General features: G+C 52.2%; 94 protein-coding genes, 1 rRNA gene, 1 riboswitch and 2 other annotated features (1 of these 98 running past the window's edge). Of the genes, 11 read left to right on the plus strand and 84 right to left on the minus strand.

Annotated elements, in window-relative coordinates; genetic code table 11:
* The 34 genes from K1558_RS13275 to K1558_RS13440 all read right to left on the minus strand — a co-directional run.
* A 16S ribosomal RNA gene (locus K1558_RS13275) occupies positions 1-65 on the minus strand; the annotation flags it as partial.
* A 525-nt stretch (positions 66-590) separates the two neighbouring features.
* Complete coding sequence (locus K1558_RS13280) at positions 591-2,180, minus strand: LysM peptidoglycan-binding domain-containing protein (protein ID WP_238652068.1); 1,590 nt, start codon at positions 2,178-2,180, stop codon at positions 591-593.
* A 216-nt stretch (positions 2,181-2,396) separates the two neighbouring features.
* Positions 2,397-3,278 carry a branched-chain-amino-acid transaminase gene (gene ilvE, locus K1558_RS13285; protein WP_238652069.1) on the minus strand — a complete coding sequence of 294 codons (882 nt, stop codon included), beginning with the start codon at positions 3,276-3,278 and terminating at the stop codon, positions 2,397-2,399.
* 4 nt (positions 3,279-3,282) lie between these two features.
* Positions 3,283-4,170, minus strand: coding sequence for a prephenate dehydratase (pheA, locus tag K1558_RS13290; RefSeq protein ID WP_238652070.1), 888 nt, complete (start codon positions 4,168-4,170; stop codon positions 3,283-3,285).
* Entirely contained in the window at positions 4,167-5,147 is a 981-nt protein-coding gene (thrB, locus tag K1558_RS13295) for a homoserine kinase (RefSeq protein ID WP_238652071.1), read from the minus strand. The genes pheA and thrB overlap by 4 nt, the downstream gene beginning before the upstream one ends.
* Before the next feature lie 61 nt (positions 5,148-5,208).
* Positions 5,209-6,495 carry a homoserine dehydrogenase gene (locus K1558_RS13300; protein ID WP_238652072.1) on the minus strand — a complete coding sequence of 429 codons (1,287 nt, stop codon included), beginning with the start codon at positions 6,493-6,495 and terminating at the stop codon, positions 5,209-5,211.
* Between the two features lie 9 nt (positions 6,496-6,504).
* Entirely contained in the window at positions 6,505-6,942 is a 438-nt protein-coding gene (locus tag K1558_RS13305) for an ACT domain-containing protein (RefSeq protein WP_238652073.1), read from the minus strand.
* 146 nt (positions 6,943-7,088) lie between these two features.
* The gene (locus tag K1558_RS13310) at positions 7,089-7,847 is read right to left on the minus strand and encodes a zinc ribbon domain-containing protein (RefSeq protein WP_238652074.1); all 759 of its coding nucleotides are present in this window, start codon (positions 7,845-7,847) and stop codon (positions 7,089-7,091) included.
* A gap of 15 nt (positions 7,848-7,862) precedes the next feature.
* Positions 7,863-8,609, minus strand: coding sequence for a hypothetical protein (locus tag K1558_RS13315; RefSeq protein WP_238652075.1), 747 nt, complete (start codon positions 8,607-8,609; stop codon positions 7,863-7,865).
* Positions 8,610-8,614: 5 nt separating this feature from the next.
* Positions 8,615-9,799 carry an SPFH domain-containing protein gene (locus K1558_RS13320; protein WP_238652076.1) on the minus strand — a complete coding sequence of 395 codons (1,185 nt, stop codon included), beginning with the start codon at positions 9,797-9,799 and terminating at the stop codon, positions 8,615-8,617.
* A 201-nt stretch (positions 9,800-10,000) separates the two neighbouring features.
* Complete coding sequence (obgE, locus tag K1558_RS13325; RefSeq protein WP_238652077.1) at positions 10,001-11,311, minus strand: GTPase ObgE; 1,311 nt, start codon at positions 11,309-11,311, stop codon at positions 10,001-10,003.
* 15 nt (positions 11,312-11,326) lie between these two features.
* On the minus strand, positions 11,327-12,067 hold the full coding sequence (locus K1558_RS13330; RefSeq protein ID WP_238652078.1) for a Spo0B domain-containing protein: 741 nt from the start codon (positions 12,065-12,067) through the stop codon (positions 11,327-11,329).
* A gap of 312 nt (positions 12,068-12,379) precedes the next feature.
* The gene (gene rpmA / locus K1558_RS13335; RefSeq protein WP_238652079.1) at positions 12,380-12,691 is read right to left on the minus strand and encodes a 50S ribosomal protein L27; all 312 of its coding nucleotides are present in this window, start codon (positions 12,689-12,691) and stop codon (positions 12,380-12,382) included.
* A gap of 17 nt (positions 12,692-12,708) precedes the next feature.
* Positions 12,709-13,044 carry a ribosomal-processing cysteine protease Prp gene (locus K1558_RS13340; protein ID WP_238652080.1) on the minus strand — a complete coding sequence of 112 codons (336 nt, stop codon included), beginning with the start codon at positions 13,042-13,044 and terminating at the stop codon, positions 12,709-12,711.
* Between the two features lie 12 nt (positions 13,045-13,056).
* Complete coding sequence (gene rplU, locus K1558_RS13345; RefSeq protein ID WP_019908991.1) at positions 13,057-13,368, minus strand: 50S ribosomal protein L21; 312 nt, start codon at positions 13,366-13,368, stop codon at positions 13,057-13,059.
* A gap of 14 nt (positions 13,369-13,382) precedes the next feature.
* Positions 13,383-13,468, minus strand: a sequence feature (ribosomal protein L21 leader region).
* A 67-nt stretch (positions 13,469-13,535) separates the two neighbouring features.
* A complete protein-coding gene (locus K1558_RS13350) occupies positions 13,536-14,777 on the minus strand; it encodes an Rne/Rng family ribonuclease (protein ID WP_238652081.1) in 1,242 nt (413 codons plus the stop codon).
* Between the two features lie 37 nt (positions 14,778-14,814).
* The gene (locus tag K1558_RS13355) at positions 14,815-15,657 is read right to left on the minus strand and encodes a site-2 protease family protein (RefSeq protein ID WP_238652082.1); all 843 of its coding nucleotides are present in this window, start codon (positions 15,655-15,657) and stop codon (positions 14,815-14,817) included.
* Positions 15,650-16,513, minus strand: a complete 864-nt coding sequence (locus K1558_RS13360; RefSeq protein ID WP_238652083.1) for a M23 family metallopeptidase — start codon at positions 16,511-16,513, stop codon at positions 15,650-15,652. Before K1558_RS13360 ends, K1558_RS13355 begins: the two co-directional genes overlap by 8 nt.
* Before the next feature lie 172 nt (positions 16,514-16,685).
* Positions 16,686-17,480, minus strand: a complete 795-nt coding sequence (minD, locus tag K1558_RS13365; protein WP_238652084.1) for a septum site-determining protein MinD — start codon at positions 17,478-17,480, stop codon at positions 16,686-16,688.
* 5 nt (positions 17,481-17,485) lie between these two features.
* Positions 17,486-18,145, minus strand: a complete 660-nt coding sequence (gene minC, locus K1558_RS13370) for a septum site-determining protein MinC (protein ID WP_238652085.1) — start codon at positions 18,143-18,145, stop codon at positions 17,486-17,488.
* Positions 18,146-18,226: 81 nt separating this feature from the next.
* Positions 18,227-18,757, minus strand: a complete 531-nt coding sequence (gene mreD, locus K1558_RS13375; protein WP_238652086.1) for a rod shape-determining protein MreD — start codon at positions 18,755-18,757, stop codon at positions 18,227-18,229.
* Positions 18,757-19,632, minus strand: coding sequence for a rod shape-determining protein MreC (gene mreC, locus K1558_RS13380; protein WP_238652087.1), 876 nt, complete (start codon positions 19,630-19,632; stop codon positions 18,757-18,759). The genes mreD and mreC overlap by 1 nt, the downstream gene beginning before the upstream one ends.
* Before the next feature lie 61 nt (positions 19,633-19,693).
* A complete protein-coding gene (locus tag K1558_RS13385; protein WP_238652088.1) occupies positions 19,694-20,728 on the minus strand; it encodes a rod shape-determining protein in 1,035 nt (344 codons plus the stop codon).
* A 39-nt stretch (positions 20,729-20,767) separates the two neighbouring features.
* Positions 20,768-21,457: a RadC family protein gene (radC, locus tag K1558_RS13390; RefSeq protein ID WP_238652089.1), complete on the minus strand. Its 690-nt coding sequence runs from the start codon at positions 21,455-21,457 to the stop codon at positions 20,768-20,770.
* A 16-nt stretch (positions 21,458-21,473) separates the two neighbouring features.
* Entirely contained in the window at positions 21,474-22,085 is a 612-nt protein-coding gene (locus tag K1558_RS13395; RefSeq protein WP_238652090.1) for a Maf family protein, read from the minus strand.
* 37 nt (positions 22,086-22,122) lie between these two features.
* The gene (locus K1558_RS13400) at positions 22,123-22,368 is read right to left on the minus strand and encodes a DUF4321 domain-containing protein (RefSeq protein WP_238652091.1); all 246 of its coding nucleotides are present in this window, start codon (positions 22,366-22,368) and stop codon (positions 22,123-22,125) included.
* A gap of 191 nt (positions 22,369-22,559) precedes the next feature.
* Positions 22,560-23,918: an SPOR domain-containing protein gene (locus K1558_RS13405; protein ID WP_238652092.1), complete on the minus strand. Its 1,359-nt coding sequence runs from the start codon at positions 23,916-23,918 to the stop codon at positions 22,560-22,562.
* A 71-nt stretch (positions 23,919-23,989) separates the two neighbouring features.
* Positions 23,990-25,093, minus strand: coding sequence for a glycosyltransferase (locus tag K1558_RS13410; protein ID WP_238652093.1), 1,104 nt, complete (start codon positions 25,091-25,093; stop codon positions 23,990-23,992).
* 295 nt (positions 25,094-25,388) lie between these two features.
* Entirely contained in the window at positions 25,389-26,765 is a 1,377-nt protein-coding gene (murC, locus tag K1558_RS13415) for a UDP-N-acetylmuramate--L-alanine ligase (RefSeq protein ID WP_238652094.1), read from the minus strand.
* 7 nt (positions 26,766-26,772) lie between these two features.
* A complete protein-coding gene (locus tag K1558_RS13420) occupies positions 26,773-28,149 on the minus strand; it encodes a bifunctional folylpolyglutamate synthase/dihydrofolate synthase (RefSeq protein ID WP_238652095.1) in 1,377 nt (458 codons plus the stop codon).
* A 5-nt stretch (positions 28,150-28,154) separates the two neighbouring features.
* Positions 28,155-30,794: a valine--tRNA ligase gene (locus tag K1558_RS13425; protein WP_238652297.1), complete on the minus strand. Its 2,640-nt coding sequence runs from the start codon at positions 30,792-30,794 to the stop codon at positions 28,155-28,157.
* A gap of 155 nt (positions 30,795-30,949) precedes the next feature.
* Positions 30,950-31,228 (minus strand) — a binding site (T-box leader).
* A 90-nt stretch (positions 31,229-31,318) separates the two neighbouring features.
* Positions 31,319-31,990 (minus strand): stalk domain-containing protein, encoded by a 672-nt coding sequence (locus K1558_RS13430; protein WP_238652096.1) that lies wholly within the window; start codon positions 31,988-31,990, stop codon positions 31,319-31,321.
* Between the two features lie 374 nt (positions 31,991-32,364).
* The gene (locus tag K1558_RS33025) at positions 32,365-33,741 is read right to left on the minus strand and encodes a LysM peptidoglycan-binding domain-containing protein (RefSeq protein WP_238652097.1); all 1,377 of its coding nucleotides are present in this window, start codon (positions 33,739-33,741) and stop codon (positions 32,365-32,367) included.
* A 137-nt stretch (positions 33,742-33,878) separates the two neighbouring features.
* Entirely contained in the window at positions 33,879-35,297 is a 1,419-nt protein-coding gene (locus tag K1558_RS13440; RefSeq protein WP_238652098.1) for a glycosyltransferase family 4 protein, read from the minus strand.
* 194 nt (positions 35,298-35,491) lie between these two features.
* Here K1558_RS13440 and K1558_RS13445 point away from each other — a divergent pair, with 194 nt between their 5' ends.
* Positions 35,492-36,733, plus strand: coding sequence for a GGDEF domain-containing protein (locus K1558_RS13445; RefSeq protein WP_238652099.1), 1,242 nt, complete (start codon positions 35,492-35,494; stop codon positions 36,731-36,733).
* Between the two features lie 69 nt (positions 36,734-36,802).
* Here K1558_RS13445 and ypfJ read toward each other — a convergent pair whose 3' ends face one another.
* The 11 genes from ypfJ to hemA form a co-directional block, all read right to left on the minus strand.
* Positions 36,803-37,666, minus strand: a complete 864-nt coding sequence (gene ypfJ / locus K1558_RS13450; RefSeq protein ID WP_238652100.1) for a KPN_02809 family neutral zinc metallopeptidase — start codon at positions 37,664-37,666, stop codon at positions 36,803-36,805.
* 171 nt (positions 37,667-37,837) lie between these two features.
* Complete coding sequence (locus K1558_RS13455; RefSeq protein WP_238652101.1) at positions 37,838-38,389, minus strand: hypothetical protein; 552 nt, start codon at positions 38,387-38,389, stop codon at positions 37,838-37,840.
* A gap of 172 nt (positions 38,390-38,561) precedes the next feature.
* Positions 38,562-39,557 (minus strand): RluA family pseudouridine synthase, encoded by a 996-nt coding sequence (locus tag K1558_RS13460; RefSeq protein ID WP_238652102.1) that lies wholly within the window; start codon positions 39,555-39,557, stop codon positions 38,562-38,564.
* Positions 39,554-40,855 carry a glutamate-1-semialdehyde 2,1-aminomutase gene (hemL, locus tag K1558_RS13465; protein WP_238652103.1) on the minus strand — a complete coding sequence of 434 codons (1,302 nt, stop codon included), beginning with the start codon at positions 40,853-40,855 and terminating at the stop codon, positions 39,554-39,556. The genes K1558_RS13460 and hemL overlap by 4 nt, the downstream gene beginning before the upstream one ends.
* A gap of 18 nt (positions 40,856-40,873) precedes the next feature.
* The gene (hemB, locus tag K1558_RS13470; RefSeq protein ID WP_238652104.1) at positions 40,874-41,872 is read right to left on the minus strand and encodes a porphobilinogen synthase; all 999 of its coding nucleotides are present in this window, start codon (positions 41,870-41,872) and stop codon (positions 40,874-40,876) included.
* Positions 41,873-42,080: 208 nt separating this feature from the next.
* Positions 42,081-43,637, minus strand: a complete 1,557-nt coding sequence (gene cobA / locus K1558_RS13475) for a uroporphyrinogen-III C-methyltransferase (protein ID WP_238652105.1) — start codon at positions 43,635-43,637, stop codon at positions 42,081-42,083.
* Positions 43,638-43,707: 70 nt separating this feature from the next.
* Positions 43,708-44,655 (minus strand): hydroxymethylbilane synthase, encoded by a 948-nt coding sequence (hemC, locus tag K1558_RS13480; RefSeq protein WP_238652106.1) that lies wholly within the window; start codon positions 44,653-44,655, stop codon positions 43,708-43,710.
* A gap of 30 nt (positions 44,656-44,685) precedes the next feature.
* Entirely contained in the window at positions 44,686-45,045 is a 360-nt protein-coding gene (locus tag K1558_RS13485) for a hypothetical protein (RefSeq protein ID WP_238652107.1), read from the minus strand.
* A 72-nt stretch (positions 45,046-45,117) separates the two neighbouring features.
* Positions 45,118-45,765: a precorrin-2 dehydrogenase/sirohydrochlorin ferrochelatase family protein gene (locus K1558_RS13490; RefSeq protein WP_238652108.1), complete on the minus strand. Its 648-nt coding sequence runs from the start codon at positions 45,763-45,765 to the stop codon at positions 45,118-45,120.
* Between the two features lie 172 nt (positions 45,766-45,937).
* A complete protein-coding gene (gene ccsA / locus K1558_RS13495; protein ID WP_238652109.1) occupies positions 45,938-46,765 on the minus strand; it encodes a cytochrome c biogenesis protein CcsA in 828 nt (275 codons plus the stop codon).
* A 5-nt stretch (positions 46,766-46,770) separates the two neighbouring features.
* Positions 46,771-48,162 (minus strand): glutamyl-tRNA reductase, encoded by a 1,392-nt coding sequence (hemA, locus tag K1558_RS13500; RefSeq protein WP_238652110.1) that lies wholly within the window; start codon positions 48,160-48,162, stop codon positions 46,771-46,773.
* A 484-nt stretch (positions 48,163-48,646) separates the two neighbouring features.
* Positions 48,647-48,749, plus strand: a riboswitch (purine riboswitch).
* 128 nt (positions 48,750-48,877) lie between these two features.
* Here hemA and K1558_RS13505 point away from each other — a divergent pair.
* The 3 genes from K1558_RS13505 to hpt are packed head-to-tail and all read left to right on the plus strand — an operon-like array spanning position 48,878 to position 51,528.
* The gene (locus K1558_RS13505; protein WP_238652111.1) at positions 48,878-49,438 is read left to right on the plus strand and encodes a phosphoribosyltransferase; all 561 of its coding nucleotides are present in this window, start codon (positions 48,878-48,880) and stop codon (positions 49,436-49,438) included.
* Positions 49,439-49,455: 17 nt separating this feature from the next.
* Complete coding sequence (locus K1558_RS13510) at positions 49,456-50,970, plus strand: IMP dehydrogenase (RefSeq protein WP_238652112.1); 1,515 nt, start codon at positions 49,456-49,458, stop codon at positions 50,968-50,970.
* A 30-nt stretch (positions 50,971-51,000) separates the two neighbouring features.
* The gene (gene hpt, locus K1558_RS13515; RefSeq protein WP_238652113.1) at positions 51,001-51,528 is read left to right on the plus strand and encodes a hypoxanthine phosphoribosyltransferase; all 528 of its coding nucleotides are present in this window, start codon (positions 51,001-51,003) and stop codon (positions 51,526-51,528) included.
* A 138-nt stretch (positions 51,529-51,666) separates the two neighbouring features.
* Here the strand turns inward: hpt and K1558_RS13520 are convergent, their stop codons facing one another.
* Both K1558_RS13520 and K1558_RS13525 read right to left on the minus strand, forming a co-directional pair.
* Positions 51,667-52,446 (minus strand): SDR family NAD(P)-dependent oxidoreductase, encoded by a 780-nt coding sequence (locus K1558_RS13520; protein WP_238652114.1) that lies wholly within the window; start codon positions 52,444-52,446, stop codon positions 51,667-51,669.
* Between the two features lie 860 nt (positions 52,447-53,306).
* Positions 53,307-54,470: a WD40/YVTN/BNR-like repeat-containing protein gene (locus K1558_RS13525; protein ID WP_238652115.1), complete on the minus strand. Its 1,164-nt coding sequence runs from the start codon at positions 54,468-54,470 to the stop codon at positions 53,307-53,309.
* A 198-nt stretch (positions 54,471-54,668) separates the two neighbouring features.
* On the opposite strand from K1558_RS13525, the gene K1558_RS13530 reads away from it, so the two are divergent.
* A complete protein-coding gene (locus tag K1558_RS13530) occupies positions 54,669-54,848 on the plus strand; it encodes a hypothetical protein (protein WP_238652116.1) in 180 nt (59 codons plus the stop codon).
* Between the two features lie 62 nt (positions 54,849-54,910).
* On the opposite strand, the gene K1558_RS13535 is transcribed toward K1558_RS13530, so the two are convergent.
* The 5 genes from K1558_RS13535 to K1558_RS13555 form a co-directional block, all read right to left on the minus strand.
* Complete coding sequence (locus K1558_RS13535) at positions 54,911-55,801, minus strand: sugar phosphate isomerase/epimerase family protein (protein WP_238652117.1); 891 nt, start codon at positions 55,799-55,801, stop codon at positions 54,911-54,913.
* 54 nt (positions 55,802-55,855) lie between these two features.
* A complete protein-coding gene (locus tag K1558_RS13540) occupies positions 55,856-56,878 on the minus strand; it encodes a LacI family DNA-binding transcriptional regulator (protein ID WP_238652118.1) in 1,023 nt (340 codons plus the stop codon).
* 64 nt (positions 56,879-56,942) lie between these two features.
* Positions 56,943-58,511, minus strand: coding sequence for a DUF3502 domain-containing protein (locus K1558_RS13545; protein ID WP_238652119.1), 1,569 nt, complete (start codon positions 58,509-58,511; stop codon positions 56,943-56,945).
* 77 nt (positions 58,512-58,588) lie between these two features.
* Positions 58,589-59,476 (minus strand): carbohydrate ABC transporter permease, encoded by an 888-nt coding sequence (locus K1558_RS13550; RefSeq protein ID WP_238652298.1) that lies wholly within the window; start codon positions 59,474-59,476, stop codon positions 58,589-58,591.
* Between the two features lie 42 nt (positions 59,477-59,518).
* Positions 59,519-60,454: an ABC transporter permease gene (locus K1558_RS13555; RefSeq protein ID WP_238652120.1), complete on the minus strand. Its 936-nt coding sequence runs from the start codon at positions 60,452-60,454 to the stop codon at positions 59,519-59,521.
* Positions 60,455-60,965: 511 nt separating this feature from the next.
* Between K1558_RS13555 and K1558_RS13560 the strand changes: the two genes are divergently transcribed.
* Together K1558_RS13560 and bglX are read left to right on the plus strand one after the other, a co-directional pair.
* Entirely contained in the window at positions 60,966-64,310 is a 3,345-nt protein-coding gene (locus K1558_RS13560; protein ID WP_238652121.1) for a GH36-type glycosyl hydrolase domain-containing protein, read from the plus strand.
* 79 nt (positions 64,311-64,389) lie between these two features.
* Positions 64,390-66,555, plus strand: coding sequence for a beta-glucosidase BglX (gene bglX / locus K1558_RS13565; protein WP_238652122.1), 2,166 nt, complete (start codon positions 64,390-64,392; stop codon positions 66,553-66,555).
* Positions 66,556-66,642: 87 nt separating this feature from the next.
* Here the strand turns inward: bglX and K1558_RS13570 are convergent, their stop codons facing one another.
* The gene (locus tag K1558_RS13570; RefSeq protein WP_238652123.1) at positions 66,643-67,413 is read right to left on the minus strand and encodes a DeoR/GlpR family DNA-binding transcription regulator; all 771 of its coding nucleotides are present in this window, start codon (positions 67,411-67,413) and stop codon (positions 66,643-66,645) included.
* 412 nt (positions 67,414-67,825) lie between these two features.
* On the opposite strand from K1558_RS13570, the gene K1558_RS13575 reads away from it, so the two are divergent.
* From K1558_RS13575 to K1558_RS13585, 3 genes are read left to right on the plus strand one after another with little or no spacing between them, the layout of a single operon-like run.
* Positions 67,826-68,788 carry a metallophosphoesterase family protein gene (locus tag K1558_RS13575; protein ID WP_238652124.1) on the plus strand — a complete coding sequence of 321 codons (963 nt, stop codon included), beginning with the start codon at positions 67,826-67,828 and terminating at the stop codon, positions 68,786-68,788.
* A gap of 14 nt (positions 68,789-68,802) precedes the next feature.
* Positions 68,803-69,684: a DMT family transporter gene (locus K1558_RS13580; protein WP_238652125.1), complete on the plus strand. Its 882-nt coding sequence runs from the start codon at positions 68,803-68,805 to the stop codon at positions 69,682-69,684.
* A 59-nt stretch (positions 69,685-69,743) separates the two neighbouring features.
* A complete protein-coding gene (locus K1558_RS13585; RefSeq protein WP_238652126.1) occupies positions 69,744-72,920 on the plus strand; it encodes a hybrid sensor histidine kinase/response regulator in 3,177 nt (1,058 codons plus the stop codon).
* A 437-nt stretch (positions 72,921-73,357) separates the two neighbouring features.
* On the opposite strand, the gene K1558_RS13590 is transcribed toward K1558_RS13585, so the two are convergent.
* From K1558_RS13590 to lonB, 31 genes are all read right to left on the minus strand, one after another.
* The gene (locus K1558_RS13590) at positions 73,358-78,628 is read right to left on the minus strand and encodes an S-layer homology domain-containing protein (RefSeq protein WP_238652127.1); all 5,271 of its coding nucleotides are present in this window, start codon (positions 78,626-78,628) and stop codon (positions 73,358-73,360) included.
* Between the two features lie 278 nt (positions 78,629-78,906).
* Positions 78,907-81,159, minus strand: coding sequence for an S-layer homology domain-containing protein (locus K1558_RS13595; RefSeq protein ID WP_238652128.1), 2,253 nt, complete (start codon positions 81,157-81,159; stop codon positions 78,907-78,909).
* Positions 81,160-81,166: 7 nt separating this feature from the next.
* On the minus strand, positions 81,167-82,951 hold the full coding sequence (locus K1558_RS13600; RefSeq protein WP_238652129.1) for an aminopeptidase P family protein: 1,785 nt from the start codon (positions 82,949-82,951) through the stop codon (positions 81,167-81,169).
* 95 nt (positions 82,952-83,046) lie between these two features.
* On the minus strand, positions 83,047-83,199 hold the full coding sequence (locus K1558_RS13605; protein WP_238652130.1) for a hypothetical protein: 153 nt from the start codon (positions 83,197-83,199) through the stop codon (positions 83,047-83,049).
* Positions 83,200-83,434: 235 nt separating this feature from the next.
* Positions 83,435-84,772: a helix-turn-helix domain-containing protein gene (locus K1558_RS13610; RefSeq protein ID WP_274528565.1), complete on the minus strand. Its 1,338-nt coding sequence runs from the start codon at positions 84,770-84,772 to the stop codon at positions 83,435-83,437.
* 340 nt (positions 84,773-85,112) lie between these two features.
* On the minus strand, positions 85,113-85,760 hold the full coding sequence (locus tag K1558_RS13615) for a YdcF family protein (protein WP_238652132.1): 648 nt from the start codon (positions 85,758-85,760) through the stop codon (positions 85,113-85,115).
* A 3-nt stretch (positions 85,761-85,763) separates the two neighbouring features.
* A complete protein-coding gene (rfbB, locus tag K1558_RS13620) occupies positions 85,764-86,759 on the minus strand; it encodes a dTDP-glucose 4,6-dehydratase (protein ID WP_238652133.1) in 996 nt (331 codons plus the stop codon).
* Between the two features lie 94 nt (positions 86,760-86,853).
* Entirely contained in the window at positions 86,854-87,909 is a 1,056-nt protein-coding gene (locus K1558_RS13625) for an NAD-dependent epimerase/dehydratase family protein (protein WP_238652299.1), read from the minus strand.
* Positions 87,906-88,622, minus strand: a complete 717-nt coding sequence (locus K1558_RS13630; protein ID WP_238652134.1) for an IspD/TarI family cytidylyltransferase — start codon at positions 88,620-88,622, stop codon at positions 87,906-87,908. Before K1558_RS13630 ends, K1558_RS13625 begins: the two co-directional genes overlap by 4 nt.
* A gap of 13 nt (positions 88,623-88,635) precedes the next feature.
* Positions 88,636-89,442 (minus strand): LicD family protein, encoded by an 807-nt coding sequence (locus K1558_RS13635; RefSeq protein WP_238652135.1) that lies wholly within the window; start codon positions 89,440-89,442, stop codon positions 88,636-88,638.
* A gap of 67 nt (positions 89,443-89,509) precedes the next feature.
* Positions 89,510-90,799, minus strand: a complete 1,290-nt coding sequence (locus K1558_RS13640; protein ID WP_238652136.1) for a glycosyltransferase family protein — start codon at positions 90,797-90,799, stop codon at positions 89,510-89,512.
* Entirely contained in the window at positions 90,799-92,229 is a 1,431-nt protein-coding gene (locus K1558_RS13645; RefSeq protein ID WP_238652137.1) for an oligosaccharide flippase family protein, read from the minus strand. Before K1558_RS13645 ends, K1558_RS13640 begins: the two co-directional genes overlap by 1 nt.
* Positions 92,216-93,214, minus strand: a complete 999-nt coding sequence (locus tag K1558_RS13650; RefSeq protein WP_238652138.1) for an O-antigen ligase family protein — start codon at positions 93,212-93,214, stop codon at positions 92,216-92,218. Before K1558_RS13650 ends, K1558_RS13645 begins: the two co-directional genes overlap by 14 nt.
* 269 nt (positions 93,215-93,483) lie before the next feature.
* Positions 93,484-94,551, minus strand: coding sequence for a glycosyltransferase (locus K1558_RS13655; RefSeq protein ID WP_238652139.1), 1,068 nt, complete (start codon positions 94,549-94,551; stop codon positions 93,484-93,486).
* Positions 94,548-95,675 (minus strand): non-hydrolyzing UDP-N-acetylglucosamine 2-epimerase, encoded by a 1,128-nt coding sequence (wecB, locus tag K1558_RS13660; protein ID WP_238652140.1) that lies wholly within the window; start codon positions 95,673-95,675, stop codon positions 94,548-94,550. Before wecB ends, K1558_RS13655 begins: the two co-directional genes overlap by 4 nt.
* Positions 95,676-95,688: 13 nt before the next feature.
* Positions 95,689-96,546, minus strand: coding sequence for an SDR family oxidoreductase (locus K1558_RS13665; RefSeq protein ID WP_238652141.1), 858 nt, complete (start codon positions 96,544-96,546; stop codon positions 95,689-95,691).
* Positions 96,547-97,572: a nucleoside-diphosphate sugar epimerase/dehydratase gene (locus tag K1558_RS13670; RefSeq protein ID WP_238652142.1), complete on the minus strand. Its 1,026-nt coding sequence runs from the start codon at positions 97,570-97,572 to the stop codon at positions 96,547-96,549.
* Positions 97,573-97,597: 25 nt separating this feature from the next.
* The gene (locus tag K1558_RS13675) at positions 97,598-98,809 is read right to left on the minus strand and encodes a glycosyltransferase family 4 protein (RefSeq protein ID WP_238652143.1); all 1,212 of its coding nucleotides are present in this window, start codon (positions 98,807-98,809) and stop codon (positions 97,598-97,600) included.
* A complete protein-coding gene (locus K1558_RS13680; protein WP_238652144.1) occupies positions 98,806-99,690 on the minus strand; it encodes an NAD-dependent epimerase/dehydratase family protein in 885 nt (294 codons plus the stop codon). The genes K1558_RS13675 and K1558_RS13680 overlap by 4 nt, the downstream gene beginning before the upstream one ends.
* The gene (locus K1558_RS13685) at positions 99,691-100,320 is read right to left on the minus strand and encodes a sugar transferase (RefSeq protein ID WP_238652145.1); all 630 of its coding nucleotides are present in this window, start codon (positions 100,318-100,320) and stop codon (positions 99,691-99,693) included.
* A 106-nt stretch (positions 100,321-100,426) separates the two neighbouring features.
* Entirely contained in the window at positions 100,427-101,488 is a 1,062-nt protein-coding gene (locus tag K1558_RS13690) for a copper amine oxidase N-terminal domain-containing protein (protein ID WP_238652146.1), read from the minus strand.
* Between the two features lie 2 nt (positions 101,489-101,490).
* Positions 101,491-102,171, minus strand: a complete 681-nt coding sequence (locus K1558_RS13695) for a hypothetical protein (protein WP_238652147.1) — start codon at positions 102,169-102,171, stop codon at positions 101,491-101,493.
* Between the two features lie 18 nt (positions 102,172-102,189).
* Entirely contained in the window at positions 102,190-104,025 is a 1,836-nt protein-coding gene (locus K1558_RS13700) for a polysaccharide biosynthesis protein (RefSeq protein ID WP_238652148.1), read from the minus strand.
* A 42-nt stretch (positions 104,026-104,067) separates the two neighbouring features.
* The gene (locus tag K1558_RS13705) at positions 104,068-104,754 is read right to left on the minus strand and encodes a CpsD/CapB family tyrosine-protein kinase (protein ID WP_238652149.1); all 687 of its coding nucleotides are present in this window, start codon (positions 104,752-104,754) and stop codon (positions 104,068-104,070) included.
* On the minus strand, positions 104,735-105,511 hold the full coding sequence (locus tag K1558_RS13710; protein ID WP_238652150.1) for a YveK family protein: 777 nt from the start codon (positions 105,509-105,511) through the stop codon (positions 104,735-104,737). Before K1558_RS13710 ends, K1558_RS13705 begins: the two co-directional genes overlap by 20 nt.
* A gap of 122 nt (positions 105,512-105,633) precedes the next feature.
* Positions 105,634-107,661: an S-layer homology domain-containing protein gene (locus K1558_RS13715; protein ID WP_238652151.1), complete on the minus strand. Its 2,028-nt coding sequence runs from the start codon at positions 107,659-107,661 to the stop codon at positions 105,634-105,636.
* Between the two features lie 87 nt (positions 107,662-107,748).
* A complete protein-coding gene (locus K1558_RS13720; protein ID WP_238652152.1) occupies positions 107,749-108,531 on the minus strand; it encodes a tyrosine-protein phosphatase in 783 nt (260 codons plus the stop codon).
* Positions 108,532-108,633: 102 nt separating this feature from the next.
* Positions 108,634-109,227, minus strand: a complete 594-nt coding sequence (locus K1558_RS13725) for a non-ribosomal peptide synthetase module (RefSeq protein WP_238652153.1) — start codon at positions 109,225-109,227, stop codon at positions 108,634-108,636.
* Positions 109,228-109,251: 24 nt separating this feature from the next.
* Positions 109,252-109,917: a ribosome biogenesis GTP-binding protein YihA/YsxC gene (gene yihA / locus K1558_RS13730; protein ID WP_238652154.1), complete on the minus strand. Its 666-nt coding sequence runs from the start codon at positions 109,915-109,917 to the stop codon at positions 109,252-109,254.
* Positions 109,918-109,929: 12 nt separating this feature from the next.
* Entirely contained in the window at positions 109,930-112,320 is a 2,391-nt protein-coding gene (gene lon / locus K1558_RS13735; RefSeq protein WP_238652155.1) for an endopeptidase La, read from the minus strand.
* Between the two features lie 218 nt (positions 112,321-112,538).
* Positions 112,539-114,248, minus strand: a complete 1,710-nt coding sequence (gene lonB / locus K1558_RS13740; RefSeq protein WP_238652156.1) for an ATP-dependent protease LonB — start codon at positions 114,246-114,248, stop codon at positions 112,539-112,541.
* A 200-nt stretch (positions 114,249-114,448) separates the two neighbouring features.
* Here lonB and K1558_RS13745 point away from each other — a divergent pair, with 200 nt between their 5' ends.
* Positions 114,449-115,343 carry the 5' portion of a spore germination protein gene (locus K1558_RS13745; protein ID WP_238652157.1) on the plus strand. 569 nt of this gene lie beyond the right edge of the window, so only the first 895 of its 1,464 coding nucleotides appear in the window; it begins with the start codon at positions 114,449-114,451; its stop codon lies off the right edge, out of view.

Consider the following 115,343-nt stretch of genomic DNA (forward strand, 5'->3'; position numbering starts at 1 on the left):
TCGACTTGCATGTATTAGGCACGCCGCCAGCGTTCGTCCTGAGCCAGGATCAAACTCTCCAATTAGTTGTTATCGAGCGTTCACTTCCCCGAATCACTCCGAGAAAATCAACTTCCGATGACTATTGTTAGAGCGATTGCTCATTTTGAAACATCTGACGAGAATTATTATTCTCTGTTTTGAAATCACCGAAGTGATTTCTGATACTCACTCGTTGTTCAGTTTTCAAAGATCAAGCTCGTTGTCGGCGGCGATCAGCTCGTCACCAGCAACTTTTATAATATATCATGATTCTCATCCGAATGCAACACTTTTCTAAAACAAGTAAATCACACTCTTCAAAGCACCATGCTCCAATCGGCTTAATGGATATATATCCTGCAACTGGACATTTAATATACCATGGGTTGCCCCTCATAAACAACAGCATTTTTTACCATTTAGAGTATAATTCCCGAGACTCCCTAGGAGCACTATATATGACTTCCTACCTGCATCCTGGCAACGCGTTCAATTCTCTACCAGCATGCAAAAAAGCAGCAGATCCCCTTATAATGCAGGATCTGCCGCACTCTGACCATTCCGGATGGTTAATTTGGCACCCAAGGGCTACTATTCTTTTTGGCTGTATTGGCTCGTTCGCTCGTATTTTGGGCCGCACGCGGCTTGGAGGCTGGTTTGTTCTTGGTTGCCGGTGCCTGGCTGGACGTTTTTGCTTTTGCCGCTCCAGATTTGGACGCTCCCGCCTTGGCCGCTTTCGGCTCTTTGGCAGGTACAGCCTCGGAACTTGCTTGTACTGGGCTGGCTGCAGCAGTATCTTCCGGCGCAAGCTCGGGAACCTGAATCTCGGGGACACGGTTATGGGCGAAATTCTCCATTCCCGGATATGCCGGATACGGCGGAATAATCGATACCATCGGCTGCTCATACATGGGTGATACCATATTAGGCATAGCATTCATTCCTGACGAGTATGGAGAGACCATTCCCATCTGCGGCATGGCATACATCGGATATCCGTTGTACATCGGCTGTTCATACGGATAAGGCTGAACTGCCATTCCGCCGCAGCCGCAATTAGGCCAAGGTAGGTTAACCTGCTGCTCACCCTGATACTGCGGAGCGAAGGACATATTGTCACCTGCAGGACTGACCCCGGACATATTCATATTGTTATAATCCGGCGAAACATTAGGGTACCAGGTCCCAGGGTACTGATTAGGCGGATAAGCATTGGCCGGGTAGAATGGAGGACAGTCCGGCATGAAGGCAGCAGGCTGAACATAACCGGGAGCATTATTCGTATCCATCACCGCCATCGGCTCATACATCGGATAGACCGGTGCGTAATTCATGAAGTACGGATTCTCATTCAGGCCGGGGTAACCTTCCCCTTTGCCGCATGAGGAGCCTTTACCGTCATTCCAGTTCGTGGGCTGAACGTCTGATTTATGCGCTTCTTTGGATTTCTCATAGACTGGCGCTTCTTGGGGCGGGACCGAAATCTGCACATATAAGCTCTGCTTCTCATGGACGATCTCCTGGACCGGCATAACTTCCTGCGCTTTCACAGGCGCTGGATTTGGCGCCGGATTAGGTGCCGGCTTTGGCGCAGGCGCGGAGATCGGGATCGGCACCGCTTCTGCCGCAGGGGAGACCGGAGCCGGCTTCTCAATGACGCCTGTGTAGGTTTTTCCGCCAATAGCGGTCTTATCTACCACCGCCGGAGCCGTAGATTGAGGCTGAACGGGGGCATTATCATTCGCAGGAGCTGTCGATTGAGGCAGAATGGATGCTGTGTTATCTTTGGCAGGAGCTGTAGACTGGGCCGTAATCGGCGCAGTACTCACCTTCTTGGGGATATTAACCACTTCACCCGTCAACAGCGCATTGGGATTCTTAAGCTGCGGATTGGCATCGATCATATCCTTCAGTGTAATCCCCCATGCCTTGGACAGCTTCCACAGGGTATCTCCTTGTTTGACGGTATGCTTGTAATAGATATCATTGTTATCCGGTACAGGTACGGGTGCTGCCGGGATTTTGACTTTGTCTCCTATGGCCAGCACATCCGGATTGGTGATCTGCGGATTGGCCTCGATAATTTTGGACAGCGGCACTCCATACTTCTGGGATAATGCGAACAGTGTATCGCCTTGCTTGACAATGTGTATTTTCACGCAGCATTTACCTCCTAGGTATATATTGATCGACGTTGCACCCCGGTTCAGGGATGATAGCCCTCCAGCATCGGTAATTGCGGTACAGCCGCCTCCTTCGTTACTACATCTTATGCAGCCCATGGGCGAATGACATCCCTATATGCAAAAAAAATCCTTTCATGCTTGGCATGAAAGGATTTCGGCTCTATTCTACGGTCCTGGCGAGCCGCCGCTCTATTCCCAGACCTTATATCCGTCTTTATCTACTACATTGCGGAATTCTTCCAGCAATTGCAGCGTGATCGGCCCGGCATGACCGGAGCCAATAACCCGTCCGTCGATTTCGCGGGCGGCGATGACTTCTGCTGCTGTACCGGTGAAGAAGACTTCATCGGCAATATATACGTCATGCATGGTGAACGGCTCTTCCTTGAGCGGCAGGCCAAGCTTCTCGCACAGCTCAATGATCGCCAGACGCGTAATGCCTTCAAGTGCGCCCAGGTAGCAAGGCGGCGTGTAGACGACTCCTCTTTTGATAATGAAGATATTGTCGCCAGATCCTTCCGTGACATAACCCTGGGCATTCATCATAATCGCTTCATCGGCTTCCGCCAGGTTCGACTGAATCTTCACCAGAATGTTATTGAGATAGTTCAGCGATTTGATCTTCGGATTCAGCGCATCCGGGAGATTGCGGCGCTGGGATACCGAAACGGCACGGAGTCCGTTCAAGTAAGCCTGCTCCGGATAAATGGCCAGCTGCTCCACAATGATAATTACACTGGCCTTCGGACAGCGGCGCGGGTCCAATCCCAGGTTGCCGGGGCCGCGCGATACAATCAGCCGGATATATCCGTTGCGCATATCGTTAAGACGGATGGTCTCAGCCATCGCCTCCAGCATCTCGTCATAGGTCAGCGGAATGTCCAGCATAATCGACTTCGCTGAATCATACAGCCTGTCCAGGTGCTCCTTGCACTTGAAGATGTTGCCGTTATAGATACGGATACCCTCGAAGATTCCGTCTCCATATAAAAAGCCGTGATCGAATACCGATACCATTGCCTTGTCCTTCGTTACATGTTGTCCATCCAGATAGATCCATTGCTCCGCCATGAACTTACTGCACCTCCGCTTTCTCTTCCTCATAGGTGTATGTGGGATAAGACCCCAGAATCCGAACCTGACAGCCCAAGGCTTTGATCTCTTCGATCGCCCCCGGCAGCAGAACCGATTCTATCGGCTCCAGCACATCAATATAGAAATAATAAGTACCCAGCTTCTTCTTCGTCGGCCGTGATTCGATGCGGGACAGGTTCAGCTTACGCCACGAGAAGGCAGCCAGCACCTGATGCAGCGCCCCCGGGAAATCCTCAGGCAGCGTGACGAGAATACTGGTCTTATCACCGCTGCTCTTCTGCGGAAGCTCCAGCTTCTCCGGACCCGCCAGCACAAACCGCGTGTAATTGTTATTATGATCCGTAATCCGCTGCTTGACAACCTCCAGTCCATGAGTCGCAGCGCCAAGCGAGGTGCCGATGGCCGCCCAGCCTTTGCCGGGATTGGCCTTCACAATCTCAACAGCCTCAGAGGTGCTTCCTACAGACTCCAGCTCAGCCCACGGCACCGACTTACGGATAAACTGCGTACACTGAGCCATAGCGACCGGATGGGAGAGAATTCGGACAATCTTCTGATAATCCTTCTCCCCGCCTGTGCCGTCGAATTCCTGCGGATGACCGATCAAATTCTGAATTGAGGGGAAAATCCACTCCGCCTGCATCGGCAGATTCACTTCATTAATGAGCCAGTCAATATGCAGGCTGACAGAGCCTTCAATCGTGTTCTCAATCGGAATTACGCTATAGTCGGTAACTCCGTTTGCCGTAGACAGGAAGACATCAGAGATCAGCTTATGATGCTTAATCTGAACAGGGGTACTGCCGAATAAATACAGCAGCGCTTCATGCGAGACCGAGCCCTGCGGCAACATCGCTATCGATTTCATGAATGAAGTTCTCCTTTTATCATATCCAAAAATGTTCCGTTTGACATCCCGCTCCGCTCAAGCAGCTCTGCAGTCACACCTGCGGTACACGGAGTCAGCCATACGGTCCGCGAAGAAATACCATGCTCCTGCATCGTCCGGGTCAGGAACAGCTCCAGCTCCTGCTTCCGTGCCTCCTTGCGGTCCACCATGCACAAGAGTGTCGGGCCTGCGCCGCTAAGCGCAATGCCCAGCGCACCATGGCCGGGCGCTTCCGCCAGCAGCTTCTCCATCCCCGGAACCAGCGGTGCACGGTAGGGCTGATGCAGCCGGTCCTGCATTGCAGTGCCAAGCATATCCAGCCGGCCGGCGGCCAGCGCTGCTGTGAGCAGCGAGGTATGGCTGATGTTGTGAACCGCATCGCTCACCGTTACCTCCGCAGGCAGCGCCTCTCTGGCCTTGACGGTCTCCAGCTCGAATTCAGGAATGACCACCAGGAATTCCAGCTCCTGCGGCGGCTCAATCCGGATATAATCGGCATGTTCGCCATCCCACACGGCTGTAATAATTCCGCCGAAGAGCGAGGCCCCGACATTGTCGGGATGCTTCTCGATCGCTGTAGCCATATCGAACAGCTTCGCTTGACTAAGCGGTGAACCTATCATAGCATTGGCTGCTGCCAATGCGCCAATAATAGCGGAGGCGCTGCTGCCAAGGCCGCGGGTCAGCGGGATCTCTGAATACATCGAGATGGACAGCTCAGGGATCTGAACCCCCGCTTCCGCGAATACCATCTGGGCGACCTTGTAGAGCAGATTGCTTTTATCCCGGGGAAGACCTGCCATCTCATCACCATACAGATGAAATACGGTCTCGGCGGCCTCCTCCATTTCGATCCATGCATACAGCGACAGAGCCATCCCCAGCGTATCGAAGCCCGGACCGAGATTGGCGGTGCTGGCGGGGACCTTCACTCTAGACCTTCCGTAAATACTCATAGCAGGTAAATCTCCTTCATTATATTTATGCCCAGCCCCTGCAATCAAGGGCATTCAATGCTTAGCCCTCTACACGGTAATGGCTCTTGATGCGGTGAATCACATTCAGCTGCTCCAGATGCCGCAGCACCTTGTTCATGCTGGAACGGCTGGCATTATGCGTGACAATGATGATTTCGGCATCCGGGTTATTCGGGTTGGCCTGCTGAACCACAGAATCCAGGCTGACCTCGTATTCGGCAAACACCTGAGTGATCTTCGCGAGTACACCGGCCTTGTCATCGACATGAAGCAGGAGGAAATTTTTGTAGAAAATATCTTCATCGCTCTTCAGCTTCTTCTGCTTATAAGGAACAATCTGCTTCAGCCCGTTCACACCCAGCTTCAAGTTCTTGATGACTGCCACGAGATCGGCCACAATGGAGGTTGCCGTAGGCATCGCGCCCGCGCCTGCACCGTAGAACATCGTCTCGCCCACTGCTTCGCCATAGACATATACCGCATTGAACACACCATTGACGGAGGCAATCGGGTGGTTCTTACGGATCATCGTAGGCTGTACGCTAATGCTGAACTCTTCATCCTGGTGCTCAGCAATGCCGAGCAGCTTCATCTCATAGCCCAGCCGCTTGGCAAAAGCGATATCCTCCTTGCTCACCCCGGAAATCCCGCTCACACTGACATCGCTCAGCTCCACATTCGTCCGGAAGCCAAGTGTGCCCAGAATAGCCATCTTGCGGGCAGCATCCAGCCCCTCCACATCAGAGGTCGGATCGGATTCGGCATACCCCAGCTCCTGGGCTTCCCGGAGGACATCAGCGTATGATGCGCCTTCCTGGCTCATTTTGCTAAGTATGTAGTTGGTGGTTCCGTTGACAATCCCCATAATCTTCGTGATTCGGTCTGAGGAGAAGCCTTCAATCAATGTGCGGATAATGGGAATCCCTCCGGCGACACTGGCCTCATAGAACACATCACACTGTTTCTCCTGCGCCTTGGCCAGAATCTCCGAGCCGTGCAGAGCCATCAGGTCCTTGTTGGCAGTGACGATATGCTTGCCGCGCTCCAGCGCCTCCAGAATATATTCCTTCGTCCCGGCAATTCCGCCCATCACCTCGACGATGACATCAATCTCCGGATCACGGATCACCACCCACGGATCATCAGTGACCTTCGACGGGTCCACTTCAATCTCCCGGGGCTTCTCAGTGTTCTTCACGGCAATCCGTTCAATCAGAATCGGTGAACCGACCTGGCTGCTCAGATCCTCCTGATTTCCTTCAACAATACGGACAACGCCCGTTCCTACCGTACCCAGACCGAGCAATCCTACTCTAACCGGCTTCATTCGTCTCCCTCACCCCTGACCAATAATTAACGCCCGCTTCACGCCCGGAATCGCCTTGAGGCTGTCCAGCAGATCTCCGAGTTCTTCATTCAGATGAGAGATCTCGATGGAGATTACCACGTTGGCCCGTCCCTGCAGCGGTATACTCTGATGAATCGTCAGCACGTTAGCCCCATGGACCGCGACGGAACCGAGTACCTTGGACAGCATTCCCGACTCGTGCTCCAGATCAATCGAGATCGTAACGATACGTTCGCGTTCGAGCTGATGAATTAAGTGTATCCCGTCTTTGTATTTATAAAAAGCACTGCGGCTAAGCCCCACCTGCTCGACGCCTTCATGCACTGTCTTGGCATCCCCTGCTTCGAGCAGTTGTTTGACCTGCATGGTCTTCAGCACGGCATCGGGTAATATGTCCTCCCGGACCAAATAATAGCGTTCTTTCACGAACGTCCTCACCCCAAAGACTTTTGTGTGTACATAGTGGACATTATACGGGATGACCGGCTGTTATGGCAATAACTTTTCTTCAGAAGGCCTATAGAAAAGACTGTCCCTTCCATCATCAGGAGGAACAGTCTATTGTGCCCGAATCAGCTGTAGGCAATCATTGTGCCGCAGTAGGCACAGGCTGTGGACTGGCCGGGCGCTACGGTGTTCTGAGCTCCGCAGCCCGGACAGCGGACCGATTTCGGCAGCCCCTGCGGACCCCGCTGCTGAGGAGGCGGCCCGCCGGCAGGCGGCGAGAACGGGGATGAGGCGGCCTGGCCTCCCTGCGCTGCCGGAGCGGCCTCATCCGCCCCTTCGTGAAAGAGGAGGCCGGAATCCAGCAGCCTGTACTTTTGAAGATAGAGGAGATCCCGGTTCACATCCGCTTCGCTCTGTCCGGTCCGGTCTGCCAGATCCCCGGTATAGCGGACTCTCTCCACCGTAATCAGGTGCACATACTGATTGGCGAGCTGCGAGAAGCGGAATCTGGCTTTGGCTGCACTTCTGGCAAATATGGCCGCGGGCAGCAGCGTAACCAATGAGAACATCATTAACATTCCAATCAACGTACCAATATCAATCCCGTCTTCACTGAAGATGGAATAAATGACAATACCCAACAGCTGCACGAAGCCGCCCACAAACACATGATACAGCAAATTATAATTGGCAGCCTTGCGGTAATTCTTGTAATGGCTCGTGATCATGCGCAGCAGCGCAAGCGCAAACCCCAGCGGCATTAACAGATACCCGATGCATGTGATCACAAAATCCTTATTATTCCATTCATACACGGGAAGGCCGTCAGATGGCTGACCGGCCCGGCCCGGCAGCAATCCGCCCGGCTGATTCCCTATCCCCATTGCTTGCTATTCCTCCTATTTGAGCGCAGCCAGCTCTTGGTTACGCCGCGCAAGCGTGCTGGCTATACTATTCGTTAATTCTTGTGTCTCCACATCCCAATCGGCTGGCAGCTCTGTCAGCGTCAGCAGCAGCGCAACGTGATCATGCAGCAGCGAGAGCTGCTGGCGGAGAATGTCTTCGGTAGCGGATAGCCCCGGCCTGGATACCGGATCACTGTAACGAAACTTCTCCGCCAGCTCATCTAACAGCCCGGACAGTCTGCCGGCTTCAGGATGCTGCCAGCCGCGGGCGAGCCTGCTGATGTCCTGCAGCTCCTGCCGGTGGGTGCGCAGATGCCTTGAAGCATCCTTCGCCCTCCGTTCACCTGATGCAGCATTCCAGCCATGCAATCCTACTGCTGCAAGCACTGCGGCTGCGGCCAGGAGCAGAATTATTTGAATTCCTGCATACCAGAGCGGGTTCAATTCCAGTATCCAGTCAAGCATTATGGCTGCGGCCAGCACAACAGCCATATATAGGGCTACTATTATGGCACCGCTTATCCATACGGGCGAAGTCCGGCTGGCCTTACGGGCACCGCGCAGCCACATCAGAGCATATCCGTACACCACCGTCTCTGCAATACATACGGCAAGCAGTGTCACTACAAAACGCATGAGCGATTCAGAGAAACCTAGCGTAAAGAATGAGATAAGGGTTGCTGCCAATGCAGCAACATAGATACCCGTGATCAGACCTGTATAAGACCTGCTCTTCTCCATACGGCTCACCCGCTAACCGCTCTTGTTCCGCATTCCGGGCAGAATTTCTGCCCCGGCGCCAGCTCATGCCCGCAGCCCGTGCATTTGAGGCTCAGCCCCGCGCCGCAGTGCGGACAGAACTTGGCGCCTGGCGTTACGGCTTGGCCGCAGCTGTGGCAGGTACTCTCTGGAGCAGGTGCCGGCTGCAGCCGCTGTCCGCAGCCGGTGCAGAACCGTGCCTCTGCCGGATTCATGGTTCCGCAGCCTGTACAGGACTTGCCGGATGCGCCGGAGCCTGTGCTGCCCCCGCTGCCGCCCGTACTGCCGTCCAGCGACATGCTGCGGGTCATCCGCGCCACGATCTCCGCCGCCGGTCCTGCCATGCCCAGCCCCATACCCAGACCAAGGCCCGCATTCATCATTCCGACACCCGCATTGCCCGGATTACCGGCCGCCTCTTCCATCGTATCGAAGCTGCGTTCCTGCTGATAGGTGAAGCCGATGATATCCATCTCCGCCTTCTTGGCCAGCGCTTCCTTCAGCCGCACGGTTGCCGGATCATCATCGGGAATACTGATCGAATCAATATAGAAGTTATTGAGTTCAATTCCGCTATCCTGAAACGACGGGGCCAGTCTTCCCTGTATATGCTTTGAAATCTCGACGACATAGGCATTGATCTCCAGAATGCTGATCTTGCGGTGCACCAGATAGGAAGAGATCAGCTCGTTGATGTTAGACATCAGCAGCCCGCGGAAATAATTCACCATCGTGTCCTGATCGAAGACCGGCAGTGTTCCTACGAGCTTCAGCAGGAATTTGCGCGGATCATCAATACGGACGCCGAACTGCCCGAAGGCCCGTACCGCCACCATCACCTTATATTTAGGGTCCTGCAGCTGAAGCGGGGAGCTGGTTCCCCATTTGACATTCATGGAATTCATCTTGTTCACGAACCAGACCTCTGCCGTGAATGGGGATTTGCCGCCGAACGGCAGATTTACCACATTCGACAGAACCGGTATATTCGCAGTGCTCAGGGTGTGGCGGCCGGCTGTGAAGGAATCCAGCGCCTCTCCGCCCTTGAACAGAATCGCCTCCTGTGATTCATTAACGATCAGCTGAGTCCAGGTGCCCAGCTCCTGATTCGGATATTTCCAGGCGAACACTCCGGGAGGCCCGTCATATTTGACTACTTCAATAATTGCCATCTGTCCATTCCCTCTTTCTTGACAGGTATGTATGATATACGCAGTTCATGCCCTTAAGATTCAACCCGGGCGAAATTTCACATCCGCAGCAGAAGTCCCTTCAGACACTCCTTATAATTGTAGTACAAAGTATGCAGATAGATAAAGGAAAAAAAGGGCTGCATCCCCCAGCAGGAAGATACAGCCCTCACATCTGATCTATTAATAGTAGCTGCTGTTCTCGACAAATTCGAATTCAAAGTCACCAATCCGCACAATGGTTCCCTCAACAGCACCGCGTCTGCGCAGCTCGGCGTCCACACCCATATGACGCAAGGTACGGGCCAGCTTCAGAATAGCATCATGCGTGCTCAGCTGCATCCGCTTCAGCATCCGCTCGATCCGCGGGCTGGTGACAACAAATGCCTCGTTGTCGCGGGTAATGGTGAATGAATTATCCTCCTCCGCTTCCAGCTTATATACCTTACGCTCTGTGGTTTCCGCTACTTCTTCCACCACCGGCGCGACCGGAATGCTGTCCAGAAGATCCGCCGCCCGGTAGAGCAGCTCCTGAACCCCCTGGCGGGTTAGCGAGGAGATCGGCATAATCTCAAGGTCCGGGCGGAGCTCAGCCACCTGCTCCCGGAACGCTGCCAGGTTCGCTTCCGAATCCGGCATATCCATCTTGTTCGCTGCAACGATCTGCGGACGCTCCATCAGGGCCGCGTTATATTGCTTCAGCTCATCGTTAATTAACACCCAGTCTTCAAAAGGATCACGGCCCTCTGAGCCGGACATATCCACGACATGGATGATGACACGCGTGCGTTCAACGTGGCGCAGGAATTCATGTCCCAGCCCCACCCCTTCGCTTGCCCCTTCAATCAGCCCCGGCAGATCCGCCATTACGAAGCTGCGGCTGTCCCCTACATCCACAACCCCCAGATTCGGAGTAATCGTTGTGAAGTGATACGCTCCAATTTTCGGCTGGGCCGCAGATACTACAGACAGCAAGGTAGATTTGCCTACGCTCGGGAAGCCCACCAGTCCTACATCCGCCATCACCTTGAGCTCCATGACCACGTATCGTTCCTGGCCTTCTTCGCCGTTCTCGGCAAGCTCCGGCGCTGTGTTGGATGCGGTTGCGAAGCGGACGTTCCCCCGGCCGCCACGGCCTCCGCGGGCCACCACAACCTGCTGCCCGTGACGGGTCATATCGGCAATGATCTCCTGCGTATCGTCATCGATCAGCAGGGTTCCCGGAGGAATCCGCACAATCAGATGCTCCGCGTTCGCTCCGTGCTGGCTTTTGTTGCGGCCCTTTACTCCACGCTCGGCCTTGAAATGCCGCTGATACCGGAAATCCATCAGGGTGCGCAGCCCTTCATCCACCCGGAAGATCACATCTCCTCCACGGCCCCCATCGCCCCCGGCAGGTCCGCCTTCCGGCACATACTTCTCCCGCCGGAACGCTACGAGGCCATCTCCGCCGTCGCCGCCTTTTACATAAATCTTAGCTTTATCTACGAACATGAATGTTCACCTTCCTTACATCTCCAGCGGCAACCGCAGTTCCACATAGCCCTTGGCCGGCTGTACCTGCTCCGCCTTCATGATTTTTCCTTGTACTATATTATAAATTTGCTCCTGCAACAGTTCGGGGTGACCTTCTTCCCCTTCACCTCTGAAGGAGACCAGAACGTCCTTGCCCTCCTGGGAAAAGCTGAGCTGCAGCCTTCGTGTCTCTCCTTGCGGCGTGATTCCGCTGTATTGGTACGCTCTTACCGTCTGCATAATGACAGAAGTCAGCTCACTGCCCGTCTCAGGGCTTAGCTTGTCCTCCAGATTCAGTCCTTCCTCCACCTGTATGTCCAGCTCCAGGCTGCTTCTGAACGTACGGAAGGATTGCAGATAGAACACCAGCGATGGAACTCCGAGCTTGGCAATCCGGCTGTCCAGCGCGATACGCTCCTTTATTCTTTCCACACATTGCACCGATTTATCAGGCTTGCCCAGCTGGATATATCCGTAAAGCACCTGCAGATCGTTCATCCAATCATGACGATGATGATTCAGTGTCCGGTTGGCCGCCTGCTGCAGAGTGTTCTCCTGTATCCGCAGTTCCTCTTCATAATGACGCCGGTTGTATACAAAGCTGAATGCAAGCACTGCCGCTACCCAGACTCCGAGCAGCAGGCATGTGAAAAGGGACGTATGCCAATACACGAGACCTAAAGGAAGCACTACGGATAACATGACTGCCCAGATGATACTTTTCCAGGATTTCATTCTTTCTCCCCGTCCCTTGGTTCGCAAAATTAATTCCAATGTAGAAGCTGCTTCTCTTGCTTAGACGTACCATTTCCTCAGTATAACACAGGCTTTTCCTGCAATCACCAGCATCTCGCCTACAAAGTAAGGCTTAAGCTTCGATGCTATTAACTCAAGTGGAAACGGCTTTGCCGTCCTTTTTAAGGACGGCATCGTTTCAGCGAGAAATATAAGGATAAGTTATCGTGTGCAATATATAAATTCTTATATTTCCAAAAAAAGCCCCCGGCACTCATGCCGGAGGCTTCTCATCTAAACAGGTCCGAAAGCTTACGCTTCCAGTGCCGCTGCTACCGGAGCGACATCAACCGGGTACACGCTCACCTTTTTGCGGTCGCGGCCCCAACGTTCGAACTTCACTACGCCATCCACCATGGCGAACAGGGTATCATCCTTACCGATGCCCACGTTCGTGCCTGGATGAATCTTGGTTCCGCGTTGACGAACCAGGATGTTGCCGCCGGTCACTGCCTGACCGTCAGCACGTTTCACGCCAAGACGCTTGGAGTGGGAATCACGTCCGTTCTTGGTGGAACCTACACCCTTCTTCGATGCGAATAGCTGAAGATCCAATTTCAACATGTTGTCAACCTCCTTCTTCAAATGATGACTTCCTGTATCTGAACATATTTCCTGTAGGATGTGGCTATGTCCTTGAGCATCAGCACCATGGATTCCAGCAATAGCTGTACCTTGGCGGAAACTTCGGGATCACTCACCGGAACCAGAGTTCCGCTTAAGAATCCGTCCTTCATCGAAGTATCCAGAACTACGCCGGTCAGACTTTCGATCGAATTCACCGTGCCCACCGTAACGGTTGAGACACCTGCGCAGACGATATCCTTGCCATTCCTGGCGTACTCCGCATGGCCCTTGACAGCAAAACCGACAATGACACCTTGAGCAGAAGCCCGTGTAATCCGCACGTTAATCATTAACGCACCTTCTTACGCCTGAATCTTCTCAATAGTTACTTTGGTGTACGGTTGACGATGGCCTTGCTTCTTGTGGTAGTTCTTCTTTGGTTTGTATTTGTAGACTACAACCTTCTGACCCTTACCATGCTTCTCAACCTTGGCTGTTACAGACGCGCCGCTTACCAGCGGAGTTCCTGCAGTCAGACCGCCTTCGTTGGAAACAGCCAATACACGGTCAAACGTTACGCTTGCGCCGTCTTCAGCTTCCAGCTTCTCGATGAACAGAACATCGCCCTCTTGGACTCTGTATTGTTTACCGCCAGTTTCGATAATTGCATACATTGTACTTGCACCTCCTCATGTCTCAGACTCGCCTAGTCTAGGTGGCATCTCCCGCAGGAGCTGCGCTTCAGATACCCGATCGGAGCGGTTACAGCATGTGCAGGTAGAGAACAACCAAACACATACTTGAAGATATTATCATACTTATCCGCTTAAGTCAACGGTGCTTATTCCAGCCATTCCCCCACTTTGCCGGTTCCCCCGCAGCAATGACAGATCACCGGGGCATATCCGGCCGAATCATGTCTGGCCTTCTTGCGGGTCATCTCCAGCAGACCGAGATGGGTCCAGCCGAGAATATGCGTCTTGGTGCGGTCACGGCTGATGATGCTCTCCAGCTTGTCCGTCACCTGCTTGCGGTGCTCTCCCCGCTCCATATCAATGAAGTCGACGATGATGATGCCGCCGGTATCGCGAAGCCGGACCAGCCTTCCTATCTCTTCCGCGGCCAGCAGGTTGGTCCGTGTTACCGTGTCCTCCAGATTCGTCCCGCCGGTATACTGCGCAGTGTTGACATCAATGACGGTCAGCGCCTCGGTCTCATCCCAGATCAGCGTGGCTCCGCCTTCGAGAATGATTTTGCGGCCGAAGCTCTTGTGAAGCTGCTCCATGACACCGTATGCCGTGAAAATAGACTCCGGCCCCCGGTAGAAGCCTACCGGCTTGTGGCCTTCAGGAGCCAGCTCGTCCAGGAAGGCTTCAGCTTCCTTGGCCGCCTTGGCCGAATCGATCATCAGCTCATCACGCTGCGGATTGAAGGCATCACGGATGAACCGCTGGACAATGCTGAGATCCGAGTGAAGCAGAGCCGGAGCAGCCGATTCCTTCGCCCGCCGGGTGATGCCTTCCCATTGCGCCCGCAGGAAGGCCAGATCTCCCTCTACCGCATCCGCCGGCTCATCCTCGGAGACCGTCCGCATGATGAGCCCCTCCTCGCCCTGACGCAGCCGCTCACCGATAGCCTTGAGCCGGCTGCGCTCGGATTCGCGGCTGATTTTTTTGGACACGCCGACGTATTCCGCAAACGGCATGTACACGATCCAGCGTCCGGGCAAGGTGTAATGTGTGGTGACCCGCGCGCCCTTGCCGCCCCGCGGCTCTTTTCTCACCTGAACCACAATCTCCTGGCCCGGCTGCAGCAGCGTCTCGATAGAAGGCTTGACCTCCGGCTGCTTCTCCAGGTGGGGGTGCAGGACATCATCTACATACAGGAACGCATTCTTCTTCTGACCGATATCCACAAAAGCCGCCTGCATTCCAGGCAGCACATTCATAACACGTCCTTTATAGTAACTCCCTACCAGCCCCTGCTGCTGGTCGCGTTCAGCCGCATACTCCACCAGCCTCCCGTTCTCCAGAAGTGCCATCCGGGTAGTATGCTGTGTGCAGTGAACGATCATTTGTTTCATGGCTTCACCTCTGGTTTGAATCATTCCGTTCCTAGCTTTACATTCCGAAATAAGAAGCAATCAGCCGCTGCTCCGGTACCACGGCCACGATGTCCCTGTCCTTGTTCATAACATAGATATAATGATAATGGTTACGTTTAAATAGACGCACTATCTCATCCAAAGGTTTCGCGAGAGAAGCAACTATCGGCCGGGCCAGGCCCTCCGACTGCTGATAACGCTCATAGATCCGTTCACGGTTCATCAGAAAAGCAACAAACCGGTAGGGCAGATTGCGCTGGTCTGTGGCATTGGAGTAGAGCAGAAATGCCCCGATCATCAGCAGATTGAGACGCAGACCGCCCCCGGCTCCAAGCGGCAGCAGGGCAAACAGGATGACCATCAGGCTGGCGCCGATGCTGACTCTGCCGGTCCACAGCAGGGTGTAATAATACGGAAGCAGCAGGCTCAGAAGCCCCTGCAGGATCTTGCCGCCATCAAGCGGCAGCACCGGCAGGAGATTGAACAGCGCAATCATCGCATTCGCTCCAATGAAATAGTTCAGATAAGCTATATTTCCATACTCGGCCTGCTTGAGCACAAGCGCCATCAGAATCAGAATGCCGTTCTGCAGCGGCCCGGCCAGCGCGATGCCGATCTCCCGCCCGGCTGTAAGCCGGCCGTGGTCTTCAATGACCGCTACACCGCCGAAGGGCAGCAGCTGCACCGAGCGGACCGTCACTCCCGCCAGGTATGCGGCGCAGACATGTCCAAGCTCATGGATGAAGACGATCATGAATAAGGTCAGCAGCTCCAGGAACTGTCCGGTCAACACAGAGAACATCAGAATCAGCACGAAGAGCGGGTGCAGCGACAGCTCAATGCCGAAGACCCTAATCAAACGATACCACTTCGGCGGGATCAATATAAGACTTGTCTTTCATCATCGCCAGAAAAAGCAGCGGGCGCTCCGCCTCTCCCGCCCCCTGAATCCAGCCGACTGCGTCCCCGCTCTGAACCCAGTCGTCAACTGCAAGCTGTGTTCCGCTCAAATGGCCGTATTCCGCTGTAAGTCCCGCAGTATGGCGGACCGTGACACGGACGCCCCCTGAGGTCTCCTTGGAAACAGACAGAACACGGCCCGTATCTACACTTTTCACCGTGACACCGGCACTTGAATCGCCTGACGGCAGAATTTCAATCCCCTTGAAAGAAGCCGTGAACGGGCTGACTACTATGCCTGCCAGCGGTGCGCCAAGCTGACGGTCCGCTGTCACCTTCTCCGCCGGCACCTGCTGGTCGCCGAAGATGGGAATGAAGGACGGGGCTCCGTTAAAGTGCTCCTCATACCATACCTGCACCGCTGCAAAATCCATATCATTGCTGAGAACATTCGTAATGAAATACTGCGACCTCAGAGCCCACGGCTCCTGAACGGCAAAGATGCCCCAGACCGCACCGAAGACCAGTGCACTGGCTGCCGTACGCCGCAGCAGGCCTCTGCCAAACCGCGGCCTTCCTCCGCCTCCGCCGCTGTCATCGTTCCAGCTGCGGTGCTGCCGCTTCCACAGGTCCTCCGGATCAGGCTCGGGGGAAGCCTCTTCCCCGGGACCCGGCCCCCACTCCCTGTAAGGGGGAGGACTGCCGCTGCCGGGCTGCCGGAACAGCTCCGGTACAGCGCCGCCAACGGGCTGATCCTCCAGCAGGTGCTGTATTCGTTTGTGGCGGCGGTTGTTGAACTTATTAGGGGTTGTCATATCGATCCCTCCGGCGGGCTTGTTTTACTTCCATTTTATGAATGGCGGAAGCATTTTTAGAACAAGCCTGCCAATCGAGCCGGATACTGGGCCACAGCAAAAAGCCCGCTGGAAATGACTCCACAGCGGACCTTGGGCGAAGAATGCCATATATAAGTGCCTGGCCGGAAGGTTAGCCCATTCCGAAGAATTTCTTGAGCTTCTTAAACGCACCCTGCTTCTGGTCTAGCTGCATCAGCGGGACCGCATCGCCCAGAATGCGCCGGGCAATATTACGGTAAGCAATCGCTGCGGAAGAATCAGGGTTCATTACGGTAGGCTCTCCGTTATTCGCCGCCCGGATGACCAGCTCATCATCAGGCACGATCCCGATCAGATCGATATTCAGCACCTGAAGAATGTCTTCAATATCCAGCATATCGCCGGATTTCATCAGCCCGTGGCGGATCCGGTTGACGACCAGCTTCGGCGATTCTACCGGCGACTGCTCCAGCAGGCCGATAATCCGGTCCGCATCGCGCACCGCCGCATGCTCCGGAGTAGTGACAACAATGGCCTTGTCGGCACCGGCTATCGCATTGCGGAAGCCATGCTCAATCCCGGCCGGACAATCGATCAGAATATATTCATATTCTTTCTTGAGCTCCAGAATGATATCCTTCACCTGCTCCGGCGTCACTGCGGTCTTGTCCTTCGTCTGCGCTGCGGGCAGCATGTACAGCTCATCAAAGCGCTTGTCCTTGACGAGCGCCTGGTTCAGGCGGCAGCGGCCTTCCGCCACATCAACAAGATCATATATAATGCGGTTCTCCAGCCCCATAACCACATCCAGATTCCGCAGCCCGATGTCTGTGTCCACCAGACATACTTTTTTGCCTTGCAAGGCAAGCGCGGTCCCAATATTGGCCGTTGTAGTTGTCTTGCCAACTCCGCCTTTGCCCGAGGTTACGACGATTGCTTCTCCCATGGAGGCTACACCCCTTTAAACACATTTAAATCCTGACGTAATCTGACTATATTATGAATCTTGTCAATTTGCATAGCGCCGTCTGATAAATACGCGAATTCCATGCTGCTCTCCCGGGTTCCCCATTCATCCGGGGGTCTGCTGATGACATCAGCAATCCGCAGCTGGGTAGGAGCCAGCAGGGAAGCGGCAATAATCGCATCCGGGTTGCCGTTGATTCCTGCGTGCGCCATTCCCTTGAGCGCCCCGAGAATATAGATGTCACCTGAGCAGGTAATCGTTCCCCCCGGATTGACATCTCCCAGAAACAGCAGATTGCCCTCATGATGCAGCACTTGGCCGGAACGGAGCATTCCGCTCAGCATAAACAAGGCTTCCGGGTCCTTCTCTTGAGGATCTTCAATAGCTTCTACAGAGCGGATGAGCAGGTTTCCCTGTCCTTTGAGGATCTCCAGAACCGCTTCCTTGTCTTCTTCAGTCACTGCACGGTTGCCCAGCTTAATATCCACATGCACAATCGGTCCGGTCAGAATATTTTGATGGCTGTGCTCCAGCTTATAGCGAAGCTCGCTTAAGAGATCGTCAAAGGGACATTTGTCGTCTAACAGGAATACCAGGCCATCCTTGATGCCCTTGATCCTTACATGCTTGGATTTAACTGTCATATGCCTGTCCCCCTATCCTCATTCATTCGTGCCGGGCCGGGCAAATTCCTTCTTTGGCAGACAAGAAACTGCCGCAGCCGCTTACGCGGCCTCCTCATTACGGTTCTCCTTGCCCAGCAGCTCCAGCTGGCGCCGGAGAGGAACATAGAGCAGCAGGCCGGCAGCGAAATGAAACAGCATAGTAGGCAGCATATGATGCAGCAGCGCCCAGTTATAAGGCTGCTGTCCCAGATTGAAGACACTGTATATGCCATACAGCATACTGTCCTCCAGCAGGCTGCCCAGCAGCACCACCGTCATCATAAGCGGCAGTGGTGCGCGGGGAATCTGAAACACCAGACCGATCAGGTATGCAGACAAGCCCATTGTGAAGGAATGAGCCCCAAGAATGCGGCCGTAGAACACCACATCATGCAGCATCCCGAAGGACAGACCGAGGATAAGTGCTGTATGCCGGTGATGGTACACGGTAACGAACAGAATGACGATAAAGACAAGATTAGGTATGATCCGCATCTGCCAGGCATCAGGGATCAGCCAGGGAAGAATCGTGCCTTCGATAATAAATAAGAGGAACAATACCAGTATAAGAACGGATCTGCGCATCCTCACTATTCCACACGCTCCTCCGTAAAGACGACGAAGAGTTCCTTCCAGTCCTGGAATCCTGCCGCCGGCTTGATAATGGCCGTAGAGGTCAGGCCGAACTGGCTGATCTTGACTTCCTCCACAATACCAATCGTCATCCCGCGCGGATACGTTCCGCCACTGCCCGAAGAAATAATCTTATCATCCTTGGCGATTGGATCTCCGACTGGGATTTTGTTCATGAGCAGCATCCCGGTCTTCTGGTCGTAGCTCTCGATCATCCCGAACGTCTTGCCTTCCTTGTTCACGGCGGTTGCCGCTATCGGCGGCTGGGAATTCGGATCATGGATGTCCATCATCGTCATCAGCTTCACCGTCGAGGTGAAGTTGCTCACATTACTGATCACCCCTACCAGACCCTCAGTGGAAGTGACGGACATATTCAGCCTGATGCCATCCTTCGAACCGAGATCAATCACAAGCGTATTGTTGCCTGGCTCTGTTGTCACACTGACAACATTAGCAATATGATATTCGTATTTATAAAGATTCCTTTGAGCTTCGGTAAATTTAAGAGCTACTTCTAATTCTTCATTTTTGGACATAACAAAATTATACTGCGCCTTATCCCGGGCGTATTGCGCCATCAGAATCTTCAGCCGCTTGTTCTCTTCAGCCATGTCGCGGAGATTACCAATATCTTCGAAGAAGCCCGCTATATATCCAGCGGGCTTGTAGAACAACTTCTGTACGAAACCGGTCGTATCTCTCAGGAAGTTCTCCGGCCAGGACAAGCTCTTCCGCGGTCCCAGGCTGAAGCCCATTAGAACGATAAAGGCAACCAGTGTAATGAGTAATATAAACAGACGTTTATTGTTAAACAGCTTAAACAATCTCAAGCACCCTCTAACAACCGTATTTCACCCGTATCAGGGGTTGACCTTCCCCATCCGAATGGTTCTAGCGCTTGGAACGGAGACCCATGCCGCTGCGGCTCTTGAACAGATGAATATTCTCCAGCGCCTTGCCTGTGCCGATCGCAACACAGTCGAGCGGATTCTCGGCAACAATCACCGGCATTCCTGTCTCGCGCGCCAGCAGCTTGTCGAGATTGCGCAGCAGCGCACCGCCGCCGGTAAGCACAATTCCGCGGTCCATAATATCGGCAGCCAGCTCCGGCGGACATTTCTCCAGCGTAACCTTCACAGCTTCAACAATGGCATTGACGGTATCCGACAATGCTTCGCAGATCTCATCAGAGGTAATCGTCAGGGTCTTCGGCAGACCGGTCACCAGATCGCGTCCGCGGATCTCCATCGTCTCAGCCTTCTCCAGCGGCAGGGCAGAGCCCACATCCATCTTGAGCTGCTCAGAAGTGCGTTCCCCGATCATCAGATTGTACTGGCGCTTGATGTATTGGATGATCGAATCATCCGCTTCATCACCGGCCACACGTACGGAACGGCTGGTTACAATCCCGCCGAGTGAGATTACAGCCACCTCGGTGGTACCGCCGCCGATATCCACAACCATACTGCCTGTAGGCTCCCATACCGGAAGATCCGCACCGATCGCAGCAGCAAAAGGCTCTTCGATGATGTAGGCTTCCCGTGCGCCGGCCTGCTTCGTCGCATCCTCAACGGCACGCTGTTCCACAGCTGTTATCCCGGAAGGTACACATACCATCACATTCGGGTGGCGCTGGAACATCGAGCGCTGCTTCTGGGCCTGGCGGATGAAATATTTAATCATAGTTGCCGTAGTATCGAAGTCGGCAATGACCCCGTCCTTCATCGGACGGATCGCACGAATGTTGCCGGGGGTGCGTCCGATCATTTTTTTGGCGGATTCCCCTACAGCTTCAATCGATTTCGTATCCGTATTAATGGCTACCACGGAAGGCTCTCTGACAACAATTCCTTTACCGCGCACATAGACCAGCGTGTTCGCTGTTCCCAGGTCAATTCCTAAATCTTTCGTAAAACCACCTAACATCGTGTATGCTCCTTTTCCTTGTGGATCTAGACAATTGTATTACATATAACCTTTTTGTTTCAAACTTACATAGCTGCTGTCCCCGATGACCAGATGGTCCAGGACGTCAATGCCGACAATCTCGCCGGCCTGCACCAGCCTGGAGGTCAGGGAGATGTCTTCCGGGCTTGGCGTAGGATCGCCGCTCGGGTGATTGTGTGCGCATATGATAGCTGCGCTGCTGCATTTCATGGCTGCCCGGAACACCTCGCGGGGATGCACAATGGAGGCGTTAAGGCTGCCCATGGACAATGTTTCCTGCGCAATAACATGATTCTTCGTATTCAGGAACAGACAGATGAAATGTTCCTTCTGCAAATAACGAAGCTGCTCGGTCAGAATCTCCGCCGCGTCCTGGGGACTGCGGATGACCACCGCTTCGGTAAGCCGGGAGTTCGCCATGCGTCTTCCCAGTTCTATGCCAGCTTTCAGTTGCACCGCCTTGGCCGGGCCGATGCCTTTGATTGTCGTCAGTTCTTCAATGCTCAGATCCGCAAGTCCCCGGAGGCCGCCGGCAATGTTCAGCAGCCGCTGGGCAATATGAATGGCTGATTCGCTCTGCGCACCCGTGCGCAGCAGAATCGCCAGCAGCTCCGCTTGACTTAAAGATTCCGCCCCATAATGCATCATGCGCTCTCGTGGTCGTTCTTCATGGGGGAGGTCACGCAACATAAGTGATTGCAGTTCCATCCCTAACCCTCTTTCCTTAGCTTCCCTGCCCGTTCAGCACCGAAATCCCGAACCCGGACAGCATCCCGGACAGCAGTGACAACGGCAGGCCGACCACATTAAAATAACAGCCTTCAATGGCTTCCACCAAGGTGGCGCCCAGTCCTTGAATGGCATAAGAGCCGGCTTTGTCGGCAGGCTCCCCGGTCGCTATGTAAGCGGAGATTTCTTCTTCGCTTATGGCCCTCATTGATACCGAGGTGACTCTGTAATCCACCTGTGTGATTCTCTCCGGCAGGCCGATACAGGCCACCCCGGTATAGACCTGGTGGGTCCTGCCCTGAAGCATGCGCAGCATTCTCGCACTGTCCGGCTTGTCCGCCGGCTTGCCGAGCACCTGCCCGTCCAGGACAACGATCGTGTCGCTGCCGATAATCAGGGCATTCCGGTCTCCGGCCTGCGGAATGACAGCCTCCGCCTTGCGCAGAGCGAGGCTCTGCACGATCGCTTCCGGCGTCCATTCCGGCGGTGTACTCTCATCCGCATCGCTGGCCAGGACCTCAAAGGATAGGCCAAGCGAGGACAACAGCTCGCGCCGCCGCGGTGAACCCGAGGCCAGAATAATATGCCGTGTGTTGTTATGCTCCACAGTAATTAACGTCCCTTCCTGATCCCGGCAGCCAAGGCTACAGCCTGCGGTACAGCCATACCGCTGTAATAATTCCGGCAAGGCTGAGCAGGCACAACTTCAAATGGATAGTGATGTCATAGGATATGATGTCCAAATCGGCTTGCGGCGACCACTTCAGAACAGTCGAAGCTGTAAGAAAAGACAATGCTTGAACAGGTTCCAGCAGCTTGGCAATCCAGGCTCCGGCCAGCCAGCCCAGAATAAGAAATAACAGCAGTGTGCCTACATTTTTTTTCTTCATTCAAGTCTTCCCTCGCCATTTTTTGACACCCTAATTATTATACGGTGAAACGGGATGCAATACAAACGCAAAATCCGCTCAGGAAATGTTTACCACGCTGCCGGACGGAACCGGCATCACCCTCAGGGTCACCCGCAGAAAGACAGTAATCCCCCGCCGGGCCTATGGCCCTGTACGGGGGATTACCGTTATCAGCTTATGGAGGTCAGCAGACTCCTCTGGCCGGTCAGGAAGCTCATCATAGCCTCCTGTACTTCCCAGAGCAGGCCCTCCGCCTTATTCTTGCCGTATTCGTTCAGCGCGGCAATACCCTGGCTCATCGATTGCGTAAGCCCGGCAGCCAGCTTCTGCCCCTCCGGGGTCAAGCCCGGCTCAAGCGCTTTGGCCGCCTGGAGCCACTGCATATGCAGATCGCTGACCGCAGCAGTGCTGCTCTCTCCGGCGGCTCCGCTTAGCAGCGAAGCGGACAGGCTGCTTAGCTCGTTCAGGAGCTTGGCACTGACGGTAAAATAATTGTCCACCGCCTCGGCCGTTCCGCTGTAGCGCACCTGCTGCAGAGCTGGCAGGGCCAGCTCTCTTACATACAGGGCAATCCCCTGGTTCTTCAGGCTGCTGCTGAGCAGCTTAGCCTGCTCGCGGTCAGGCGACATGCCGGCGTATACCCGGTTGCCGTCTGCCGGATCAAGGCCTGCGGCCAGACCCGCCGCCAGCAGCTCCTGCTTCGCCTGCTCCGCACCCGCCGGTGTGCTGAAGACGCCATACTGCAGCAGATAATAGCTCTGCGCGGCAACCTGCACCGGCACAGGCGCCGCTGCCGTTTCACTGCTCTGTGCCGCCGGCACGCCGGTGATATCTGCACCGGCATTGCCGCCGCTTGCGGCATTCTGCTCCTGAACGGCTCCCGTCTTAACCGCCGCATTGCCTGTCTCTTTCAAGGAACCTGCCGGCCCGCCGCCGATGAAGGACAGCGCGGCGTATCCGAGCAGGATACCAGTTCCCAGCGCGCCCGTAATCGCGAGCGCGAACTTCCACCAATAGGAGGGACGGCGGGTCTGGTATGAGCCTCCATAGCTGCCTCCAGACGAACCCGATGCCCCATATCCGTCCGCACCTTCATCCAGGCTGTCGTCCAGCAGCGGGTAATGCCTGTCTGCTTCGTCCTCATCCTGGCCGTAGCTCTCTTCATACAGGGGTGGACCGTCCTTCCAGCCGCCCTGATCCCATAGATTCCTCGAAGCCGGACGGACTGTATAAGGCTGCTCCAGCCCGTCATCCTCCGGCTGGACAACCGGGTTCCATCGGCTGGACCGCTGAGAATTCAGATAAGAAATCTCAGCGGTCCGGGGAGTCTTTACCTGCGGCAGCTCAACAATGTATTCATCCGGCCGCAGCGGCCGGGGTTCCGGCGGCGTCCCTGTATCTTCAGTCAGCAGCTCGTCCTTGGCCTCCAGTACTGCACCGTTGATCCGGACGGTCCGGCGGTCTGCCGCTTCGCTCCGCCGCTCCTTCCCCTCACCGTCAAACCGGAACGTCATTCTCCCGTTATTCAAGCGCCTGCACCTCGCTATCTTCAGTTCTATACTGAACTATATGAGAGATATCAGGGGGATATGCTATTTTACTATTTTACTATTTTCATATCAGATATCAGATTCAGCAGCTTCTTCCTCACGCTGTCTGCCGTATAGTGTTTCCTGAGCGTACGGTAGGCCTGATCGGCGATGATGGAGCCCAGCTCCGGCATTGTCAGCAGCCGCACAAGATGTTCAGCATAAGCGTCCGTTGTTTCCGCCAGCAGAATGTTCCGGCCCGGTTCACAGAACAGCGCCTCTGCCCCCGTCAGACTGCTGACTACAGGTGTACGATGGGCCCAGGCCTCCAGAATGTTGGCCGGATCGCCGCAGCCTTCCTCCAAGGAAGCAACCACGGCTCTGGCACGGCGCATATAACCGGCAGCCTCCTCAGCCTCCCCAATGATCTTAAGGGAAGAATCCCTCTGCACCGCCGCTGCTACCTCGGGATGCACATTGCCGCTAATGCTAATAATGTAGCAGCTGGAATCCGCCACCGCCGCCTTCACAAGCGGATAGATACTCTCAATGAACACCAAAGCTTGCTCCCGGCCCTGTACCGTATTCGTGTTCCAGCGTAGAATGACCGAGTTCTCCCTGCTTACCTTATCGTGTTCGTTATAAGGAGGCTTGTTCAAATCAATGCAGGGGGGAATGACATGCACCTTGTTCGCGTCCGCAAAAGATAATGCCTTATAAGACAGCGCGTCCCATTCCGTTGCCGTAAGCAGCAGACCGGTCCGGCTCAGCACTCTCTGCTCTTCACGGCGCCGCAGCGCCGCATTTAGCTTGTGATAGCCTCTGCTGAACCCGTTCACCCCATCGGTCTGCCGCCCTGTCTCACTTCCTGCGGCACGGCGGGCATCGGTGATGATGAATGCTCCCGGCAGCAGCGAGGCTACCAGATCCAGCGTAGTCCCAGGCATATTATAGGGGATAAAGACATGGCTGTAGGTCTGCAGCCGGCATCGCTCACTAAGGGCCGTACGCAGCGGCTTAATGCTGCCGCTCCTGGAAGAGCAGCAATCCTCCAGCAGATCAATATCAAACCGTTCCTGCAGAATCCCAAGAATATTCTTTGTTCTATGGTCTTCCTCCTTATCTTGTTCCGTGGCATGGCGGCGGGCGGACAGAAACAACATTTTCTCTTTCATGGCTATAGCTCCTTGGCTCTATGTAAATATGTGCTAATATGTACGCAGCAAAGAGGCTGGATGACATCCAGCCCAGAAATAATGAAACTTAAGATGTAGATCTATAGTAGCGTATTCCCGTGGAAAAGACTGTCGAATTGTGGGAGAAAATATTTTTTTCTATCCAGCGTCTCGTCAGCACAGTACGCAAGCACTACTCCCCTTGCATGATCCTGAAGCAGCTCAATGAAATCAAGGCGCACGCAAAAAAGCGGCCCCCATCCCCTTAACAGAGAATGGAGACCGCTAGTGACTCTTAACGCTTCTTCAGGCTGTCGGCCAGAGCATAGCCCACCTTCCAGATATCGCCGGCTCCCATGGTGATGACCAGATCACCGGGAGCGATACGGTTCTGCAGATCAGCCAGCACCGCTTCCTTCGTCGGCAGATGCCTTGCACCGGCGTTGCTGTTCTGCACAATCAGCTCCACCAGCTTGGCAGAGGTGACCCCCTCAATCTGCTTCTCGCCGGCCGGCGAGTAGATATCGGTGATAATGACCTCGTCCGCTTCGCTGAACGCACGGCTGAACGCATCCAGCAGGAAGAAGGTCCGTGTGTACCGCTGCGGCTGGAACACGGCGATAATCCGTTTGCCGGTAGCCTTGGCGGCACTGATAGTGGCCTGAATCTCTGTAGGATGGTGCGCATAGTCATCGATGACGAGGATATCGTCTACCTCGCCGAGCACCTGGAACCGCCGCTTGGCGCCGTGGAACTTCACGATTGCTTCCGCAATCGCCTCAAAGGCAATGCCGGACTTCAGACAGGTAATTACCGCCGCCATTGAATTATACAGATTGTACTGTCCCGGAATGGAGAGCTCAATCCGGCCCAGCACTTCCGTTCCGTGATTCATCGTGTAGGATACCTGGCGGTCGCCCAGCACAATATCTGTCGCTCTGTAATCCGCCGTGTCTGAATGAATGCCGTAGGTGATCACCTGCCCCTTGACCTTAGGCAGCAGGGACTTCGCCGTCTCATCATCTGCACAGACAATAGCCGTCCCGTCCTCACGCAGCTGATTGAGGAACTGTACGTAGGCATCCTTCAGCTTACCGAAGTCACCGCCGTAATTCTCCAGATGGTCCGCTTCAATGTTCGTGACAATGGCAAGCCATGGATGGTACTGCAGGAAGGAGCCGTCACTCTCATCCGCTTCGGCAACCACGAACTCCCCTTGTCCCGCTTTGGCATTCGTACCGACATTCATGATCTCCCCGCCTATAATATAGGTAGGGTCCACGCCGCACTCCTCCATAATCAGAGCGATCATAGAAGAGGTCGTCGTCTTGCCGTGCGCTCCGGCAACGGCCACACCCTTGCGCTCATTCAGCAGCCGGGCCAGCATCTGCGATCGGTGCAGAACCGGAATCTTCAGCCGCTCGGCCTCGACCCACTCCACATTATCTGCAGCCAGCGCCGTAGAATAGACGACCAGATCCGCGCCCTTCACCTGCTCCGCCGTATGCCCGATGAACACCTTGGCCCCCTTGGCGATCAGCTTCTCCGTTAACTCTTGTGCAGCTACGTCTGAGCCCGTAACCGTATATCCCATCTCCAGCATCACCCGGGCAATCGCGCTCATGCCATAGCCGCCGATCCCAATAAAATGCACACGTTCAGTAGTATCCAACAGTTCGTCACCAGCCTTTTTCAGAATCGGGTTGCCCTAAAAGCGTACTGCGCACATCAGAAATCAGATACAGCGTTCCGGACACAACCGCCAGGTCATCATCCGTTGTGATCGTCTGCAGCCTCTGCAGCGCTTGGCCCCAATTACGTTCTACTATAATTTCCAAGTGTTCCTTGGCATATTGACTCCGCAGACTCTCCGCGATTGCCTGCAGGTCTTCCGCGTCCATGCGCTTACGGAAATCGGGTTCGGTCAGGATGAGCGTATCCACTATAGGCAGTATATGCTTGAGATACGACTCGTGATGCTTATTTGCAAGCATCCCCATGAGCAAATTTAATTTGCCGTAGGGCTGGAACTGGGCAAGACTCTTGGCCAGGCTCTCGGCACCTTCCGGATTATGCGCTCCGTCCAGAATAATCCGGGGCGAAGCACTGACTTCCTCCAGCCGGCCGGCCCAGAACGTGCTGCGGAATCCCGCCTGCATATCCTCGTCCTCAAGCATGAAGGCCATGTATTGACGCAGCACCTCCAGGACCATCATAGCCCCGGCGGCGTTCTCCAGCTGATGCTCACCCTTCATGGCGACCTCCAGCTCCAGACTGCGGAAGGGGCCCTTGAAGGTGAACTGCTGGTTGCCGTTCTTCAGTCCGGCATCGCTATAGCTGAACTGCTCCCCGATCAAATAGAGGGTAGAACGGGCAGCAGCCGCCTTGTCCTTCAGGACGGCAACGGCTTCCGGCTGGCGCACACAGCTCACGGCCGGAACGCCAGGCTTGATGATTCCGGCCTTCTCCCCGGCGATCAGCTCCAGCGTATCCCCCAGCACATCGGTATGATCGTGGCCGACATTGGTAATAACAGACACAATTGGTGTCACAATGTTCGTTACATCCAGCCTTCCCCCAAGTCCGGTCTCCCATACGATTACATCGGGATAACAGACTTCCCCGTAATAGAGAATCGCCAGCGCCGTGGATACCTCGAACATCGTCGGGGAGCCAAGCTCGCTGTCTGCAATCTCCTCAACCAGCGGACGCAGCCTGTTGGCGAGCGCCAGCAGGGTCTCTTCAGGAATATCAGTTCCATTGTATTGGAACCGGTCCGTGAATTTCGTGATATAGGGGGAGGTAAAGGTCCCCACCGTATAACCGCTCTCCAGCAGCACACGGGTCAAAAAGGCGCACGTCGAGCCTTTACCGTTCGTCCCGGCCACATGAATGAACTTAAGCCGTCTGTGCGGAGAGTCCAGCTTCTCCATCAGAAGCTCAATCCGGCCCAGACCCGGTCTGATTCCAAAAGGAATCAGGCTGTTAATCCAATCGACCGCCTCGGTGTACGAGCTTAAGGGGGCGGTGTTGCCGCCCCGGATGATCTCTTCCATATCCCTTATCCTCTCAGCTCTGCGATACGGGCCAGCACGGTCTCGCGCTTCGCGGAGTAATCCGCCTGCTTGGCCCGCTCCTCTTCGATGACCTTGGCCGGTGCTTTGGCAACAAAGCCCGGATTGCCAAGCTTCTTCTCGACGCGCTCAACCTCGCTGTTCAGCGTCTGCACTTCTTTCTCAAGACGGGCAATCTCCTGGTCGATATCGATCAGGCCCGACAGCGGCAGCAGCAGCTCGGCACCGGTAACCACAGCGGACATCACTTTGTCCGGCGCCTGCGGCGCAAGTCCTGCCTCCAGGGAGGAGGTGTTGCAGAAGCGTCCGATGTAATGCTCATTGCGGGAGATAATGTCCAGGGTGTCCTGGCTGCCCGCCTTAATCATCAGCTCTACCTTCTTGCTCATCGGCACATTCACTTCGGCACGGATGTTGCGTACCGCCCGGATCATATCCATCAGCAGATTCATCTCGGTGACCGACTGCGGATTCTCCAGCGAAGCATCATACCGCGGCCATTCGGCCAGCATAATGGTCTCGCCCTCATGCGGCAGATGCTGCCAGATCTCCTCTGTGATGAACGGCATGAACGGATGAATCAGGCGCAGCGTGCGGTCCAGCACATAGGCCAGTACAGACTGGGTCTTGGCCTTCGCTGCTGCGTCCGCACCATACAGGGACAGCTTCGCGAACTCGATATACCAGTCGCACAGATCATCCCAGATGAAGTTGTAGAGCAGGCGTCCGGTCTCGCCGAACTCGTACGAGTCAATTAGACGCGTAATATCGCGGGAAGTTTCGTTCAGGCGGTGCAGAATCCAGCGGTCAGCTGTACTCAGCTCCCCGGTAATGTCAATATCTTCAAAGGTTACGCCCTCCAGATTCATCAGCGCGAAGCGGGAGGCGTTCCAGATTTTGTTGGCGAAATTGCGGGCCTGCTCCACCTTCTCCATCCGGAACCGCAGATCCTGGCCTGCCGTAATCCCGGTCGAGATCATATAGCGCATCGCATCGGCACCGTACTGTTCAATAACATCCAGCGGATTGATGCCGTTGCCGAGGGATTTGGACATTTTGCGGCCCTCGGCATCCCGTACCAGACCGTGCATGTATACATCAGCGAACGGCTTCTGGCCGGTAAACTCGAAGGCGGAGAAGATCATCCGCGCTACCCAGAAGTAGATGATGTCATAGCCGGTAACCAGCACATTGTTAGGATAGTAACGCTTATAGTCAGCGCTGTTCTCATCCGGCCAGCCCAGTGTGGCAAACGGCCACAGGTTCGAGCTGAACCAGGTATCCAGCACGTCCTCATCCTGCTTCAGATCATCAAGGCCGCCGCTCATCTCACGGGCTTCCTCTTCACTGTAAGCGACGAAGACTTCACCGGTTGACTCCGAATACCAGGCCGGAATCCGGTGACCCCACCACAGCTGGCGGGAGATACACCAGTCGCGTACATTCTCGATCCAGTTCAGGTAAGTCTTCTCGAACCGCTCAGGAACAAATTGAACCCCTTTGTTATCCTTCTGCGCCTGGATAGCAACTTCAGCCAGCGGCTGCATTTTGACGAACCACTGGGTGGACAGATAAGGCTCAACTACGGCACCGGAACGCTCGCTGTGTCCAACCTGGTGGACATGATCCTCGATAGAGATCAGGACACCCTGCTCCTTCAGATCAGCCACAATATTCTTGCGGCATTCGCTGCGGTCCTGGCCCTGATACGGACCGGCTTCCTCATTCATGATGCCGCCCTCATCCATCACGTTGATCTGCGGCAGGTTGTGGCGCTGGCCGACCTCGAAGTCATTCGGGTCATGTGCAGGTGTGATTTTGACTGCCCCACTGCCGAACTCTTTATCTACATATTCATCCGCAACCACCGGAATCTCCCGGCCGATAATCGGCAGAATCAGCGTCTTGCCGATCAGATCCTTGTAACGCTCATCCGCAGGATGTACCGCTACCGCCGTATCGCCCAGCATCGTCTCGGGCCGGGTGGTAGCGACAGTGATGAAGCCGCTGCCGTCCTTGAGCGGATAACGCAGATGGTACAGATGCCCGTTCACTTCCTTGTATTCAACCTCGATGTCAGACAGCGCTGTCCGGGCGGACGGGTCCCAGTTGATGATGCGCTTGCCGCGGTAGATCAGACCTTTGCGGTACAGCTCAACAAAGACCTGGCGCACCCCCTTGGTCAAGCCTTCATCCAGCGTGAACCGCTCACGGGAGTAGTCCAGCGACAGCCCCATCTTGGCCCACTGCTCGTGGATAGTCTCTGCGTACTGATCCTTCCAGGCCCATACCTGCTCGAGGAACTTCTCGCGTCCCAGATCATGGCGGGAGATGCCCTGCCCGCGCAGCTTCTGCTCTACCTTAGTCTGTGTAGCGATACCGGCATGATCCGTACCCGGCAGCCAGAGGGTATCATAGCCCTGCATCCGCTTGGTGCGGATCAGCACATCCTGAAGTGTGAAATCGAGTGCGTGTCCGATATGCAGCATACCAGTTACATTGGGCGGCGGAATCACGATGCTGTACGGCTCCGCATCCGGCCGTTTGCCGGCTTCAAAGAAGCCGTTCTCCATCCAGTAGCTATACCATTTCTTCTCTGCCGCCCCCGGGTTATATGTAGTCGGCATATCGCTCTGCTTGTGATCCGCCGTCCCGGCGGCTTCTGCCGCTTCCTGCTGGTTCGGCAGCTCCGCTGCCTTGTTGTGATCAGCCATTGTGAACCCTCCAATTTGGATAATGAAATAACGCATTATGGTCTGGAAATACAAAAAGGCCTTTCGTCTCAAAGGACGAAAGGCCATTCTTTCGCGGTACCACCTTTGTTTCGCGCCAATACAAAGCAGCAAAGCTGCTCCAAGCTCCCGGACGGGCGCTTCAAGCTTAGCGCGACACTCATGCAGATAACGGCTGCATCCGGCCACATCCTAACCTGCATCAACAGCAGGCTCAGAAGGGCAACTCCGGGGCGACTTCGGGGGCTGCATCCTGCGGAAATTCACAGCAACTACCATTCCGCTCTCTGAAGGGCTGACCGCCTACTCTTCCCGTTCCCAGTCTTTATGCTAGTTATTACTTAGTACAATAATACCTTCAGTATTATCCCTAGTCAACCAGCATATGCACAAACCTGTCACCGGATGAAACTTAAGGCTTACTCTCCGCTCCAGATCACCTGAATCACATTGAAGCCCTGGCGGCTGCCCGTTCCGGGAGCCCCGTCCACAGTAACAGCAAATGTGCTTCCTGAATCAATAATCTGGAAGGCGGCAGCGGAGACCTCCTCCGATTTGGAGGTGGCACCCTTTTGCGCAAAATAGTCCTTGTACATATTGCCCAGCGCCTCAAGCCCCAGCTTCGTAGTGTAGCTGAAGGTAGCGGACGGCTTGCCGGTCGCCGAGCCTTCGATCAAGTCATATATTTTGGCATCGGCCGGAAGCGGGAAGTCCGCCGGCAGGCTCTTCGGACGCTTCACAGCTTCCGCGTTTGTTCCTGCAGAGGTGCCGCCGGAGCCGGATGGAGCGCCTGTGGAGGCGGAGCCGCCGCCGATAATGACCTTGCTGGTTGCGGCATCGTAGGTGACCGGAGTATTCAGCGCTTCACCGATCGAGCGTACCGGCAGATACGTAATGCCATTATACGTAATCGGGGCAAGTGTTTTGCCGTTGCCGTCCTTAGGTGTATAAGCCTGGCCGTTCACGACGATTCCAATCTTGTTGTTCAGCGCCGCTTTGATCTGCTGCAGACCACCCGCGGCATAGGCGCCAGCGGAAACGGCCAGTGTTAAGCCTAATGCAGCCGCAGTAACCGCTACTTTTCTCTTCATGTTGATCTCTCATCCTTTCAGAGGGGAAATTCCGGCGCAGAGATGCCACGTTCTGTGATGTATGTAATGCCGGTAGGGACTATTACCCCCGGCAGCAAGGTTTGTAAACCTGTGGCGGAGATACAGCTCACTCACCTCGCGCTGGCCCAATGTGGTCGGTTTTTCGATTACATTCCACCCACACGCCTCCGCCACGCCCAATGTAATCGGTTTTTCGATTACATTCCGTCCACGCGCCTCTGCCACGCCCAATGTGGTCGGTTTTTCGATTACATTGGGCATGTCACCATTACACAAAAAACAGAAACAGCCCCGTCCATAAGGCTGGGGCCCTTCCTGTTACAAGCCTGCATGCTCTCGACACACCGCCGGCCTCAGGGAATATACAGCACCTGACCCTCTTCCACAATCTGCCCGGAGAGGCGGTTGTACATCGACAGCTCCCGGGTGCTGAGCTGATATTTCTCGGCGATTGTATCGAGCGTCTCCTCGCGCTGGACGATGCAGAGCCGGACCTTGCGGAACATCTCGGAGCCGCCAAGCCCGCCGATGAACCGGCTCTTCCATTCTGTATCATTACCAACCTCAGGAGCATCTGCCGCCGTCTGGGAAGCCATCTCTTCAGCCTGCAGGTTCTCCTGCTCCCGGTTGACCCGGCTGGAACTGAGCAGCGAGGAGAAGGTCAGCGGCTCCTGGCCGGCAGCGCCGGAGTCCTTCTTGCTGCCAAGCGCAACCTTGAGATCCGGCTTCTCCTCTTGGGGAGGCAAGGATTCCGATGACAGGAAGACATCGTTGTCCCCAGCCTGAATCTCTTCCCCTGCTTCCCCGCCTTCCTTCCCGGCCAGAAAAGCAGCGGCGTCACCGGCAGCATTGCCGGTGACCGGCTCCGCATCGGGTACGGCATGAAGATTCGCATGGCTCCAGTGATCTATGGTACTGGCAGGTGTAGCGGTACTGCCTCCAGTGCTGGCCGGAGACGGATCTTTAGGAGCTGTTGCCTCTGCCTTCTCCCTTGAAGTGAGAAAATGGCCGGAGACCGGCTCCGCTGCCGGCTTGCCGGTATGCGGCGCGGCCTGCGCAGCCGTCTCCAGGCTGTGGGTTCTTGCCTTAGGTTCCTTGTCCTTCGGCTGTGCAGAAGCCAGAGCTGCCGGCTGGGTATACACAGCGCCGTCCGGAAATAACGGATTCGCCGCAGCATCAGCCGCCTCCGCTTCAAGCTGTTCTTCCGGGGAGGATTCGGCTTCCCCTTCACCGTAAGTCCACACCGAATTCTCATACAAGGAATCTGTCTCTGCATTGCCCGCCCGCTCCCCGGGTTTCGCCTGAAGGTCCTTGGCCTCCGGCGAGTAGGCAACCGTATATTCCTCCTGCTGCCAGGCCGGCTGGGCATCTGCGCTTCCGATGCCGCGCAGGGAGAGCACACCGGTAATGTTAACGGTTCGCATCGTAAGCAGGTCAATATCGAAATTCTCGATCTCCACCCCTATGTCATCCAATGAGCTGACCCGGGTCAGCGGGACCGTAATTTCAACGGGAATCGCATGCTCCAGACGCTGCGTGCGATCATCCTCCCCCCGGTAGAGTCCGGTCAGAAGCAGCTGTCCATGCAATTCGGCCCGGTCCTCCCGCTGGATCACCTGGATGTCAGGAACAAGCTCGACTTCCTCCAGTTCTGCTATTCCCGGAAGCTCTTCCGAAAGGTGAATGCGTTCATAAATATCAAACCGCAAGCCGTGGGACTGGTCAAACACGGGAAATGTCCTCCTTCTTGGCATAATCTATCCCTGAGACAAGCCCAGAGCATAAGCCCAAAATGTTACTCGACTCATGTATATGCTTCAAACAGGAAGGCATGACAACTTTGCCGCTTCTTCCTGCAGACAAAGACCTATTCCTGCAGAGCGAGAGCGGTACGCGCATCCGGGACGGAGTAATGCTGCGGCAGTCTGCTGCGCATAAGCTCTGCCAGCGGGAATGCCGCCCCGCTTCCGGCCAGCACATCGGCCGGATGAAAGGCTGAAGCAAGCGGCGCTCCAGGCATATCTGCAAAGCGGACATGATCGGGAATGCCCGGCCGAGCCGCCTGGAGCTCAATCGCCTTACGGTATACATTCAGCGTGCCCGCAGCCATTACATCCAGAGAACGGGTACGCTCCGCCCACGCTCTGGCCTGACGGCCGGTGCGCTGCCTCAGCTCCCCGTCCTCCAGCAGCTGCTCCAGCTGCCGGGCAAGTGCGCCGGCATCTCCGGGCGGAACAATCCAGCCGGTCTCGCCTTGCCGGACCATCTCCGGCATCCCCGAGGTTCCGGCGACCACCGGGGCGATTCCGGCCAGCTGTGCCTCTGTGACCGAGAACGGCTGTGTATCCTGCAGCGAGGGCTGCACATAGATGTCTGCCGCCTTCAGCGCCGCAGGAATATTATCGAGCGTTCCGGTGAAGTGGACCTGATCCGCGATGCCCAGACGCCGGATCTGCTCCTGCAGCTCTTCCAGCAGGCTGCCCATGCCGGCCACGGCGCAGATCCACCGCTGGCAGCGCTGATGCAGCATTCCCAGCGCTTCAATCAGCACATGAACTCCCTTGATATATTCCAGCCGTCCGGCATACATGATGACCGGAATGCCTTCCTGGAACCGGAGCGGCGCAGGCTCCGCCGCCCTGGCTGCATACGCCGCCAGATTCACCCCGTACGGCAAGGTATGAATACGGTCAGCACTGACTCCAAGCTCCCGGGTCAGCTGTCCGATCCACTGCGAAGAGACCAGGATCTGGTCGGCTGACCGGGCACCCAGCGACTCGATCCGGCGGAAATACCTCCAGATCGGCCGCTGCTCATACGCTTCCCGGGTCAAGCCCGGCTCCAAGCCCCGATATTCATAATAAGTCTCCAGGGACAGTGCCCCGTGAACACTGGTGACCAGCGGAACGGGATGACGCATAATCCGGCGCAGTGCATACGAGGCGATCGGGTCCTGGGCATGAATGACATCATAGTCCTCCAGCCCCAGCACCGCAGCCCCTCCTTCAAACACATATCGTCCCAGCTCGAAGCTGAAGATCCCGTGTTCCAGGTGCATCGCCGGGAAGCGGCCCGCATCGAAATGCGGCAGCAGCTGTGTGTAGAATTCTTTTTTATCGAAAAACTCCGGCCGGTCCAGCAAATAAAGCGTGTTGCTCTCCGCATGACTCCCCATCATAGTCACGGAATGGCCCTCTGCACCCAGCTTCTCTGCCAGCTGCTTCATATAGGTCCAGATCCCGCCCAGATTAGTGAGTCCCCAGTAGGTAACCAGCAGTATCTTCATGCATCCCTCTCCCCGGCTATAGATTCATATAAGTTCAGGAGCGGACTGCCCCCATTTATCAGAACAGTATATGAGCAGTATAGACAGCAAGGAAACGGACAGATGTTCGTCCCATATAAATTTCAAAATAACTTTTAATCAGGAATCATCTTTTCGGGTATAATCGGTATAAATCCTGAAAGGAATCTTCTGTCATGTCCAAAGCAAGGGTATTTGACATCTCCCTGTTCATCGCTTCCCTGGCTATAGCCTTCATTCCTGCACATGCTGTAGTCCTGGATGGTTCATATATGCAAGCGCTGCTGCTCTACACGATATTCTCCAGCATTTATTTCCAGTTGCGCATTGTGACCCGGAGCGGGAATTCCACAATTGATTATGCAATCAGTTATACGTCATCATTCGGGATTTTTGCCGGCCCGCTGGGTACATTGATCTTCGAGACGGTGTACCGGTCAATCGTATTTATCTATAAAAAGAAAACGAAAACCGCCGATCCCGGTGAGTTCCTGGATACCTTCTACAATATCGGCTCCTTCACGCTGGGCGGGTCCGCTGCGTATTATTTGTACACGCTGCTCAAGCCCTTGGCGGACAGGCTTCCGCTGGGGTATTGGCTGCTGTTTCTCCTCGTGGTCTGTGTCACTACGCTGCTGTCATCGGCCTTTCTGGTGATAACCTTCGCCCTGTCGGGAGACATCAAGACCCGCCGCGAAGCGGAGAATCTGCTGTTCCGCAGCCGGAGCCTGCTGGACTTCTGCAAGGTCGCGCTGACCAACGCCCTGCTGCTAAGGCTGCTGCAGATGGAGAAATGGGAGATGCTGATTGCGCTGTTCCTGCTCAACTACATCGTCAGCCTCTCGTTCTATTCCAAGTCGCAGAGTGCCCAGCACAAATATGAGCGCGACAAATTCGAGCAGATGGCCTACCGCGACTTCCTCACCGGAACCTACAACCGGGCGCACATGGACAAGATGATGAAGGAGCTGAATCAGAGCGGTGAATATATCGGCATTGTAGTGGCAGACATCGACCGCTTCAAAAAAATCAACGACTCCTACAACCACGCCGTCGGCGACCGGGTCATCGTCCATTTCGCCGATACACTGGAGCGCCACCTTCAGCCGGAGGACATCCTGTTCCGCAGCGGGGGAGAAGAGTTCACCCTGTTCCTCAGAAACAAAACCTTTGAAGAATGCAAGGTGCAGATTGAGGAGATCCTGGACAGCCTGCACGGCAATAGCGTAAGTGCTGAGTACGAGGAGCAGACGATCTCTGTACCGTATTCAGCTTCCTTCGGCCTCTATTATTACAAGGCTGACCCCGGACACAAGACCTCGATGGAAAAAGGTTATGTCTACGCCGACCAGCTGCTGCTGGAATCCAAGAAGCTGGGACGCAACCGCCTCTCGTACCGCAATGACCTCGGGGCATGAAACTCCCCGCACCCAGAAGAGCCGCCCCTCCATGATATGGAAGAACGGCTCTTCGTGCGTCTCTGCAGCTTATAAATCACTAGCCTTAAAGGTATCACCGCCGGCAATCGTGCCGGATTCATAACCTTTGTAGAACCAGCGCTTGCGTTGCTCGGAGGTTCCGTGCGTGAAGCTGTCCGGTACGACATACCCCCGGGCCCGCTTCTGGATCGTATCATCCCCGACGGCACTCGCCGCCGTCAGCGCCTCATCCAAATCGCCTTCCTCCAGCAGATTCTGACCCTGAACATGATGCGCCCACACCCCGGCATAATAATCGGCCTGCAGCTCAAAGCGGACCTGATATTTGTTGAATTCGGTCTCGCTGAGGCGCTGGCGCAGCGAATTCAGCTGCTCGGAAGCACCCAGCAGGGTCTGCACATGATGGCCTACCTCGTGGGCAATCACGTACGCCATAGCGAAATCGCCCGGTGCCTGGAACTGCTGCTGCAGCTCGTCATAAAAGCTGAGATCAATATACAGCTTGGCATCTCCCGGACAATAGAAGGGCCCAACCGCCGAGCTGGCGGTGCCGCAGGCCGAATTCACACTCCCGCTATACAGCACCAGCGTCGGGTCCTGATACGTCATCCCCTGCTCCCGGAAAATCTCCGACCAGACATCCTCGGTATCTGCCAGCACCACAGAGACGAACTCTGACAGCTCCTTCTCCTGCGCAGTCTGCTCATACGGAGCGTTCGTGTTCGTGCCTGAACCGGTGGACAGCAGATTGCCCATAATATCGCCGATGTTCCCGCCGCTCAGCAGCGTAACAATCACGATCACCACAATCCCGGTGATTCCGCCGCCAACCAGCCGGCCGCCGCCCATGCCCCCTCCGCGCCCTCGGCGGTCCTCCACATTTGAACTGCCTCTTCTGCCCTGCCACTTCATGGCCTAACCCCCAGTTATCGATTGCGAATAGCTTCCTGTAGTATAACTTAATACTGTTATACCCATAATCCCGGGGGTTCCACTCTCTGCGGGCGGATAAGTTAAAAACCCCTTCACAGCCGCAGCCGGAAAGGGTCTTGTAATTGAATATGTGAATATAAACCAGGGGAATTACTTGGCAGCTTTGGCTGCGTCAAGAATAGCCTTCAGATAGCCCTGGGTGTCCACCAGCGTTGCACCGCTGACCGCATCAACCACTTGCTCCTTGGTCTTCTTAGTCACAGTTGCTTCCAGAGATTTGATCGTTTTGCCGGTTGCAAATTTCTCGATAGCGGCCATGTTCTTGTCATAGGATACGGTCGATTTGGCTTCTTCCTTCATATGTTCGCTGTAATATTTGGCATTGGCCTTCTTGGAAGCCAGCACCATGTTAGGCTCCTTGTAGTTCTGCCCGAAATCCTTATCGGAGTTAGGCACGCCCTTAGCCACATCGGTGCTCAGGAATTGATAATCATCCAGCGAAGCAGCGACAATTACGCCATTCTGTACCACGGCTACAGCTACGGTGAAGCATTTGGTGCCATGGGCTGCTGCTTCTACCCGGCCTACCTTAAGCGGTGCGCTCGCTGCAGAAGTCACGTTGTTCAGAGCACCGCTGCTGCCTACACCGACAAGAGCCAAAGAGATTCCTGCTGCGAACATTAACTTTGTAACTTTTTTCACAATAATTCCCCCAGTGATTGTTATGAATTACGCTTACATACTATATTTATCAAGTTATTGGACAAGCGTCAGTTACAAATGTTACTCGGAAAATGCAAATAATTGGGAGGACATAAAAAACCAAGCCTATCCTCCCGCTATTAGAGGATTATGGCTTGGCTCATCATCTAACTTATAACCTGTATAACTGGTCTCCGCTGCCGATCCGTTCTCGCAGGAGAAGCATATCCTCCGGCCAGGGGTCGGCTACCTCGACCGGGCTCCGGGTCCAGGGATGGGCGAACACCAGCTTCTCTCCGTGCAGCGCCTGGCGCTCCGGTACGCTGTCAGGAACGCCGGCGGTACGCCAGCCGGGGCCGCCGTAGAGCTGATCGCCCAGCAGCGGGTGGCCCGCATGGCTGAGATGGACACGAATCTGATGCGTCCGCCCCGTCTCCAGCTCCAGCCTCACTACCGTTCCGCCGGGCAGCGCTTCGCGCTCTATGATTCGTGTCACAGCCTCCTGGCCCCCCGGGGATACCCGCCTGCGCGCCGCATGATGGCGGTCCCGCCCGATCGGGGCATCAATCACTGTCAGCTCCGGCGGAACGGCACCTGCCACAATAGCGGCATAGATGCGGGATACGCCTTTGCCGCGCATCTCTTCATCCAGCACGAGCTGGGCATATTCGTTCTTCGCATACAGCACAGGCCCGGTAGTGTCCTTGTCCAGCCGGTGAATATGACGGACCGCTATCCCTCCGCCGGAAGCTTCATAGTGCGCAGCGACAAGATGATCCAGTGTCACCCCGCTGCCGCTGCCATCCGGGTGAACCGCCAGACCTGCCGGCTTATGGACCACCAGACAGAAGTCGTCCTCGTACAGCACCTCGGCACCAGCCTCCTGCCACACCGCCCCGATGCCCGCTTCCCTGTGCGGGAACAGGGCCAGCCGCAGCCGGTCGCCCCGCCACTGGATGCCGTCCTCGCGGCGCAGCCGGGCATGCAGCTTCGCCGGCATCCCGGCGGTGCCCAGCAGCCAGGCGTCGAGGGCGGCCTGCTTATCGGCCGCCCCCGTAATGACCCGGCCCGGCATGGCCTCCAGCCATTCCCCGCGCCGGGTCCATTTGCCGCCTCCGGCGAAGGGGCCGCTGCCCTGGCCGGACAGCTCCTCCGGTCCGGCCGTCATAGCGATTTCAGGGCCTGGTAATGGGCCTCAATCGTATCATCGATATCCTGCTCGCTGTGCACAGCGGAGACGAACATCCCCTCGAACTGGGAAGGCGGAACGCTGATGCCCTGATCCAGCATTTTACCGAAATAGCGGTTGAAATGGTCCAGATTACTGGTCTTAGCCGTCTCGAAGTTAATCACCGGCTCAGCGGTGAAGAACGGGCACACCATCGAGCCGACACGGTTAATCGTCAGCGGAACGCCCGTCTCCTGCGCATTGCGCATAAGGCCGGCTTCCAGTCTCGCGCCAAGCGATTCCAGCCGGGCATACACCTCAGGAGTCAGCAGGGACAGCGTGCTGTAGCCCGCCGCCATCGCCAGCGGATTGCCGCTGAGTGTGCCTGCCTGATAGATCGGGCCGGACGGGGCAATTTGGGCCATGATCTCTTTTTTGCCGCCATAAGCACCTACAGGCAGACCGCCGCCGATTACCTTGCCGAAGCAGGTCAGATCCGGGTCCATCCCGAACAAGCCCTGTGCGCAGCCCCGGTCCACCCGGAAGCCGGTCATCACCTCATCAAAAATCAGCAGCGCCCCGTACCCCGTAGTCACCTTGCGCAGCCCCTCCAGGAAGCCCGGCAGCGGCGTTACCACGCCCATATTCCCGGCGATAGGCTCTACGATCACAGCGGCGATCTCGTTGCCGTAACGCTCAAATGCGATTTTGACCCCTTCCAGGTCATTGTAAGGCACTGTGATCGTGTTGACCGCAACACCCTCCGGCACGCCCGGGCTGTCCGGCAGCCCCAGAGTAGCTACCCCGGAACCGGCTTTGATCAGCAGACTGTCGGCGTGGCCGTGGTAGGAGCCTTCGAACTTAAGGATTTTGCTGCGTCCGGTGAAGCCGCGGGCCAGGCGGATTGCACTCATCGTCGCTTCTGTTCCCGAGTTGACCATCCGCACAATATCGACTGAGGCTACGCGCTCAACCACGGCTTTGGCCATTTCCGTCTCCATCAGGGTAGGCGCGCCGAAGCTCGTCCCCTTCACCGCAGTCTCCTGCAGCGCCTTCACCACCTCAGGATGGGCATGTCCCATAATTAGCGGTCCCCACGAACATACATAATCAATGAAGCTGTTGCCGTCAATATCGTAGATCCGCGAGCCCTCGCCGCGCTCCACATACACCGGGGTTAACCCTACGGATTTGAACGCCCGGACCGGACTGTTCACTCCTCCGGGAATATACTGCTTGGCTTCTTCAAAAGCGGTCCGGGAAGCCTCTTCCCGGCGTCTAAGTGGCGTATCGCCCATACTTGTCCCCTCCTGCTCCTAGCCGCGCAGCCAGCGGGCTGCGTCCTTGGCGAAATAAGTAATAATCACATCAGCTCCGGCGCGCTTCATGCCGGTCAGCATCTCCAGCACGACTGCCTGCTCATCGATCCAGCCCTGCTGCGCCGCCGCCTTGACCATCGAATATTCACCGCTGACGTTGTACGCCACGAGCGGCAGATCGAACTGGTCGCGGATGGTACGGATGACATCGAGGTAGGCCAGTGCAGGCTTCACCATCAGCATATCCGCGCCTTCCAGCACATCGGAATCCGCTTCACGGATCGCTTCCCGGAGGTTGGCCGGGTCCATCTGGTAGGTTTTGCGGTTGCCGAACTGCGGGGCGGAATCCGCCGCTTCCCGGAACGGGCCGTAGAAGGCGGAGGCGTACTTCACTGAATAGGACATAATCGGCACCTGCTCGAAGCCGTTCTCGTCAAGACCGGCGCGGATCGCCTGCACGAAGCCGTCCATCATGTTCGACGGGGCAATAATGTCTGCACCCGCCCGGGCCTGCGAGACCGCCGTGCGGGTAAGCAATTCGAGTGAGGCATCGTTGATTACATCGCCGTGGACCACCCCATTAACGGTATGGGTATGCACCATGCCGCAGTGGCCGTGGTCGGTGAATTCACACAGACAGGTATCGGCTACGACCAGCAGGTCGGGATGCCACTTTTTGATCAGGCGCGTGGCCTCCTGCACAATCCCGTCGTCAGCGAAGCCCGAGGAGCCGACCGCATCCTTCGTCTCAGGAATGCCGAACAGCAATACCGCCGGAATGCCCAGAGATGCAATCTCATCCACCTCGGCCTTCAAGGTATCCAGCGAGAAATGAAACACGCCGGGCATGGAGCTGATCTCATTCTTCACACCGGTTCCATAGGTTACAAATATCGGCTGGATGAAATCCAGCACATTTAATACGGTCTCGCGCACCATGCCGCGAATGCCGGCCGACCCGCGCAAACGGCGGTGTCTGGTTATTGGAAAGCTCATTGCTGTTAACCTCCTGTTCAGTACGTTTTTTTCAGTATGGGAACGCCGTGACTCCAGTGAAGTTTTGGGCTTCCGGCCGCTGTTGTCCCCAGATTTCTTCAATTGTACCGCTGTTCACGGTTGAAATCCGGTGACAAAGGCGGACGCTTTCGCTCCTACAGCTCCAAAATTCCCCTCCGTCACTTTTCCCTGTCTGTATTTTTTACTTTCAATTTATATCGTGAAGTCTCGTCGTTTCATTCCATCTGCAGAGCTCCTGCACCAGCCCTTCAATAGTAGCCTCAGCCGGGAGCAGGCCAGGGGTAAGCCCGGCTTCCACAGCCGTCTGCTCCGTGACGGGCCCGATGCAGGCAATCTTCACGTCCTTCAGCAGCGCCAGCGGATCCTCCAGTCCCATCCGGTTCAGGATGCCGAGGAAGTTGCGTACTGTGGATGAACTGGTGAAGGTCACCGCATGAATCCGCTTCTCTTCCAGCAGCTTGACCAGTTCTATATCATCCTCGCCCGTAACAACCGTCTCATACGTATCGATCTCGGTCACGCCGAGCCCCAGCTCCCTCAGCTTCGCAGGCAGCCAGTCGCGGGCCAGATCGCCGCGCGGCAGCAGCACCTTCTGCCCTGGCTTAAGCTCGGGACCAAAGGTTTCAATCAGCCCTTCGGCCTGGAAGCGTCCGGGCAGCTCCTCAGCGATCAGCCCGCGTTCAGCGAGCGCCGCCGCAGTGCCCGGCCCCACAGCGCAGAGACGTGCCCCGTGAAGGGCGCGGATATCAGCCTTCAGCTGCGTCAGATGCCGCATGAAGAAGTCGACGCCGTTCGGACTGGTGAAGAACACCCAGTCATAGGAAGCAAGCCCGCCAAGCGCTGCGAATATCTCCGCCTGCTTATCCGCATCGCGCTGCATGACCGTCTCAATGACCGGGAACTCGTACGGCTCGCCGCCCAGCTCCTCGATCCGGTCCACCAGCTCACTTGCCTGCGCCCGCGCGCGGGTCACAACAATCCGCTTGCCGAACAGCGGCATCGCCTCCGCCCACATCAGATGCTCGCGCTGGAGTACGACATCGCCGACCACGATGACCGCCGGCGGCTGGAAATCCGCTGCCAGCACCTTCGCTTCAATGTCAGCAAGCGTGCCGGTCAATGTCTCCTGGTCGGCGCGGGTTCCCCAGCGCACCAATGCCACCGGGGTCTCCGGCGGGCGGCCGTGCTTCATGAGCTGGGCGCTGATGTAGCCGATTTTGGCGACACCCATCAGGAATACCAGCGTGCCCGTAGCATTCGTTACTTTGTCCCATTGAATGGAATGATCCAGCTTATCCGGGCTCTCATGGCCGGTAATAATCGACAGAGATGACGAAGCCTCCCGGTGGGTCACCGGAATCCCGGCATAGGCCGGGACGCTGATGGCCGAGGTAATCCCCGGGACGATCTCGTAATAGATGCCATGCCGGCGCAGCAGCTCCGCTTCTTCCCCCACGCGGCCAAAAATCACCGGGTCTCCGCCCTTCAGCCGCACCACCGTCTTGCCCTCCAGCGCGAGATCGACCAGCAGCTGGTTGATATCCTCCTGCTTCATCGTATGGCGGTCAGAGAGCTTGCCTACGTATATTTTCTCCCCGCCGGGCTTCATCCACTTCAGCAGCCTTGGACTGGCCAGCCGGTCGTAGACCAGCACATCCGCCTTGCGGATACACTCCAGCCCTTTCACTGTAATCAGCTTCGCATCCCCCGGGCCTGCACCTACCAGATATACCTTCCCCGCCATCTCCGTCATCCCCTTATCCCTGTACACATACTAATCAACCAACGTTACTCCCCAGTCAAGCCTGCAACCGCTATTGTTCCCTGACATCCGCCAAAATCTTCTCCGCACCCCGTCCAATCAGCTTGCGGGCCACCTCTTCGCCAAGCTCCACCGGATCTTCACCGGTGCAGGTCTCCTTCAGAATAACCGATCCGTCCGGCGTCCCCACCATTCCGGTCAGTGTGATCTGCGGTTGCCCGGCTTCGCCTTCCGTCTCAAGGACGGCGTAGGCGCCGATCGGTACCTGGCAGCCCCCGTTCAGGGCGCCGAGGAACGTCCGCTCGGCTGCCACGGTAAGCGCTGTATATTCATCATTATACAGCGAGAGCAGGCTGCGCAGCTCCTCATCATCCTCGCGGCATTCGATGCCAAGTGCTCCCTGTCCGACAGCGGGCAGACAGACCTCCGGCGGCAGGTAGGCTGTGACCCGGTCCTGCCAGCCCATGCGTGACAGCCCGGCTGCGGCCAGCAGGATCGCATCATATTCGCCGCTCTCCAGCTTCTTCAGCCGGGAGTCGATATTGCCGCGTACCGGCTCGATCAGCAGATCCGGCCGGAGCGCCGCCAGCTGGCTGGAGCGCCGCAGGCTGCTCGTGCCTACACGTGCGCCTTGCGGCAGCTCATCCAGACCCGCACCGCTGCTGGAGATCAGCACATCGCGCGGATCTTTCCGCAGGGGCACAGCTCCGTTAATTAAGCCCTCCGGCAATTCGGAAGGCATATCCTTCATGCTATGTACCGCCATATCAATGACCTTATCCAGCATCGCCTGCTCAATCTCCTTGACGAACAAGCCTTTGCCGCCCACCTTGGACAGAGTGACATCGAGAATACGGTCACCCTTGGTCACAATCTTATGCACCTCAAAAGTAAACGCAAACCCATGCTCCGCGCACAGCCGCTCCAGGTCAGTAATAACCTGCCCCGTCTGCGTCAGCGCCAGCGCACTTTGCCGGCTGCCTACGATAATCTTCCGCATGAACCCATTCCCCCTGTTCAAGTCAGTCTCTTACACCTGTGCCGCTTGGGGCACGGGCAGGCGGCTGCGGGCAGAATCTCCCACGTCAGCCGCTTTGGGCGGAATCAAGTGTATTTTTACACTTGATTTGCTCGTCTCGGCCGCTTTGGGCGGAATCAAGTGTATTTTTACACTTGATTTGCTCGTCTCGGCCGCTTTGGGCCGAATCAAGTGTATTTTTACACCTGATTTGCTCGTCTCGGCCGCCTTGGGCCGAATCAAGTGTATTTTTACACCTGATTTGCTCGTCTCGGCCGCCTTGGGCCGAATCAAGTGTATTTTTACACTTGATTCGCTCGTTTCGGCCGCTTTGGGCGGAATCAGGTGTATTTCTACACCTGATTTGCTCACCTAGGGAGCTTGCGCTGAAATCAGGGGCCTTTTTGCCCCTCACTCGCCCGCTCCCACCCATTTCCCCGCCACCTACTCCTCCCGGCTCTGCGCCACCCAAGCTTCGATCTCCTGCCGCGTCCAGGAGCTGAAGCTGCCCTGCCGCATCTCCTGCAGCACCGGCAGCTTCGCCAGCCGCCGCAGCAGCCGCGCACGCGTCTTCGCGTCAGGCACGAGCCGCTTGATCTCCGTCCGCAGCTCGTGCAGGAACTCCAGATACGGCTCGTATTCCTCGCCGAGCAGCCCCGCAAGCTGCTGCGTAATCTCCGCAGCTGCCGCCGGTCCCGCCCCGGAGGTCGAGACCGCAACCGTCAACCGCCCGCGGCGCAGCACGCCGGGCGTAATGAAGCTGCCAGCCTCCGCGTGGCTGGCCACATTGCAGAGGAGCCCCAGCCTCCGGGCCTCCCCTGCAACCGCCTCATTCACCGCTCGGTCGTCACTCGCGGCATAGACCAGGACCGCTCCCTGGAGGTCTCCGGGAGCATACGGGCGGCTGATCCATTCCAGCCGCCCCCCGTCAGCCATCGCTGCCAGCGTCCCGCTGAGCGAGGGGCTGATTACCACCAGCTCCGCGCCCGCTTCCAGCAGCGGAGCCGTCTTCCGTGCAGCCACCGCCCCGCCGCCAACCACCACCACGCGCCGGCCTTCCACATCCAGCATAATCGGCAGATACTTTGTCATCCCACTCACTCCAGCTCTAACCAGCACTCAACTCGTCCTCATCCAACGTTCATCCACTGACTAGCTACTCTCCATCCCGCTCACTCCAGTTCAGCACAGCTATTCTCCTTACAGTGACCTCATTATTCTCACATAGCATCATGGGCCCAACCTGCAACATCCATCTTCCACTTCACTCCCCGCCCCATCCATGGAACTCGGACCATGAATTCAGCAGGAAATTAAGGATAATGAATCCGTACCCGGCGATCGCCCAGCGGGCCATGACGGAACCGCTCCTGCGGCCGGTGGCCTTCAGGATGAGGTAGACGATATAGACGCCGAGGCCCATGAGCGTGGTCAGCACCTTCGTATCCTGAAACAGCGGTGTCCTTCCTTCCGCGATAATCGACAGGCCGGCCAGCACTAGCGATGCCAGCAGCAGCGGAACTCCGGCCAGGATGGCGGTGAATGAATATTTGTCCATCGTCTCCAGGCTGGGCAGCCGGCGGATGCGGTCATCCCACTTCTTATTCTTCAGGCGGGAGTGCAGGAATAAATACATTATCGCAAAAACCGTCCCCAGTGTCAGTGCGGCAAAGCTCAGATTGGCCAGCATCACATGCATCGCCAGCCAGCCATGCACCGCGCTCCAGCTCTGCAGCGTATGGTCCTCGGCCGTCAGCCAGACCCGGTTCAGCAGGAACACGCTGAAGCCGGCCATGCTCAGCAGCAGGACGGTGAATTCACCGCCGCGGGTGAAGGTGACCGCGAATGAAGTAACCACCATGCTGAACGAGAACCAGAAGAGGAAGTCATACGGCGTGAAGATCGGCAGACCGCCCTCCTGGGAGAAGCGGATGCCAAGGCCCGCAAGCTGCAGCAGGCCCACAACAGCAAGAAGCCCTGTACCTAGCCGCTTACCGCCCGGATTGCGCTTCAGGCAATCCGAGAAAACAAACAGCAGGCTCAGGGCATATAGCAGCAGAGCGGCATCATATATTCCGTTCAGCAGTAGCATATCGCTCACCCGCCCAGCAGACCCGCCGGGGCGAGCATGGCTCCCGGTACCCGCAGCTCAGCGCCAGTGGCCCGTTCATCCGCTACCCGGGCAGCAGGCTCAGGGCTGCCGCCGGATGAACTTGAATCCAGCTGCTCCTGCAGGGCAAAAATTTTGGTGAAGTAATCCAAAGCTTCATTCCCCTGCTTACCGCCGGACATTTCTTTAATCACATTGATCGGGTCATGCATCATCTGGTTCACGATGCTCTTGGTCAGCCGCCGGATCACCTTGCGCTGATGCTCATCCAGCTCAGGCAGCTTGTTAAACAGACTGTCCATCGTCTCTTCATAGATGCCGTTGGACTTGTCCTGCAGGGCCCGGATGACCGGTCTGACGCCGAGCGTCTTCAGCCAGAGCTGGAACTCCTCCATCTCTGCGGCAATCATCACTTCAATCTTGGCGGCTTCGCTGCGGCGCATCTCCAGATTGCTCTCCACAATGCCTTCCAGATCATCGATATCGTAGAGGAACACATCCGGCACACTGGCCGCAGCCGGGTCAATATCACGGGGCACGGCAATATCTATCATGAACAGGGGACGCGAAGGGCGGCGCTTCATTCCTTCAGCCACCTGGGCAGCCGTCAGCACATAGCCGTCAGCACCTGTGGAGCTGATCACAATATCCACCTCATCGAGCTTCTTCAGCGCGTCCTCAATCGTGCTCGGCCGGCCCGAGAATTTCTCGGCCAGCTCGGCAGCACGGGCCCATGTGCGGTTGGCGACAATGACTTCCGCCGCTCCGCTGCTGTACAGATGCTTGACCGTCAGCTCGCTCATTTTGCCGGCGCCGAGAATGAGCACTCTTTTGCCGGTGAACATGCCGAAGATCCGCTTGCCCAGCTCTACCGCCGCGTAGCTGACCGAGACCGCACTCTCACCGATGGAAGTCTCACTATGCGCACGCTTGCCGAGTGTCACCGCCTGCTTGAACAGCCGGTTGAACCAGGTGCCGGTAACCCCTTCGGCCTGTGCGGTCAGGAAGGCGCTGCGCACCTGTCCCAGAATCTGCGTCTCGCCAATCACCATGGAATCCAGACCGCAGGTCACACGCATCAGGTGGGCAATCGCCTGCTCGTCTTCATATATATACATATGCTGTGCAAACACATCACTTTTTACACCGAACCACTGCTCCATGTAGCTGCGGATGAAATAACCGCACATATGAAGGCGGTCCACGACCACATAAATTTCCGTCCGGTTACAGGTGGCGACAACGACCCCTTCCAGAACGCTCTTCGTCTGCAGCAGCTGATGAAGCGCAGCCGGCAGATCCTTCTCGGCAAAAGCGAACTGTTCCCTCACCTCTACGGGAGCCGTACGGTAATTCAGGCCAACGACGACAATATGCATCGCTTGTTCACCATCCTAATCTCTATTCATTGGTGTAGGCACTGTTACTGCTAATCAGCAGAGATAACTACGAATTTCACAGGATCTCAAAACACTGTGTTAAGTATATCACATCAAAATACGGCTTTTTACAAAACCTTTGAACTATTTATGAATTGCAGATAATAATGATTATAAACAAGAACAAGCAAAATTTCTATAACTAAGCCACGCAATTTGCCTATCTGCTTAAAATACAGTGTTCCCCGAATTTTTAGTCATCTGTAACCGAATCTCCAAACTTCGCCCGCCGGATTTGCTTATCATCAGCAAGATCAGCCCGCCATTTCAAAGTTATAATTAATAACATGGTAATGTATATTGACAGAGAACAGCTGCGGTGTTAGCATAATAAAAACAATTTTAAGTTATATTTTATAACACTCAAAATCAGATTATCACAAAAACAAGTAACTAACGCAGTGTTTAAGTCATATTTTATGACAATAAGCATAATTTACTCTCTTGTATAAGCCCGTTAATGTGGAATGGGCGTCTCTACAGGCAACCGTAAATTGCCCCAGGCTACGAGAGGCCAGCCAAGTGCTGGAGTATTCAGTGACGGAATAAGAGCCTAACAGGGCTTGTCCGCCTGCTAATGCTTCATGCTCGCTCGGGCTGCGCCTCCTGGTCCTGGGGCTTTTTACATCCATATATAATAGAAGGAGTGAGGGCAATGAGTGCATCCTATGCGCGCTTAACGGAATCAATCAGCCAGGCCAGAAACGTGAGAATCTACAAAAATAAAGATACCGCCTATGACTTCAAGCTCTATCCCTTCGGCGAACGCGGAACGTATATTGCCCCTGAGCTGATTCATGAGATCACCGATAATCTGGCTGAAGCTGTCACCGGTCAATTCCCGGATTTCGACTACATTGTCTCTCCAGAGCCCGGCGGGCATACGTGGGGTATGCTGACGGCCTATAAGCTGATGAAGCCGATGAATATTCTGCGCCTCAGCACTGAGCTGTATGAGAATTACGAGATCAGTGTGAGACGGGAGACGGCTTATAATGAGAATTATATTTATTTTGACGGCTTCTCCGCCGGGGACCGGGTGCTGCTGCTGGATGATGTGATCAGCTCCGGGGCGACGATCCGCTGCATTGCGGAGCAACTGTCCGTTATGGGCATCGAACTTGTCGGGGTGCAGGCCATTCTGGCCAAAGGCGGGCATTACCGGCAGCTTGAAGCAGACATCGGCGTACCTGTCCGGGTGCTATCTAATGTATGAGGGGGGAGTGACAAGCAATGGCCTATTATTATGAGCAGCCTTCGAGAACCTTCAGCGAGTTCCTGCTGGTGCCCGGACTGACGACCAGGGATTGCATTCCGGGCAATGTGGACCTGAGCACCCCGGTTACCAAGTTCCGCCAAGGGGAAGCACCTGCGCTGACCATGAACGTCCCGGTGACCTCTGCGGTAATGCAGGCGGTGTCCGACCACAACATGGCGATTGCCCTGGCCAAAAGCGGCGGCATCTCCTTCATCTACGGCTCCCAATCCATAGGGCAGCAGGCTGAGATGGTCCGCCGGGTCAAGAAGTTCAAGGCCGGATTCGTCCTCAGCGATTCCAATCTGCGGCCCGAGGATACCCTTCAGGATGTCTTGACGCTAAAAGCAAGCACCGGCCACTCCACCATCGCCATCACGGATAACGGAGAGCCGACAGGTAAGCTGATGGGTATCGTCACCAGCCGCGATTACCGCGAGAACCGGCTGCCGCCGGACTGCCCGATTACCGCGTTCATGACCCCTTTATCCTCGCTCATCTACGCCCCTGAAGGGACTTCCCTGACCGAAGCCAACGATCTGATCTGGGACCATAAGCTGAACTGTCTGCCGATTGTGAGTGCCAGCGGCCATCTGGTCCATCTGGTCTTCCGCAAGGATTATGACAGCCATCAGGAGTATCCGCTGGAGCTGCATGACGATAACAAGCAGCTGATTGTCGGCGCGGGCATCAACTCCCGGGATTACAAGGAACGCGTACCGGCTCTGGTCGAAGCTGGTGCAGATATTCTCTGCATCGACTCCTCCGACGGGTATTCGGAATGGCAGGCGGAGACCCTCCGCTATATTAAGGAGACTTACGGGGAGAAGGTGAAGGTGGGCGCAGGCAATGTCGTAGACAAGGAGGGCTTCCTGTATCTCGCCGAGGCTGGAGCTGACTTCATTAAGGTCGGCATCGGCGGCGGCTCGATCTGCATCACCCGGGAGCAGAAGGGCATCGGCAGGGGGCAGGCTTCCTCCGTGATCGAAGTGGCAGCGGCCCGCCAGGAATATTATGAGCAGACGGGCATGTACATCCCGATCTGCTCGGACGGCGGAATTGTCCATGATTACCACATTGTGCTGGCGCTGGCGATGGGGGCGGACTTCGTGATGCTCGGGCGCTACTTCGCCAGATTCGATGAGAGTCCGGGCCGTAAGCTGCTGGTTGGCGGAAACTTTGTGAAGGAATACTGGGGCGAAGGCTCCAGCCGGGCCCGCAACTGGCAGCGGTATGACTTCGGCAATGATGACAAGAAGAGCAAGCTGGAGTTCGAGGAGGGAGTGGATTCCTTCATTCCTTATGCCGGCCGGCTGAAGGACAATCTGGATATCAGCATCAGCAAAATCAAATCCACCATGTGCAACTGCGGCGCGCTCACCATCCCGGAATTGCAGCAGAAGGCGAAGATTACCCTGGTCTCCTCGACGACGATCTTTGAAGGCGGCGCTCATGATGTTATGCTTAAGGAAAAGGACAGATCATCCTCCTGATCTCATCCTAAACCATAAGGAGCGTCAACCATGACAGAAATTACTACGATTCTGGTAAGCAAGGAACAGCTTCAGCAGCGCGTCAAGGAGCTGGGCGCGGAAATCTCGCGCGATTATGCAGGCAAGGAGCTGGTGCTGGTCGGCATCCTGAAGGGCGGGGCGGTGTTCATGTCCGACCTGATGCGTGAGATTACTTTTCCGGTGGGAGTGGACTATATGTCCGTGTCCAGCTACGGTGCCAGCTCCACCTCCTCCGGCGTCATCACGATCAAGAAGGATATCGACCTGGATATCCGCGGCAAGCATGTACTGCTCGTCGAGGATCTGATCGACACCGGACAGACGCTGCAGCATCTCAAGGAGCTGTTCGCCCTGCGCGAAGCAGCCAGCGTGCGGATCTGCACCATCCTCAGCAAGCCGTCCCGCCGTCTGGTCGATGTTCCGATTGATTACAGCGGGATCGATATTCCAGACGAATTCGTCGTCGGCTACGGTCTGGATTACGCCGAGCAGTACCGCAACCTGCCGGAGGTCTGGATTGTGAAGACCGGGGAATAGCCGGAATCACCATTCCGTACAATACAATACATCTCAGCCTTATTCTCTCAACCGCCATGCCTTAGCCTACGCAAAAAGCACCCGCCAGGGTGCTTCGCGCGCAGGCTATTTTATTGCAGGATTCTTACGTTGGACCTCTTACGCGTTCTTCCGGTACACCGGTGCACCCAGCGGCGAGCTGCCAGCGCCGCCATCTACAGCGATATCGGCCCCCTGGATATAAGACGAATCGTCAGAGGCCAGGAACAGCGCCACTCTGGCTACTTCCTCCGGTTCCCCTGCCCGGCCCAGCGGAATGGACTGCGACATGGCTGCCTCTGCCTGCTTCCAGTGCTCCATCGCCGCCTGTCCCCAGATTGGTGTCCGGGTTACTCCGGGTGCAATATTGTTCACCCGGATACCCAGCGGCGACAGCTCGGACGCCAGCACCTTCGTCATGCTGCTGACCGCCCCTTTACTTGCAGCATAGGCCGCGTTGCCGGGTCTCCCGGTCTTAGCCAGCACCGAGCCGGTCAGAATGACCGAGGCTCCTGCCTTCAGATGCGGGAGAGCCGCCTGGACGGTGAAGAAAACACCGGTCACATTGACTCTAAGCACTTCCTCGAAGGCGGCCTGCTCTGTCCCGCCAAGCGGAGTTGAAGCGGCGATGCCCGCATTCGCGTACACCACATCCAGCCTGCCGAATGCTTCAATGGCTGTATTCACAGCCTGTACAGCGCTGCTTGGATCGGCCACATCCCCCTGGACCGCACGGGCCTGCTCCGCGCCCAGCTCCGCCAGCGCCGCCTGCAGCGATACCGGATTACGGCCGGTAATGACCACTTTCGCTCCTTCTGCCACGAACAATTTTGCCGCTGTAAGCCCGATGCCGCTGTTTCCCCCTGTAATCAGGGCAACCTTCCCGTCAAGCTTTCCCATCGTTAACACTCCTCCACATGTAATCCATCGTTAGCACTCTTCTGCTTGTAATGGCCTTTCCTGTCCTAGCGAAACGTACTCTGCGCGTTTTTGAGACCGTTCGTTCTAGTAATGTCAAAAAAAATACTTCCTTAATATTTGCCATCTTTGATATTTGTCATCTTAGCACATTTGAGAACGTTCGGTAAAGTATTATTTTCGCGCGCACCCTTAGGTCCTTCAGTGCCTCCTCCAACCAGTTCGGTTTATCGCACACATCTTCCCTCACACCTGCACATTGTAGTCGGTTTTCCAGCCCCAACTGTCGTATTGTAGTCGGTTTTCCGATTACATTTGGTCCGCGCAGCACCAGCTGACGTAATGTAGTCGGTTTTTCGATTACATTTGGTTCGCACAGCCCCAACTGACGTAATGTAGTCGGTTTTTCGATTACATTTGGTCCGCACAGCCCCAGCTGACGTAATGTAGTCGGTTTTTCGATTACATTGGGCACGTGCAGCACCAGCCGGCGTAATGTAGTCGGTTTTCCGATTACATTGGGCACGTGCAGCACCAGCTGACGTAATGTAGTCGGTTTTCCGATTACATTGGGCACGTGCAGCACCAGCCGGCGTAATGTAGTCGGTTTTCCGATTACATTTGGTCCGCACAGCCCCAGCCGGCGTAATGTAGTCGGTTTTTCGATTACATTTGGTTCGCACAGCCCCAGCCGGCGTAATGTAGTCGGTTTTCCGATTACATTGGGTCAACGCGCCCATACTGCGCCGAATGTAGTCGGTTTTCCGATTACAGCAAAAAGACGGGTCTGTCCCCCTCACAGGGGTCAAGACCCGTCTTCTTCTTCTTATACCGTTTACTGCTTACCGCGCCGCAGTCTCTAGAGTAAACTTCGGCGTCCAGGTGACGCCTGCATCCTTGGTGGAATACAAGGTAGAGCTGTTCAACCCCTTCACCGTCATCCAGCCGTGATTCGGATCGGTGAACGAGATCCTGCCCTCGAAGCCGGGGACCGCAGGCTGATTCTTCCAGGTCTTCCCGTTGTCCCTGGTCAATCCCACGCCTACCTCCTCTGCGGCAGGCTGATAACCAACCAGAACCGCTGCGTCTCCGGCCAGCACCAGATTGCCGGGCGTTCCCGCAGCCGGCCCTTTCTTCACCTTGGCCGTGCCGCTTCCGGGAGCCGGACCGCCGCCTGCGGTCTCCTGGGCAATAATTCGGGTCCAATCCGCTCCAGCGTTACTGCTGCCATACAGCGAATAAGAAGTCTGCGACATGCCAGCCCCGCCGTACAGCAACGCGTATACCTGATTACCCCCGGCATAGAGCTGGCCGTAACTGGCCTCAGGAGCGGACACGCTCAGCACCCGGCTCCAGCTCTTCCCGCCGTCAGCCGTATGCATCACCCGGTAGCCGCTGCCCGGCACAACAACTGCAGCCCAGCCGTTATTCCGGCTGGTGAACTGCGCGCCCCGTGTATTGGCCGGCGTCTGCACCAGGCTCCAGCTCTCGCCGCCATCCCGGGTGTAATAGGTGGAGGCACGGCTATAACCGAAGCCTATGCTTCCATCCAGGAATTCCACCCGCTCGAAGGTGACCGGCTTGTTCATCAGCCGGGTCCAGGTAGAGCCGCCGTCGGCCGTCCGGAGCAGATAGACGGCCTGGCCGCCATTAACGGTTGCCAGCGCCCAGCCATGCACATTATCCGGGAACTCGATCTGCCGGAAGCTCCACTGCCCGGTATAGATCTGCTGGAAATGGCAGCCCCCGTCCGAGGTTCCGATCAGGAAGCCGTTCCCGGCGGCCCGTCCTGTATCCGCGCTCAGGAAATCCACATCCGCGATGCTGAGCGGCGTAGAGCCAGTACCGCTATGCGCCTTCTGCAGCTCCTGCAGAAGGCCATGGTCGCCGCTGCCGCAGGCCGGCGCTGCCTCCGCAGAAGAACCCGCCCCCCAGCCGGGCAGGGTGATGAGAATAACGGTAAGTAACGCCGTAACAGTCTGCTGTAATCTGCTCTTCAAGTTCATCGGTGACACCTCCTGAATATATATACCCTCTGTGCAAGTTTAACCATACACTCACAAGCATCCCCTTTTCCAGACGAAGTTATATAAGAAAAGGTACAAAACTGTAACTTATTCGGCTGTTAAAATCTCCTAATGAGGTTTAATAATAAGTAACATCATTATTACGAGCTTAGCGCATCCGAGGGGGAAGTGAACCATATGATTAAACAGGATATCCAGCACGCACTTCTCTCCAACCTGTCGCAGCGCGTTCACTTAATCAGCGGGGAAACTTACACCGGCGTATGCAGAATCGACCACCATGCAGACGCGCTGCAGATCGAAACGAAGAAGGGGAATTTAACCGTACCGTATTGGACCATCAAGCGTTTCGTGTAACCCAAAGACCTCAGCTTCCGCAAGTGCGGAGGCTGAGGTCTTATTCATGAGTCTTATTTGCGTTACAGCACAGGATTCGGCACGGGGCTGCCGCCCCGGCACCGCTTCAGATAATTCAGTGCATGGACCTGGCCGGTCATCTCCAGCTCATCCCGATAGACCGGATCATGCCAGCCTTCGATATCAATTGTGCCCTGATAGCCGCCCTGCCGGAGAATCGTGATAACATCCGTCCAGTTCGTATCCCCGAAGCCCGGCGTCCGGTCCCAGACATAAGACTTCGGACCATGAATCCCGTATTCCCTGACGACATCCCAGGCGATGGTGGCATCCTTGCCATGCACATGAAAAATCTTGTCTACCCATTTGCGCAGCTGCGGAATCGGATCAATCAGCGCAGTCATCTGGTGGGCAGGCTCCCATTCCAGCCCGAGATTATCTGCCGTAACGGCGTTGAACATCCGCTCCCAGGCTGTAGGATTATGGGCGATATTCCAGTCACCCTTCTGCCAGCTCCCGCCCATCGCACAATTCTCAAAAGCGATCCGCAGACCCTTGTCCGCCGCCCGCTTCGACAATTCCCCGAACACCTCAGCGAACCGCGGAAGCGATTCGTCGATGGACGAGCCGGGCAGCCGCCCGGTGAAGCCGCTGATAATATCGGTGCCGAACAGATGGGCATGCTCAATCAGCTGCTCCCAGCCTGCCAGGGTCGCCCCGCTCTCTTCGCTGCCGCCGAGCGGATTGCCATAAATGCCGACGGAGGAGATCACGAAGCCATGCTCGGCCGCAAGCTCGCCGACCCGTGCCGCAGTCGCTGCCAGATCCGTCTCCCCTATCGTCTGCCAGAAGTTCAGCTGAAATGACTCAAAGCCATGCTGCACAATCTGCGGAATGGTCCGGACGGCTTCGCCGCCAGGGACCAGCGTGCCTATTCTCAGTGTATCCTGCATCCTTGTTACCAGCTCCAATTCATGTTGTATAGTCAGCGCCCTGCGGTTACAGGGTTAACGGCCCTTGATCATTTTGCAGGAGCCCCGCTTCAGCAAGACCGCATCATAGACAATATGCTGATGGGAAGTCCGGTTCGCGATCAGATCGAACAGCACACCTACACTGGACAGCGCCATTTCCGTGCCCGGCTGGCTGATCGTGTCCAGCGCCGGATGATAATATTCCGCCATCTCAATTCCGTCGAAGCCGATAATAGAGATATCGTCCGGGATCGAGAGGCCTGCGGTCAGCACCGCCTTGGCTGCACCGATGGCGATGGTGTCGGCTGCCGAGAAGATCGCGGTTACGCTCCGGTCGCGGTTAAGGAGTCTGCGCGCAGCGTTGAAGCCCGAGCTGGGACTGTATTCACAATCCTCTACCAGCCCTGCGTTGTAAGGCAGATTATGCTCCTCAAGGGCCTTCTTGTATCCTAGAAGCCGCCGGCTGCCTGTCGTATCCTCCAGCAGAGGAGATTTGGCGAGGAAGCCGATGCTTGTATGTCCGAGAGAAATAAGATAAGAGGTTGCCTTATAGGCTTCCTTGGATTCGTCAATCGTTACACTGGAGAAGATCGACGGGTCCACCTCCTGTGAGGTAGTGATCGTCGTGAGTACGAACGGTACGGTGAGCTGCTTGAATTTCTCTTCGGAATGATTATAAGTACCGCCCATGAAAATAATTCCGCTAAGGTTCTTCTCCTTCACCAATTGAATCGCCGCGTTAATCTCATCGGTTCCGTCCTCCACCTGGTGGATAAGAAACGGATAGCCGCGAAGATTCACCTGACGCTCAATTTCTTTGATCATAATGGAGAAGAACGGGTTCGTGATCCCTTTAACCATGAGTGCAATATTTTTGGATTGCGTGGTTTTCAGATTGCGCGCGTTGGAATTGGGAATATAATTGTATTCCTTGACGACTCGCAGAACCTTCTCCCGGGTTGCATCACTCACCAGGCCTTTATTGTTGATGACTCTGGACACGGTCGAGATTCCGACACCTGACAGCCTTGCGATATCCTTAATGTTTACATCCACACTACTCCCCCATTTACAAGGCAGGGGAGCTATATAATATAGCTCCCCTGTCCCCTAGCTTTCTTTAGTTAACAGGTGTAAATTCTGCCAATTGTTTCTCTACTTCGGCAATGACCTTGTCAACTCCTGCTTTTTTCAGCTGATCACGATATTCTGCTACAGCAGTCTTCGGATCTTTGCTGGTCTTGCCGAGCATCAGCTGAATACCAAGCTGTGCATTGACGTTCGAGATGGACGCAATTTCAGTCGTTACATTGGCCGGATCGAAGCTGAAGCCATTGTACGGATCATCGATCGCTTCTTTATCCCATGCCGCGAACAGATCTTTACGGACCGGATTCTCGGTATCTGTCGGAATGACGAACTTATCGTTGCGGAGCGACCAGGCAGAGAAGCCGCCGCCGTCCGTTTTCTCATTATAGCCTGGAGGCTGCTTCTTCACGCCGTCTTCAATGATATATTGCTGGCCTTCAATACCGTATTGAATCAGGTCATAGTAGCTCTTATCCGTCATGAACTTCTCGATGACCATCAGCGCGCGCTCCGGATTGTTGGAATTGGCACTGATTACGGTCGAGTTGTCTACACCCATTTTACGTTTGATTTTTTTGTTGGCTTCGGCAAAAGTATAGAAGGCTGTAGGAGAGTCAGGCAATGCCTTGATATCTCCGCCATATTGTCCGATCCAGTCCTGCGCATGAGTCAGGTAACCCGCGGAGTTCGCCGCTCTGAAGTTATCCTTGCTGCCAAGGGAAGCGGATAGAACGTCCTTGCCCCAATAGCCCTTGTCGCCCCATTCACGCATCTTCACAGCCCAATCCTCGAACTCCTGGGTGAAGGCCGGATGGAACACGGTTTTGTAATCTTCCGGGCTCTTGGTCACCAGATTCAGCTCGTTCAGGGAGATACCAGGCGCGTTCAGCCACATGCCTGTAGTATCTACAAGCATTCTGTACATGTTCTGTGCATCCTCAGCCTTGCCGTTGATCGGAGGGAAGGCTTCGTTCTTCACTACGTTATCCATGTACTTCTCCATATCGGCAATCGACTTGATCTCGGTCATACCGTATTTCTTCAGCAGATCCGTGCGGTAAGCATATCCGGCTGGCGTATATTCGCTGTACAAGCTTGGGACGCCGTAGATTTTGCCTTTCACCTTAGTATTCTGCCAGGAGGATTCCGGAATTTCTGCTTTCAGCTTAGGTGCCACCTTGTCCAGCATATCGGTAATGTCGGTCAGTGCCCCTTCACTAGCCAGTGTGTAATAAGACACTGCGGCCCCTGGAGAGGCATGGGACATGTCGAAGGACTCGCCGGAAGCGAACAGCAGCGGATACTTGGTGGCTACGTCACCCCAGTCAATATATTTGATTTCAAGCGTCGTATTCAGATCAGCCTTAAGCTTCTTGTTAATCTCAGCCAGAATCTCCTTATTTTTAACCCCTTCACTACCCCAGAGGTAGTAGACCAGGTTCGCTTCCTTGGAAGTATCAACAGCTCCGGTATCAGTGGATGCGGAATTCGACCCTGCCGGTGTATTGCCTTTTGCATTATTGTCCGATGAACAAGCGGATAGCACTCCAGTAAGCATGAGGACAGCGGCTAGAGTAGACGCAATCTTTTTACCTTTCATTCGGTAAGCCTCCCTTTTCTCTTCTATATTATGGATGTTGCATATATAACAAACACCTTATGTGAAGCAGGCGTCCATTAACCCTTGACAGCACCGATGGTCAGACCGGTTACGAAGTAACGCTGGATGAACGGGTACAGGAGAATGATCGGGCCTGTAGCCAGAACAGCTGTAGCCATTTTGATGGATTGGGTCGGCAGATCGGCTGTATTAATGACCGCTCCCGAGTTGATGAGACTGCCCAGATTCGTCTGGTTGACCATTCGCTGGAGGAAGTACTGGAGCGGGAACTTGGATTGCGTGTCCATGTACAGCATCCCGTTGTACCATTCATTCCAGAAGCCCAGCGCCGAGAACAGCCCGATGGTCGCCAGCGACGGAACGGCCAGCGGCATGAAGATGCGCCAGTAGATGTGGAAATCGCCCGCACCGTCAATGGTAGCTGATTCATACAGGGAATCCGGGATCGCCTTCATGAAGTTACGCATCAGGAAGATCGACCAGGCTCCAACCACACCCGGAAGGATCATGGCGAACAGGCTGTCCTTCAGATGCAGATGCTTGACCATCAGAATGTAGGTCGGAATCAGTCCTCCGCTGAACAGTGTCGTGAAGTAGATCAGGAAGGAGAAGAAGTTGCGGTATCTGAAATCCTTGCGGTTCAGGACAAATCCGGCCATGGACATCATGAACAGTCCGAGCACCGTACCCACAACCGTGATGAAGATCGTAACCTGATAAGCATCCACCAGCTTGGAGGAGTTGCTTAAGAGCAATTCGTAGGCCTTGAACGAAATATCATTTGGAATCAGCTTGTACCCCTCGCGGACAATCTCCTGCTCATTCATGAAGGAGGATGAGATCATCAGCGCAAAAGGAAATAGGCAGAACAGCGCAAACACCGAGATGCAAATGTAACTGATGACCTTAATGATCACACTGCCTGAATCCTGTTTGATTTTGATAGTATTGCTTGCCATATTAACACCCCTGTTTCTTATCTTGACTTAGAACAACGCGCTATCCGGTTCAACCTTGCGCACAATGAAGTTAACAACAAGCACCAGAATCAGACCGAACAAGGATTGGTAGAAGCCGACTGCAGCACCCATGGAGAAGTTAAATTGTCCTACCAGGGAGCGGAAGACGTACGTATCTATGATATCCGTCTGCGGATACAGCACGGAGTTGGTTCCGATCAGATTGTAGAACAGGTCGAAGGAGCCTTTGAGAATTCCGCCCATCCCGAACAGCAGGAGCAGAATGAAGGTCGGCTTCAGAATCGGCAGGGTCATATAGCGGATACGCTGCCAGGTTGTAGCCCCGTCCATATAAGCCGCCTCATAGAGATCATGGTTAATGCCCGTGATGGCCGCCAGATAGACGATCATCCCGTAGCCTGTGCTGGCCCAGATCTTGAAGCCCACAATAATGTACTTCCAGATGCCTTGATCAGAGTAGAACTCGATTTTGTCGAGGCCTGCACCCGCGAGCATCGTGTTAATGAACCCGGAGTTGAAGTTGAACAGGTTGTAAGCAAACACGCCGACAATAACCATTGAGATGAAGTTCGGCAGGAGAATAACCGACTGGGAGATCTTCTTGAACCATTTACCGGCGATCTCCGAGAGCATGATCGCAAATATAATCTGAATAATATTGCCCAGAGCAAGGAACACCAGATTGTAGAGCAGCGTATTCTTGGTAATATTCCATAGATCACCGTTCTGCACCAGGAATTCGAAGTTCTTGAGCCCGATGAAGTTACTGCCAAAAATCCCCTTGTTCAGCTTGTAATCCACGAATGCAACGTAAGCGCCGGGCATTACCGCATAATGGAAGACTGCAAAATACACGAGGACAGGGAGCAGCATGAGATACAGCACCTTGTTCTTCAATAAATCCCGGGCGATATTTCTGCCCGAACGTATAACCTTTGCCAATGAACCCACCTCCAAATTGAACAATGCATTCTCTCGTATGCATTTCTTAGATATGCATATCCTTGTTACACCTTAGCCTTGCAGCTTCTTAAGACCGCTTGTCCGTCCTGCCGGCTTGTTCTTTATGTAGCGAAGACTTACCCCGCTGCATTCCTTGCCTAATGTATTACCCTTTGCAAACGATATAGAAACGTTTCCATTATTTCTTTGTGTTTCCCCTTGCTCAGAGCATACTCCTTCCTTGTATACGCTGTCAAACATTTTTTATTTTTAAATGACAAGTAATAAATTTACATTTTTCAGTTCATATTAAAGAAAAAGCTGATTTTTTGATAGATAATTGACTTTTTTTCGTCAAAAGTCTAAACTCGTTGTATATTCCTTGTGGAAACGTTTCTATTTATTTTTCACCCATCATGTCAGCCTTCAGATAATGACCGCTATGACCGCTGTTCATGAATACCCCTCCCCATACTGTGCAACATATTAAGGATTAGAAAGAGAGGCCGTTATGATATTCAAACAACAGATGCACATGATTACGTTAACCCGGGACGACCTGTCGTATACATTTTTGCCAACAGGCGATATCTATGAGTTCACCCAGGGGCCTGTTCTGATTAATCAGTTCCAGGGCAATCCGGCAGACGGATCCGCCAATAATATTTATCTGCGTATTCACACCGAAGAAGGCATCCGCAGCTATCCGCTGCTGGGCATCCGTTCCCATTCCACACTGTCCCGCACATCGGACAAGCTGATCTATGAAGGTACGGCCGAATCGATCCGCTACCGCGTGATCTTCGCTCCGGCCAAGAGCGGCATCTGGTTCTGGCAGCTTCAGCTCTCCGGGAGCGGCGAGACGGTGGATGTCATGTACGGGCAGGATATCGGGGTTGCCGAGAAGGGCGGCGTGCTGGCCAACGAGCTGTACATGAGCCAGTATCTGGACCACAGCATCTGGGAAGGCGAGAACGGTTATGCCGTATGCTCCCGCCAGAACCAGCCGCAGGCAACCGGCTTCCCTTATCTTCAGCAGGGCGCGATCGGCAAGCGGGCGACCTTCTACTCCACGGATGCTATGCAATTCTTCGGCATTTCCTATAAGGGAAGCTATGTACCGGAGGCGCTGTCAGGCAATCTGCAGAACCGTAATTACCAGTATGAGCTGGCCTACACGGCGCTCCAGACAGAGCCTATGACTCTGTCCGCTCCGGTGGAATTCGCCTTCTACGGGCTGTTCCGCCCGACTCATCCGGCTGCGGTGACGGAGCTTGAATTCCAGGAAGAGTTACAGGCTGCCTATGCGGAGATCGACTGGAACACAGCCGCGGCTGAGCCAGTCAGAGATGTGCCTGAGCTCAGCCGGGAGATCGGCCAGCCTTACGTCTCCTCCCAGTGGTCGCAGGCTGAGATTGAAGCCGCCTATCCTGAGCGCAAGCTGGAGGAAATCGAGAACGGCGAGTTGCTCTCCTTCTTCACGGATGAGCATGTCCATGTCGTCCTCCAGCCCAAAGAGCTGATGGTGGAGCGCCCGCACGGCCATATCATCACTTCGCTGCTGGATGACAAGCAGGTGGATAATAATCTGATTTCAACGACCAACTATATGTACGGGTTATTCAACGGCCAGACTGTGGTCGGCAATACCTCTTTCCATAAAGGGCTCTCCACGCCGCGCGGGCTGCTGAATATTCTGCGCAACAGCGGCCAGCGGATTTATGTCCGGCTGGATGGCGTCTACCGGATTCTTACCCTGCCGGCGGCTTATGAGATGGGCGTCAATTTCGCCAAATGGCATTACCAGATTGCGGATGATGTGCTGACCGTTACTGTCTTCACTGCAGCGGACCAGCCGGATGCTGCGCTTCAGGTAAGGTCGAAGCTGGGCAGAACCTATGATTATCTGATCACGAATCAGCTGGTCATGGGCGAGCATGAATTCCAGCAGCCGGTGAGAGTGGAAGCCAAGGAAGGTGTTCTGCAGATTCTTCCTGACGAAGCCTCTGTACGGAAGCTGCCTTATCCGGGCCTGCACTTCGATATCCAGCTGCCGGGAACGGAGTACACCTACAGTGATGACCGTGTATTCTATGCGGACAAACAGCCGCGTAACGGTACTCTGCTAACCCTGTCTGTAGCACAGTCGGCAGGCTTCCAGCTTGTACTGCAAGGACGGCTTGAAGCCGCAGACGTTCAACCGCTGGCGGCTCCTTACACATTGGAGAAGGAACAGGCACTATATAACAAGTTCTACAGCTCGCTCACTTCCGGCTTCCAGCTCCAGATGGACGGCGCAGAGCAGCAGCGGACCGATATCCTGAATGAGACTGCATGGTGGTACACCCATAATGCGATGACTCACTTTATTGTGCCGCATGGTCTGGAACAGCCGGGCGGAGCCGCCTGGGGTACCCGCGACGTCTGCCAGGGACCGATGGAATATTTCCTGATGACCCAGCACTATGAAATGGCCCGCAATGTCCTGCTGAAGATCTATTCGCATCAGCTGTGGGAGAGCCGGGAATGGCCGCAATGGTTCATGTTCGATCAGCATCCGGTGCAGGCCCATGAATGGCACGGCGACGTGGTGCTCTGGCCGCTGAAATGCATCAGCGACTACATCATGGCTACCGGAGATTACGCCATTCTTCAAGAGAGAATCGGCTACCACCATCTTGAAGATGCTAAGCCAACGGTGCAGACCGAGACACTTCTGGCCCATGTGAAGGCTGCTGTAGAGACGATCCGGGAACGCTTCATTCCGGGAACATCCCTGATTAACTACGCCGGCGGCGACTGGGACGACACACTCCAGCCTGCCAATGAAGCGCTGAAGACCAAGCTGGTCAGCGCCTGGACAGTGGCACTAGCCTTCCAGGTTGTGCGCAACCTGTCCCAGGTAACCGCAAGCGACCCTGAATTCTCCGCCAGTCTGGCCAAGATGGCCGAAGAGATGAAGGAATCGTTCCGGACGCTCCTGATCAAGGACGGCGTTATCGCCGGGTTCGCCTACTTCCAGGAGGACGGCAGCATTGATTATATGCTTCACCCGCTGGACCGGCAGACCGGTATTCATTACCGGCTGCTCCCGATGACCCGCAGCATCATTGCCGAGCTGGTCACACCTGAACAGGCTGCAGCTAACCTGCGCCTGATCGATGAGCATCTGAACTGCCCGGATGGCGTGCGTCTGATGGACCGTCCTGCCCGCTATGAGGGCGGCGTCAGCACCATCTTCCGCCGCGCCGAGCAGGCCGCCAGCGTCGGCCGCGAGATCAGCCTGCAGTATGTACACGCGCATATCCGCTATCTCGAAGCGTCTGCGAAGCTGGGCGAGGCTCAGCGCGCCTGGGACGGATTGTTCCAGATCAACCCTATCAACATCCGCAAGACCGTGCCGAATGCCCAGCTCCGCCAGAGCAATATGTACTTCAGCAGCTCGGACGGCGATTTCCCTGACCGTTACAGCTACCAGGAGAACTTCGACAGGCTGCGTGACGGCAGCGTAGAGGTGAAGGGCGGATGGCGCCTGTATTCCAGCGGCCCGGGGATCTATCTCAATCAGCTGATCTCTGCCATTCTGGGTATCCGCTTCAGTGAGGATACACTGATTATCGACCCTGTGCTCCCTGCAAGCCTGGACGGACTGCGCTTCACTTACGAGTGCTTCGGCCGCAAGCTGACCTTCGTCTATCACATCGGTGCAGGTGCGGCGCATACGCCTGAGCTTCAGGCAGGCGGAGCCGCTGTTGCCGGACAGGTACTGGCTAACCCTTACCGCCCGGGTGCGGTGAGCCTGGCCAAGGAGCAACTGCTGGCCCTGCCTGGCGATGAGCTGCACATCTATTTATAAATACAAGGATAAGCTCTAATGTGAAGCCTATAGATGATATTGGACTATCACTTTCAGTACGCTTATGAAGGAGTTAGCTATGACGAAACCGTTTATCCAAGATCTCGTGAACGATATGACACTGGAGGAAAAGCTGGCCCAGCTCACCCAGCTCGGTCCGTATTACTGGGGTCTGGATGATACCGTGGATTTGACGGGTCCATTCAAGGAGCTGAACATTCAGCCGCAGATTATGTCAAGCATCGGCAGCGTACTGAACGGCATCGGTGCACGCAATGTCATCGAGCTGCAGAAGCGCCATCTGGAGACCAGCCGCCAGAAGATTCCGCTGCTGTTCATGGCCGATGTCATCCATGGCTACCGGACCATTCTGCCGATTCCGCTGGCGATGGGCGCAAGCTTCGACCTCGAAGCCTGCGAGCGCTTCGCGGAAGTCGCTGCCCGTGAGAGCGCGGCTGCCGGTATCCACCTCACCTTCTCCCCGATGACCGACCTCGTGCGCGATCCGCGCTGGGGCCGGGTCATGGAGACCTCGGGTGAGGACCCTTACCTGAACGCCCGCGTGACCGAGAGCATGGTCCGGGGCTACCAGGGCAAGGACCTGAAGGAGCCGGGGCGGATCGCTGCCTGCGTGAAGCACTTCGCCGGCTACGGCGCGCCAGAGGGCGGCCGTGAATACAACACCGTGGACATGTCCACCGGGGTACTCCGTGAATTCTACCTGCCCGCCTACAAGGCGGCGGTAGATGCCGGGGTCGCCATGGTTATGGCCGCGTTCAATACGATTGACCGCATCCCGGCCAGCGGCAACAGCAAGCTGCTGCGCGGCATCCTCCGCGGGGAGTGGGGCTTCGATGGCGTCACCATCGCCGACTTCAACTCGGTGAACGAGCTGGTGCCCCACGGGGCGGCAGAGGACGGCCGTGAGGCGGCGCGCAAGAGTATCGCCGCCGGGCTGGACATTGAGATGATGTCCACCCACTATCTGAACCACGGCGCTGCGCTCGTTGAGGAAGGGCTGCTTGACATCGCCCTGATCGACGAAGCAGTGACCCGGGTGCTGGAGCTGAAGGATGCGCTCGGCCTGTTCGACAATCCGTTCAAGGATGCCGACCCGGCAGCAGACGAAGCCGAGAAGCCAAGCCCCGGGCATCTTCAGGCTGCGCGGGAGATGGGCGCCAGCTCCATCGTGCTGCTGAAGAACGATCACGGCGTGCTCCCGCTGAAGCCTGGTGTGAAGCTGGGCCTCGCCGGTCCTTTTGCCGCCTCGGTCAATGTTCTGGGCGGCTGGGCCGGCACCGAGAAGGACCCTGCGGTCTCGCTCTATGAGGGTATCACCGGCAAGATTCCGGCCGCAGATATCGTAACCGCCATGACGGGCGAGCTGGGCAGTATGCTGGAGGGCGTCTTCGATGTGGAGGATGAGGTTGAAGCGGCGTATGAACGCCTGAAGGATTGTGATGTGATTCTGGCCGCCGTCGGCGAGAATCAGCATGACACCGGAGAGGGCGGCAGCAAGGCCAGCCTGCGGCTGTCCGCTAACCAGGAGAAGCTGATCCGCCGCCTGAAGGAGACCGGCAAGCCAGTCGTCACCATCGTATTCAGCGGCCGTCCGCTGGAGCTTGCACCGGTGCTTCCTGACAGCGATGCGCTGGTTCAGGCCTGGTTCCTGGGCAGCGAGTCGGGCAATTCGATTGCCGATGTGCTGTTCGGCGACTATAATCCATCCGGACGCCTCTCGATGAGCTTCCCGTACTCAGTCGGCCAGATTCCCGTGTATTACAACGCGTATCAGACGGGACGCCCGTATGATCCCCAGTATCCGAACGTGCGTTATGTGACGCGCTATCTGGATATCCCGAATGATCCGCTGTTCTGCTTCGGCTATGGCCTCAGCTACTCCAGCTTCACCTACAGCGGCTTCCAGGTGGAGACTGCGGCTGACGGCCGGGTGCTCGCCTCCATCACGGTAGAGAATACCTCGGAGGTTACCGGCAAGGAGACGGTGCAGCTCTACATCCGCGATGTTAGCGCCAGTGTGGTCCGCCCGTGTAAGGAGCTGAAGGGCTTCCGGCAGATTACGCTGGCCCCGCATGAGCAGCAGACGGTGAGCTTCGAGATCACCCGCGACATGCTCATGTTCTACGGCCAGGATGATCAGTTGGTATTCGAGCCGGGAGACTTCGATATTATGCTGGGCAGAAGCTCCGGCGACCACAGCACACAGCGGATCTGGATCGGCTGACACTTGAACGAACGGGTATGCCCAAAAAGCGCCAATCCTTCACCTTAGGGTGGATGGATTGGCGCTTTTTTTGTTGCACAGCCTGTGTTACTCCCCCGTCAGCAGCTCTATATCCAGCCGGGCGAAGGTCTCCTTCCACTCCGCAGAGCAGCCGCTGTCGGTCAGTACCATCGAGATATGCGCTACCGGGGCAATCTGGGCGAAGGTCGTGACGCCGAATTTGGTATGGTCCGCCACCAGAATGGATTCCTCGGCCCGCTCCATCATCTTCCGGGAGATGAGCGCCTCTTCCAGATGGTAGTCGGTGATGCCCTCGGAGAGCGACAGCCCCCCGGCCGAGATGAACGCCTTGTTCACCTTGAACTGGCCCAGCAGGTCATGGGCAGTCACGCCCACCGCCGCCCGATACGCCGCATTCACCTCTCCCCCTGCAAAAATCACTTTTCCCTGAAACTGCTCCAGCGCACAATTCAGCACCGGGACCGAGTTCGTAATCACCGTCACCTGGGCCCGGTCCTTCAGGGCGCGCATTATCTCCAGTGTGGTAGTTCCATTATCCAGGATGACCGTCTCGCCGTCCTGAATCAGCGACGCCGCAAGTCTGCCGATCTCCTGCTTCCCGGCCAGGTTCATCTGCGAACGCTTCATGAAGGTCGGCTCATAATTCTCTGAGCGAATCCGCACCGCTCCCCCATACACCTTGCGCAGCCGCCCTTCCTTCTCCAGCCGGTCCAGATCGCGCCGGATCGTCTCTGTCGTCACCCCGAACCGCTCGGCCAGAGAATGCACCTGCACCTTCCCCGCCAGCTCCAGCTCGTCAAGAATGGTCTGCTTGCGTTCTTCATAAGTCAAGGACATGCCAGCCCGCCTCCAGTCGTGGGATTTATAAAAGATTGCGTGATCCATGATTGATATTTATTGAATTCAATGTGGTTTTAAGTGTTTTGTTGTTGATTTCCTCAGTACCTCAGTATATGGAGCACCATCACGCTTGTCAATCTGCTTGGTGGTTGGTTGGCGGTTCCTGCCCCGTTCCTCCCCTGCCCGCATAAGATTGAAGTTGAATAAGCCGCCCCCACTCTATTCACTCTAATGCACAAACTGCAATCAGCCAGGTAAACACGGCCTAAATCTTTATATTTTCGATTGACAGATTCGCACACTCCGCCTACAATCAACATTAAACAACATGAATCAATAACAAACAACAAATGATTCAGCTCTATTTGAACTTATTCCTAGCTTGATCCACAGAGAGGGGTTTTCCTGCATGAAACGTAAATTAACCTACCGGCCTGACGGCACCTTCACCATCGTCCAGTTCACCGACCTGCATTGGATGGATGGAAGAGAGGAGGACCAGCAGACCCGGGCACTGATGAAGCATGTGCTTGAGGCGGAGCAGCCGGACCTCGTTATGTTCACCGGAGACACGATCTACACCGGACCTGTCCGGGAAGGCGAGCTTCCGTGTCAGGACCCGCAGCAGGCGTTCCGGGATGCGATAGCTGCTGTGGTGGAGGCGGATGTGCCTTGGGCCTTCGTCTTCGGCAACCATGATACCGAGAACGGAGTGACCTACGCTGAGCTGATGGAGATCGCCCGGGAGCATCCCCGCTGCCTGGCGGAGGCCGGTCCCGCAGAGCTTGGCGGGTCAGGCAATTACATTCTGGAGATTGAAGGCACAGAGGCTGACGCCGGAACGCTCCTCTATATGCTGGATACCGGCGCTTACTCGCCGCTTGAGCAGATTCCCGGGTATAGCTGGGTCCGGCAGAACCAGATCCGCTGGCTGATGGAGCAGTCGGCACGGCTGAATTCCGGGGAGAACGGGCCTAAGCGGCCTGCACTGGCCTTCTTCCACATCCCGCTGCCCGAATACCTGGAGATGTGGAACACGCAGGTCTGCTACGGACAGAAGCATGAGAATGTCTGCGCTCCGGTGCTGAATTCGGGGTTGTTCACCGCCCTGGTGGAGATGGGAGATGTGGCAGGCACGTTCTGCGGCCATGACCATATCAATGATTTCACCGGCACACTGCACGGCATCCGGCTCAGCTACGGCCGCGCGACCGGCTACAATACCTACGGCCATGAAGGCATGATGCGGGGAGCGCGCGTCATCCGGCTGAAGCAAGGCGCTTCAACCTTCGATACCTGGCTGCGGCTGGAGGATGGTTCAGCGCTGCTGGAACAGCCCGCCCATTCCCCTGCCAGCGGCTTGGACCGATAAGGAGTGAGGCGTTAATGCTGCTGCCAATTCTTTTGGTGCTGGCTTCCGGGATGTGTCACGCAGTATGGAGTATGTTCACCAAAAGAAGCCTGAACAAAAGCATCTTTCTCTGGTCGATCATGATGGTGTCCACGGTTCTTCTGCTTCCTACACTTGTTACCGAGCTGTGGAGTCTGCCGCCGCTGCCCGCCGGAGCCTACGCGCTGCTGTTGTTGTCCATTGCCCTCCAGGCCCTCTATTCGTGGCTGCTGTCCATTACTTACGAGATGGGCGACCTGTCCCAGGTCTACCCGGTCATGCGGGGAACGAGCACGCTGCTGATTCCGCTGATTGGGGTGCTTTTTCTGAAGGAATCCCTGTCGGTCTATGGCTGGATCGGAATCGCATGCATGCTCGGCGGCTTCGCTGTTCTCAGCGGAATAGGCCCTGCAGCCCGCCGTCCTATGCCCGCTGCCAACGGCACAGCCGCAGGCTTGACCAGCTATAGACCAATGCTCATGGCGCTCTGTGTTGGGTTATGTACCACCTGTTATGTGTTCGTGGATAAGCTGAACCTCCAGTATCTGTCACCGCTCGCGCTGCTGGAAGTAACCAACATCGGCTTCGTCGCCGGACTGACCCCGGCGGTGCTGCGGTCGCGGAAGCTGCTTGAAGAGTGGCGCCGCAACCGGTCCACGATCCTGCTGGGAAGCGTGCTGAATCCGGGCTCCTATCTGCTGTTCCTGTTCGCGCTGCAGCAGGCGCCTCTCGCCCATATCAGCCCGCTGCGGGAGATCGGAACCATCTTCGCCACCTTCCTCGGCATTCTGCTGCTGAAGGAGCGGCAAGGTATGCGACGTATGGTGTGCTCGGTGGTGATTTTTGGCGGCATCCTGCTGGTTGGGGTATGGGGTTAGCCTTGAACTCCCTGCCTCTTCCAGCAGGATAACCCTCCTGTTTGTCGAATTGAATCCGTATGAACAAGTTAAAGCGAACCCTCAACAACATCATACAAGTAACTGCCCGCTTCAATCTTAAGCACGCGCTGCTGCTGCTCTTCTATCTGACCCTGCTGATCGGGCTGCGCTATCTGTGGTTCAATGCTTTTGCGGCGGCAGAGCATCCGGAAGCCCGGCAGGGCGTGCTGGATATGAGGGGCTGGGACTTCGAGAACTCCCGTTCCGTCCGGCTGGATGGAGAATGGGAATTCTATCCCGGTCAATTCCTGAGCGATCAGGATACTGACGCACAAGCCCTGGCGAAGCCGAATTACGTTCAAGTGCCGGGGGACTGGCGCTCAGGCTTCCCTGAAGGAGAGCAATCCTCTCTGGGCTATGGAACGTATAAGCTGCGCATTCTGGTCGACCCTTCACAGACACAGCATTACAGCTTCTGGATTCAGCGCATCCAAGCTTCCTCCAGCATCTATATTAATGAGAAGAAGGAGACCTCCTTCGGGAAGCTCGCTGACAATCCGGACGACTATGTCCCCGAAGCCGTCTCTTATTTGGCATCCTACGATGAACCTGGACATGAGGAGATCGTGCTGCTCATCCGGGCAGCCAATTACGATCACCCGATCGAAGGCGGAATCGTCAAGTCCATCCGCTTTGGCTCCGACGCTGCAATCAGCACTGAGCGCATGTATTCCATCGGCTTCCAGCTGGTCAGCTTTGTGATTATGCTGCTTCATGCGCTGTATGCGGCTATTCTGTACTTTTTCAACCGGCGTCAGGGTGTGTTCATGGTCTTCTTCCTGCTGCTGGTCGCTGTTGCGGTCTCCATTATCGCCGACAACGACACGATCCTGCTGATCTGGTTCCCGATCAATTATACCTGGGCGCTGAAGATCAAAATGCTGGCCTACCCGGCAGTGTCTCTGTTCATGCTGCTGCTGACGCGCAGCTTCTATGCCCATCAGCGCTCCGGCCGTCTGTTCAAGACATACTTGGCGGGTCTGCTCATCTACACCCTCTATGTTCTGATTCTGCCTGCGCACCTGGTGGTGTATGCACGAGTATTCTTCTCTGTGTTCTATCTGCTTCCTGTAGTTGGAGTCGTCTATCATATCGGCCGGCTGGTGGTAAGGCAGGAGCAGGACGCCTTCTTCCTGCTGTTCGCGGCTGCCGCGATCGGCTCCAGTGTCATTGGCGGCGCTCTGGAATCGAACAGCCGGACAAGCATCCTGTATTATCCTGTGGATGTAATTGCCGCCATTATCGGCTTCTCTGCCTATTGGTTCAAGCGGTATTTCCGCAATTCAGAGGAGAACCGGCTGCTCAACCAGCAGCTGAAGGAAAGCGACCGCAAGAAGGACCAGTTCCTGGCCAATACCTCGCATGAGCTGAGAACTCCGCTGCACGGCATCATCAGCATTGCCCAGACGGTGGCCTCCAAGGAGCAGGCCGCCCTGGACAGCCAGAGCTATCAGGATCTGCAGCTGCTGATTACGATCAGCCGCAGGATGTCACTGTTGCTTAATGATCTGCTGGATGTCACCCGCTTACAGGAGAAGCGGATCATCCTCCAGCAGGAGCCGCTCGCCATCGGGTCGCTGACGGCAGGGGTGCTGGGCATGTTCGAATTCATGATCGAAGGCAGGCCGCTGCAATTAAGGAACGAGCTGCCTGCCTCCCTGCCCCCGGTCTGGGGCGATGAGAAACGGATTGTGCAGATTCTGTATAACCTGCTGCACAATGCTATCAAATACACACACGAGGGAACGGTTACTGTATCTGCTGCAGTGGACGGAGAATACGCGCGGATCAGTGTATCCGATACCGGAGCAGGTATCGATCAGGAGACGCAGGCGCGAATCTTCTCGCCGTACGAGCAGGGCAGCGAGGGAATTATTGACGGAGGCGGCATCGGTCTGGGCTTAAGCATCAGCAAGCTGCTGACCGAGCTGCATGGCGGCGACCTCACCGTTGAATCGGAGCCGGGGAAGGGATCGGTGTTCACCTTCACGCTTCCGCTGGTCTCTTCCGCAATCGCCCAGCAGGCGCAGTTTCAACATCACGGGCCGGTCCCTCCCGCTCCGAAGGACGGGTTGTCCGCAGAGGAGCAGGGCTTCCTCCGGCAGCGGGAGGCTGACCTGCTCCCGGTTCCCCGGGAGCTGTCCGCTGCGCCGCCGGTGCACGAAGCCGCGCCGGGCGCCAAGACTTACATTCTGGCTGTAGATGATGATCCGGTCAATCTTAAGGTGCTCGCCAGCATTCTCTCGGATGAACAGATTCAGCTGGTCACCGCCAACAGCGCGCAGGAAGCACTGGAGCTGCTAGGCACCGAGCCCTGGGATTTGCTGATCGCCGATGTAATGATGCCGTATATGTCCGGCTATGACTTAACCCGGATCGTGCGGCAGCGCTTCACCATCTCAGAGCTGCCCATCCTGCTGCTCACGGCCCGCAACCAGCCGGCGGATATCTATACCGGCTTCCTGTCAGGAGCCAATGATTATGTCGCCAAGCCGGTGGATGCCCTGGAGCTGAAGTACCGGGTCCGCTCCCTGACCGGGCTGAAGCAGTCCATTACCCGGAGCCTGCGGATGGAGGCCGCTTACCTCCAGGCCCAGATTCAGCCGCATTTCCTGTTCAATACGCTGAATTCGCTGCTGGCACTAAGTGAATTCGATCTGCCGAAGATGCGCGAATTTGGAGAGGCTTTCTCCTCCTATTTGCGGATCAGCTTCGATTATATGAATTCCCAGCAGCTCGTAGGGCTATCTCACGAGCTGGAGCTGGTCAAATCCTATCTGTTCATCGAGAAGGCGCGGTTCGAGGAGCGCCTGGAGATCAAGTGGGAGGTGGAGCCGGGCATCGACCTGCTCCTGCCCCCGCTCACCCTCCAGCCGCTGGTGGAGAATGCCGTCCGGCACGGCCTGCTGAGCCGCAAGGCCGGAGGCCTCCTGCAGATCCGCATTCACCGCCATGACGGCTACACCTCCTTCGCGGTACAGGATAACGGCAAGGGCATGAGCGAAGAGCAGGTCAAGCACCTGCTGGATGAACGCGGACCCGGGCTGCCCTCCCGCGGCATCGGCCTCCTGAACACCAACCGGCGGCTGACCCAGCTCTACGGCCAGGGCCTTGTGATCGAGAGCCGGCTGGAGGAGGGCACTACGGTGTCGTTTGTGGTGCCGGAGCGGCGGTGATAATAAAAGGAGCTGTCCCAGAAGCCGTGAAACGGCTGCTTGGGACAGCTCTTTATGCTGGAGTAGATTCAGCGTGTGCACTTGTGGCAGGGGGACGCTCCGCAACAGAACGTTGGTCCCAACGGCGATATTACCTGCGCACCAGCAAAATGTATGCTGTTTTTCGCATACATTCGGACCTCACGCCTGCGCGCCAGCCAATGTATGCTGTTTTTCGCATACATTCAGGCCTCACGTATGCGCGCCAGCAAAATGTATGCTGTTTTTCGCATACATTCGGACCTCACGCCTGCGCGCCAGCAAAATGTATGCTGTTTTTCGCATACATTCGGACCTCACGCCTGCGCGCCAGCAAAATGTATGCTGTTTTTCGCATACATAATTCCCGCAATACGAAGGGGCTGTCCCAAAAGGGACAGCCCCTTCAATCTAAATGCTTAATGCTTCAACTGATACAACCGGTAGATCAAGGCAGCCGCTTCTGCTTTGGTGGCCGTCTGGGCAGGGCGGAAGCTCTGATCCCCGAAGCCTTCGAATAGATGCGTACTCTTGGTCAGCGCAACGCTGGAAACGGCCCATTTCGATATTTTGGCTCCATCCGTAAAGGCAGCAGTCACTGACTCCGGCTGGGCAACAGCCGACTTGCCGTTATACGTTGTCAGTGCCCGTGCAAGCATCGTTGCGATCTCCTCACGGGTGATGGTTGCCTCAGGGTCAAAAGCTGACGGCGATTTACCGTTGATAATCCCGGCAGCATAAGCCGCAGCAATCTCATCCGCGTAAGGATTCGTTGTCTTAATATCCTTGAACGGCAAGACCAGCCCATCCCCGTTCAGTCCGTAAGCTCTGGATATCATTGCCGCGAACTGCTGGCGGGTAATCTTGTCCGATGGGGCAAATACTCCACCCTCATCGAGAATACCTTTGTTCAGCAGGTAATTGATCTCCTTAACGGCCCAGTGACTGGCAGGCACATCCGTATATGCAGCAGCTCCAAGCATCACAGTGTACTTGCTGAAGTGTCCTCTCGGAGCAGTTACGGTCTGAGTAACAGGGTCATATTTACCGCCAACGGCTTCCCAGGTCAGACTCTGCTCATTCAGGACATACACAGTCAGATTCTCCAGATTAGCCTCCGAGTATTTCGAAGTATCAATGGAAGACACATCAAAAGTCACGTCGATCGGCTTGGCGAAGCTCTTCACCGGTTGGCCTCCAACAGAAGCACTGAATTCCATTACAGGAATGCTGGCCAGCGGTTCTGCCTGACGGGGTTTGTTAACAACAGCATTCTCTACAACTTCTGCTGCCAGATTAATCTTCTGGCCTGCCTCAACCTTACCAAAGGTATCAGGCTCAATAGTGAATGCCGTCTGGTCCATTTGAATCTTCAATCCGGCAATATCATTCTCTTGCACCAGCGTAAGAATCTCGGATGGCAGCGTGGTATTCAGCTTATGAATCCCTTTATCCACCGGAGGTACTTTCACCGTTAGAGTCAGCTTCAGATCCGCAGCTGCCCCGGCTCCCAGTTTGCTGGCCAGTTCTCCGGAGACAGTACCTAACGCCTGCTTCGCCGTTTCAATCTGTGCGCTGATGAATCCCGAATCCAGCTGTGAGGAGACCGCGTTGCCTTCCACTTTAACATTTTCTTTGGCAATTGTGACTTCACTGGCTTTGTTCAGTGCAGCCTGGCTGGAATGGATAACCGCCTCTTTTAACTTCTGAACTTCATCAGCCGGGATGCCCTGTGCATTATTCAGCACCGCAGCCGCATTATTAATAAGCGCCTGGGCAACCTCTACCGCCTTGCTGGAGCTATCCAGCTTGTTCAATAAATACGGCGCACTTCCTACAAGTTCAGTAATGGAACTCACAATCTTCTGTTTCTCTGCGGAATCCTGAATAGCTCCCAGGAGCTGCGCTGCCGTATCCATGGCCTGGGACAGACTCTTGCTGTTCTGTTCAGCCTGTGCAGGCGTGTTAGCCGATTTGAGGGACTCGGCAATGCTGGACAGCGCATTCTGTGCTGCCGAGGCCTTCTCTGCTGTGGAGCCGGAGGTGTTCTTCAGCAAGTCCTGCAGCTTATCATTCTGCTGTTGAACATTCTCGTTATTCCCCGTTGCCGCAGCAGGAGCGGGAGTAGCAGGAGCCCCAACAGGTCCAGTTGTTCCTGGTCCGCTTCCCCCTGGTGCCGGCGCAGGATTAGGATTCGTACCGGTATTGCCGCCGCTGCTGCCATTATCGCTTCCCGGCGGGTTCGGGGCCGGATTAACCACAGTACCTCCCGACGACTCCAGGATTACTCTTTTGTCCATGGAATAGGTCTGTCCATCAATGGTCATCGAAGCTTTGATCACATAAGTACCGTCAGTCAAAAACTTGTTATCTGTATAATCATAAGTAATCGCACTTAGCGGGTATCCCAGAAAAATCTCTTCGGATAGCACTTTTCCCGCTTCGTTCTGAAGCTCATAAGTAGCCTTGTCCGGGTACAGATTCTTGCTGCCTCTGCTTGTTCCCCCATTGGCAACCAGAATTTGCGGCTTCTTGATTTGTCCGATGGAGTTGCCTGCCGTATCGACCAGTCCAATCTCAAGCAAGGTCGTACCCGCGGGACGGATCAGCTTGCCATTCTGCAGCCCTATAACGTCGAGCCCTTTCAAGGCCGGTGGCGTAATCTGGGTGAGCGTACCTGCCTGAAGCGTTCCAGGTGCGAAATGAATATCGTACTGGTATTCGACGGCACCCACGAGTTGGTCTACACTTACTATTACATCGCCAGGAGTTACTTGTACCTGATTGGCATTGTACGCGTAGCCTTGGAGTGTCGATTGGCCCGCAGTCTTATATTTAACCGCATAGACGGTCCCGGATTCGGGCGCCACCAGCGTAGCCAGTGCAGACGAAGTGTCATCCATCGACAAGCTATTGTCTCCTGCACCGATTACAACCTGATCACGGTATACAAAAGTGTCTCCCCGGGTATGTGCCAGCATACTGTAGGTTCCTTGAGTGGCGTAGAAATAATTCTCCCCTGCAGGATTGCTGTCGATCACAAAAGGAATATATTTAGCCCCTGCTAAATCCTGCCGCACCACATACAGCTCGTCTGCTGGCTGATCTAAGATAACCTTGCTGACTTCCTGAAGCTCTTGTCTTGCGTCCAGCACCAGCGAGTAATCCTTGCCGGGTTCTGTATTGATGGAGCCATACATGTAGTAACCATATTTGGCCTGCACTCCGTTATGGCTTCTGTTGTAGCGTATGAAGTCAACGTCTACAGCTGAAGGAGCATCTACCACCAGGAATCCCTGTGATCCGGGAGTGCGAACGGAAGCAGATGCAACGGAAGAAGTTCCGTCGTTTCTTTTCACTACAGCCTGGATATTCGCCTCGTCCAGCGGAACCCCGCCCGCATAGCTCCCGCCTTCAGCCTTATCGAGGCCCCGCACACGGATGACAGCCTGCGATTGCGGATCAACGATCGCAACATACACGCTTTTGGATAAATAATCAGTCTTCTTAAAATACAGCTCACCTATATAATAAGCCTTGTCAGCAGGAATGGTGAACGTTCCCTGCTCATCGGTGGTGCCGAGTACCTCTTCATAACGGCGGATCTGCACTCCGGCTACCGGTTGCCCCTGGGCACCCGTATCATGCTGGCGTACAGTAATCGTTACCTTTTGCGCCTGGTCAACGGTCAGGTAGGGCTTGTCTACCAGGTCAACCAGCTGGCCATCATTGCCTCTGATCTCAATATCCATTTCGTTCTTCGGCAGAACCTTCAGCTCAGCCTCGCTAAGCAGCTCTCCCTGCACATAACCGCCATTAATCCAGGGGTTAGGGAATAATTGAATCTTATACGTCCCTGATTTGGCAGGCTTCCAGTCCCGCTTATTGATCCGCTGCAGCTGGCCTTCCTGTTCCTCAGTGGACCAATACAGCGTTTCATCCGAGACCACTGCGCCGTTCTCATCTGTGATGATCAGCTTATAATCACTGCTGAGATCCAGACGATTCTCATACTCATCGGTCACCTTCACCAGAACATTCACACTCTCGCCCAGAACCACCTGATCGCGGAGTTCAGCCTCTTCATAGTAACTGGAGCCCGGTACCCGGAAGCTGATCGCGGCCTTATAGGTACTGCCGCCGCTGAAGGTATACTCATCGTCAACCGGAGTGAAATATGAATCCAGCACAAGCTCATTCGGGTTGCTGCTATTCGGACCGCCAAAAGTGGTGTTTGCTGTCAGGCGGTGAATTTGTTCGCCCTTAGGTACATACAGGTTACCGCCTTCGGCAAGAACCGTAGGACTAATCTGGTTATAGTTATATCTTTCGTTCAGATAAGATATGTTTATTTTACCTTGATTTCCCCCCGTAGCAGGCACCTGAAAATGCAGCTTGCTGAAGTCCCGGGAATGTCCATCATAGAATACTTCATGCTTTGCTTCGGTCGGTGTGATTTTATTGCGGAATATGATCCTGTCCTTGGTATCATACCCTCTTGCAATTGACGTGAATTCATATTCCTTATTCTTCTCCAGATAGATACTTTGCCCATAGAAGAGCTGAGAGCCTCTCGTATTATCAATCTGTTTGTACCTGTTGTTATCAATGAGAGAATAGTTCTCTACAGATAACGGCTCACCATCCCAGGAAGCGCGGAAGCTGATCCGGCTGTAGTCACTGGCATCCTTGATGATTTCTTTGTGTATCCCTTCTTCGTTCGCGTACAGGGAGGAAGCAGGAACCCGGAACATGTAAGCTTCACGGTTCGTCGTTGCTATATAGGCTTGGTAATCTCCAGCTACCTCTCCCTTTCTGAATACCAGCACCATATATCCCGGCACAGAAATCTGTTTCACGGTTCCGCTGGGTGAGGAGCTGCTCAGGAACTGATCGGTGAACAGCTTCCCGTTGGCATTCAGATAACGGACAGCCACCATATAGGTCCCCGCCTGCTCCAGATCAGTGACATAAATAGGCTTAGCCTCGTACTGTTCGCTTCCCTGCTTAAGCAATACGAACATCACCGGACTATTCAGGTATAATTGCTGATTATCCCTAAGCTGAATCTGTCCGTTCACATCCGTGGTATAGGAATAAGAACGATAATTCGTCCAGACCGCCACCGATTCATTCACAAGCGGAACACCGTTATTCAGGATGGTAAACCTTACATTCTTATCATCACTGCGGATCTCCGATTGTGTTGCACTTTCATATGTATTGGATTCCTTAGTCATCCGTTCTACAGAGATATCAATACCTGTAGTTGAAGGCACCCGGATGCTCTGCGGCGGTGTCACCACCAGCCCCTGCTCGCCTGTATATTCGGCATGAAGAGAATATTCCTGACCGGCAGCCAGCCCTTCAAAAGAAAGATTGCTGTACGTCATAGACGTATACACGGCATCCAGCACAGTAAGCTTGGCTTCACTTCCCGCCTTCACGTTATTGGCTATCTCCACATCTTCTTTCATAAGTACGAACTTAACCTCATTCAGAACCTTAAGATCGCGATAAGTCACATCTACTACACTGTTGACCGTAATCTTCTGTGTGCCGTCCGGCAGCCGGTCATTAGAGATCACGCCTGCCTTGAACGAGGCAGCTGATACCTCAAGCACACTCAATAGAGATAACAATAGGACCAGAACCATTGAAACCGCCGTTCTTAATTTCTTCGGATACATACTCCATCTCCTTCTCCCCAGTTCATACATTACCATCGATAGTTATAGTTATATCATTACTCCTTCCCCAGTTAGTCCCATTAAGAAGAGTCACAACAAGGATGGTACATTTTTTTCGCGAAAATGTCTATTACTTCCTTAACGAGGTCGCAGAAAATCAACTTTACGCCAGGGTTTTGTCACATTTTGTCTTCAACTCTATCGAAGATTCACAAAAAAAGGCAAAACAGAGGGATTCTCTGTTTCGCCGTCTAATCCGTTACTATTAAACTGCAAGGCTACTCCTTACTCTCCTCCGGCGTATAAACCACCGTTTTCTCCACCGTAACCACCTTGCCGAAGCTGTTGGTCACGTTGAATACGAACGTATTGCTGCCCTCGGTCAGCGTCACCGACTTATAGAAGCTGCCATAGCTGCCGACCAGCTCGTCGTTCAGATAGATTTTGGGGCTGCTGTCATTCGCGTCTGTCGCATTCCCGCTCAAGGTAAGCTGCTTCGTCTTCGTCGTCTCAGGAATATAATCCAGCTTCAGCACCGGCTCACTCACGTTAAACGTAATAGTCTTGGTCACAGGCTCCGAGCTTTTGCCCAAGCTGTTAGTCACTTTGAAGGTGAACGTATTTGTTCCTTCTTGGAGCGTTACCGTCTTGTTGAAGGAGCCGTATTCGCCTACGAGCTCGTCATTCATGTAGATCTTCGGATAGCTGTCATTCTTGTCACTAGCCTTACCGCTTAAGGTAACCGACTTGCTGGTGCTCGTCTCAGGGATCAGATCAAGCGTCAGCACGGGACTGTCCACAGCAAAAGTAATGTTCTTGGTAGCAACCGCCGAACTTTTACCCAGACTATTAACCGCCTTGAAGGTGAACGTATTCACTCCTTCTTTGAGCGTTACGGTCTTGTTGAAGGAACCGTATTCGCCTACGAGTTCGTCATTCATGTAGATCTTCGGGTAGCTGTCATTCTTGTCCGTCGCTTTACCACTGAGGGTTACTGTCTTGCTGCTGCTGGTCTCCGGGATCAGATCAAGCGTCAGCGCTGGTCCATCTACATTAAAGGTGATTACCTTAGTAATGACTGCGCTGCTTTTGCCCAAGCTGTTCGTAGCCTTGAAGTTAAAAGTATTCGCCCCTTCTTTCAGGGTTACCGTCTTGTTGAAGGAGCCGTATTCGCCAACAAGCTGATCATTCATGTAGATCTTCGGATAGCTGTCGTTCTTGTCGGTCGCCTTCCCGCTCAGGGTAACCGTCTTACTGGTGCTGGTCTCCGGGATCAGATCGAGCGTCAGCACAGGACCGCCGAGGGTAACGGTAATCTGCTTTTCTACCACAGCTTTTTTATCATATTTATTCGTGGCGGTGACGACAATCTTGTTCAGGCCTTCCTTCAGCGTCACATCCGTACTGAACTCCCCGTTGTACGCCACATACGCCGTTTTATCATTAACCTTAACTTCCGGATTCATGTCGCCGCTGTCCTTCACTTTACCGGTAATCTTGGCTGTAAGCTGACTGGACGTCTCTGGAGCCTGCACCGTAAGCTGCGGCCCGGAGGTCTGATAGGTCACCTGCTTCGTCACCGTATTCGAGCGTCCGTTCGGCAGCACCGCCTTGAAGACGAATTCGTAGACCTTCTCTCCCCCATCCAGATCATATGCCTCGGCAAAAGAGCCATCCACATTCTCCACTTCTTCATCGTTGATGTACACCTTGGCGTCCGCATTTACTTTGCCCGTAAGCTTAACCGTTCTGTCCGATACCTGTGCCGGCACCTGCACGTCCAGCTTCACATCCTGGGTAGCGGTAGTATAGGAGGACTTCAGGACACGATACAGCAGAGTAGCTACAGAAGCCCGGTTAATCGGACTCGTCGGCCCAAAGGTTCCATCAGGGAATCCCTGAATCAGCTTATGCTCCACCGCAACCGCTACTTCCTTCGCCAGCTGAGGGGTCACATCCTCATAGTCGTCGAATCTGTACTGCAGAATGCTGTCTGCGTCCACCCCGTCTGTCTCCAGGCCCATAGCCCGCACCAGAGCGACCGCCACATCTTCACGGGTAGCATTTGCCTGAGGATCGAAGAACGGCTTGCCCTTCACCGGAAAATAGCCGGTCAGATAGTCCTTGGCCGCCTCTACATACTTGTAAGCCCACGAGGAGGGAGCCACATCCGAGAACGTCTGCGTCCCATCCGTAACCAGCTCCAGTCCAAAAGTCAGGGTAATCAGCTTCGCTAACTGCTCCCGCGTAATCGCCGCTTCCGGCTTGAAGGAGCCGTCCGGGTTCCCCGTAATAATGCCCTGATTCGCCATACTCTGTATCGCTTCATTGGCCCAATACGTGGTCTTCACATCCACGAACACATATGAGGATGTCTGCTTTACAACCGTTGCCGCACTGGCCACTCCCCCGCACAGCATACTCAGCAGCATCAGCCACGCTGCCGCCACCTTCCATCTTCTTGCCTTCACCATCATCGCCCCCAACCATAGTAAGCAGCCCCGGCCGTCAACTCTTCTATTACTCTCCATATTTTCCTCACATCACCACAGCCGCCGTCTCCCGCTTCAGCCACGCCCGGTGCTCCTCATCCAGCAGCGGAGCCAGCTTATCATATACCTCAGCATGATAGCTATTCAGCCAATCCAGCTCCCCGCTGCTCAGCATAGACGTCTCAATCGCCCGGTAATCAATCGGCAAAAAGCAGAGATCCTCAAACCGCAGGAATCTGCCGAACTCCGTAGTCACATCCTCTGTAATCAGCAGCGTGTTCTCGGTACGGATGCCGTGACGGCCTTCCTTATAGACCCCCGGCTCCACCGTGATAATCATCCCGGGCTCCAGGACGACAGGATTGGGCTTGAAGCTGAACCGCTGCGGATCTTCATGCACATTGGAGTAATAGCCCACACCATGTCCGGTGCCGCACTTATAATCGAGGCCGTTGTCCCACATCGGCTTGCGGGCAAGAATGTCGAGGGTGGAGCCTGTAGAGCCATACAGGAACTTCGCCGTAGACAGCGCAATCACCGATTTCAGCACCAAGGTGAAGTCTCTCTTCTCTTCATCCGTCAGCGCACCCAGCGCCAGCGTGCGTGTGATATCGGTCGTCCCGTTCAGGAAGTGTGAACCCGAGTCGAGCAGATACAGTCCCTTGGGCTCCAGCAGCACCGGATGGTCCGCAGACGGCGAGTAGTGCATCATCGCAGCGTTCGCACCGTAGGCAGAGATGCTGGAGAAGCTTAGCTCGGCAAAAAGAGGCTGCTGCCGCCGCAGCTCCAGCCCCTTCTGATCTGCTTCCAGCTCCGTCACCGGACGGAGCGGGACCGTCTCCTGCAGCCATTTGAACAGTCCGACAAGGGCGGCCGCATCCTTCAGATAGACATCACGGATATTGCGGATCTCCACCTCGTTCTTGATCGACTTAAGGGCCACCACCAGACCCGGCGCCTCGATGGTACGAACCGGGGCCGGGATTGCAGCCGCCAGGCTATACCCGGTTTTATTGGGATCATACAGCACGGATACCCCTTCAGAGAGTGTCTGCAGGAAGGGAATAACCGCATCGTACTCCCTGATCTCCACCCCATCCCGGGCCAGCGTCTCCTTATCTTCCGGGGTGGCCTTATGGCCTCCGGCGAACAACCATGCATTATGTACACCTACAATAGCAAAAGCAGTCACATACGGATTATACAGAATATCCCGTCCCCGGATGTTGAACAGCCAGCATAGATCATCCAGCGCGGACATCACATAATAATCAGCACCTGCGCCCTTCATCGCGGCCCGGACCTGCTCCAGCTTAGCCATCCGGCTGAGGCCGGCATACTGTTCATCATGCAGCATCAGCGGCTCAGCCGGAATGGCCGGCCGGTCCGTCCAGATCGCGCCTACCGGGTCGAGGTCCGTGACCGCCTGAATCGCCTTATCCGCGAACTTGGCCTGCAAGCCCTTCATAGCGGAAACGGACAGCGTTCTGCCGTCAACAGCCATACGTGCGCCTTCCGGCAATTGCCCGGCCAGCCATTCATCCCATGACGGAACCCCCGGTTCGGCCATGCGGAACAGACGGATCCCCGAGCCTGCAAGCTCCCGCTCCGCCTGAATGAAGTACCTGCCATCCGTCCACAGCCCGGCATCCGCTCTTGTGATCACAGCCGTTCCGGCTGAACCGGTGAAGCCGGTAAGCCAGCGGCGGCTTTTCCAATGCTCTCCCTCATATTCACTGATGTGCGCATCTCCGCTGGGCACCACACAGGCGTCCATCTGGCGCTCTGCCATCCATTCTCTTAATTGACGTACCTTCTCCTTCGGCTCCATATCTATCGCTTCCTCTCTAGTGTCTACTGAATGATCATACACCTGCCTCTCATCAAAAAAAAGGAAGAATGATACGCAAAAAAAGATGAAGACCCTCAGGTCTCCATCGTTTCACTATCATCTTTGCGAACCAGCTTCCGCCGCTGCTTCCCCTTCTTGATCCACAGCCGCCCGCTGTCATCCTTGAAGAACCGGATCCCCACCAGCTTCAACGGCGTCCATACTTCCCTAAAATAATAATTAGGCATAGTACATTTCTCCCAGACTATAAGTAGATTTGCTACTAATTATAGACCGGGATACCTGGTTTGTTTGTCGCATTGTGGAGGGGGAGGAGGAAAAAGTTGACTAGGACCTAAATTCGCTGCCTGTAAGCATCAACCGCCACCATAACCGTGATTCATAATTTGAATAAGACTTTGAGTACTGGTGTTTACTACAAGCTCAGCAGTACCAACAGTTATAATAATTGCAATAGCCAGACTACAGGAAGCTAGAAGCTTGAACAATTTTCTTTTCATGTGAATCCTGCACCTCTCTAATTAGAAGTTTGTATTGCTCTTGCTCGTCTTCATCTGCCAGATGCCGATGCTGCTCGAACAAATCAACACATTTGATGATATTGCTCTCATTATTGATTCTAGCAGACGATTCCAAACTTTGTAGGATGAATCTAATACCTTCTTTACGCTCATTATGTAAATAATAGGCTGCCATTTCAGCAAGGAATTGAGTGTGTTTATCCAACATTACCTGCCGGTTATAATCGCCAAATTCTGTAGAATACGTCCGGTAAGGAATATAGGAAGCAAATCGCTCTAGAATAGAATCAACATTCCAGTCATAACGGTTAGCCGACAAGATAATATTGTATAACCCTATGAATATCTCATCTGGCCGGTGGGAGATATATTCGACATATGCTGAGAGTACTTCGGACTGTCCTCCCAGCACCTGATAGAGCAGTCTGTTCGCGGCACCCCACTCCTGGAACTGAGCCATAGTCCGCTTCACTTCTTCATTGTCCTCCTGTATCCAGCTCCCATCCATATAGAGGGATACCCAATCTAATGCCGAATTGAAGTCTCCTAATTCCTTACACACAGCTGAACGGATAAGCTGCGCGTACAGGACGTAGAAGTACAGGGGTTTCTCGGTTTTTTTCTCGTTACTCTCTCTACGGTTCGACTGCTGTTGGAGATTATAACGAAGAGTTGCTAATTCCAGCATCTTCTTCGCAAGCTCATCCACCTTATGCCACCGATTCATTGAACCGTAAACATGCCCCATATGATTCAACCCGTCCAATTGATCCGCTTCATCGAGCCGATCCAGGTAGCATTCGAAGAGATGTGCCGCCTGTAAATTCCGCGCCTGGTCATCACCAATGGCGATACGGAACAGACGGTATTGGCATAACGCGAGCCGCTCGGAATTCTGATACTTCTCACTGGCACTCACATTCTTATACAGCAATTCGGCAGCTTGCCACAGCCCCTCTTGAAACAGTCCTTCAGCCACCTCGAACAGCATGGAGGCATAGACCAGATTCTCCAGCAGATTCTGCACAACCTGTTCAACGCAATCCAGACGGCCCAGCTCAGCCGAACGCACAAGAAAAGGCCGCAGACGTCGCCAGGTGGGTGACGAGAAATAGAAGCATTCATCCACATATAAGCTGTAGAAATGATCCTCCGGCAGCTCCATCGCCTTGGTGATTCGCTCCAGATGATTCATAGCAATAGGCTGCTGACCATTAATGATCCGGCTGAGCGTTCCTGAATTAATTCCGGATTGTAAGGAGAATTGATGAATAGACATTCCCTTCTGCGACAAATACGACGCTACATGATCGCGAATCATAGTTGTAGTAGGGACCACACAAACACCACCTAACTGGAATCCAATATTATTTATTCTATAGTTGTAATAATATGTCACATTATTCCAATGGTCAATAACGTAGACTGTGGCAGATTAGTCTAATCCGTGAACGACAGGCAAACGGGTTGCCACAATGGCAAAAAAATAGAGACCTCAAGGGTCTCATAAGGTCTCTGTTATCTCGATATCACATTGGCGAAGCCGCTTCTTGCGCTGCCTCCTCTGTTGACTCCGCTATTTTCCCCCGCCTCACCCGCTGCCGATCCCGGTCCTCCCGCTACCTGCGGAACCAGCGCTTAATCTGCTCCAGCGAGCTTTTCGCTTCCGGGCCATTATAGCCGAAGGCATTGCCAATCATTTTGATATATTCGTTAAAAGTCGTCTCCCGGCTATACCGGTCCCCCCACCAAGCCTTCGCGTTATACCCCGAATCCGCCCCGATATAAGTCAGCTCAATCCCCGACTTCTTATACACATGATTGAAAATAAACTTCACCCGCCGCATATGAAAATCCGACGACACCACAATCGCCGACTTGAAGCCATGCTGCTTCATCATCGGAAGCGTGAGCTGCGCGTTCTGGTAGGTACTCTCCGCAGCATCTTCGGTCAGAATCGCGCCCTCCGGTATTCCCAGGGAGAGTGCAGTTTCGCGCATGTCCCCGGCTGGGCCGGTGATCTCTTCAGAGTTAGACAGCAGGAGCTTCGGCGCATAGCCTTCTTCATACAGCTTAACCCCTTGCTCCACCCGGCCCGCTCCGCCGCTGAGGACGATGATGACATCGGCCTGCTTGGGTGCTTCGGAGAGTGGAAGGAAGCGTCCCGCACAGAAGAGCAACACGACTAGTAACAGAAGAGGCAAGTACAGAAAAAGCATTCTTTTTCCGCGCTTGCCCGGCTTGGTCTTGGATATTGTACGTCTCATAAGCTACTTCCTGTACTCGCCGCTAAGAATCTGCTCCCACCACTGCGTATTCTCCGTATACCACTGGATGGTCTGGGCGATCCCGGTCTCAAACGTATACGTAGGCTTCCAGCCCAACCGCTCCAGCTTCGTTGGATCAATCGCATAACGCTTATCATGGCCGAGCCGGTCGGCAACGAATTCAATTAGTTCCTCAGATTTCCCCAAGGTATGGATAATCGTCTTCACGACCTCAAGATTGGTGCGCTCATTATGACCACCTACGTTATACACCTCACCGCTCACGCCCTCATGCAGCACCAGATCAATTGCAGCACAATGATCCCACACATGCAGCCAATCCCGGATATTCGCCCCGTCTCCATAGACTGGAACCTTCTGCTCATTCAGCACCTTCGAGATCGTAAGAGGAATCAGCTTCTCCGGGAAATGGTAAGGACCATAATTATTAGAGCAGCGTGTAATGTTCATCGGCAAGCCGAAGGTCTCATAATAAGCCCGGACCAGCAGATCAGAGGATGCCTTACTCGCGCTATAAGGACTATTCGGCTGGAGCGGTGTCTCTTCTGTGAAGAATACCGCAGGGTCGAAATCCAGTTCGCCATACACCTCATCTGTAGACACATGAACAAACTTGGTAACGCCAATCGTCCGTGCCGCATCTAGCAACACCTGGGTTCCCATGACATTCGTGCGGACAAATATTGCCGGATCAGTAATGGAACGGTCCACATGACTCTCGGCTGCGAAGTGGACAACATAGTCAAAGCGCTCCTGCGTAAAAAGAGACATCACCGCTTCACGGTCAGCAATATCGGCCTGCACGAAATGGTAATTCTCCCGGCCTTCAATGCCCTTGTGCTTGCTCAGATCCCCGGCATACGTCAACAGGTCCAGGTTATAGACATCGTAATCGGTATACTTATCGATAATATACTGCACGAAGTTCCCGCCAATGAACCCGGCCCCTCCGGTAATCAGCATTTTCTTTCTACTCATTAATTACACCTCAGAATCATTCGAGTTAGCCAGTGTTATACGGAAACTCACACTTAGTCTATAATAGATCAATGGATAAAAAGTAAAACTTACTCTATCTAGCCTCAGATAAAATCTTTATTGTTCTTTTCAATCCATCCTCAATATCATATCGCGCTTTCCATCCCAAGCTTTGGAGTTTTGTAGAATTCATTATTGCTTTTGTGGCTTTAGAATATCCTAGCTTTTCTTCTATTTCAGGCATTTCAAATATTACATTTGTATTTACCTCACTAGCTAGTAAGTAGGCCAATTCTTTAAGTGTTATGTCTGAACCTTTGTCAGATATATTATATACTTCTCCAGAAATTCCTCTAAACAAGATTACCAATATGCCCGCTACAGTATCGGCAATATAGTTATAGGAATACAGTTGTGTACCTTCGCTTTTAAGGATTATGGATTCTTTTGAAACTGCTCTCTTAATAAACTGTGACAAAGCTTTGGTATCCGATAATTGCATAGTAGGACCATAAGTTCGAGAGAGCCTTGCATTTACAACATCAATCCTATGCTGTTTCATAAAAGCTTGACATAGCGCTTCACCAACACGTTTACTCTCTGGATATCCGGCTCTCAATGTATTACAGTTAATATAACCGCTGTAGGACTCATCAAATCCTTCCACATCGCCTCTATTTTCTCCATAAATTTCAACACTAGAGGCAAAAAGGAATCTTTTAACCTTACTAGCAACGGCGTAATTAAGTAAGTTATAAGTACCAATAACATTAGTCGTTATAGTCCCAATTGGATCTGAAGCATACGCAACAGGATGTGTATTACTTGCAGCATGAATAATATAATCAAAATCACCAAAGTTATTTAATGGTACATTAATATCATGATTCTCAAAAGAAAAGAATTCGGATTCCCATATATTATCAAATCTAATTCTAGCCTTCTCTTTATCTCTCCCCAAGCCAAGAACAAAACAATTGTCATTATAGAATTCATTTCTATACATCAATACATCTATAAGAAAACTCCCTATCATGCCACTTACCCCAGATAACAGTATTCTTTTATTTTTTAATAGATCCCATGGTAGCATTAGATTAGCAACATATTCTATATCTTCCTTGTAAACAGGGTTATTTTGGATATTCATTTTAACCACGAATCCTTATCCAATTTTAAATAGGCTTTGAACATCTCTAAGTCGTCTCTAGTTGTAAGTTTTATATTTTTTTCAGATCCAGCAGCAAAATATAGCGTTTCACCTAAATCAACCATCATGGTGTTAGTATAAGCCGATCCAAATATACCAATTTTCTTATCAAAGGCCTCCTGATAGGCCCATATTAATTTACCAAATTTATAGGCTTGTGGAGTAGAGACTCTTCTGAGAGTTTCTCTTGGTATATATTCAGAAGTAGAGATATTGTCCTTAACTCTAAAAATTTGTTCGTTATATGGAAGAGAGCTAACTGCATTACCATATTTCTCACATTTAATAATTACATCAGATAGGACTGAGTCATCTACCATAGGCCTAATACCATCATGAATAATAATAGTATCATCATCTTCACATACATCTTTGAGGTAATTTACTCCATTTCTTATCGATTCTTGACCAGAATCACCACCTGAAATTATCCATTGTAACTTAGTTATATTAAATTGATTTGCGTAAGCTTTTAATATATCATGCCAACCATCTAGACAAACAACTCCAATACCATCAATTTCAGGATGTTTTTGAAATCCTTCTAAAGTATAAATTAGAATTGGCTTATCATATATATTTATAAATTGCTTAGGAATATCTTGATTCATTCTACTTCCACTACCAGCAGCAATAATAATTGCAAAATTCATTCATACTCCCCCTTCACTTCAAAAATGCTTTGAAATCATGATGTGTGACTTGTTTCTCAAGCGGAGGGAATTTCATATAGTCTCCGTAAATGCTTGAAAGCCACTTATGATATCCAGCAGGAACATTATAATAGTTACCTTCAAATTCTTTTTTTACTATTGATTCAAAAACCTCATTCGATACGATCTCAGATTCTCCATAACCCCAAACAATTATGCCTAACTTGTTAGAATTAAAAGAATAGTTTGAAATTGCTAAATCATTAATTTTCTTCACAACATTAGGAATAGACTTGAAGGAAAATACTAGTTTCCCAACGGAAAGAATGGAACTTTTAATAATAGATCTATTTCTATTATGCTTAATTAATTTTGCATTTAATATTTTTCGTTGAAATGATATCTTCCCCAAAATCTTTTTCTGCAATTTCCCATCTTCCGGGATAGTGTCAATGGGGAAGACATCAATATTAATACCTATATTGTAAGTATTTTTTTCATCAGTATTTTCTTTAAGCAGGCTAGCTTCATAAGAAATTTTCGAAAAAGGAAAGGGGAATTTCCCCATTTCATTTGAATTATAAAGCTTATATAGGGAATTAAAACCATTAAAACTCTCAATAAGCTTTTCATAATCGCCTCGAAGCATTGCAACATCAATATCATCATCCCAAGGAATATAACCTTTATGTCTTACAGCACCGATTAATGTACCGCCACAAAGAAAATAGTTTAGTTTAGATTTTTCACAGTATTCAGCAAATACATTTAATATATTAATTTGAATATCTCTTATCTCTTGTATACTTAGTTCTTGCATCTGCTATGATCTCCTTAGAAGCAAATGTAATTAAAAATCATATCTGGTTAATAATCCTCTACTGAATTCAATTAACTCTCTTAGAGGGATGTATAGTGGTAGCGAGTGACAGGATCAGTTCTGCTGAATAACTTGGTAATGCATCGGTAAATAATTCTTTGATTTCTTCAAATGAAATACTTAAATCAAAGATTTTTTCACAAAATTCTTCATACTTAATGGAGTTTTCTTTTATCTTAGAGTTATCTTGTTGTAAACAAAGTGATAGAGGATATTTATTAAGAATTTTTAAATTGACGTCATTTTGAACAGTATACAAATGAATTATTGGTTTTTTATTAGATATATAGTCAAATATTTTGCTAGACATTTGTATACCTTCTTTTTCTGCTATGCTCACTAAAATATCACTTTCAGAAATAGCTTGATCTGCAGTTTCCTTATCAACACTTCCATGATTAACTATCTTCCCTGGGAAATATCCACTATATTTATTTACCATTTCATTGCAGTTACCTATTATATAAAAATTCAATATTGAGTTCACATTATTTGCAGATTTGAATATTTTAAAGAGATATTCAGGAGTAACATATCTTTTATACAAGCCTCCGACATATGAAATAATTAAAGGTTTATTAGGATATTTTTCACCCTCACTTTTTTTATTTTTATCTAAAATTAGTGGATGTTCAACAAACTTTATTTTCCCTAAATTTCCTGGAAAGTGGAGTTCAAAATGTTTTTTCAAAGAATGCATTGCTAGTACATTGAAAGAGAGATTTAACATTTCTTTCTCTAGTTTTAAATGCCTACTTTTTTTGAATTTCTTATTTATTTCACTTCTATGCAAAGTTTGGCTATTTACAAACTGGTCAAACAAAAAAGGAATTAACTTTACCTCTCTATCAATATTTTCAATGTATTTACTTGCGGCAAGCACACTTTCAAAAGGTAAACTAAATGGAACAATAACATCTATCGGACTGGAAATTTTTTCTATAGCATGAATATAGGCATCTCTTAATTGATTATTTACAGACGTATAAGAGAGTATTGTCTTTAATGCACTACGAATCTTATAAAGATTATCTGCCGCCCGATAAAACTTTTTAATAATTCCCTTTCGAGCCTTTATATTCATTTTCAATCTATTTCTCATACTAATATCTTTTGTATCTACTCTAATAATGTCATGTTTACTTAATTTTTCATAAGATAACTGCAATTCATTATTTTTAAGGCATATCACTGTTACTTTATTATTTTTTTCAAGTTCTTGAGCTATATTACCTGCACATCTTCCTACTGCAGAATAATAGGGATAATAGCTCCCTACAATTAAAACAATGTGCATTATCTATCATCCCCTTTGCTTAAGATACTTCTTATGATTCTGGATAAAAACTTCATGTTAGTGCACACATATAATAAAAGAATTGTTATGTACAAAATTAATCCAGTAATTTTTTCGAATTTATAAGAAACAAGAAAAAATAGTGTTATTAGTATAACTTCAAAAACAATTGTTTTATATTCCCTCAAATTTAATTTTCTGTACATAAAAAACTCAGATAAATAAAGACGAATTCCCATAGCTATAAAAGTTCCTATAGCAATTGCTGATACAGATTTAAAAATCAGATAAGATGGAATTATAATTGTAACAGCCAAAATTAAACCAGCTACATTAGCCTTCAACATCGATCTTTCTTCACGCAATAGTTTATAAAACGGATTAATTAGTATTTGCATTTTAATTTGTATATAAAGAATGCCAAAAATAAATGGAAGGTAAGTAAGGATACCAGTATAACTTTCCATGAATTTTCGAATAAAATAAACTAACAAATAATAACTTAGTAAAGTAACAAAAGAAAAGATAGATGTTAATATATTAATATTTTTAAAATATTCTTTGAACTTTTTCGAATCTAATCTATTCAATGTTGGATATAAAACAAGTCCTATTGCTGAAATTAATACCAAAACTAAATTGAGGGTTGATATCGCAAAGGAGTATCCTCCATAAATTGATACATTTTCAAAGCGTTCAACAACAAAACGCCCAAATCCCAATACTAGCATACCAGCTAAGTTAGCCAGCATAAGTTGGATACCTACTCTAATATTTTCGACAAACTCTGGTATTGCAAGTTTTAGGCTTGCCCCCCTTCCAAATAATATATCTCTACAAGAATAACAAAGTATAACAAGTACTATTATTCTTGAAAAAGAGTCTGCGATAATAAATAAATTAACTTGATTCTTATTCAACAAAAATAAAATTCCAATAACGATTAATACTAATAATTTATCTATAACGTTATAAAAGCTATATTTTTTAAGTTGATTAGTAATTTGTAATACATATATAAAGACTCCACTTAACCCTGCAACAGGAATATTAATAGCCACCCAGAATAATGCATACAACTTATCTTTGTTGGGTTCATATTGTACAATAAGAAAAAAGCAAATAAACATAAGTACAATTTGAAATAGCACAAAGAATCTTATACTAGTTCTGAATAAGGACTTGGGTAAATCTTTATAATTATAAGTTCCATATCTTAAATATATCCCATCATTAAAGCCAAATGATAATATACCTACATAAGAGAGATATAGCAAATAAACTTGCCAGTAACCAAAGTTCATTATACTAAGGGTAAGTGGCAAAACAAGAGCTTTCACAATACCTAACACCAAACTTACACCTTGAGAGATCATCACAAATAAAAGATTCTGAATTCCAGACCTAACTGTCATATTACTTCGGTTCATGAACAACCTCACTATTTCGTTTAAGGTAGTTTTTTTGCGAGACTGAAGTTCCTAACATAAACCAAAATAAAATGTCTATTGTGTTGGTGAATAAGGTAACCTCCCCCAAACCCTGTATCAAAATAACTAATACTAAAGAAAATATCGATTTTATAAAATTATCTTTTGACAAATAACCTACAATACTTTTCAACCAGATAAAAATCGCTAAAATAAAAATCAAAAAACCAAAAATGCCAGACTGTACTAACAAATCAATTATCCAATTATGTGATCTCATTTGACCTAAAGAGTACGATAAGCCATTTCCAAAAAATAAATGTTGATTCCATCTTATAAATTCATTTGAATATACCTCCAATCTATTACTCGACAAAGCATTTATTATTTCGTAAATAGAAGAGTTATTTAAATCCATCCCCATATACCACTTATTTAGAAAAAATTCAGTCCCTAAGTAAGAAACGATTAACAAAAAAATAAAAATAGGCAAAAATGATATGATTTTTAAATGTTTATTAATATTAGATCTATTCCTAATAGATCCAAGGTATTTTTTTATTACGGAAAAAGCAGCTAAAACTATTACGATAATAATTGCATTTTTAGATTGGATAACTACAAGAGTTAGAAGTCCTAAACCAATCAAAATATATTTATGGAAGGTACTAATATTAGACATATAAAAAAATACTAGAAAAGGGAGAATAATTGCAGCAATATAATTAGAACTACCAACAGGTACTACTAAATAGTATTTAAGAATACCAACGTCCAATTTTCCGTACTTAGTTATAATTTGGATGTATGTGTAAACAACTTGGATACATAATACTATAAAATATAAAGAAGCTATCTTATTAATTATTCTTGAGATTTCAATTTTATGCGTCTGTGTCGCTATGAAATAACCAACAAAAGAAGCAATTACCGCCAAGTAATTCCCCCAATAATTTTCAACATTCTCTATATAGAGCAACGGCACTAGGTAAACTCCTAATCTTAATAACAGCAAATAAGTTATGGCATCTGTATATACTTTCCCTTTAATTAATATTAAGAAGATAGCTACACAAAATAAAAAAATCAAGGAATTTATCGAAGAAAATGACACGTATAGTTTATATTCCATTTTCTTATCACTTACAAACAATATAATAAAAAAAAGAAAAAAGAAAAAAAACAGTTTTAATTTACCATTACACTTATTATTTTCAAAATGATATATATTCAATTATTTTCCTCTCATTCCTATTATTTAAATATAACATCAACAATAGTAGTTTTTTTCTGAGAATCAGTTTCTTCAATGGGTAAATAAGGTATTTCATTTAAAATCATTTTTTTTAGTAGTTGCATAAGTTCCATAGGATTAAAAGGATCAAAGAAATAAGCATTATTATAGTTTAATAAAACTTCTTTTGAAAAAAAACAGTTAGAAGAAAATACAATAGAATTATGAAGTTTTGCTTCAAGTAAAGGCAATCCAAAAGTTTCAATATATGAAGGAAATATCAAAATTGATTTTGAATAGTAGTCAAACACTTCTTCCCGAGACAACCGACCTATAAATTTTATAGGTAAATTCAGATGATTCACTCTTTCATATAATTGTAAAACATGTTGATTCTCGTCACCTTTTAAAGTGAAAACAACTTTATAATCATAAATATTTTCTTCAGCTAGTTTAATACATGCATCAATTACTAATTTATGATTCTTATATTCATATTCGCTGGCAGGATAAAAGAATGTTGTCGAACTCTTCTTATTAAAAGAAAAATACTTCTTTATATCCATTTTTATATCAGGAGGAATAACAACAAGTTTTTCATTTGGAACTTTAACTCTTTTTAAACAAACTTCTTTAATCCAATTAGATTGAACAATTGTTTTCTTTGCTTTTTTAATAGACTTGAATATTTTCTTTGCCATTACATTTTGATACAGCCAAAGTCTCTTATTACTTAAAAATGAGAATTTATGCTCTACAAATGGCAAGGAATTATGCATGTATAATATCTGTGGAACTGAAGTTAATGGAATGGTGATATTTTGAAATGAAACTATCTTGTCAATATTGAACTTTTTAATTAACTTTGGTGCTATAACATAATCAAAAAATAGCCGATGCCCCCAGCTTTTTTTTATCCATGGAAATCGAATAATCTGAATATTCGATGACTCTGTTAAGTTTGGCTTGCTCAGAACCAAAAACCATTTCACTTCATCTTCTCTCATCTTTACTTCACATAAAAAATCATTTAATACAGATAAAGCACCTACAGATTCTGCCGGAACATTAAACACCATTATATTCATAATTTTCTCCACACCATTGTATTAATTATTTCGGTGTAGCTCTGAATGATTTTTATTAGCTTAACACTAACGTTTTTCTCCCGATAATCAGGTACATCTTCACCTAAGTGACCATCAAAATCTAAATTCACCGCTAAACTCACCGCTTGAATGACTTTGTCACTTGTGATACTCCCAATTATAAATGTCCCTTTATCTATCCCCTCTGGTCGCTCAGTGCTTGTTCTAATTGATACCGCAGGAAATTTAAAATATGCGGCCTCCTCAGATAACGTTCCACTATCAGAAACAACACAAAAAGCATTTTTCTGTAAAGTAATAAAATCATAGAAACCAAACGGTTTAAGATTCCTCACTAGTGGGTGAAATTCAAATCCTCTTTGGGCGACATGTTTCTCACTTCTCGGATGCATACTATAAATTATAGGAATATTATATTTTTCAGCCAAAATATTCACAGCATTCATCAATGCAAAGAAATTTCGTTCATCATCAATATTTTCTTCTCTATGTGCTGAGAGCAATATATATTTTTTCTTTTCCAAATTGAGAACATCTAGAACATTACTTTTCTCGATACTTTCAATATTAGCAAATAAAACTTCTGCCATGGGCGAACCTACTACATAAGTACGTTCCTTAGGCACTCCAGATGAATTCAAGTACCTCCTTGCATGTTCTGTATAACACAAGTTCACATCACTTGTTACATCAACAATTCTTCTATTTATCTCTTCAGGAAGATTCTCATCAAAACACCTGTTCCCAGCCTCCATGTGAAAAATTGGAATCTTGAGCCTTTTAGCTGAAATAACACTCAAACAGGAATTTGTGTCTCCCAGAACTAAAAGTGCATCCGGAGCCTGATCAACCATTAATTCATAAGATTTTGAGAGAACATTTCCCATTGTTTGGCCAAGGTTATCTCCAACAACTCCTAAATAAAAGTCGGGTTCTCTTAACCCTAACTCTTTGAAAAAGATCTCATTTAGGGTAAAATCATAATTTTGACCTGTATGTACTAATATATGCTCAAAATATTTATCACACTTCTTTATGATTTCAGAAAGTTTAATAATTTCAGGTCTTGTGCCCACAATTGTCATTAATTTTAACTTACGCATTTTTGTGACTCCCTTATTGAAAATAATGTGGATAAAATTCTTTATGCTCTTCAATCCATACTCTCATCTCAGAAACCATTTCTTCGTAGCTAGGTACTATAAATGAAAAATCATTCCTTTTATTCACAAGAGATTTATCTACTTCAATTGCATCACTTTTTAAAATAGTTAATGTATCACTTCTTAAATATTTGTTAAAGAGCTTCAATAAATCAAATTTGCTAATCATATTATTATTAACTAAGTTATATAAACCAGTTAAATTTTCTTCGAGTGCCTTTTCCATCGCTTTCGCCAAAGTCAAAGTTGTTACTCCGGTCCAAATAGCTTTAGTAAATCCATTAACTTCTCCCTTTTGCTTCATAAACCAATTCAATAGTCCAATTCCATTCATATTCTGGTCTGGTCCTATTATGGAGTTTCTGAAAGTTAAATCTTTATTATTCTCAACTTCACCTAATGCTTTTGATCTATCATAGAATGTTTCTCCATCCCTAAACGAATTTTCTGAATAACCACCTTTTTCTCCAGAAAACACACAATCAGTACTCATTTGGATTATTCGAGTCTTCGTATTTTGTGTTATATCAACTAAAAAGTGCGGCAAATAGCTATTTATAAGAACTGCCAGAGCTTTATTGTCTTCTGCATCTTTATTCAATATACCGATAGCATTAATAATAGCATCGTAGTTTCCTTCATCCACTATCCTATTGAGATATGTAAAGTCAGTTACATCGCCCGTTATACTTTTGTCACAATATTCAATTTTATTTCTGCTGAAACCCGTTACCTCATGCCCTTTTTCTTTGAAATAGAGGGAAATTGTATGTCCGGCCATACCAGTTGCTCCAAGAACAAGTACTTTCATTTAGAATTGCCCTTTCCAAGTTCTTAATTCATTTTGGATATATTCTAGTTTCAATAATTTATCTTTGATCTCACTAACTCCAAGTCTTTCAGTATTATGTGAATTGTAATCTTCTGCTTGTTGAATTTGCTTATTCCCTTCAACAAAATACTTATCATAATTTAGATCTCTTTTATCAGCAGGCACTCTATAAAATCCTTCTAGATCCTCTGCCACTACATGCTCTTCTTTAGTAAGAAGAGTTTCGTATAATTTCTCCCCATGCCTTGTACCAATAATTTTTATTTCATTATCTACATCAAACAATTCGATCAGGGCCTGCGCTAGATCTCTAATAGTAGATGCTGGAGATTTCTGAACCATAATATCTCCTGTTTGTGCGTTATGAAAAGCAAATACAACAAGTTCAACCGCTTCCTCAAGACTCATAAGGAATCTAGTCATATTAGGATCAGTGATAGTAAGAGGCTCTCCACTTTTAATCTGATCAACAAAAAGCGGAATTACCGAACCTCTAGATGCCATTACATTTCCATAACGCGTTCCACAGATCAAAGTTTTATTAGGGCTAACAGTATTAGATTTAGCTACAAACACTTTTTCCATCATTGCTTTGGAAATACCCATTGCATTTATCGGATATGCTGCTTTATCAGTAGATAAGCATATGACTTTTCTAACTCCCATCTCTATAGCACCAGTTATAACATTATCCGTTCCGATAACATTGGTTTTCACGGCTTCTAATGGAAAGAACTCACAAGAAGGTACTTGCTTCAGTGCTGCTGCATGGAATACATAATCCACATCATGCATTGCATTCTTAACGCTTGCTAAATCTCGAACATCACCAATATAAAACTTTAATTTTTCATTTCTATACAATTTTCGCATATCATCTTGTTTCTTTTCATCGCGTGAAAATATTCTAATTTCTCGAACATTTGTATCTAAGAATCTTTTCATTACTGCATTCCCAAATGATCCTGTGCCACCAGTTATTAATAAAGTTTTATCAGTAAACATTCACATTAACTCCAATCAAGTTTAATTAGTTAAACCAGAAATCCATTCTATTCAAAAGTTTTTCTTTGTTAAAGTGAGTTTGATAATAATGAAGTGCGTTTTGAGCCATATCCTCACGGTCATGCTTTGTAGATGATGCCATGTTTAATATATTTTCAGCTAAACCATCTGCGTCTCCAGCATTACTACAAAAACCTGCCTCAGCTTCTTTAATAACTTTCTGGATCTCTCCATCTGCGGAAACTAGTATCGGAATTCCGCAAGCAAGACAAGATTGAGTTTTGGCAGGCAATGTTATTGAGAATACTTTACTTCTTGATAGACATATCAAAGTGGCATCACATACAGACATAAATTCAGGTATGCGAGAACTAGGTTGTTTATCAATAAAATTGAACATATAATCGACACCATTTTGCTCTACTATATTAATTAAAGTTTCTTTGTATCGTCCTTCACCAACAATATTAAATCTAATTTTTGCTCCTAATGCTTTAAGTTTTAGAGCAGCAGCGGCCAATACATCTAACCCCTGAGCAACACCGATATTTCCTGCAAAAATTATATTAAAATAATCATCTTGTGGTATTTCGTTTATAACAACATTTTTATTGTTTATAGGAACATAAAAATCCTCTGCATACTGAGGCCAAAATTCTATTTTATTATTTTCTATTCCTCGTTCGGATATAGCCTCTATGAAACTTTCAGAAGAGGTGAAAATTCTATTACTACGTTTATATATATAATCAACCATCATACCTATACTTTTTAGAATACGTTGATTTTTAATCCCAGCCACAATTTCAACATTTTCCGGCCATAAATCTGTAACGTACAGATAGCAAGGTATTTTTTTTCTTTTTGCATACCAAACACCAGGTAATGCTTGAGTCATTGGAGATACTTCATAAATGAAAACATAATCTGCTTTAACCCTAGTAAAGATACTCCAAAAAAATCCTGATATTACAAAAGAAAGATAATTCAGCATCAACATAATTGAACTTTTCCCACGAGGAATTAATGGAATTCTGATAATATTTATGCCGTAATACGTTTCTTTTCTTTTTTTAAAGATCCCATAACCCTTATAATATTTTCCTTGAGGGTAATTAGGGATGCCAGTAATAACTGTAACTTCGTATCCCTTTTTCACCCATTCCGCACATATATCATTTATCCGAAATTGTTCTGGAAAGAAATATTGTGCTATAACCAGAATTTTCTTTTTCAATTCACTGTCTCATTCCCGTTCATATTTTCTGTCAACTTGATTGACTCCTTCAGAGTTCTAATTTGATAATTTTCTTTATAAGTACTGATCCTTTGGTCATAAATTAAATCCCCAAATATCTTTCGAAATGCATTTATTTTTTTCATTGTTATTTTAATAACTGGGTTGAACAACTTTGTAAAATAAATTTTGTTCCCATGGACTAGAGATATTTGTCTAACCATTTCTGTTGTTGAAGAATACTGTTTATTTTGGGGATAAAAGAATCCATTATCTTCATTAATTATGATAAACCTTAATAACTCGCACAAATTATCAATATGTAACATGCTTCTTTTATTATTGAAATCAGGGAAAAATCGAATTTTCCTTGATATTTGAGCCATTTTCCTATAGTTTCCCTTAGAATCTTTACCGTAAATCATTGGGGGTCTTAATATTGCTATTTTAAACGTCTCTTCCTCAAGTGCTCGTATACCTTTTTCAGCTTGCAGTTTACTCTTCCCATAAAAATTGCTAGGTGTTGCTGGTGTATCACTATTGATAAAAGTAACCTTTCCATTATCTTCATACACAATAATACTACTCATAAAAATAAACTGCCCTACCCCATCTTGCTTTGCCTTGCTAGCCACTTCTATGGTCAAATCACGATTAACTCTATAGTACTCCTGCTCCATACTAGGATCAGTAGAGACATGTGCTATGCCAGCTACATGCAGCACCACATCATAGGCAGAGAAATCATGTTCTTTCCAAGCTTCGCCTCTTACTGATAACTCTTCAACTTCGTACTGATCGGGCCACTGTTTTACCCAGTTCATGAAGCTTGTTCCTACATAGCTCCCCTTACCTGTAATAAGAATTCTTTTCTTCTCCATTTATAACGAGGCTCCTTTGGTGTTGGGAGGTGCTTCTGTGTTCGCTGCGCCTTCTCTAACCCCGTCCGACTTCAGAACACTGAGGATTGTCATAGCGAATACTTTGAGATCGAAGCCCATCGTGATGCTTCGTGTGTATTCTCCATCCAGATTTGCCTTTACTTCATTCGGCAACTCATCCCGCCCATTAATCTGCGCCCATCCGGTCAGCCCAGGCTTAATGTCATTCGCACCGTACTTGTCCCGCTCTGCGATCAGGTCATATTGGTTCCACAGCGCCGGGCGTGGGCCGATGATGCTCATGTCGCCTTTGAGAATATTGATGATCTGAGGAAGCTCGTCCAGGCTGGTCTTCCTGAGGAATTTGCCTACTTTGGTGATGAAGAAGTCAGGGTCTTGCAGCAGATGGGTAGGCATTTCGCTTGGCGTATCTGTACGCATCGTCCTGAATTTGAGAATATAGAATTCCTTCTTGTGCTTGCCTAAGCGCTTCTGCCGGAACAAAACCGGACCTTTGGAGGTAGACTTAATTACTACGGCGATAATCAAGAAAAAAGGCCATAACAGGAGCATTCCGATTAGAGCCAATATGAAATCCAGCATGGGTTTGATAATAATATAAGGCTTCATTCTCTCACCTTGTCCTTAAGATACTATGGTTTACAGCTAGAGCTGAATGGAGGGTGCTTGCGACTGTAAACCATATCTTCATAATACCTGTTGATGTCTATACTATTTATTTGCCTATTCCTTCAGCAATCGCTCTTCCCTTTTCCAGATCAGCCTCGAACGCCGCTCGATACTGGGAGATGATTGCCGTACTATACCCGTTATTGTTTAGTTTTTGTTCAGCGTCCGCGATTATACTGTTGAATGAAGCTGTAAAAGAGGCCAGTTGCTGGATGCCCTTCGCCTTGATGCTTTGCTTAGCCGCTGCATCTGTAGCAGCTACATATTCAAAGGCAATGCTCATTAATGCAGAAGTACTCTGCGACTGTAACGCACTCAGCTTCGCTTCGGTCTCGCTAGTAATTGACTCATAAGAGACTTTGCCTGATCCTGTGCCTCCTCCAGCTCCCGCTGATCCAGCACCGCCTGCGGCTGCTCCGCTAGGTTCAGGGGTTGCGGCTGGTGCAGGTGTAGCACTTGCAGATGGACTAGTTCCGTTGTCGGCTGGTTTCGAAGAAGCCATAATCCCTTCAAAGTCCTTAGAACTTGCAGTAATCGTCTTTGTTTTCGGATTCCAGCTAATGGAATTTCCTACAGATTCCGATAAGAATCTTAGGGGGACATAGATGGAACCGTTCAGCAGGTAGCTGGACTGGCCTGCGGGCAAGGCCTTAGCCGTTCCATTGAATACATAACTTGCTTTTACATTGTTCAAGGCAATACTCTTCTGCGTGAAGGCAGCATCCGCTGTGGCGTTCATCAGGTATTCCTTAATGACTACCAGCTCTGAGCTGCTGGGCTCAGCCACGGTTACCTTAAGGCTCTTGGCATCCCAGCTTACACTCTTCTGCAGAGCATAGGACATGAAGCGTAACGGAACGTAGGTCGTGTTATTGTACATGAACACATATTGTCCGGCTGGCGGCTGCAATTCCACACCGTCGAAGAGCATGGTCACATCGGTGTTCTGCACTTTAATCGGAGCGGCAGCCTTTGGCGCAGGAGCAGCTTTTGCCGTTGATGCTGGAGTAGCTGCGGCTACGGTAACAGGAGCCGATGCGGTCAGAGGTGTGCAGCCGATTAAGGCCACGGTTAGCAGTGCTGCGGCTGGAGCTTTCATCTTAAACATGCTTATTCACTTCCTTTTTCCTTAGCTTTGAGCTGTTCTTCTTCAGCCAGGATCTGATCCCGGGTCTTGCCTTGGCTGACGCCGTACTTCTTGGCAATCTGAGCTAATTCGTTGTACTGTTCTTCTGTGACTTTGCCGAGGATAATGCTGCGGGCTTCGCGCTTCTCTTCGTTCGTAAGTCCGCCTTTGGCTAACTCCTGCAAGCGCTTGATGTCAGAGACGCTTAGCTGGGAGGCTACGATTGAAGCAACGCTGGCTTTGTCGCTGAGCGTCACGCTCTCTTGCACTTCCTTGGCCTTATTAGTGGAGATATGAGCTAATCCGTCTACCCCTTCGGGTGTCGGAGCTGGCGTACTTGCAGGCTTGTCTGTATTAACAGGCTTGTCCTTACCAGCAGCAGTCTGGTCTCCGGCTCCGCTGGAAGCAGGAGTACTATCCGGTGCAGCGCTTGAAGCAGGATCTGCGGAAGTCGCTTGCTCGGCGGACGGATCACTGTCTGCAACTACAGGCTCGACTACCTTCCCTTGTGGAACGCTGGCGTTATCGTCCGCTTCCACATCGAAGCCGGTAGCCATGGAGCTCATCAGCTTGTCAACTGCATAATTGGCGGCGAATAACCCGCCGACACCTAGCACCACGATCACTGACAGCGACCAGATTAATACCTTTTTCCATCGTTTCACTTCAGTACCTCCGAATCTCTAATTAGCTAAGGCTGGCTGGATGACCGGCTGCATCGGCACGATCTGGTTAATCAATTCACGGATCGCTTCCGGTTCCTCGGAGATGACCCGCTCCAGCCGTTTGAATTCCAGCTCCATCTGGCTCTGGGTGTAGACGTTCGGCCGGCCGATGAAGATCCGGTCATGCTGGGTGGAGGTCAGATTCTCTTCATCCGTCAGCAGTTCTTCATACAGCTTCTCGCCCTCACGGATGCCTGAGAAGGTGATATCGATATCCTTGTAAGGCTCGTAGCCGGACAGGGTAATGAGGTCCTCTGCCAATGTCAGAATCTTCACCGGGGCACCCATATCGAGCACGAAGACTTCACCACCGCTGGCGAAGGAGCCGGATTGGATCACCAGTTGAACCGCCTCAGGGATCGTCATGAAGTAGCGGACCATCTCAGGATGGGTAACGGTGACAGGTCCGCCGGCCGCAATCTGCTGCTTGAAGGCAGGAATGACGCTTCCCCGGCTGCCGAGAACATTACCGAACCGCACTGCCGTGAACTTGGTCGGGCTGGTTACATTAAGACTCTGTACGTACATCTCGGCAATCCGTTTCGTAGCCCCCATGACGCTGGTCGGATTGACGGCCTTGTCGGAGGAGATCATCACGAAGCGCTCTGCGCCATATTTGTCCGCGCAGTCGGCTACATTGCGTGTTCCGAAGACGTTATTCTTAATCGCTTCAGACGGGTTCCGCTCCATCAGAGGAACGTGCTTATGTGCTGCTGCATGAAAGACCACCTGCGGCTTGTAGCACTGGAACACATCCATCAGCCTGGCCCGGTCCTGAACATCGGCAATCACGGTCACGATCTCGAGGTGCGGGAAGCTCTTGCGCAGCTCCATCTCAATCGTATAGATGCTGTTCTCCCCGTGTCCGAGGATCATCAGCTTGTCCGGGGCAAAAGGTGCAATCTGGCGGCATAGCTCCGATCCGATCGAGCCGCCTGCTCCCGTAATCAGCACGGTCTTGTTATGAACATATCCCAGGATGCTGTTCATATCGGCTACAATCGGCTCGCGGCCGAGAAGGTCCTCTACGCTGACGTCGCGGAGCTTCTTGACGGAGATTTTGCCGGCGATCAGGTCATTGAGGGCTGGAATAATCTTCAGCTTCGCACCCGTGGCCTTCGCAAGATTGATGATCTCCGAGATCTGTGTGCGGGAGACGGAAGGCATGGCGATAATGATCTCATGAATCGTTTGTTCCTTCACAATCCGCGGAATGTCATAACGGTTACCCAGCACGGGCACACCCAGGATGGACAGGTGATACTTGTCTGCGCTGTCGTCGATGAATCCAACCAGCCGGGTATGCGCGAAGGAAGGGCCCATCATCTCTTTGGCAATCAGAATGCCGCAATCTCCGGCACCGACAATCAGTGTATGAGTCTCCGTAGCCTTATTGTTATTCCGGTCATTGCGGAAGACTCTCCAGAAGAAGCGGGCTCCCCCGACCAGCAGCAGAATAGTCTCCATTGACCGGACTTCAATGCTGAAGGGTACACGCTCCGGCAGGATGAAATAGGCTGCGGCGTAGGACAGAATGGCTCCGACGACAATAGCTTTGAGAACCGAGATAATCTCACCGATGCTGGCATATTGCCACATTCTGCGATACAGCCCGAAGTAGACCAGGCTGCCCCCAATCGCTACGGTTGAGATCATTCCGAATACGACCATCTGGACCACATATTCCGGCGGGATGTCATTATAGAAGCGGAACAGGTACGATGTCACGATGCTGAACCATATGATCGCAATATCGATCATGAATAATAGCAACACTCTAGTTTTTGCTGTCATTTTCAGTGCCTCCAAAAACAACATTTTATCTCTGTCTAATATTCAGTTGCCATAATAGTAATAATAGTAGCCTTCACTGGCCTTGCGCTTCACGTTGTTCAGCACCACGCCCAGCATTCTTGCACCGACCCGGTCCAGACTTGCCTTGGCCTTGGCCGCAATATCCCGCTTCACCTTGCCGTAGCTGACCACCATAATCACGCCGTCACTCTTGGAGGCTACAATCTGCGCATCGGTCACTGCAAGCAGCGGCGGGGTATCGATCAGGATCACATCGTACAGCTGGCGAAGCTCCTGCAGCACGGCGCTCATCCGGTTGGAGGCCATCATCTCGGCCGGGTTCGGCGGAATAGGGCCGGAGGTCATCAGCGACAGGTTATTCACCCCGGAGGGTTGAATGACATCGGACAGGTCCGCTTGCTGGGACAGCAGGGAGGACAATCCGTAGCGGTTACTGAGTGAGAAGGTCTTATGTGCTGTCGGCTTGCGTAAGTCACCGTCGATCAGCAGCACCTTCTTGTCCGCTTGCGCATACGCAGCAGCCAGATTCGCGGTAACGGTGGACTTGCCTTCCTCCGGTCCAGAAGAGGTGACCATCACGACCTGGATCTGCTCATCGACCGAGGAGAAATCAATATTCGTGCGCAGGGCGCGAAAAGCCTCCGATACCGGCGAGCGCGGGTTCGTCACGGTGATCAGATGGCGTTGTTTATTTGGCTGCTGTGACATGTTCGAGTTCTCCCGCCTTTCTGGTCTTAAGCTGTGCCTGCTGCTCCGTGGCCTTCGTCTCTTCCTGGCCGAGCCGGGTAATCATGGCAATGGTCGGAAGTCCAAGGTATTTCTTGATGTCATCTTCCGTCTTCAGCGTGTCATCCAGGTACTCCAGCAGGAAGGCGATGCCGAGGCCGATCATCAGGGAGACAATCAGGGCAATGGCCAGGTTCATTACGACGTTCGGTTCGACCGGACCCGGTGCCACCGGCGGATTCAGCTTCGCTTCATTGAGAATGGACACATTCTGTACGTTGAACAGGGATGGGATCTCCTGCTTGAACACAAGTGATATGGCATTCACGATCTCTGCAGCTCTCTGGTATGAATTATCTCGAACGACAAGTGTCATCACCTGCGTATTATTTACAGAACTCACGTTAACCTTCTTCAGCATCTCCTCTGCGGTCAAGCCGAACTGCGGATAGTTCTTGGCTACCACGTCGAGGATGGCCGGGGTCTTAATAATTTCTTTGTACGTGTTGATGAGCTGAATGTTCGTATTGATCTGATTGAGATCCAGCTGCGCTACCGAAGCTTGGGTAGGCGTCTGATTGACGATGATCTTCGTCGAAGCTTCATAGACCGGATTCTTGATGTACAGGCTGTAGATTCCGGCAAGAACACACGCCACAATAACAATGCTGACAATCATCCACAGTCGCTTCCTGACAATCTGGAAATAATCGCGCAGATCCAATTCTTGTGCTGACAAGTGCATTTCCCTCCAAGCGGTTTCAATAATCGTTCTTTAGGCGAGCAAATCATACTGATCTGTTCTAAAAAAGTGCCCCCTCTCTAAACAGACGAGAGGAGGCTCTCCACATTACTATTGACTTACTTGAAGTTGATCGTGCGGTAGATAATTACGGCTGCTTCTGCGCGTGTAGCTGTGTTGTTCGGATTGAACTTGCCGGCATTGCCGATAACCAGGTTATTGCTGGCAGCGAAGGCTACGCCGTCCTTCAGGGAAGCAGCGATCTTGCCTGCATCGGAGAACTTGCTCAGGGAGCTGGCATTAGTTACAGCTTCAGGCTTCTGCGCCTTCACAGCACGGGCAATCATCGTTGCCATTTCCGCACGGGTAATGGTTGCCGTAGGATCGAACTGTGCTGCACTGCGTCCAGTGATGATTCCCTTCTCAGCAGCAACGGCTACGTAAGGGGCATACCATGCTGTGGAGCTTACATCGCTGAAGCTCTGCTTCGCGGAGTTGTTCTCCAGGTTCAGTGCACGGATCAGCATCTTGGCGAATTCTGCACGGGTTACATTGCTCTTCGGAGCAAAGTTATCGTTGCCTACGCCTTCAATGGCGCCCTTAGCTGCTACCACGGAGATCTGTCTTCCGGCCCAAGCCTGAACACTTGCGATATCCTTGAAGGTAACTTTGTTCTCCAGTACTGCATAGGAGGAGAAGGTGTCACGCGGTTCAGTGATATGATCGCCGTCTACAACACCGCCCTGGAATTGCAGTGCGCCGTAGACTACCTTAGCTACGGACAGCAGTTCGCGGTCCAGGCCTTCAGTGTTCTTAAGCGGCAGCTTCAGGGTGATTGGCTCCTTGAAGGTAGTTGTAGCAACACCGCCAACCTTCAGATCGAAATCATATACGCTGGATGCCAGCTTCAGGCTGGATACCGAGGTTACTGTTGTATCTGCTACGGTGGAAGCAGTCAGGGTAACCGCTTCGCTGAACTGTCCTACCGGAATCGTTACGGTCAAGCCGTTGAAGGTAATGGCGATATTGGCAATGCCTTTGGCCTTAGCCGCTTCGATGATTGCCTTGGACAATGGTACTTCAACTGTAGCCGCATTCACTGTACCCAGGTTCAGGGTCAGCGTCAGGCCCGTCTTACCGGCATTGGCTGCAACCAGGGCATCGAATGCCTTCAGTACATCGGCATCTACCAACTTCAGGGTAGCCTTGTCGCCTACGATGGTTACCAGCTTGGATACATCATACAGGCCAGGTGTAGCTGTTGGGTTCGTAACCGGAGTTGTTACGCCACCAGTACCGCCGCCAGTGCCGCCACCATCTGGATTGCTAGGTCCAGGAGTTACGGGTTCGTTGATGTACGCTCTTACATACGCTAGAGCAAGAGCCTTCACTGCAGGCTTAGCAGTTGGAACTATATCATTCAGGTTCTTCAGGCTGAGCTTAATATCGCCAGGGGTAATATTAAGATTGTAAACTACTTGACTTACAGTCAGGCCACCCTCAACAGTGTTGTGGTTAAGTACCTTTTCAATAGCTTCATTCAGCAATGTATTCAGAGCATCATCGGTGCTGGAAGCATTAGCGATCAGGTTAATCAAATCAGCCTTGGACTTACTGCTGATCATTGTGCGAAGTTCAGCTTCAATGCCTTTAGTACCGAACAGGAATTCAGTGAAGTCCTCAGCTGTAAGATTATCTACGCCAGCCTTAGCTGCAATCTTCTTTGCAAGCTCAACATTCTTGACGTTATAACGGATATCCTTAATTGCCGTGTAATCCTTCTCATACACATCGTAGACAACGCTGGATACGCTCTTAAAAGCTTCATGAGCAGTTTCTACGTCAGCTTCATTCAGGAAGGTAAGTTTGTCCAGCACTGGCTTGAATATCTGCTCGAACTTCTCAGCGCTAATATTTCCAGCTTCCAACTCATAAGCAAGCAACGCTTTTCTGTCTGCTTCTGTCAACTGAGCATAAATCTTCTCAACCTTCGCCTTCACATCTGCCTGGGATACAGCTGCCGCAGATGCGGTACTGATTCCGAAATGCTCAGCCAGCCCCTTGCTGCTGAACGGGAATCCGGCAACGGATGCCGCTGCCATACTTACTGCTAGAGTAGATACTGCCAGTTTTTTCTTCAAAGTCACTTGTCATCCACCTCTTTGTATGTATTTGGAATATATAGTAGTGCAAGAATCCAGTAATACCCATTCTACCATTAATGACATGAGCGGTCACCCTTTACGCGAAAAAAATCCGAACAATCTATGAAGTTTGTTGTTAGATTGAGCAGGATTAGCTCGAAAGACCTCATCATTTGCAATGATGGAACGCGAATTATGCAGAAAAAAGTCGAACGCCTCGGCGCCCAATTCCCGCTTCACCACCCCGTAAGCCTCACTTAATCCAAAGGGACGGTTCACATGATCATGCGCATCTGAAGCAATGACATGGACCGCCTGCCGTCTGCACAGCTCGAGCGACAGCTTCTGCAGCTTGCTCCCGAACACGCCGGCAATACTCTGTGCAGTAAGCTGGCCCAGTGCGCCAAGCTCAATGAGCTTCACCAGCCTGGACGGGTCTGCGGCAATCTCTGCGTTGCGCTCCGGGTGGGCGATCACGGGAACGAATCCCTGGATGATCAGCTCATGGCAGGTCTCCTCCATATTGCGCGGCACCCGCGAGGAGGGCATCTCTAGAAGAATATACCGGGAGCCAGCCAGCGTCAGCAGTTGTCCCCGCTCCAGATCATCGAGCAGATCCCCGTAGAGCCGGATCTCCTGGCCGGGCAGCACCTGCAGCGGGTTACCCGCCTCCTGGAGCTTCGCGTTAAGCGCCTTCACCGCCGCTTCAATCTCCTGAGCCGGATTCATATAGACTCCGTTCGCATGGTGAGGCGTAGCAACTACAACCGAAATACCGTCGTTATGGGCGTCTTGCGCCATGGCGAGAGCGGCCTCAACATCAGCGGCCCCGTCATCCATGAAGGGTAGAATGTGGCTATGGATATCTATCATATGTTGTTTATCGGTCCCTTCGTCAAGGTTTTGTATAGATTTCGTCAAAAAAATACAACCATTTCACTAGGAAATGATTGCCATCTTTTTAAACATTATCACTTACGCTTCCAATTGAAACAGCCGGAAAGCAGCGGCAGCAAGCTGCTCATCCACTTCGCAGACTACCGCTTCCTGCCTAACGCGGTTGCGGATATCCAGCAGACGGTTAATCTCTTGCCGGATCAGCCTAATCTCGGATTCTACCGTCTGCCGCTTATAGATAGAGTGCATCTCTGCCAGCGAATATTTGTGCTGATAGATCAGCTTGGTGCCTTCCGGACGAACCTCGGAAATCCGGCGCACCGAGCCGCCCTCATAGTAATACATCATGGTAATATCTTTATAAATGCGGTTCACGGTTCCCGTGCCTTTGTAGGTGAAGAATAGCTTGCGCACTGCATTCATCAGATGAGGATTCTCGACTCTGCAGGACAAGGAGCCGATATAGACGCCGCCCTTGCGTTCAAACGTCAGGTGGACCTCCTCGCCCCCGGCCTCCTCCAGCACTAGCTCCTGTTCACCCGCGCCCAGCACCTTCACCCGGTGGCTGATATGCCGCGTACCTTCGGTATGCAGAAGCTGTTCGAGCTGAAATTCGGTCATTTGCATCGTTGCATTCACATATTCCATCGCCAGACGCTGAGCCATAACCATCCCTCGATTCTTCCTGACAAACCCTTAAGTCTCGGAAGAGGCCTCGTGCTGCGGTTCATCCCCGGAATCCTGATCCTCCGGTTCTGCCGGAAGCCCTTCTTCAGTAGGTAGAGTATGTCTATCAATAAGTTCCCATAGTTCGTCTTTGCCGAGTCCAAGCTCGGATGAATAGGCAATGAAGCTGTCCCCCGGCAGCACACCGAGCTCCTGCTTCATGATCTTGATATGCTTCGGCCAGCGGGTCTTCGGAATCTTATCCGCTTTGGTGGCCACTACGCAGAGCGGCAGATCGTAATGCTTCAGCCAGTCGAACATCATTTTGTCGTCACTGGTCGGCGGGTGGCGCAGATCCACCACCAGCAGCACCATCTTCAGCGTCTCGCGCTCCGCCATGTATTTCTCCACCATTTTGCCCCAGGAGGCGCGCTGCGTCTTCGAGACCTTGGCATAACCATAGCCCGGAAAATCAACAAAATACATGCTCTCATTCACACGGTAATAGTTCATATGCTGCGTCTTGCCCGGTGTAGAACTGGTGCGGGCCAGATTCTTGCGGTTAATCATCTTGTTGATCAGAGAGGACTTCCCTACGTTGGAGCGCCCTGCCAGAGCAATCTCCGGCAAGGCATCCACAGGGTATTGATCAGGGCCGACGGCACTAATCACAAATTCAGCGTTGTTAACTTTCATAGGACTCCCTTTCTAATGCACACTACTCGGCGCTTCAATGCTTATTTCTTCGGTATCCGGCGAGGCGTCTCTGCTGACCGCAGGATCTACGAGCGCGTGCTTCAGCACCTGATCCATATGGGAGACCGGCACGAACTCTACATCATTACGGACGCTCTCCGGGATATCCTTAAGGTCGCGCTCATTGTCCTTCGGCATGAGAATCTTCTTATAGCCTGCACGGTGCGCGGCCAGCGATTTCTCCTTAAGCCCTCCGATGGGCAGGACGCGTCCGCGCAGCGTAATCTCGCCGGTCATCGCCACATGCTTGGAGACATACCGCTTGGTGAGCGCCGAGATCAGCGCCGTAGCGATCGTAATCCCGGCGGACGGGCCGTCCTTGGGAATGGCCCCTTCGGGAATGTGGATATGAATATCGTTCTTCTCGTGAAAATCGGGCGCCAGCCCCAGCTCCTCCGCCTTCGAGCGGGTATAGCTGAAGGCGGCCTGCGCCGACTCCTTCATCACATCGCCGAGCTGTCCGGTCAGCGTCAGCTTGCCGGTGCCCTGAACGACCGTCACCTCGATCAGCAGCGTATCGCCGCCCACCTCGGTCCAGGCCAGCCCGGTGACGGTGCCGATCTGATCCTCCAGCTCTGCCATTCCATAGCGGAACTTGGCGGCTCCCAGATAATCCTTGACCTCCTCCGGGAGGATGCTGACGCGTTCCTTCTCTTCCGAGACAATCTGCTTGGCCGCCTTGCGGCAGAGAGCGGCAATCTGCTGTTCCAGGTTCCGCACCCCGGATTCCCGGGTATACTCGCGGACGATCTTCAGCAGCGTATCGTCCCCGATAGATAACTGCTCCTCCGCAAGGCCGTGGCTCTTGCGCTGCTTCGGCAGCAGATAACGGCTGGCAATCTGCAGCTTCTCCAGCTCCGTATAACCGGGAATGAACAGCATCTCCATCCGGTCCAGCAGCGGGCGCGGAATGTTGTGCACTGCATTCGCCGTGGTGACGAACATGACATTCGACAGGTCGAACGGCAGCTCGACGAAGTGGTCGCTGAACGTGTTGTTCTGCTCCGGGTCCAGCACCTCCAGCAAGGCTGCCGACGGATCGCCGCGGAAGTCTGCGGCCATCTTGTCGATCTCATCCAGCAGGAACACCGGATTAATGCTGCCTGCGGTCTTCATCCCCTGGATGATCCGGCCCGGCATCGCCCCGACATAGGTCCGGCGGTGGCCGCGGATCTCCGCTTCATCCCGCACGCCGCCCAGCGAGATACGGACGAACTTGCGGTTCAGGGAGCGGGCGATGGAGCGGGCGAGCGAGGTTTTGCCGACACCCGGAGGACCTACCAGACACAGAATCGGGCCCTTCAGACCCTTGACCAGCTTCTGCACGGCCAGATATTCCAGCACGCGTTCCTTCGGCTTCTCAAGACCGTAATGGTCCGCATCCAGCACCTCTTCCGCCTTGCGGATATCAAGGTCATCCTCTGTCGATTCGCTCCAGGGCAGACCCAGCAGCCAATCCACGTAGTTGCGGATAACGCTGCCTTCTGCCGAGCTTGCCGGCATTTTCTCCAGACGGTCGATCTCCTTCTCAATCTTCTCCTGCACCCGTTCGGGGAGGTTCTTCTCCTCCATCAGGGCGCGCAGCTCATCGGCTTCACCGGCCCGGCCTTCCTTCTCGCCTAGCTCCTTCTGGATCGCCTTCATCTGCTCGCGCAGGTAATATTCCTTCTGGGTCTTCTCCATCTGCTTCTTCACACGCTGGCTGATCTTGCGTTCGAGCTCCAGCACCTCGCGCTCATTGTTGAGAATATCGAGCAGCTTCTCCAGACGCTTGCTGACATCGATCGTCTCCAGAATCTCCTGCTTATCCTTGATCTTCAGCGCCAGATGACTGGTGATCACATCCGCCAGCCGCCCGGGCTCCTCGATATCGGACACGGCAGCGAGCGTCTCCGGGGTGACCTTCTTGGACAGGGTGATATAGTGCTCGAACTGGCTCAGCACGCTGCGCATCAGGGCATCGCTCTCCTGGTCCACATCCTCCTGCTCCGGCAGCTCGCGCGCCATCACCTCATAGTAATCCTCGTTGTCCGTATAATGAATGATCTCCGCCCGCTCTACGCCTTCCACCAGCACACGGATCGTGCCGTTCGGAAGCTTCAGCATCTGCCGCACATTGGCAACCGTTCCGACGCGGAATATATCCTCTTGTCCCGGCTCCTCAATATTCACTTCCGACTGGGAGCAGAGGAGAATCAGGTTATCTTCAACCATAGCTTTCTCTAGTGCCCGGACGGACTTCTCGCGGCCCACATCCAGATGCAGAACCATACTGGGATACACAAGAAGACCTCTAAGCGGTAATAAAGGAAAACGACGACCTTTGGATTTGCTTTGTATCATCGCTTTCGCACCTCCCATGGTTCATAAGTAGTGTCATATGCATTCATTCTAACAAAAGCGGCATCAAAACACCAACAGCCCCTGCCCATAATGCCGCTTAACCGGCACAGTCACCCGCTAGTATTCGCTCAATCCCGGCGTCCTATGCCGTGAGACGGTTCATTAAAAAATCCCCCGGCAGATAACTGCCGGGGGATTCCTCTGTCAGTCTATCCAGCTTAGCCCGGCAGACTCTCTCCCGAAGCATCCGCCTTCAGCAGAGAAGGCGAAGAAGAGAAGGTCTCGCCGGACACGGCGGGCATTCTGATGTCCGCCGTACCGGTGCCGAACAGGTGGCGGAAGGCCTCCTCCACCGTCTCCAGCGGTATGACCCGCAAGGGGCCGAGATCAGCGAACAGCGACTGCCAGTTCTCCTTCGGGATCAGTACAGTCGTAGCTCCCGCCTGGAAGGCGGCCTCTACCTTGGCGACTACGCCGCCGACCGGCTTCACCCGGCCATGGATGCCGATCTCCCCGGTGATTGCCACCGTGTTGTCCACCGGCAGCTGCCGGATGGCGGAGACAATCGCCACCGCCATCGCTACGCCGGCCGACGGCCCGTCAATCGGCGTCCCGCCGGGAAAGTTAATGTGCAGATCGTACCGGTCCGGGTCCAGCTTCATTGTCCGCAGGACGGTCAGCACATTCTCGACCGAGCCGCGGGCCATGCTCTTGCGCCGCACGGTCCGCGAGCCGCCGCGGGTCTCCTCTTCGTCAACCACGCCAGTGATATTCACCCGTCCCTGCCCGCCCGCTGCCGGGGAGGCCGAGACCTCAATCTCCAGCAGGGTGCCCATGCCCGGACCATAGACCGCAAGGCCGTTCACCAGCCCGATCTGCGGCGCGGACGGGATCTTGCGCTCCGTGCGCAGCGGCAGCTGGCTGCTGCTGGCAACCCACTCCACCTCTGCCGCGCTCAGCGTATCGCGGCCTTCGGTCAAGGCCAGACCGGCGGCGAGCTGAATCATGTTCACCGCCTCGCGGCCGTTCGTGGCATACTGCTGTACAACCTCCACCGCTTCGGGGCTTGGCTTCAGCCCGATCTTCTGGATCGCATCGCGGCCGATCACCGCAATCTCCTCCGGCAGCAGCGGCCGGAAATAGATCTCCATGCAGCGCGAACGCAGCGCAGGCGAGATCTCCTCCGGTGACCGTGTCGTCGCGCCTACCAGCCGGAAATCGGCAGGCAGGCCATTCTGAAAGATATCGTGGATATACGCCGGCGTATTGCTGTCCTCCGAATTGTAATAGGCGCTCTCCAGCAGCACCTTACGGTCCTCCAGCACCTTCAGCAGCTTGTTCATCTGGATGGGATGCAGCTCTCCAATCTCATCGAGGAACAGAATTCCCCCATGCGCCTTGGTTACCGCACCCGGCTTCGGCTGCGGGACTCCGGCCACGCCCATCGCTCCTGCCCCCTGATAGATCGGATCATGCACAGAGCCGATTAACGGATCGGCAATTCCCCGCTCATCGAACCGCGCGGTAGTAGCGTCAATCTCGGTGAATTTGGCATCACGCTTGAATGGGGAGAGCGCGCTTTTCTTCGCTTCCTCCATAACGACCCGCGCCGCTGCCGTCTTCCCTACACCGGGCGGCCCGTAGATAATGACATGCTGCGGATTCGCACTGCAGAGTGCAGCCTTCAGCGCACGCAGCCCGTCCTTCTGTCCGACAATATCATCAATGGAAGCCGGGCGGGTGCGCTCCGAGAGCGGCTTGGTCAGCGAGATCATCCGCATCTTGCGCAGCTTGTCCAGCTCCTTGCGCGATTCCCTGTCCACCGCCGTCTTGTTCGTTTTTTGCCCCCGCAGCAGATTCCAAAAATAAACGCCGATGACCAGCGCGAAAAAGAGCTGCACGACCATCAGCAATATACTTAGTTCCATAGGTCAACCCTCCTGTATCCTTCCTGCTACCTGTTCTGTATTCAGCTTTCAGCTACTACTAGGTAGTATAGCCTTTTCCCTCATTCATAAACGCCAGCGCCAAAAAAACCGGAATCCCTTCTCCCTGTCCGCACGCCCATAGATTGCATAGGATTTCCACAAACGGAAAGACTATACGCGACGGGAGGAGGTAATAAGTTATGCGACAGACGAAACTTATAGAGGAAACGCAGGAGAAGCTCCCGCAATCCATGGCTTCATTCATCGATGAGCTGCAGGACCGCCTGGGCACAAGTACAGATATTATCTACCGGTTCATCAAGCTCGGACCGCTCTCCGCTGTCATTATCTATATTGAAGGCATGGCTGAACCCCAGGATTTGATCCAGGCCATCCATGAGGATGAGAGTCTGTTCAATGACATCAGCACCCCGGAGCCGGCAAGCTGCCTGAGGCTGCTGCAAGAACGGACTCTATCACTCGGCAAGGTCGGGGAGCTCCGCCAATATTCCAGGGTGGAGAAGGAACTGCTCGCCGGCAATTCTATCGTATTCCTGGACGGAAGTGATGTGGCCCTGTCGGCCGGGACGGAAGCACTGAAGCAGCGTGCCGTGGAGGACGCCGGCTCCCAGACTGTGGTCAGAGGGCCGCGTGAAGGCTTCACGGAATCCTTGCGGGATAACACCGCCCTCATCCGCCGCAGAATTCAGAATCCGAAGCTGCGTATTGAAGAGAGGATCCTGGGGGAGCAGACACAGACTAACGTTGCCGTCATGTATATTGAAGGCAATGTGGATTCTGAAGTATTGCAGGAGCTGCGGAGGAGGCTGGATGCCGCCAAGCTGGACAGTGTGCTGGAGAGCAATTACATCGAGGAGATGATCCAGTACCCGCATTACACCCCTTTTCCAACAGTGTACAATACAGAGCGCCCGGATTCGGCCGCCTCAGCACTGCTTGAAGGACGGGTCACGATTCTGGTGGAAGGAACGCCATTCGTGCTCATCGTCCCCGCTTTGTTCGTCCAGTTCTTCCAGTCGAGTGAGGATTACTATCAGCGGAGCGATTTTGCCAGTCTGGTCCGTATTCTCCGGT

It is taken from the genome of Paenibacillus piscarius (assembly GCF_022234545.1).
Taxonomy (GTDB): domain Bacteria; phylum Bacillota; class Bacilli; order Paenibacillales; family Paenibacillaceae; genus Paenibacillus_AQ; species Paenibacillus_AQ piscarius.

Coding starts and splice junctions, on each gene's coding strand:
- ilvE (WP_238652069.1), bottom strand. CDS start 3,278: ATGGCGGAGCAATGGATCTATCTGGATGGACAACATGTAACGAAGGAC.
- pheA (WP_238652070.1), bottom strand. CDS start 4,170: ATGAAATCGATAGCGATGTTGCCGCAGGGCTCGGTCTCGCATGAAGCG.
- thrB (WP_238652071.1), bottom strand. CDS start 5,147: ATGAGTATTTACGGAAGGTCTAGAGTGAAGGTCCCCGCCAGCACCGCC.
- K1558_RS13300 (WP_238652072.1), bottom strand. CDS start 6,495: ATGAAGCCGGTTAGAGTAGGATTGCTCGGTCTGGGTACGGTAGGAACG.
- K1558_RS13310 (WP_238652074.1), bottom strand. CDS start 7,847: ATGGGGATAGGGAATCAGCCGGGCGGATTGCTGCCGGGCCGGGCCGGT.
- K1558_RS13315 (WP_238652075.1), bottom strand. CDS start 8,609: ATGGAGAAGAGCAGGTCTTATACAGGTCTGATCACGGGTATCTATGTT.
- K1558_RS13320 (WP_238652076.1), bottom strand. CDS start 9,799: ATGGCAATTATTGAAGTAGTCAAATATGACGGGCCTCCCGGAGTGTTC.
- obgE (WP_238652077.1), bottom strand. CDS start 11,311: ATGTTCGTAGATAAAGCTAAGATTTATGTAAAAGGCGGCGACGGCGGA.
- K1558_RS13330 (WP_238652078.1), bottom strand. CDS start 12,067: ATGAAATCCTGGAAAAGTATCATCTGGGCAGTCATGTTATCCGTAGTG.
- rpmA (WP_238652079.1), bottom strand. CDS start 12,691: ATGTTGAAATTGGATCTTCAGCTATTCGCATCGAAGAAGGGTGTAGGT.
- K1558_RS13340 (WP_238652080.1), bottom strand. CDS start 13,044: ATGATTAACGTGCGGATTACACGGGCTTCTGCTCAAGGTGTCATTGTC.
- rplU (WP_019908991.1), bottom strand. CDS start 13,368: ATGTATGCAATTATCGAAACTGGCGGTAAACAATACAGAGTCCAAGAG.
- K1558_RS13350 (WP_238652081.1), bottom strand. CDS start 14,777: ATGAAACAAATGATCGTTCACTGCACACAGCATACTACCCGGATGGCA.
- K1558_RS13360 (WP_238652083.1), bottom strand. CDS start 16,513: ATGACAACCCCTAATAAGTTCAACAACCGCCGCCACAAACGAATACAG.
- minD (WP_238652084.1), bottom strand. CDS start 17,480: ATGGGAGAAGCAATCGTCGTAACCTCGGGCAAAGGCGGAGTTGGCAAG.
- minC (WP_238652085.1), bottom strand. CDS start 18,145: ATGACAGTTAAATCCAAGCATGTAAGGATCAAGGGCATCAAGGATGGC.
- K1558_RS13385 (WP_238652088.1), bottom strand. CDS start 20,728: ATGTTAGGTGGTTTTACGAAAGATTTAGGAATTGACCTGGGAACAGCG.
- radC (WP_238652089.1), bottom strand. CDS start 21,457: ATGGAACTGCAATCACTTATGTTGCGTGACCTCCCCCATGAAGAACGA.
- K1558_RS13400 (WP_238652091.1), bottom strand. CDS start 22,368: ATGAAGAAAAAAAATGTAGGCACACTGCTGTTATTTCTTATTCTGGGC.
- K1558_RS13410 (WP_238652093.1), bottom strand. CDS start 25,093: ATGAAAGAGAAAATGTTGTTTCTGTCCGCCCGCCGCCATGCCACGGAA.
- K1558_RS13420 (WP_238652095.1), bottom strand. CDS start 28,149: ATGGAAGAGATCATCCGGGGCGGCAACACCGCCCCCTTAAGCTCGTAC.
- K1558_RS13425 (WP_238652297.1), bottom strand. CDS start 30,794: ATGCCGACTACATATAACCCGGGGGCGGCAGAGAAGAAATGGTATAGC.
- K1558_RS13430 (WP_238652096.1), bottom strand. CDS start 31,990: ATGAAGAGAAAAGTAGCGGTTACTGCGGCTGCATTAGGCTTAACACTG.
- K1558_RS13440 (WP_238652098.1), bottom strand. CDS start 35,297: ATGAAGATACTGCTGGTTACCTACTGGGGACTCACTAATCTGGGCGGG.
- K1558_RS13445 (WP_238652099.1), top strand. CDS start 35,492: ATGTCCAAAGCAAGGGTATTTGACATCTCCCTGTTCATCGCTTCCCTG.
- ypfJ (WP_238652100.1), bottom strand. CDS start 37,666: ATGAAGTGGCAGGGCAGAAGAGGCAGTTCAAATGTGGAGGACCGCCGA.
- K1558_RS13460 (WP_238652102.1), bottom strand. CDS start 39,557: ATGACGGCCGGACCGGAGGAGCTGTCCGGCCAGGGCAGCGGCCCCTTC.
- hemL (WP_238652103.1), bottom strand. CDS start 40,855: ATGGGCGATACGCCACTTAGACGCCGGGAAGAGGCTTCCCGGACCGCT.
- hemB (WP_238652104.1), bottom strand. CDS start 41,872: ATGAGCTTTCCAATAACCAGACACCGCCGTTTGCGCGGGTCGGCCGGC.
- cobA (WP_238652105.1), bottom strand. CDS start 43,637: ATGGCGGGGAAGGTATATCTGGTAGGTGCAGGCCCGGGGGATGCGAAG.
- hemC (WP_238652106.1), bottom strand. CDS start 44,655: ATGCGGAAGATTATCGTAGGCAGCCGGCAAAGTGCGCTGGCGCTGACG.
- K1558_RS13490 (WP_238652108.1), bottom strand. CDS start 45,765: ATGACAAAGTATCTGCCGATTATGCTGGATGTGGAAGGCCGGCGCGTG.
- ccsA (WP_238652109.1), bottom strand. CDS start 46,765: ATGCTACTGCTGAACGGAATATATGATGCCGCTCTGCTGCTATATGCC.
- hemA (WP_238652110.1), bottom strand. CDS start 48,162: ATGCATATTGTCGTCGTTGGCCTGAATTACCGTACGGCTCCCGTAGAG.
- K1558_RS13505 (WP_238652111.1), top strand. CDS start 48,878: ATGAGTGCATCCTATGCGCGCTTAACGGAATCAATCAGCCAGGCCAGA.
- K1558_RS13510 (WP_238652112.1), top strand. CDS start 49,456: ATGGCCTATTATTATGAGCAGCCTTCGAGAACCTTCAGCGAGTTCCTG.
- hpt (WP_238652113.1), top strand. CDS start 51,001: ATGACAGAAATTACTACGATTCTGGTAAGCAAGGAACAGCTTCAGCAG.
- K1558_RS13520 (WP_238652114.1), bottom strand. CDS start 52,446: ATGGGAAAGCTTGACGGGAAGGTTGCCCTGATTACAGGGGGAAACAGC.
- K1558_RS13525 (WP_238652115.1), bottom strand. CDS start 54,470: ATGAACTTGAAGAGCAGATTACAGCAGACTGTTACGGCGTTACTTACC.
- K1558_RS13530 (WP_238652116.1), top strand. CDS start 54,669: ATGATTAAACAGGATATCCAGCACGCACTTCTCTCCAACCTGTCGCAG.
- K1558_RS13535 (WP_238652117.1), bottom strand. CDS start 55,801: ATGCAGGATACACTGAGAATAGGCACGCTGGTCCCTGGCGGCGAAGCC.
- K1558_RS13545 (WP_238652119.1), bottom strand. CDS start 58,511: ATGAAAGGTAAAAAGATTGCGTCTACTCTAGCCGCTGTCCTCATGCTT.
- K1558_RS13560 (WP_238652121.1), top strand. CDS start 60,966: ATGATATTCAAACAACAGATGCACATGATTACGTTAACCCGGGACGAC.
- bglX (WP_238652122.1), top strand. CDS start 64,390: ATGACGAAACCGTTTATCCAAGATCTCGTGAACGATATGACACTGGAG.
- K1558_RS13570 (WP_238652123.1), bottom strand. CDS start 67,413: ATGTCCTTGACTTATGAAGAACGCAAGCAGACCATTCTTGACGAGCTG.
- K1558_RS13575 (WP_238652124.1), top strand. CDS start 67,826: ATGAAACGTAAATTAACCTACCGGCCTGACGGCACCTTCACCATCGTC.
- K1558_RS13580 (WP_238652125.1), top strand. CDS start 68,803: ATGCTGCTGCCAATTCTTTTGGTGCTGGCTTCCGGGATGTGTCACGCA.
- K1558_RS13585 (WP_238652126.1), top strand. CDS start 69,744: ATGAACAAGTTAAAGCGAACCCTCAACAACATCATACAAGTAACTGCC.
- K1558_RS13590 (WP_238652127.1), bottom strand. CDS start 78,628: ATGTATCCGAAGAAATTAAGAACGGCGGTTTCAATGGTTCTGGTCCTA.
- K1558_RS13595 (WP_238652128.1), bottom strand. CDS start 81,159: ATGGAGAGTAATAGAAGAGTTGACGGCCGGGGCTGCTTACTATGGTTG.
- K1558_RS13600 (WP_238652129.1), bottom strand. CDS start 82,951: ATGGAGCCGAAGGAGAAGGTACGTCAATTAAGAGAATGGATGGCAGAG.
- K1558_RS13605 (WP_238652130.1), bottom strand. CDS start 83,199: ATGCCTAATTATTATTTTAGGGAAGTATGGACGCCGTTGAAGCTGGTG.
- K1558_RS13610 (WP_274528565.1), bottom strand. CDS start 84,772: ATGTCTATTCATCAATTCTCCTTACAATCCGGAATTAATTCAGGAACG.
- K1558_RS13615 (WP_238652132.1), bottom strand. CDS start 85,760: ATGAGACGTACAATATCCAAGACCAAGCCGGGCAAGCGCGGAAAAAGA.
- rfbB (WP_238652133.1), bottom strand. CDS start 86,759: ATGAGTAGAAAGAAAATGCTGATTACCGGAGGGGCCGGGTTCATTGGC.
- K1558_RS13625 (WP_238652299.1), bottom strand. CDS start 87,909: ATGAATATCCAAAATAACCCTGTTTACAAGGAAGATATAGAATATGTT.
- K1558_RS13630 (WP_238652134.1), bottom strand. CDS start 88,622: ATGAATTTTGCAATTATTATTGCTGCTGGTAGTGGAAGTAGAATGAAT.
- K1558_RS13635 (WP_238652135.1), bottom strand. CDS start 89,442: ATGCAAGAACTAAGTATACAAGAGATAAGAGATATTCAAATTAATATA.
- K1558_RS13640 (WP_238652136.1), bottom strand. CDS start 90,799: ATGCACATTGTTTTAATTGTAGGGAGCTATTATCCCTATTATTCTGCA.
- K1558_RS13645 (WP_238652137.1), bottom strand. CDS start 92,229: ATGAACCGAAGTAATATGACAGTTAGGTCTGGAATTCAGAATCTTTTA.
- K1558_RS13655 (WP_238652139.1), bottom strand. CDS start 94,551: ATGAATATAATGGTGTTTAATGTTCCGGCAGAATCTGTAGGTGCTTTA.
- wecB (WP_238652140.1), bottom strand. CDS start 95,675: ATGCGTAAGTTAAAATTAATGACAATTGTGGGCACAAGACCTGAAATT.
- K1558_RS13665 (WP_238652141.1), bottom strand. CDS start 96,546: ATGAAAGTACTTGTTCTTGGAGCAACTGGTATGGCCGGACATACAATT.
- K1558_RS13670 (WP_238652142.1), bottom strand. CDS start 97,572: ATGTTTACTGATAAAACTTTATTAATAACTGGTGGCACAGGATCATTT.
- K1558_RS13680 (WP_238652144.1), bottom strand. CDS start 99,690: ATGGAGAAGAAAAGAATTCTTATTACAGGTAAGGGGAGCTATGTAGGA.
- K1558_RS13685 (WP_238652145.1), bottom strand. CDS start 100,320: ATGAAGCCTTATATTATTATCAAACCCATGCTGGATTTCATATTGGCT.
- K1558_RS13690 (WP_238652146.1), bottom strand. CDS start 101,488: ATGTTTAAGATGAAAGCTCCAGCCGCAGCACTGCTAACCGTGGCCTTA.
- K1558_RS13700 (WP_238652148.1), bottom strand. CDS start 104,025: ATGACAGCAAAAACTAGAGTGTTGCTATTATTCATGATCGATATTGCG.
- K1558_RS13705 (WP_238652149.1), bottom strand. CDS start 104,754: ATGTCACAGCAGCCAAATAAACAACGCCATCTGATCACCGTGACGAAC.
- K1558_RS13720 (WP_238652152.1), bottom strand. CDS start 108,531: ATGATAGATATCCATAGCCACATTCTACCCTTCATGGATGACGGGGCC.
- K1558_RS13725 (WP_238652153.1), bottom strand. CDS start 109,227: ATGGTTATGGCTCAGCGTCTGGCGATGGAATATGTGAATGCAACGATG.
- yihA (WP_238652154.1), bottom strand. CDS start 109,917: ATGAAAGTTAACAACGCTGAATTTGTGATTAGTGCCGTCGGCCCTGAT.
- lon (WP_238652155.1), bottom strand. CDS start 112,320: ATGATACAAAGCAAATCCAAAGGTCGTCGTTTTCCTTTATTACCGCTT.
- lonB (WP_238652156.1), bottom strand. CDS start 114,248: ATGGAACTAAGTATATTGCTGATGGTCGTGCAGCTCTTTTTCGCGCTG.